Genomic DNA, 110,877 nt, shown 5'->3' with positions numbered 1-110,877 from the left:
GATGAAAATTCTTGTAACCGGCGGTGCCGGCTTTATCGGTTCGGCGGTCATTCGCTATCTGATCAATGAGACCGAACACAGCGTGGTCAACGTCGACAAGCTGACCTACGCCGGCAACCTGGCCTCATTGGGTCAGTCGGCCGAGAGCCCGCGCTACGCCTTCGAGCGGCTCGATATCGCCGATGCCGATGGCCTCAATGCGACTTTCGAGCGCCATCGGCCCGATGCGGTCATGCATCTGGCCGCGGAGAGCCACGTGGACCGCTCGATTCACGGCCCCGCCGATTTCATTCATACCAACCTGGTCGGCACCGGCGTGCTGCTGGAGGCGGCGCGGCGCTACTTCGAGGCGCTGCCCGCCGCGCGCCGCGCGGCGTTTCGCTTCCATCATGTGTCCACCGATGAGGTCTACGGCGATCTCGACGGCCCCGAGGGGCTTTTCACCGAAGAGACCCCCTATGCGCCCAGCTCGCCCTATTCGGCCAGCAAGGCGGGCTCCGACCACCTGGTGCGCGCCTGGCACCGCACCTATGGGCTGCCGGTGCTGGTCACCAACTGCTCCAATAATTACGGCCCCTTCCATTTCCCCGAAAAGCTGATCCCGCTGATCATCCTCAACGCCCGCGCCGGCCGGCCATTGCCGGTATATGGCGACGGTGGCCAGGTGCGCGACTGGCTCTATGTGGAGGACCATGCCCGGGCGCTGGTGCGCGTGCTGGAAGCCGGCGAGGTGGGGGAGACCTATAACATCGGCGGCCACAACGAGCACCGTAATCTCGAGGTGGTCGAGCGCATCTGCGCGCTGCTGGAGGAGTTGGCGCCCACTCACCCCGAGGGCGTGGCGCGCTACGCTGACCTGATCACCTACGTCACCGACCGGCCCGGCCATGACAGACGCTACGCCATCGACGCGGAAAAGATCGAGCGTGAGCTGGGCTGGCGCCCGCAGGAGTCCTTCGACTCCGGCCTGCGCAAAACGGTTGCCTGGTATCTAAACAACGACGACTGGATTGCCGGTGTGACCAGCGGCGCCTACCGCGAATGGACCGAGCGCCAATATGGGGCGCCGCCGGGCAGCGGTACACCATAAGGGCAGCAGGCATCCAAAAGGACGGATCTTCCGATATGAAACGAAAAGGCATTATTCTGGCCGGCGGCTCCGGCACCCGGCTGCATCCGGTAACCCTGGCAACCTCCAAGCAGCTGCTGCCGGTGTATGACAAGCCGATGATCTACTATCCGCTCTCCACCCTGATGCTGGCGGGCATTGACGAGATTCTGATTATCTCCACCCCCCGCGACACGCCGCGCTTCGAGGAGCTGCTGGGCGACGGCCGCCAGTGGGGCATTCGCATCGAGTACGCCGTGCAGCCCTCGCCTGATGGTCTGGCGCAGGCGTTCATTATTGCCGAGGATTTCCTCGCCGGCGCGCCGAGCTGCCTGGTGCTGGGCGACAACGTTTTTTACGGCCACGACTTCCAGCCGCTGCTGGAGCGCGCCATGGCGCAGGAAAGCGGTGCCAGCGTGTTCGCCTATCATGTTAACGATCCGGAGCGCTACGGCGTGGTCGATTTCGATGAGAACGGCCGCGCTACGTCGCTGGAAGAGAAACCGGCGGTGCCGAAATCGTCCTATGCGGTCACCGGGCTCTACTTCTACGACAGCGACGTGGTCGAGATGGCGAAAAATCTCGAACCCTCCGACCGCGGCGAGCTGGAGATCACCGACATCAACCGGCTCTATATGGCGCGCGGCGATCTGCAGGTCGAGATGATGGGGCGCGGCTTTGCCTGGCTGGATACCGGCACCCACGATTCGCTGCTGGAGGCCTCGCACTTCGTCGCCACCCTCGAACATCGCCAGGGGCTCAAGCTCTGCTGCCCGGAAGAGATCGCCTGGCGCCGGGGCTGGATCGATACCGAGGCGCTGCTGGCGCTCGCCGCGCCGCTGGCCAAGAGCGGCTACGGCCGGTATCTGCAACAAACCGTCAAGGCGGAGCGACGCTGATATGCAGGCTATCGAGACCGAACTGCCGGAAGTCGTGATTCTGGCGCCGAAGGTGTTCGGCGACGAGCGCGGCTTTTTCATGGAGAGCTTCAACCGCCGCGCCTTCGAGGCGGCCACCGGCTGTCGGCGCGAGTTCGTGCAGGACAACCACTCGCGCTCGCGCGGTGGCGTGCTGCGCGGCATTCACTACCAGCTGGAACAGACCCAGGGCAAGCTGGTGCGGGTGACCCACGGCCGGGTGTTCGACGTGGCGGTCGATCTGCGCCGCGCCTCGCCCCGTTTCGGGCAGTGGACCGGAGTCGAGCTTAGCGGCGACAACCACCGCCAGCTGTGGGTACCGGAAGGCTTCGGCCACGCCTTTCTGGTGCTCTCCGAGCAGGCCGATTTTCTCTACAAGGCGACCGATTTCTATCATCCCGCCTCGGAGCGCTCGATTCGCTTTGACGACCCGCAGATCGGCATTGTATGGCCCGAGGCGCAGGCCGCTGAGATGGCCCTTTCCGACAAGGATCGCGCCGCACCGCTGCTGGCCGATGCCGAGGTATTCGAATGAGCAATGGCATGGAAACCGGTGAACCTCTCGACTATCTGATTCTGGGCGCCAACGGCCAGGTGGGGCGCGAGCTGAGCCGGGCACTGCAGCCCTTCGGCCACGGCCGCGCGCTGGGCCGCGCCGAGTGCGACCTGGCACACCCCGGGGCAGTGGCCGAGACGGTGCACCGGCTGAAGCCGAAGGTGGTGGTCAATGCCGCCGCCTGGACGGCGGTGGACCGCGCCGAAGAGGAGCCCGACCGGGCGCACCGCCTCAACGCCGGCGCGGTGGCGGAGCTGGCCGGCGCCTGTGCCGAAAGCGGCGCCGCACTGGTGCACTACTCGACCGATTACGTGTTCGAGGGCAGCGGCGAGACGCCGCACGGCATCGACGCGCCGCTGGCGCCGCGCTCGGTGTATGGCCGTACCAAGCTGGAGGGTGAGCGGGCGATCGCCGCCGCCGCTGCCAAAGCGATGGTGCTGCGCACCAGCTGGGTATACGCCGCCCATGGCCACAACTTCGTGCGCACCATGCTGCGGGTCGGGCGCGAGCGCGATCAGCTGAAGGTGATCGATGACCAGATCGGTGCGCCTACCTGGGCGGCCACCATCGCCGACACCACGGCGCTGGCACTGCACGACTGGCGCCGCAGCGGCTGGGCCGACGACCGCGCCGGTAGCTGGCACCTGACTGCCGCCGGCGCGGTAAGCTGGCACGGCTTTGCGGTAGCGATTTTCGAGGAAGCGGTGGCGCTCGGGATCATGGGCGCCGACGAGGTGCCGCAGGTGGTCGCGATTCCTTCCAGCGAATACCCGCAGCCGGCGCCGCGTCCGGCCAATTCGCGGCTGGATATCGCGCCGCTGGAGCAGCGTTTCGAACTTCGCATGCCGCACTGGCGCGATGCGCTGCGCCAGTGTCTGCGCTCGATCGCTTCCTGAGGTGCCTTCAACGAGGAAAGCGGCGTTGCTTCAGATGTTCAACGGCTCCCATCTGGAGCACCTGATTATCGGTATCGGTATTCAGCTTGTAATGTGGCCCTTCTTCGGCCGCTGGGCCGGGGGCGCCATTGTTGTGGCGCTTTTTCTGGGCCGCGAGATTGCCCAGCACGAGTACCGGGGCGGTGGCGGCAACGCCGTTGCCTGGTACTACGGGGTGGTGTACCACTGGTCGGTGGATTCCGTGCTGGATGTGCTGGTGCCACTGACGGGATGCCTGGTGGTGGCAATAGCGGTGTCGGCAATCGGCGCGTTGCGCCGTCAACGAAACGGCTGAGCAAAAGCGCTTTTTTCGTGAAGTTGCCGGCGTGCGGTCACAGCACTCTGTCCAACGCCTCCAGGGTTGTATCGATCTGCGCTTCGGTGTGCTCGCAGGAGAAGAAAAACCGCAGCCGCGCACTTTTCTCCGGCACAGCGGGGTGCAGAATCGGCTGTACGTTGATGCCCGCCTCCAGCAGCCGTGCAGAGGCGCGCGCCGCCTTGGCCGAGCTGCCCACAATGACCGGCACGATGGCGGCACCGATGCTGTCGCCGGTATTCCACCCCTTGGCACGGGCGCGCTCGGCGAAGTAGCGCGAGATATGATGCAGCCGCGTGACGCGCTCCGGCTCCGCCCGCATGATCTGTAGCGCCGCCAGCGAGGGCGCGGCCACCTGCGCCGGCATGCCCACGCTGTACAGAAAGCCCGGCGCGAAGTAGCGCAGCGTGTCCACCAGCGCCCGGCAGCCGGTGATGTAGCCACCACAGCCGGCCAGGGATTTGCTGAGGGTGCCCATCCAGATATCCACGTCCTGCGTGGCCACCCCGCTCATTTCGCCGATACCCCGCCCGCTTTCGCCCAGCACGCCGAAGGAGTGGGCTTCATCGACCATCAGCCAGCTGCTGTAGCGCTGTTTGAGGGCGACGAAGCGTTCCAGTGCCGGTGCATCGCCATCCATGCTGTAGAGCCCCTCGATAACGATCAGGACGCGCTCGAACTGGCCGCGATGGCGTTCGAGCAGCGCTTCGAGCGCCTGCGGGTCGTTGTGGGTGAAGCTCATGCGCCGGGCGCCGGAGAGCTGCGCGCCCACCAGGGTGCTGTTGTGGATGTACTCGTCGTGAAGAATCAGGTCTCGCGGGCCGAGCAGGTAGCCGATGGTGGAGACGTTGGTGGCGTGGCCGCTGACAAAAACGAGCGCCGCTTCGCTGGCGTAACACTCGGCGATGGCGCTCTCCAGCGCCTGATGTATCGGGCGCTCACCGGAAACCGGGCGGCTGGCGGATACCGAGCTGCCGTAGCGTTCAAGGGCCTCGATACCGGCACGGATCACCTGCGGGTGGTGTACCAGCCCCAGATAGTTGTAGCTGGCAAAGTTGATGCATTCACGGCCATCGATCACCGTGGTGGCGCCACCGCTGCTTTCATGCACCCTGAAGAAGGGGTCGTCGATCCCCAGCCGTTCGCCGCTGCTGCGCATCATCTGCAGCTGCTGGTAGCCGGGCTGCAGGTCGAAGCGCGTGAAGCGTTCGCTGACGCGCGGCGCTGCCTCGGCGCCGGCAGCGGGTGTTTCACTGTCGCGGCGGTTGCGCGCCCGATCGAGTAGTCGCTGTTTGAGGCTGTTGCTCAAGGCGTGCCCTCCTCGCCGTGTCGAGCGTTTGCAGGCGTCTGTTCGGTGGTGTCGGCGTCGGTGGCGTTGATCTCTTCATCCACGCCGTGTCGCGAGGCCAGCGTCGCCAGTGCCTGCGCCTGCTGATCGGCTTCGCTTATATCGTCCTCTTCGCCCAGCCGCGCCAGCAGATAGTCGGCCAGCCCGGTCAGGGTGGCGGTATCGTTGAGCACCATTACCGGTACCTGAATGCCGAGCCGGCTCTCCAGCGCGGTCACCAGTTCAACGCCCATCAGCGAGTCGAAGCCCATGTCGCTGACCGGGCGTTCGATATCCACGCTGCCGGCTTCCAGCATCAGTATACCGGCCAGTTCATGGCGCAGTACTTCCAGCAACAGCTCGCGCTGTTCCGCTTCGGGCAGAGTAATCAGACGCTGGCGCAGGTCGTCATCGTCGCCTTCCGCGGCGGCATCGTCGGCCGTACGCGCCAGGTCAAGGTAGCGCGGTGCGCCGGCACCGGGCAGAAAGCGGGCAATGGCCGGCCAGTCGAGCGCCATGACGCCGTACTGTCCGGCGTTGCATATCAACAGGCGCTCCAGTACGCCCATCACTTCGGCGGCGGTCAGCGTTCGCCCGCCCAGGCGCTGGGTCAGGCTGTCGCGGGTCTGGGTATGGCGCGCCAGAAAACCGACGTCCTCGATGGGTCCCCAGCCGATACAGGTCGCCGGCTGGCCGCGCTGGCGACGTGCCGTGGCCAGCCCCTCGAGCCAGTGGTTGGCGGCCACGTAGCTGGCCTGGCCGGGGTTGCCGAACAGCGTGGTGGCGGAGGAGAACAGCACGAAGTAGTCGAGCGGGTCCTCGGCGGTGAGGGCATCGAGATGGCGCGCGCCCTCCAGCTTGGCGGTCATGCCCTGCTCGATGCGCTGATCGTCCAGTGAGCGAATCAGGCCGTCGTCGATCACGGCGGCGGCATGAAACACGCCGCGCAGCGGGAAGCCGCTGGCGCGCTGGCGCGCGAGCACCTTGCCGAGTGCGTCGCGGTCGCTGATATCGCAGGCCTCGACCCGGACATCCACGCCGGCTTCGACCAGCGCGGCCACGCCTTCGCGAGCTTCGTCACGGCTGGCACCGCTGCGGCCGACAAGCACAAGCCGCCGGGCACCGCGCGAGGCGAGCCAGCGGGCGGTGGCCAGCCCCAGTCCGCTCAGGCCGCCGGTCACCAGCCAGGCAGCGCGGCTGTCCAGCTGCAGCGGTGCTAGCTGCCGAGCGGGCGGCGTCGCGGGTTGGGGCGGGCGCGGATAGGTCACCACGATCTTGCCGATCTGGCGTGCCTGCTGCATGTAGCGGAAGGCGTCCACGACCCGTTCGGCGGGGAAGGCGGTCCACGGCAGCGGTGTCAGTTCGCCCTGTTCGAAAAGCGCCATCATGTCGGTGAACAGGGTCTGCGTCAGCGCCGGGTTGAGCTTCATCAGCTGGTCGGAGTCGATGCCGAAGTAGCTCAGGTTGTTGCGGAAAGGGCGCAGGCCGATGTGGGTGTTGTCGTAGAAGTCGCGCTTGCCCAGCTCGAGAAAACGCCCGAAGGGCTCGAGCACGCGCAGGTTCTGGTTGATCGCCTCGCCGGCCAGCGAGTTGAGCACCACATCCACACCGCGGCCATCCGGGGTTTCGGCCAGAATCTCTTCGGCGAAGGTGAGCGCCCGGGAGTTGTAGATGCGCTCGATACCCAGCAGGCGCAGGGTGTCGCGCTTTTCGTCGCTGCCGGCGGTGGCGTAGATTTCGGCGCCCAGCCAGCGACCGATCTGGATGGCGGCCAGGCCGACGCCACCGGCAGCGCCGTGAATCAGCAGCCGCTCACCGGGCTGCAGGCGCGCCAGGTGTTTGAGTGCGTAGTACACCGTAAAGAAGGTGGTCGGCAGGGTGGCGGCAGCGGCGGCGCTGATGCCGCCGGGCACCGGCGCCAGGCTGTGCTCGCTGGCGATCAGCCTTGTGCTGAAGCTGGCGGGGCCAAAGCCGACCACGGCGTCGCCCGGGTTGTAGGCGGTGACCCCGGGGCCGACGGCCGCCACGCGGCCGGCAAATTCGAGCCCCAGGCTGGGCCCGGCAAAGCCCTCCTCGACGGCCTCGTCGGAGAGCATGCCGAGGGCGTACATGACATCGCGGAAGTTGAGGCCGGTGGCCTCGACGTCTATCGCCAGCTCGCCGGCAGCGGGTTCGGCCAGCTCGTGGGGTTGCCATTGCAGGTGGCGCAACTGGCCCGGTAGCTCGAACCCCAGGGTTAGCGCCTGACGGGCGCTAACCCTGGGGTTCGGCGGCTGCGGCGCGAGGTGCGCGGCAATACGCGGTACGAAGCGCTGCCCGGCGCTGTCCAGCACGATCTCGGTTTCGCTGTCGGGGGCTGTCAGCTCCTGCACCAGGGCGTCGAGCAGGCTGTCGTCGTCGCGCTGCTGCAGCGGCAGGTCCAGCAGGCGCACCGGGCGCTGCCCGGCTTCGTTTTGCAGTGTGCGACCAAAGCCCCAGAGCGCGGCATCCTCGGCGACTTCGCCTGCCGGAGCGCTGAAGCCTGAAGGGGGGCTGTCCAGCGTGGCCGCCACGCCGCGGGTCAGCAGCCAGAGTTCGCCTTCGCGGGCGTCGCCGTCGAGGGCGTTCAGCCAGTGCGCCGCCAGCTGGCAGCGAAGGGTAGGCCGTTCGCCCATGCCGCGCAGGTCAATGATGCGGTTGGCGTGCGGGGCATGGGCCAGCAGGGTGCCGATAGCGTCGTCCATGCAGACGACAGCGCGCTCGCCATGGGCTTCAAGGCGCGTGGCGATAGCATCGGCCAGCGGGTTGCGCAGCGCATCGCTGACCAGCAGCCAGCTCGACGCCACGGCATCCGCTTTTCCGGGCGCGGCGTGAGAAGGACGCTGCGGCGCGCGGGCGGTCAGCAGTTCGATACCGCTGGCGGCGTCTTCCAGGCCATGAGACGACACGTCACGGTAGTGAAGGTCGCTCAAAACGCGCGACAGCTGGGGCCGGGTAGCGGGGCGCTCGCCGGGGGCGCAGTGTTGCAGGGCCAACTGCTGCCAGTCCGCCTCGCCGGGGCCGACGCGCAGTATCAGAGCATTCGGTGCCAGTTGGTCAGCCAGGCTGGCCAGCAGGGTTTGCAGGCGTTCTATCGGCAGGTCGGACGACAGCAGCACCAGCGAGACGTCAAGGCCGGCAGGTGGCAGGCTGTCGGCGTCATGCAGGGTCAGCCGCTGCCCGCTTTCGACCATCGCCTCGCCGCTGGTGCGTGCCTCGTCGCCCATGGCGGCCAGGTGGTACTCGAGCCGCTCGGCGTGGCCGCCGATATTCAGGCGCGGCAGCCACTGCGGCCGCAGGCGACTGACCTCCAGCACGCGGAGGCGCGCGCCGGCGGGGAGTTCGTTCAGCAACGCGTCGAGCTGTTGCACCAGGGCGTCGGCCAGCGCCTGCCAGCCGCTGTCACCGGGGGCGGCCTGCAGCAGGGCGGCGTCCGTGGCGCCGACAGGCTGTGCCTCTTCATTGTGCGGCCGCCCCAGGCGGTAGCCCGCACGCCCCAGCGGCAGAATCAGTTCGGCGGCGTCCGGGTAGTCGTTGAGCAGCAGGCGCCAGATTTCCGCACCACCGGCTTCCGCTGGCTGCAGGCTGGCCCGGGCTTCGAGCTGGTGCTCGTCGAGCAGGCCCAGCTGCCTGGCCAGGCCGGTGGCGCGGCTCTCTTCACCGGCCCGGGCGGCATCCGTCGATTGGCTGTTGACCGCCTCGAGGGTAAAGGCTTCTGTCATGGCATCCAGCAGCGGCGCGATCTCTCCTGCATAGCGGCTTCCGGTCGCCTGCCGGAAGGCGTTGCCCAGGGTATCGCTCAGCGTGGTGCTATCGAGCATGCGGCCCGGCGCATGGCGTGGTGACGCCACCAGCCGGTGGGCCAGGTAGTCGAGCGGCTGCTGTGCCTGGTGGCGCAGTCGCACCGCGCGAAACCTGGCGGCCTGCACCACGGCAACGGCTCGGCCCTCGGCGTCGAAGAGTTCGATATCGGCGCACAGTGAATGAGGGGCGCGGCTTGTCAGTTTGATCCGCGCCAGTACGGGCGGCGCGTCCTGAAGACGCAGCTGAAGCCGCTCCAGGCGCACCGGTACGAAGGCCAGCGGGCTGGCGCTGCCGGAGGGCTCGCCGTGCTGTGACGAGTCGCCGGCAAGCAGGGGAATGAAGAGCTGGAAGGCGCTGTCGAGCAGGCCGGGGGCCAGCAGGCAGTGCGTCTGCCCGTTGCGCACGGTGGCGTCGCCATCGAGTTCGGCGATCACGGTGTCGTCGGCTTCGACCCAGCCTCGCGTTACGGCGGCGAAGGCGGGGCCGTAGTGCAGCCCGATAGCCGCGGCCCGGGCGAGATGGCTGTCATGGTCGAAGTCGGCGGGTCGCGGCGGGATGGCGGGAGCCTGACGCTCAAGTGACAGGCCCAGGCTCTGCTGCAGGATGCGCGCGCGCGCATTGAGGTGCCAGTCATCGGTGCTGGCGCTGTCGCGGCTGTGTATATCGACGGCGCCGTCCGCAGTGCGGATGTTCAGACGCACCTGCTTGCCGTGGGGCGCGTCGAGCAGCAGCGGTGAGCGTATCTCCAGCGCTTCGATATCGATCAGGGTCTGCTCGCGCCATGACAGCGCCGCCGCCAGCGTCAGTTCGGCAAAGCCGGCGCCCGGGAAGATGACGCTATCGCCGACGTTATGATCGGCAAGCCAGGGCAGGCGCTGCGTATCCAGCTGGCTCTCCCAGCAGCGCTCGTGGCCGGAGAGGCGATACCCCAGCAGCGGATGTTCGACATGGCGATCGATCCGCCCCATGGCGTTGCCGGTAGCGCGGTACCAGTAGTGTTCACGCTGCCAGGGGTAGTGCGGCAGATCGAGATGGCGAGCGGGGGCGGCAAGCCAGCGCTCGGCCGGCAGCTCAAGACCGCTGAGCCAGCATTCGGCAATGGTCTTTTCGACAGCGCTGCGCTGCTGGGCGTCGGCGGGTTCGCTGTCGCCGGGGCGCTTGAGTGTTTCAACGACCAGCCCGCTGCGCTGCTTTTCGCTCAGGGTGTCGGTGAGGTAGCGCCGCAGGATAGGGTGCGCGCCGATCTCGATGAAAAGGCGATGGCCCGCTTCCAGCAGGTGTTCGGTGGCGCCATGAAAGCGTACCGGCTGCCGGATGTTGTCCCACCAGTAGCCGGCATCCAGCTTTTCGCCGGCAATCGGCTCCCCGCTCACGGTCGAGATCATCGCGCAGGTGGCGGTCGCTGTCGGTTCAAGTTCGGCCAGGTCGCGCAGCAGCCCTTCGCGGATGGGGTCCATCATGGGGCTGTGGAAGGCGTAGTCGAGCGGCAGCAGGCGGGCGAAAACGCGCGCCTCGCTCAGTTCTGCCTCGAGAAGACGCAGCTGTTCGGTACAGCCGGCAAGGGTGACGCCAGCGGCGCTGTTGACGCCGGCCAGTACCACGCGGTCAAGGCGTGTATCGGCCAGCCGCTGACGCGCTTCTTGCTCGCCGAGTGCAGCGGCCATCATGCCGCCCTGGCCGCGCGTCAGCCCCTGATGATGGCTGCGAAAATAAATGACGCGCACGGCCTGTTCGAGGGTCAGTGCGCCGCTTGCCCAGGCAGCGGCGACCTCGCCGACGCTGTGGCCGGCAACTGCCGCCGGCATAATGCCCCGCGCCTCGAGCAGGCGGGTCAGGCCGACCTGAACGGCAAACAGCGTGGGCTGAGCGATCTCGGTTTGCGCCAGACGGTCGCCGTTGCTGCCTTCCAGCTCTTCACGTAGTGAGAAATCGCCATGGCGCGCGAAAAGCCTGTCGACGTCATCGATCGCCTCGGCGAACAGCGTCGAGCTTTCCAGCAGTGCCCGCCCCATGCAGTGCCACTGGCAGCCGTTGCCGGAATAGACGAAGACCGCTCCGGGCGGTTTTGCTGCCAGCCGTTCGCCGTACACCGGCAGGCCTTGTTCGCTATCGGCGGCGAGCGCCGTAAGCTGCTGGCGTGCCTGCTGGCGGTCATCGGCCCACAACAGCGCGCCGTAGCGCATGTGTTCGCGCCGGTACCAGAGGCTCGAGGCCAGTTCGGGCAGTGGCGTGTCGCGGCGCTCGAGATAGTCGGCAAGCCGGCCGGCCAGCGCGCGTAGCGCCTGCGGGTCGCGGGCTGTAAGGCGCAGAGGCACGGCGGCATCGGCAGATTCCTGCGGATGCGCCGGCGCCTCCTGTTCGGGTGCGGCGGGCGGGCTTTCCAGAATGACGTGGGCGTTGGCGCCGCCGAAGCCGAAGGAGTTGACGCCAACCACCAGCCGGCCCTGTTGGCGCAGCGGTTGTGGCGCGGTTACCACCCGAATGCCGTTCAGCTCGCTTTCAAGACGCGGATTGAGCGTTTTGATGCCGATAGTGGCAGGGATAGTGCGTTGGGCAATGACATGCAGCGCCTTGGCAATGCCGGCGACGCCGGAGGCGGTTTCCAGATGCCCCAGGTTGCTCTTGACCGAGCCGATCGGCAGTGGCGCCTTGCGTTGCCGGCCCAGCGCTTCACCGATGGCGCGCACCTCGATGGGGTCACCCACCGATGTGCCGGTGCCGTGCGCTTCCAGGTAGTCGATGTCGTCGGCGCTCAGCCCGGCACGGGCCAGCGTGTCGCTCATCAACTGGCGCTGCGCCTCGTGGTTGGGCACGGTCAGGCCCTGCTTGTGGCCATCGGTATTGGACCCGCTGGCGGCAACCACCGCCAGAATATGGTCACCGTCGGCACGTGCCTGTTCATACTCCTTGAGCATGAAAATGCCGGCGCCCTCGGAACGTACGTAGCCATCGCCATCGGCATCGAAGGCGCGACAGCGGCCGTTGGCCGACAGCATGCCGGCGCGGGAAAAGATGATGAAGCCGAAGGGGTGCAGGTGAAGGCTGACGCCCCCCGTCAGCGCCATATCAGTTTCCCCGCTGCGTATCGCCTGGCAGGCCTGGTGAAAGGCCACCATGGCTGACGAGCAGGCGGTATCCAGCGACAGGCTGGGGCCGCGCAGGTCGAACAGATAGGAGATGCGGTTGGAGGCGATACTGGAAGTGTTGCCGGTCGCGCTGGAGGTATCCAGCGCGGAAAGATCCTCTGAAAGCCGGTAGGCGTAGTCGAGGCTGGCGACGCCGAGGTAGACACCGCACTGGCTGCCCCTGAGCGTTTCCGGCGCAATACCGGCGTCTTCCATGGCCTCCCAGCTGAGTTCCAGCAGCAGGCGCTGCTGCGGGTCCATCTGCGCGGCTTCACGCGGAGAGATGCCGAAAAAGGGGGCATCGAAGCCGCTTATATCGCCCAGGCTGCCGGCGGCAAAGGTGACGCTGGTACCCGGATGCTGGCGGTCCGGGTGCTGAAAGACTTCGGGGTCCCAGCGGTCTTCGGCGACCTGCGTGACGAGGTCGCGCTCGGCCTGCAGGGCCGCGTCGAAGTCAGCCGCGCCGGCGGCACCGGGAAAACGATAGGAGGCACCGATAATGGCGATACGTCTTGTCATTTAGGGGGCCTCACCTGCAGAAGTCATTGTTTTGCAGCCACGAGCGGGCGTTGCGTTGCCGGCGCCGAGATGTTGCACCAGCTCGAACAGCCTGGGGCCAAGCCGGGTAATGTCGAGGGCGCGTGCCGTGCTGTCGTCCAGCGGCGTTGCAGCAGTGCTCCATAGCAGATAGCGGGTGGTACCGGATGGCTCATCAAGGGCGCTGTAAACGTGGTCCATGATGGGGATATGGTCGCCGTAAAAACAGAGTATGCCGTCACGAGCGCACGGCCGACCCTGTGCAGCCTGTGTGCCAAGTGTCCTGGCAAGCTGCATCAACATGCGGTCGGCATTGTGTAGGTGACGCAGATAAACATCCAGCTCGCGGCACCCGGCCGGAGCCGGCTCATGGTACCAGACTCCGGCGTCCTCCGGGGTTTTCTCCAGGTGCAGCGGGCCATGGTTCTCCATGGTGATGATCATCACCAGCAGCGGGCGATCATCGTCGCCGTTTCGTTGCTCATTCAGCAGTTCCCGCGCTCTTGCTGCCAGGGCGCTGTCGCCGATGTACTGACCGTCGCGCAGATGCGGCTCGAACGCCTCGATAGCGATGAACTCATCGAAGCCCATACGCGGAAAAACCCGGTCACGCAGATAGAAACTGGCGTGCCAGGGATGTATCGCCACGGTGCGGTAGCCGAGTGCGCGCAGCTGCCCCACCAGGTTGGGTACCGAGCGTCCTGCCAGCTGGTAATAGGGGTTGAAGCGGTGGCCGCCGAGCTGTTCCGGCGGCAGGGCGGTGAGAAAACCGCACTCGCTGCGCACCGTGTTGGCTCCGCGGGCGGGCACCGTCAGCGGGCCGTGGGCGACGGCGTTGCGACACAGCTCGTCGAAGTGGCTCAACACCTCGGGGCGGATATTGTGATACCAGTCGCGCGGGTCGAAAAAGGATTCGCTCTGCACGATCACGACATGAGGCAGCGCCGCGGCATCGACATCGGGCGGCGCCCGGCTGAAAAGCGGATGGCCGATATCGTCTGCCAGTGGCTGGCGTAAAAGACGCGCCTGGTGCCAGAGGCTGACGCTCAGGCCAAGCTCGTGCAGGTCATGCACCGGGTCGAGGGTGCAGGCGGGCAGGCGCTTCAGAGCGAAGGGAAGGGCCACAAGCGCAAGCGCTCCGGGTAACAGGGCGGTTGCCAGCGCGCCGGGGCCATGCGCCAGCAGCGAGGGTTCGAGGATAAAGCCGGCGGTGATCGCTGCCAGGCCGGCCAGGCTGGCAGCGATCGTCAGACCGATCCCGAAAAAGGGCAGATAGAGCCGCGGGTGACGAATGGCATCGAGGAAGTATTCGAAGTCCTGAAACAGAAAGGGCTCGCCCAGGGTGCGTGATTTGGTATTACTGATCTGAATGATCAAAAGCTGCAGCGAGGCGAGCACCACGGCTGCGAACCAGGGGCGCTGCAGCAGCACCGCCCAGAAGGAGAACTGCAGGCCCCAGCTGGCAATTTCGGCCACTCGTATGCTGCGCGCCCGCTGCCACAGGGGTTGGGGGCGCGGCCTCAAAAGCCACGACAGGGCAAGCGTGGTCGCCAGACTCACCAGCGCAGGCAGCCAGAGCGCAATGATCATTGCTCGGGCGCACCAAAGCCCAGCATTTGGACGAGCCGCTGAGAGACCGCTGCCGGCAGCACTGCCAGCCACCAGCAGCCGAAGTCGAGCGGAAAGGGAAAGCTGATTCTGGCTCGGTTGCCCTCGATGCCGCGGCGTATCCGCCGGGCGGCGCGCTGCGGCGTCCACAGAAAGGGTTTATGGCCGGGCATGGCATCGCACATGCGCGAGCTGACATAGCCCGGCATGACCACGCTGACCCCCACGCCGCGAGCGGCCAGCAGGCCGCGCATGGCCTCGCCGTAGGTCTTGATGGCGGCCTTGCTGGCACTATAGGACGGCGTAAGCGGCAGGCCGAACCAGCCGGCCAGCGAGCTCAGCAGTACGAACTGACCACTACCGCGCTCGATCATTGCCGCCGCCATACGATTGAGCATCGCCATGGGGGCGCGGATATTGAGATCTATAAGCCCGCTGGCCGCCTCCCAGTGCTCCATACCTTTTTCGGGGTCGGGGTGAATATTGACGCCGGCGGCGGCGATCACGATATCCGGCAGGTCTTCCTCGCAGAGCCGGTCCAGCCAGGCGAAAAGAGAGGCTTCATCGGTCAGCTTGTCGCTGTGGGTCATGACCTCGGCGCCTTTGGCGCGACACTCTTCCGCCAGCGCCTGCAGCGGAGCCTGCTGGCGGCCGTGAAGATGTAGCCTGATGCCCGCCGCTGCCCACTCGCGGGCCAGGGCGCCGCCAATGGCGCCGGTGGCGCCGGTAATCAGCAGACAGCGTGTAGGTTGTCGTGAGTCAGACATAAAAGCTGTTCCAGGTTGGAGCGCTCGGCTTCCAGCGATGGCACTGCATTGTGCACCGCGAGCTCGATGCCCTGGCGCGAGTAAAAGCCGCCGTTGAGCTGAACGCCATGGATGACGGTACGACGAAAGGCGTCCAGCAGATCCCTGTCGGGCGGTACCGGGTCTCGCCAGAAAGAGGCGAGATCGCCCTGATGGGTCAGGCCGGGCATGGCATAAAGCGCTTGCGCCAGTGCCACTACCGGACAGCCCCGTTCCAGCGCCACATGGCCGGCAGTGCTGTTGAGGGTGATCATGCCACGCGCGTGCCTGACCAGTTTCTCAAGGTTGCCGGTTTCAAGATAGATCAGCCGGTCATCCAGCCCGTAATGGTGGGCAATTCTTTCCACGTCGCTGGCATGCGGCGTCAGCCCCATGTCCAGTGGATGATTCTTGATCACCAGCCGCGTTTGTGACGTGGCGTGCTGGGCCATGGTCGCGGCGACGTGATCCATGAAGGCGTACATGTGATCAAAGCCTGAGTGGTGGCGTACCTGGGCGTCGCCGTTGAGCTGCAGCGGCATGATAAAAAAGGGCGCGCGGTTGGTCAGCAGCTTTTCGATGCGCTGCTGGTCGCGGCGCTTGTAGCCACGCAGGCGCGCAAAACGCGACAGATAGCCATAGTACTCACGAGGTGCCGCGAAGGGCGCATGGTTGTGATAGCCCGGGTGCAGCAGTGGATTGGCCGCGCCGGCGAGATGATAGGCGACATCGTGGAAAACGCGGTCGCGGAACGGGTTCTTGAAGCGCTGCGGTTTGGGCGTTTCCGGCAGCAGCTTCACGGCCTCGCGGTACCAGGCCGGGTCGGCGGGCAGCATTGAGTGGGCGTTGACCCCTTCGCGTTCCAGCGTCACCCAGTAGGGGCGTAGATAGCCCTCTTCGAACACATGGTTGTGGATGCCATGCCGGCGCGCCTGTTCCACAAGCGGGGCATGCATTGGCCGACAGTCGCCGAACAGCACCTGGTCGGTAATCTCGTAGCGCCGATAGAGGTCGAGGGCAAAAGCCACCAGGCCGTCAGTGCCACCGCGCCAGGCGTGCGCATTGCCCTCTCGCCAGTAGAGCCGGTCACCGGCGGTAAAATTGATCTTGACAACCCGGTGACCGCGCGCTTTAAGCGCTCGGGCCAGTTCATTGAAAAAGGGCGTACAGACCCCTTGCAGAAACAGGAAGGCACGTTTTGGGGTCATTAGCGCTTTCCTTCGGTGAGCTGTCGCCAGCGGCGCCACAGTCTGACCCGCAGCGAGAGATCGCAGACTCGTGCTTGCTGATGAATCAGGGTGATCGTGGTCTCGGCGTTACACAGCGCGCCGCTTTTCGGGTCGACATAGTGCGGATAAAGCATCAATACGGCAGCGATCAGTTCGTTGAGCGTCAATCGACGTTGACGCTGAGGGAATTCACGGGCGTCCTGCGTCAGCCCCCAGCCGGCATAAAAAGGTCCTCCCAGAGTATAGACGTCAAGGCCGCGCAGCAGCGCCTCGAAACCGGTCAGCGAGCTGATGGTGTGGACGGTATGGACGTGTTCCAGCAGCTCGGTAATGCTGACGCCGGTAACATCGAGATCGAAAAGGGAGCGCTCTGCGGCGCTGATACCGCCGTGGCGGGCACCGCTGACCACGTCGGGATGGGGCTTGTAGAGCAGGAAAGCGTCGGGATGCTGGTGTCGTGCCGCCTGCAAAAGCTCACGGTTGGTGCGAATACCGCGAGCGCTGCGGGTAATCGAGGCGTCGCTCTCGACCTGGCCCGGCACCAGCACGATGGTGCGATCCTGCGGCAGAGCGGGCAGTGATGATTCCGCCAGGTTGTACTTGGACATCTTCAACTGCACCAGGCTCTGGCGCAGTCGCGCGGCGCGCGCCAGCAGGTCAGCGCTGAAATCGGCCTGATTGAGTAGATGTTCGAGGTCGCTGGTGGTGTTGGGGTCGTAGTAGAGCCCACGGCTGTCGATGACCAGCGAAAGTGGCCGCACCAGGTCGGCCCCCAGCCCGGCGGAGCGAATGAAACCGTCCTCCATACGCCATAATGTTCTGCCATGGTCGCGACACCAGGCGGAGAGTTCGGCGCTCTCGCGATAACCCCACACCAGCACCCGCTCATCCTCGGCGGGCGTTTTCAGGTGGGTGCCGTCGGGCAGGTAGCGCACGCTGGCGCCGGGGCCCAGGAAGCGGTGCGCAAAACGGCGCTTCCAGCCCGACAGGCCATAGACCGCCCAGCGTCCGGCAAGCCGTTCGCTCTGGCGCTTCTGGTCAGCCAGCAGGTGAAGGGTCTCTTCGAAGGTGGTGGCCTGCCCGGTGAAGGGGTTGAAGTAGCGGCAATAGTGCAGGTAGGCGGCGGCAAAGAGCTGCGTCAGCGAGCGTGCGACACGCCGACGCGGCTGGGTCTGGCTGTCGTGCGTCAGGCCCCAGCCGGCATAGAACGGCATGCCGTGACAGTATACCTGGCGCCCGGCCATCAGCGCCTCGAAACCGAGCTGGCTGGTGACCACATGCACGGTTTCGACGCGATCCAGCAGCGCCCAGGGGTTGACCGCCTCGCCGATCAGGCGACAGCGCGCCGGCAGCGTCATTTCGCTGAGATAGCCCCGCTTGTGGCCGGCGGTTACATCCGGGTGCACCTTGATCAGCATCTCGGCTTCAGGATGCTGCGCCAGGGCAGTTTCGAGCATTGACCGAAAGCTGTCGGCGTCCGCCATGCCCAGGGTTATCGAAACGTCATCGCGGGTCTGGTCGACAAGCAGTACCGCGGGACGATCATCGCGCGGGGTGAACGGCAAACGGTCGGGGGCGTGGTTGTACTTGCTCAAGCGGTGCTGGCGAATGAGCGCCATGCCCTGCCGGGCGCGTGCCATGTCGGCTTCATCGAAGGCGCTTTCGCTAATCAGACGTTCCAGATCCGAAGGGCGCGTGGCGTCGTAATAAATACCGCTGTAGTCCACCGCCAGGCTATGCGGCTGCTCGTGTTCGCAGCCCAGCCCGAGCGAGCGAAGAAAGCCATCTTCAAGCGCCACGTAGGGCAGGCCGTGGCGTTTGGCGTAGGCGCGTGCGCGCTCGCTGCCGGGTTTGGCGCCCCATCCCAGCACGGCATCGACGCGCCGAGAGCGACCGTGGCCCAGAGCCACGATGCGCTGAAATTCCGGCAGGAGCGTCCTGACAGCACGCCAGCGCATTAATCCACGCGAGAAATAGCCTGCGGCACGGGGGCGAGACATCATCGAGTTATTCAGGTTTTCCGGGCGAGGGTACGGGGCCGACTTTTCCTGTGAATCGGTCGCGTGAATTTACTAGCCGGGGCTGATACTTACAATAGCGCGTAGTGTGGCCGTAGCGCGTCGTGTGACCGTGAGTGCCTGCTCAAGCTCTTTTGTTTACTCGAAAAGCTGCTGCCGCCAGCGGTTTTCGACGCTATCGGGCTCGATGGGGCCATATAGTGTTGCAAGGGTTTCGAACCAGGCCTCCTGCAGCGTGTCGTAGAGATACTGTTGAACCCGCCAGGGGCGCCCGCCGCCAGACCCTCCGGCAGCGAGTTTGCCGCCTTCAGCAGGCGGTGATAGACCTCCTTACGGACGTAGCATTCGTTGATGGCGCCGGGGATCTCCTGTTTGGCGTCAACACCGACGCCATGCCCCGTATCCGCACGGCCTCGTGTCGAGATTGCGCGGTGTCGGACATGTGCATTGAGCCTTTTAATAAAAATGATTATCATTCTGAATTCAATATCAGAAAAACCCGATAATCATTCGAGGCGTTCATGTCCTGCAAGGCTGCTATCACCCCGCCCGGCGCTCCGCGCGCGCCATACCGCCGCTGCGCGCTTGCGCTGGGTTCTCTTTTTTTGCTCTCCCCCGTGCCCGGCTGGGCGTCGCAAAGCGAACCGGCGGTCGAGCAGGCCGATACCGTTGTGGTTACCGATACCGCGCTGAAGGTGGCCGCGCCGGTGATCGAAACGCCGCGAGCGACGTCGCTCGTCGAACAGCAGGCGCTCGAAACGCGCGCCGTCAACAAGTTCGATGAGGCGCTGCAGTACCGTGCCGGCGTGGTGTCGCAGCCCTACGGCGCGGACAACAACACTGACTGGTTTTTCATTCGCGGCTTCAGCGCCGAGGATTCGCTCTATCTTGACGGCCTGCGGCTGTTTCGTACCGGCGGTTATTTCTGGTGGCTGACCGAGCCGTTCGGCCTCGAGCGCGTCGAGGTGCTGAAGGGGCCGGCGTCGATTCTCTACGGTGAGGCGCCCCCCGGCGGTATCATCAACGCCGTCAGCAAGCGCCCCGGCGACGAGACGCAGGGCGAGGTCGGCATCGAGGTGGGCAACAAGGACCATCGCCAGCTGAGTATCGACACCTCGGGCCCGGTCGAGGGGCGCGATGATATGCGCTACCGCATGGTGGGGCTCTACCGTGAGGGGGACGGCGAACTCAACGGCACCGAGACCGAGCGCTACTACTTCGCCCCCAGCCTCTCGGTGGACTTCAGCGAAGAGACCCGCGTGACCTTCCTGGCCAGTGCCATGAAGGATGAGGGCGTGCCCACCATCGGTTTCTTCCCCGCCTTTGGCACCGTCGAGGATACCCCTTTCGGCACCATCGACCGCGATACCAACCTCGGCCAGCCCGACTACGATCATCTCGATCAGCGCCAGTACACTCTGGGCTATGAGCTTGAGCACCAGCTCGATGAGGCCTGGTCGTTCGAGCAGAACTTTCGCTACAGTCGGCTGGAACTCGATCTGCGCCAGGTCTACCCCAACGCCTTTGTGACCCCGCCGCGCAGCATTTCCCGCGGGGTGGTCGACCGCGACGGCGACTACAACGCCTTTACCCTCGATAACCGACTGATCGCGCGTACCTTTACCGACCGCATCGAGAATACCCTGCTGCTCGGCGTGGGCTATCAGCATCTCGATCTCGAGTACGCCAATGCCGACAGCTTTCGTACCCTGGGCGACGGGTCGAGCTACTTCACCAGCATCGACAACGTCGATATCTTCGCTCCCGACCACGATAACTTCACACCGCCCGATACCGGCGATCCGACGCGCCATGATGTCGACCGCGACCAGGCCGGTTTCTACGCCCAGAACCAGCTGCGCCTCGATGACCGCTGGATATTTCTCGCCGGCTGGCGCTACGACACCGTCGACAGCAGCGACGATTTCAGCGACGCCACCGGCAGCGCCAGCCAGGGCTATGACGACAGCCAGATGTCCATCACCGGCGGGGTGATGTATCTCGCTGACAATGGCCTGTCGCCCTATCTGAGCTATAGCGAGTCGTTCACGCCGGTATCCGGCACCGGCCCGGACGGCGACAGCTACCGGCCGCTTAGCGGGCAGCAGTGGGAGGTCGGCGTCAAGTACACGCCGATGAACTTCGACGGCTATGTGACCCTGGCGGCGTTCGATATCACCGAGGACAACACCCTGATTTCGACCGGGGCGCCGGTGCAGGAGCAGGCCGGCGAGCGCCACTCCCGTGGTGTCGAGGTCGAGGCGGTGGGCTATCTGACCGACAGCCTGCAGCTGACCGCCGCCTATACCTACACCGATGCGCGTGCCGATATCAGCGATGGCCTGCAGGACGAGCGCGTGCCCTTCGTGCCCTACCATATGGCCTCGACGCGGCTCGACTACGCCTTCACAGGCGCGCTGGACGGTCTGTCGCTGGGCGGCGGCCTGCGCTATATGGGAGAAACCGTCAACAGTGCCAACGCCTCGACGCGCTATCGCATCTCGCCGACCACACTGGTCGATGCCATGGCCCGTTACGATTTCGCCGACAACTGGCGCGTGCAGCTCAATGCCCGCAATCTGACCGATGAGGATTACGTCAGCGGCTGCGATTTCTACTGCTACTACGGCGCGTCGCGCAGCCTGACCGGCAGTCTGAAATATCGCTGGTAGCCCCATCCTTGCCGCCCGCTGCGGGCGGCAATATCGCCACTGCCGGGTTTTTGCTATGTTGCCTGCACAGGCTCGTTTGAGCGGGCCACGCCTTTTGCTACCGGCTGCCCGTCATGATCGCTTCCCGACTTGTCTACTCCCTGCGTCGCCTCTGGTCACTGGAGCGCTTCGCGCCCGGTCTGCGCGTTTTCATCGCGCTGGCCGGCGTCATGCTGTGGAGCTGGCAGGCCGGCGAAATCGACAGCATGATTCCGCTCTTTCTGGGCGTGATCGCCAGCGCCCTGGCGGAGACCGACGACAGCTGGCAGGGGCGACTACGGGCGCTGATCGTCACGCTGGGCTGCTTCGCGGTAGCGTCGCTGTCGGTGGAGCTGACCTTCGGTCACCCGTTACTTTTCGCCACCGGTCTGGCGCTGTCGACCTTCACCATGATCATGCTGGGCGCGCTGGGCCAGCGTTACGCCACCATTACCACCGCGACGCTGATCCTGTCCGTCTACACCATGATCAACATCGAGCATCGCGACGGCGGTGCCCAGAACCTGTGGCAGGGGCCGCTGCTGCTGCTGGCCGGTGCCGGCTGGTACGGGACGCTGTCGGTGCTGTGGTGTGCGGTTTTTACTCACCAACCGGTGCGCCAGAGCCTGTCGGCGCTGTTCGACGAGCTGGGGGCCTATCTCGCCATCAAGGCGTCACTGTTCGAGCCGCTGCGCGGCTACGATCGTGAACGGCGGCGCATCGAGCTGGCGCGCCAGAATGGCCGGGTGGTGGAGGCGCTCAACCGCACCAAGGAGATGATCTTTGCCCGCCTGGAGGGCAATCAGAGCGCCGGGCGGCGCGCCGAGCGCTATCTGCGGCTCTACTTTATCGCCCAGGATATCCATGAGCGCGCCAGCTCGACCCACTACGACTACGATGCGCTGGCCGAGCACTTCTTTCACAGCGATGTGCTGTTTCGCTGTCAGCGGGTGCTCAAGCAGCAGGGGCGCTCCTGCCGGGCGCTGGGCCGGGCGCTGCTGCTGCGCCAGGCGTTCGACCACAGTGAAAGCGAGCAGGCATTGAGCGATCTGCGCGCCTCTATCGAACACCTCAAGGCGCAGCCGCCGCAGGTGGATGAAGGGCTCAATCACCGCCTGCTGCGCTCGTTGACGGCGCTGGCCATCAACCTGGCCGAGCTGGAGCGGCAGCTGGCCAGCGCCGACAACCCCGACCCGCGGCTCGATGAAGCCGATCGCAAACTGTTCGATCGCTCACCGCACGGCTGGCGCGAGGGGTGGCAGCGGGTGCGCGGCCATCTACGGCGCTCCTCACCGATTCTGCGCCACGCCCTGCGCATGTCGATGGCGCTGGTGGCGGGGTACGGCCTGCTGCTGCTGATTCACCCCACCCAGGGCTACTGGATACTGCTCACCACGCTGTTCGTCTGCCGCCCCAGCTTTGGCGCCACTCACCGCTATTTTCGCCAGCGCATCATCGGCACGGTGGTGGGGCTGGTGGCCGGCTGGGCGCTGATTACGCTGTTTCCCTGGCCGCCGCTGCAGGCCGCCATCGCGGTGCTGGCCGGCGTGATTTTTTTCATCAACCGGGCCAGCCGCTATGTGGTCGCGACCGCTGCCATCACGCTGATGGTGCTGGCCTGCTTCAACCAGGTGGGCGACGGTTTCGGCCTGATCTGGCCGCGCCTTTTCGACACTTTGATGGGCGCCGTGCTGGCGGCACTGGCGGTGTTCGTGATTCTGCCCGACTGGCGCGGGCGGCGGCTCAATCGCGAGGCCGGGGCCGTGGTGGCGGCGGCGCGCGACTATCTGGGCGAGATTCGCGATCAGTACCGCAGCGGCAAGCGCGACGATCTCGCCTATCGGCTGGCGCGGCGCAACGCGCACAACGCCGATGCGGCGCTCTCCAACCGGCTGACCAGTGTGATGCAGGAGCCGGCCCAGTATCGCCACGATGCCGACGAGGGCTTTCGCCTGCTGGTGGTCACCCATGCGCTGCTGGGGCATCTGTCGACGCTGGGCGCCCACCGCCGCAGCGGCAGCGAGGTGTTCGACAGCGACGAGCTGGAGGAAGCGTTCGACACCCTGAGCGGTTACCTCGACGGGATCGCCGGGGCGTTGGCCGAGCGGCGTATGCCGCCGGTGCTGTCACCGCCGCCGGAGCCGCTGGCCGAGGCGCTCGAGCGGCTGCCGGAGGATGCCGACGACGCCCGCCGTCTGGTGCATACGCAGCTGGCGCTGCTGTGTCGGCGTATCAGGGCGTTGAATGAGGCGGCGACGCGCCTTCTGGGCCATGAGCCGCGTGACGAGGATCGTCCTGAGCGTCAGCCAGCGACAGCGCAGCCTGCGGTGGACGAGGGCGACCGAACAGATAGCCCTGCAGATGAGAGCAGCCCGCCTTCTGCAGCAGCGGCAACTGGTCGGCACGCTCTACCCCCTCGGCAATGATATCCATCCCCAGGCTATGGCCCATGGCCGCGATGGCGCGCACGATTGCGAGGGTTTCGCGGCTTTCGCTCACCTCGTTGATAAAGCTGTGGTCGATCTTGAGGCGGTCGAAGGCAAAGGTGCGCAGATAGTGCAGCGAGGAGGTGCCGGTGCCGAAATCATCGAGTACCAGACGCACCCCCAGCGCTCTGAGTTGTTGCAGCAGTTCGATATTGTGCCGGCCGCCCTCGAGCAGAATCCTTTCGGTCACCTCCAGCTCGAGGCGCTGCGGCGCCAGCCCGGTGGTCTCGAGGGCATGACGTACATCCTCGATCAGCTCGTGGTGGCCGAACTGCAGCGGTGAGAGATTGACCGCAACGCTCAGCCAGGCGGGCCAGTGGCTGGCCTGATGGCAGGCCTGCGTGATCGCCCAGGCGCCGATATCGCGGGCCAGCCCGGCGCTCTCGGCGGCGGGAATGAACTCACCGGGTGCCACGGTGCCGCGCGTCGGATGATGCCAGCGCATCAGTGCCTCGTAGCCGGTCATACGCTCGCCGGAGATATCGAAGAGGGGCTGATAGAGCAGCGCCAGTTCGTCGTTGGCAAGCGCATGGCGCAGCTCCATCTCCATCTGCAGACGATCGCGGGCGACATGTTCCAGCTCCGCATGGAAGGGCTGAAAGCGCCCCTTGCCGTGCCGCTTGGCCTCGTAGAGCGCCAGATCGGCGCGGCGCAGCAGCTGCTCGAAGCTGTTGGTGTCGGTGCTGGAGAGCGCTCCGCCCAGGCTGATGCCGCTCTGGATGTGATGCTCGCCGATATGAAAGGGGGCGGCGGCCGTACGAATCAGGCGCTCTGCCAGCGGATGGAGCGTCTCCTCGGTTTCCATCGAGGGGATCAGCAGGGCAAACTCGTCGCCACCGATACGGGCCAGCATTTCGCTGCTGCGCAGTTCGCCGCTGAGCCGCGTCGCCATCTGGCGCAGCAACTCATCTCCCGTCTGATGCCCGAACACGTCATTGACGCTCTTGAAGCCATCGAGATCCAGCAGCAGCATGCCAACGCATTGCTGCCGGCTGTCGGTGAGCGCCAGCGCACTGGCGGTGCGCTCGCTGAAGAACTTGCGGTTGGGCAGCCCGGTCATGGCATCGTGTTGAGCCATGTGGCTGATGGTTTGCTGAGCCTCGTGCTCCTCGGTGATGTCGTCGATCAGGTAGAGGCGATAACCAGTGGTGCTGCGCCCTGCCATCATGGTCAGGGTGCGGTAGCGCAGATGCATGTATCGGCTATCGCACTTGATCGCCAGGCGCATATCCCGCGAGGCGGCGGTATCGGTTCGGTCGATATCGAGATGCTCGCGGCGAATCGGTTCGAGCAGTTCGCGAGCCGATCGGCAGGCCAGTCGTGGGCGATCCGAGCCGGCCGCAGCGCTGTCCTGGTGGTAGTTGTTGAGCACGATCTCGCCGCTCTGGCGATCCTCGACGATCACTCGAGTGGGAATGTTGTCGACCACCACCTGCATGAAGTCCAGCAGGGCAGTGCTCTCCACCAGTTGCTGGCGCGCCAGGTCGCGATCCTCGACGATGCGCTGCTGGCGTCGGTAGTGGTGGGTGATATCGCGGATGATCTGGGCGAAGCCGATCAGTTTGCCCTCTTCATGCAGGGCATCGATGACCACGCTGGCGCGAAAGAGGCTGCCATCGCGACACAGGCGCCAGCTTTCGCACTCGAAGCGACCCTGTTCGCGTGCGATCTGCAGGTTACGCTGTGGCTCGCCGCGGCGCTGTTCGCCGGGGGTGTAGAACAGCCCGAAATAGCGCCCGATGAGCTCCTCGGCACTGTAGCCCATGTCGTCGATGGCGCCGGCATTACAGCTCTGTACCGTGCCATCCACGCTCAACATGTAGATGGCATAGCCGGTGATCCTGTCAATCGCCCGTCGATACAGTCTGTTGGTATCTGTCATGTGGATAGCGGTTCGCGGTATGTCCTGATTCCTGCGCAGGCGCCCTGCGTCGGCGAGGCCATGAAGGACTTATGCCTCAGGGCATAGAGATGTTACAGCAGTCAGTTTTTATCGACAGTCGAAACGCTAAATTGAGTGAAGGCGCCATAAGATTTTCTTATATCGATTTTCAGGCACTCAGCAACTGCCGCGTCAGCTGCTGCCAGTATGCCACGCCAATCGGCGTAAGGCGGTCGTTGAAGTCGTAGGCCGGGTTGTGTAGTGCCGCGCTGTCACCGTTGCCCAGCCAGATATAGGCGCCGGGGCACTTCTCAAGCATGAAGGCGAAGTCCTCGGAGGCCATGCAGGGCGGCAGGTCGCGGTGCACATGGCCGATCTCGTCCATCGCGGCCAGCACCTCGGCGCAGCGCCCGGCCTGCTCGGCGTCGTTGATGGTGGCGGGATAACGCGACTGATAGTCGAGCTCGACGCCGAGACCGTGAAAGGCAGCCAGGGCGTCGACGGCCTCGCGCAGGCGGCGCTCCAGGTAGCCGCGCAGCTCGGCGTCGAAGCAGCGCAGGGTACCGCGCAGTGTCACCCGTTCGGGCATGACGTTGTAGGCGTCGCCGCCGTGAAACTGGGTGACGCTCAGCACCGCCGGCTGGTGGGCCGGGCGCTCGCGGCTGACAATGCCCTGCAGCTGTGTGACCAGCTCGCAGGCGGCGAGAATCACGTCGCTGCCCATGTGCGGCATGGCGGCGTGACAGCCGCGCCCGGAAAGCGTCAGGCTGAACACATCGAAGGCGGCCATCGCCGCGCCGTCATGCACGCCCGCCTCGCCCACCGGCATGCCCGGCCAGTTGTGCAGGCCGTAGACGGCATCCATCGGAAAGCGTTCGAACAGGCCCTCCTCGACCATGACCCGCGCACCGCCCTCGTTCTCCTCGGCGGGCTGAAAAATAAAGTGCACGCTGCCGGCGAAGTCCGGGTCGTGCGCCAGCGCCCGGGCGGCGCCCAGCAGCATGGTGGTGTGGCCGTCGTGGCCGCAGGCGTGCATACGCCCCGGGGTCTGCGAGGCGTGCGCGAAGCTGTTGACCTCGTCGATCGGCAGGGCGTCGATATCGGCGCGCAGGCCGATGCTGCGGCCGTGGCCGCGGTTACCGTGCAGGGTGGCCACCACGCCGGTACCGGCCAGGCCGGTATGCACGTCGAGCCCCATCTCGCGCAGGCGCTCGGCGACAAGCGTGCTGGTGCGATGCTCCTCGAAGGCGATTTCGGGGTGGCGGTGAAAGTCATGGCGCCACTCGCGCAGCAGGGTGTCATCTTCGGTGTTGTATTGCGAAAGGGTCATGAAGGCTCCGGGCAGGGGCGACAGTCGCTGCCTCTATCCTGCCCTGGCCGGCGGCGGGTCGGGAAGTGCGCCGTTATGGCTCATCGCGTATCACGGTGAAGCGAGATGACAATTGTCACTGGTAGCGGTGCCGCGGTTTTCAAACGTATTCGCTAGCGAGATATCGCTACGACATTTGCTATTCGGGGCGTCGATATCGTTGCCTATTGTTTCCTTTCCCCCTACAGAGTCGAGCACCAGCGAGGTGCGGCGATCGGTTTAAAAGGCTCTGGACAATATTTTTCTTTTTCCCGTTTAATTTTTTTAAAATCAAATAGTTGAATTTATAAATAAAGCTAATGGCATGCCTTTTGCGAATAGGTTGCAGGGTATCGTTCGCTGTTCACATTCAGTGCAACAAAAAGGGGAAAGCATGAAAAGACGCGACATTCTGAAAAACGGCGCCGGTATGCTGGTGGGCGCCGCTGCCGCACCGATGGTGGCACGGGCCAGCGACCGTCAGACCTTTCGTTGGCGGATGACAAGCGCCTACGGTGCCGGCACGCCCTTCTATACCACCGGCCCCGGCTCGGCCAGCGACTTCGTGCGCCGGGTCAGGGAGGCCACCGATGGCCGTCTGAACATCGATTTCTACCCCGCCGGCGAGTTGATTCCTGCCCTGGAAGGCTTCGATGCCGTGCGTGGTGGCATGGTACAGATGAATTGGGGCAACGCCTTTTTCTGGTCGGGCCGCTCCTTCGCGGCGCAATATTTCACTGCCGTGCCCTTCGGTATGGATGCGATGGGTACCAACGCCTGGCTGTATCACGGTGGCGGCCAGGCGCTGTGGGATGAGGTCTATGCCGACTTCGGCCTCAAGGCGCTGCCGGCAGGCAATACCGGTATGCAGATGACCGGCTGGTTCAAGCAGCCGCTGCAGGGGCTCGAGAGCTTTCAGGGGCTTCGTATGCGCGCACCGGGACTGACGGGGCGGGTCTATCAGCAGCTCGGCGTTAACGTCCAGGTGCTGCCCGGTGGCGAGATATTCCCCGCCCTGGAGCGCGGCGTGATCGATGCCGCTGAATTTGTCGGCCCCTACCTGGATCGTCAACTGGGGCTGCAGAACGCCGCCTCCCACTATTACTCTCCGGGCTGGCATGAACCCTGCAACGTCACCGAGCTGCTGATCAATCGCGCCGCCTGGCAGGAGCTGCCCGCCGACCTGCGCGCTATCGTCGAGAACTGTGCCGCCGCCTGCAACGAGGTCAGCCTGGCCTGGTGCAATGCCAACAACGCCAGTGCGCTGCAGGATCTGGTCAACAACGAAGGGGTGGAGCTGCATGAGCTCTCCGAGGAGGTCCTGCAGCGATTGCGCGAGATCGCCATGGACACGCTCAACACCTATGCCAGCGAGGACCCGATGGTGGCAAAGGTTCACGAGTCCTATTTCGGCTTCAAGGACCAGGCCATGAACTGGCTCAATCTGAGCCAGAAAATGCTCTACAACCGGGTGCTCTGAGTCTCGAGGGCCATGGCTGCCGCTTTGCCGGTAGCCGCTTTTTCACTCCCGGAGTGCCTGCATGACGACTTCTTCCGATAGCGCGGCGCGACGCGCCCCCGCTGGACCGCTGCTTCGTGCCCTGACCGGCGTGGAGCGTGGTATTGGCTATCTCGGCCGCGCCACGGCCTGGCTGACGCTGGCGCTTGTGCTGCTGGTCTGCCTCGATGTGGCCATGCGTTATCTGCTGCGCACCGGCTCGGTGGCACAGCAGGAGCTGCAGTGGCATCTGCTGGCGGTGATCGCCATGATCAGCGCCTCCTATACCTTTCAACAGGGTGACCACGTTCGTGTCGATATTCTCTATCAGTACTACAGCCCCCGGCTGAAGGTGATTTTCGATATCCTGGTCAATCTGCTGCTGGTGGTACCCGGCATGCTGTTTCTGGCCTGGATCAGCCTCGGTTTTGTCGAGCAGTCATGGATGCTCGGAGAGGGGTCACCCGACCCCAGCGGTCTACCGGCGCGCTATGTGATCAAGGCTTTCGTGCCGTTGGGCTTTGCGCTGGTGGCGGTGCAGGCGCTGGCGCGTGGTTTGATCGACCTGTCGGGATGTCTCACCGCTAACGAGGAGACACCGCATGGGCATTGATCTGATGTCGGTATGGATGGTGGTCGCACTCTTCGTACTTTTGCTGGCAGGCGTACCGGTGCCCTTCGCGCTGGCCAGCAGTGGATTGATTTTCGGCATTCTCGGCTTCGGCCCGGAGCTTTTCGGGCTACTGCCGCTGCGCGTGTTCGGAGTGGTCACCAACTATACCCTGCTGGCGATTCCGCTTTTCGTCTTTATGGGCGTGATGCTGGAGAAATCCAGGCTCGCCGAGCGCATGCTGGAGGTGATTGGTCGGGCTGCCGGCCATCGCGCCGGGGGCATGGCATTCGCGATCGTGATCGTCGGGGTGCTGATGGGCGCCTCGACCGGCATCGTCGCCGCCACCGTAGTGACCGTGGGGCTGATCAGTCTGCCCACGCTATTGGCGCGCGGTTACAGCAAGCCGCTGGCGTGCGGCACGATATGTGCTGCCGGCACGCTGGGGCAGATCATACCGCCCAGTCTGGTGCTGATTATTCTCTCCGATATCTCCGGTGAGTCGGTGGGCACGCTTTTTGCCGGGGCACTGATTCCGGGGCTGATGCTGTCCGGGCTGTATCTGCTCTATCTGGTGGTTATGGCGTGGCGTCGGCCCGACAGCATGCCGCCCATTCCGCTGGCGGAGCGTCAGGGCATCAGCGCCGGACGCATGCTGGTCGATCTGCTGCGCGTAGTGGTGCCGCCGCTGCTGTTGATCGTGCTGGTGCTGGGCTCGATCATTGGCGGTATTGCCGCACCCACGGAGGCTGCCGCGGTCGGTGCGCTGGGTGCCATCGTACTGGTGGCGGTGACCGGTCGGCTGAATGTCGCGGTCATCAATGAAACGGTGATCACCACCTTCAAGATTACCGGCATGACGCTCTTCGTGCTGATCGCCGCGCAGGTTTTTGGCCTCGCCTTCCGCGGCCTGGGCGGCGATCGCCTGATCGATACCCTGTTCGGCTTCCTGCCCGGCGGTGTGTGGGGCGGTATCGCCTTCATGATGCTGCTGGTCTTTGTGCTGGGTTTTTTCCTCGACTGGATCGAGATCTCCTACATCGTGCTGCCGCTGATGTTGCCCTGGTTCCAGGCCCAGGGGGTCGATCTCGCCTGGCTGTGCATTCTGGTGGCGATGAACCTGCAGACCTCCTTTCTGACACCACCTTTCGGCTGGGCGCTGTTCTATCTCAAGGGGGTCTCGCCGCCGGAGATCAGGACACGCCATATCTATCAGGGGGTGTTGCCCTATATCGGCATTCAGTTCGTGGCGCTGCTGCTGCTGTGCCTGTTTCCGGCGCTGGTGACCTGGTTGCCGGCACTGATCGGCTGGTGACAGGGCGTCCATTCATTCCCGGGGGGCAGTCGACAATGCAGTCCATGCAAGCACCGCGCGGCGGCATGATGGTAACGCCGCACTATCTGGCATCGCGCGCCGGCCGCGATGTGCTCAGAGAGGGCGGCAACGCCATCGAGGCGATGGTGGCCGCTGCCGCCGCCGTTGCCGTGGCCTACCCGCACATGAATGCGCTGGGGGGTGATGGCTTCTGGTTACTGGCCGAGCCGGGGCGGCCACCGCGCGCTATCGAGGCCTGCGGTCGCGCCGCGCGGCGGGCGGATCGCCACTTCTATGCCGGGCTGGACAGCATCCCGGCTCGCGGTCCGTTGGCGGCGCTGACCGTAGGGGGTACGGTCGACGGCTGGCAGCGCGCGCTGGCAATCGCGGCGCAGTGGGGCGGCCGGCTGCCGCTTTCGCGGCTGCTGGCACCGGCGATTGAATGGGCCGAGCGCGGCGTGGCGGTCAGTCGCAGCCAGGCAGCACTGACGGCAGCGAAGTTCGATGAGCTGCGCGAGCAGCCCGGTTTTGCCGATCACCTGCTGATCGACGGCGCGCCGCCATCGGAGGGTGCGCTGCTGCGCCAGACGCGGCTGGCCGAGACGCTACGCCAGCTGGCGCGGCGCGGGCTGGGCGACTTTTATCGCGGTGAGCTGGGTGCCGCCATGGGAGAAGACCTCGCCCGGCTGGGCAGTCCGCTGCGTGGCGCCGACCTGGCCGACTATCGTGCGCGCAAAGTGTCGCCGCTGAGCGTTTCCCTCAAGGCGGGGCGTGTCTGGAATCTGCCGCCTCCCACCCAGGGGGTCGCGTCACTGATGATTCTGGGCATTCTGGACCGTCTGCCACCCGCCGAGGCGGAGGGCCCGGCGTATCTGCACGCTGTGGTCGAGGCGACCAAGCAGGCCTTCATGGCGCGTGACCGTCATGTGATCGACCCGGCGTTCATGGCCATCGACGCCGAGACACTCCTGAGCGCAGGGCATCTCGATCGCATGGCGGCGGCGATCGATTCACGCCAGCCACTGGCGTGGCCGCAGCCGACGGACGCCGGGGATACCGTCTGGCTCGGCTGCATCGACGGCGAGGGGCGGGCGGTGAGTTTTATCCAGAGCACCTACTGGGAGTTCGGTGCCGGTATCGTGCTGCCCTCGAGCGGCGTGCTGTGGCAGAACCGTGGCATCGGCTTCTCTCTCGATCCGCAGGCGCGCCAGGCGCTGAGGCCGGGCCGGCTTCCCTTTCACACGCTCAATCCGGCGCTGGCGCGACTCAACAGTGGCGAAACCCTGGTCTACGGCACCATGGGCGGCGAGGGGCAGCCGCAGACCCAGGCGGCCATCTTCAGCCGTCACGCGCTTCTCGGTCAGCCGCTGGCGCAGGCCGTGAGCGCGCCGCGCTGGCTGCTGGGCCGTACCTGGGGGGAGCAGAGCGTCACCCTCAAGCTGGAGTCACGTTTCGACCCTGAATGGCTCGAAACGCTTGCGGCGATGGGACACGAGATCGAAAAGGTCGAGGCCTTCAGCGACCTCATGGGGCACGCCGGTGCGGTGGCGCGCCATCCCGATGGCGTACTGGAGGGAGCGGCCGATCCGCGCAGCGACGGCGAAGCGGCTGCGCTGTAGGCCGCCCGGCTCCAGAGGCTCAGAGTTTGGCGCCACCTTCGCCATGCTTGACCCGCGAGAGCAGGTTGGTGCAGTTGACCGCAATGATCTCCTCGCGGCCGAGCAGGTACTGGCGGGCGAAACCGTCGAAAGCCTCCTGACTGTCGGTCAGGGTGTGGATATGCAGGCTGCGCAGGTCGCTCATGATGTAGAGGTTGATCACCTCCGGGCAGGCGGCCAGCTCCTGTGCCATTCGCTCCAGCGCGTATGGCGCGACTTTCAGGTCGACGAAGGTGGAGATCACCTTGCCGAGGCTGGCAGGGTTGATCACTGCCGTGAACTGCTCGACCACGCCGCTTTCGACCAGCTGTTGAACCCGGTCCCGCGCATGGGCACGGGAGATGTCGAGCTGACGCGCCATGTCGGCGTAGGACATGCGGCCATCACGGATCAGCAGCTTGAGCAGGTCGCTGTCGAGCTTGTTCATGTTGCGGGACTCGATATTGGCGGTTGAATCCCGACCAGCATAGCGTCGATAACCCGCCGGTGCCGCCTCGTCTTCAGCTGTGCGCTACGCTCGCCCCCATAACCTGCCCGACGACAGGCTCCCGGCATGCGTGCGGCGCGTCACCGGGCCGGGCGCATCAGGTGGGCGGCGATTAGACGCCGTACCGGCCAGGCGACATCGCCGGCGTGCAGTAGCGCCTTGCGCAGCAGTCTGGCGGCAGGGCGGTCATTGGTATAAAGACCGGTGATGGCCAGCGTCGCGGCGAACAGCGGGGCCGTTGCCAGGCGATGATCGTGCTGGTAGCGGTGCAGCAGCGGCGCGGCGGCGATATCCTGATCGGCGCGGCGCGCCTCGCCGATCAGCGTGGCCAGCCGCCACACTCCCTGCAGGCCGAGGTTGAAGCCATGCGCGGTGACCGGATGCATACCGACCGCCGCATCGCCGATCAGGGCCTGTCTCGGTGCCACGAAGTGCTCGGCATACACGCTCGTCAGCGGATAGCAGTGCGGCTCGGCCACTCGCGTCATGGCGCCCAGCCGGCGGCCGAGACGACGGGTGATCTCGGCATCGAAGTTCTCCTGCGGCTGTGACAGCAGCGCGTCCATTTCGCTGGGCTTGAGTGTCAGCACCACCGATGAGCAGTGCTCGCTTACCGGCAACAGCGCCAGCGTCTGGCCATGGCCGAACCACTCCCAGGCGGTGAAATCGTGCGCCTTGCGGTGATGCATACGACACACCAGCATCTGCTGGCCGTGCTGATAGCTGTGCGCTGCAATGCCCATCGCCTGCCGCGTCTGCGAGAAACGGCTGTCCGCCGCCACCAGCAGTTTGGCCCTGACCGTCTCGCCGCTGACGAGACGGATCTCGACGCCGGTCTGCCGATCGTCCGGGTGAAAAGCTTTCACTTCGCTTTCGTCGCGCCACAGCACCTCGGCGTGTGCGGCGGGACGTACCGCCTCGAGCGCGGCATAGGCCGCCTGACGGATCGCCTGGTTGGGGACCAGACAGCCGAGCGGCTCGGTGCGCGAGGCGTCGGGGCCGAGCCGCATGGCGAACAGCGACTGACCATCGAACACCCTGGCCGCACGCATTGGTGCTCGCTCGCTGGCGGCTATCCGCGACCAGATGCCGAGTGCCTCGAGAATCTCCTGCGACGCCCGCGTCAGTGCAATCTCTCGACCATCGCTGCGCGGTTCGGCCATGGCCGCGCGGGACTGACGGTCGATCAGCATGGTGCTGACGCCATGGCCGGAAAGCGCCCCTGCAAGGCAGAGGCCACTCGGCCCGGCACCGACGATGGCGACATCGACCTGTGTGATGGGAATGGATGTTGTCATCCTGATGTTCCTGAACCTGGGTGGAGCCCCAGGATAACGAAAAATATCGCCCGGATGCGCCGCAAACCCTGCTCGAGGCAGCGACAAAAGCGCACGCCCACCTGTCGTTCGGGGTCGGAAATCGAACGCTATTGGTATGCGGGTAAACGCCACTGCAGAAAGGGCGCCTCAGCCCGCGAATGCGCCCAGCACCTCGTCGATGATCGCAAGCCCGCGCTCGGCTTCTTCCGCTGTCACCACGCAGGGCGGCACCACGTGGATGCGGTTGGCGACCACGAAGGGCAGTAGACCCCGTTCGAGCAGGGCAGCCTTGATCCGGCCCATGGCGGCGGCGTCCAGCGGCGCGCGGCTCTGACGGTCGGCGACCAGTTCGATGGCGTGGAATACCCCCAGTCCGCGCACTTCGCCAATCACTTCATGGCGCGCCTGCAGGCGGGCGAGGCCGGGAGTGAGCACGGTATCGCCGATATGGGCGGCGTTGTCGACGATGTTCTCCTCGGCCATCGTATCGAGGGTGGCGCAGATCGCCGCCATCGCCAGCGGATGGCCGGAGTAGGTCAGGCCGCCGTAGAACATCTCGTCGTCGAAATGGTGGGCGATACGCTCGCTGATGATCACCCCGCCGGCCGGCACGTAGCCCGAGTTGACCCCCTTGGCGAAGGTGATCAGGTCCGGGGTCACGTCGAAGTGCTCCAGCGCCAGCCAGGCGCCGCTGCGACCGAAGCCGGACATCACTTCATCGAGAATCAGCACGATACCGAACTCGTCGGCCAGCGCCCGCACGCCTTTCAGGTAGCCGCGCGGTGGCACCAGCACGCCGGCGGTGCCGGGAATGCTCTCCAGCAGCAGGGCGGCGATGTTGCCCGGCCCCTCGCTCTCGATCACCCGGCGCAGATGGTGCAGGGCGCGCTGGCACTCCTCCTCATCGCTTGTGGCGTGGAACTCGCTGCGATACCGCCATGGATTGAAAAAGTGCACATGGCCGCGGGCGAACTCGTTGGGAATGCGTCGGAAATCGCCGGTGGCGACGACCGCTGCGCCGGTGCCGCCGTGGTAGGAGCGGTAGGCGGAGAGCACCTTGTCGCGACCGGTGACGGCGCGCGCCATACGGATGGCGTGCTCGATCGCATCGGCGCCGGCGTTGGTGAAAAACACCTTGTCGAAGCCGGCCGGCGCGCGGGCCAGAATCTTCTCCGCCGCGCGGCCGCGGGCGAGGTTGGCGTGGGCCGGGGCGATGGTGGTCAGCTCCTCGGCCTGGGCCTTGATCGCCGCGACCACCTTCGGGTGCTGATGGCCGATGTTGGTATTGACCAGCTGACTGGAGAAGTCGAGGTACTCGCGGCCGTCGTAGTCCCACAGCCGGCAGCCCTTGCCGCTTTTGAACGCCAGCGGGTCGAGGGCGCCCTGCGCTGACCAGGAGTGGAAGACATGAGCGCGATCCAGCGCCTTGACGCTCTGATTGGTGGGGCGATCGTTGTTGTGATTCATGGGTCGGGTCTCCGCTCAGTGGGTCGGCATGCTGAACTGATTGGTGCTTTCGCGCAGGCCGGAGGGCCAGCGCGCGGTGACGGTTTTCATCCGCGTGTAAAAGCGTACGCCGTCCTGGCCGTGGACGTGCAGGGCGCCGAACAGCGAGCGTTTCCAGCCGCCGAAGCTGTGAAACGCCATGGGCACCGGGATCGGCACGTTGACGCCCACCATACCGACCTGAATCCGTTCGCAGAACTGGCGCGCGCAGTCGCCGTCGCGGGTGAAGATCGCCGTGCCGTTGCCGAACTCGTGATCGTTGATGAGACCGACGGCCGCGTCGAAGCTTGCGGCGCGCACGATCGACAGCACCGGGCCGAAGATCTCTTCGCGGTGGATGCGCATGCCGGGGTGAACATGGTCGAACAGGGTGCCGCCGATGAAGTAGCCGTCGCTGCCGTTGTCGAAGGCGCGGCCGTCGCGCACCAGTTCCGCACCCTCCTGCTCGCCCTGGGCGATATAGCCGCTGACCTTCTCCAGATGCTCGCGGGTGACCAGCGGCCCCATGTCGTGATCGCTACCATCGGTGATGCTCTCGCCGACGCGTAGCGTATCGAGCTTCGCCAGCAGCCTGTCGCGCAGCCGGGTAGCGGTCTCCTCGCCCACCGGTACCGCCACCGAGATCGCCATGCAGCGCTCGCCGGCACTGCCGTAGGCGGCGCCCATCAGCGCCTCGACGGCCTGATCGAGATCGGCATCGGGCATGATCACCATATGGTTCTTGGCGCCGCCGAGGGCCTGCACGCGCTTGCCGTGCTGCGAGGCGGTGGCGTAGATGTACTCGGCGACCGGCGTCGAACCGACAAAGCTGACGGCCTGCACGCGCGGGTCGGTGAGCAGGGTATCGACCGCTTCGCGATCGCCGTTGACCACGTTGAGCACGCCGTCCGGCAGGCCCGCCTCGCTGAACAGCTCGGCGATGCGCAGGGTGGACGAAGGGTCCTTCTCCGAGGGCTTGAGAACGAAGCTGTTGCCCGCCGCGATGGCGATCGGGAACATCCACAGCGGCACCATGGCGGGGAAGTTGAACGGCGTGATGCCGGCGCACACGCCGAGTGGCTGCATCAGCGTCCAGCAGTCGACGCCGCTGCCGACGTTGAGTGAGTGTTCGCCCTTTTGCAGGTGAGGCATGCCGCAGGCGAACTCGACCACTTCGATGCCGCGGGTCAGCTCGCCTTTGGCATCGGAGAGCACCTTGCCGTGCTCATTGGCAATCAGCCGCGCGATCTCGTCGCTGTGCGCCTCCAGCAGCGCCTTGAAGCGAAACAGCACCCGCGAGCGCTTGAGCGGGGTGACCTGCGACCAGCTTTCGAACGCCGCCTGACTGCTGGCGATGGCGTGTTCGGTATCGGCCTTCGAGGCCAGCGCTACCTCGGCCGACTGCGCGCCGGTCGAGGGGTTGAACACCGCACCGCTGCGATGGGCGTCCAGCGCGGTGCGCCGGCCGTCGATAAAGTGGGCAAGACGCTGTGACATGGCGATACCTCGGCGTTGTTTCATCAGGGAGAGCGGGGGCTACCCCGCGACGAATCACTTCAGAGTGCACCGAGGATTTGCGTCAATAAATCCGATAGTGATTAATGTCAGGAAAGTATCTGGTTAACTTTCGCGCGCCTTCCGGTGAGGCGAGCGCCACCCTCGACAAACGGGAGTCGCCATGAGCAAGGGCACGGAGAGCCGTCGCATACCACTGATCGGCCAGCTCGGTGACGTCGATCTGCGCCTTTTGCGCATCTTTCGCAAGGTGGTGGAGTGCGGCGGTTTCTCCTCGGCGCAGGTCGATCTGGACATCAGCCGACCGGCGATCAGCGTGGCGATCAACGATCTGGAGACGCGGCTGTCGATGCGGCTGTGCCAGCGCGGTCGCAGCGGCTTCGCCCTGACCCGCGAGGGGCAGCAGGTCTATGACTACAGCCTGCGGCTACTGGCGGCGGTGGAGGAGTTTCGCACCCGGGTCAACGGGGTTCACGAGAGCCTGACCGGCGAGCTCAATATCGGTATCGCCGACAACCTGGTGAGCATGCCGCAGATGCAGGTCAGCAACGCCCTCAGACGGCTCAAGGCGCAGGGCGACCAGGTCTACATCAACATTCACATGAAACCGCCCGAAGAGATCGAGATGGCCATTCTGGCCGGCAGCCTGCATGCCGGCGTGGTGCCCGGCCCGCGGCGGCTGGCCGGGCTCGACTACACCTTCCTCTACAGCGAGCGCTCGGCGCTCTACTGCGGTGGCGACCATCCGCTGTTCGATCGCGCCGCGATCGAGCTCGAGGAGATTGTCGCCTGCGACGCCGTGGCCCCCGCCTATGCCCAGACCGCCGAGATTCGCCGCCACTACGATGACCTGTGGCCGATGGCCTCGGCCAGCGACCGGGAGGGTGTCGCCTTTCTGATCCTGGCCGGCGGCTGGATCGGTTTTCTGCCCACCCATTATGCCGAGCGCTGGGTCGAACAGGGCCGCATGCGCGTGCTGGCACCGCAACATTTCGGCTTCGATACCCACTACTACTCGGTGGTGGGCTCCGGCGCCACGCCCAATCTGGTGCTGAAGCGCTACCTGGCGGAGCTGGCGGCGCTGCGGGAGTGAGGTTGGGCGTCTTCGCTTTTTCGTAGCTAACTAATTGATCTCGGAGCCCTGCACCAAAAAATTTGGCGGAATGCTTGACATGTCGCTCAATTTTCAAAATAGTGAAAATATGAAATAAAATTCCAATAAAATGAAAAAGGAGGCATATGCAAACCTCATGCAATTGGTGGCGTGCTGATCAGCAGACGTGTAGTGAGCTCACGCCGCTTCAGGAGAATATAAAAACTGACACTCTCATCATTGGTGCAGGGCTGACAGGGCTCTCATGTGCTTATCATCTCGCACTTGAACGGCACATACCTGTAGTCATTGATGCTGGTGATATTGGTTGGGGGGCATCGGGACGTAGCGGTGGACAGATCATTCCTGGCTTGAAAGCTTGTCCGCGTGAAATTGAAGCGCTTTTACCCACAGCGCTGGCAGAAAGGATGAACCAACTGACCGGGCAGGCAGCCGATTACACGTTTTCTCTGATAAAAAGTTTGGATATTAAGTGCCAGGCTCGTCAGGCAGGCTGGATACAGGGGGCGCACTGCAGGAACAGTCTTAAACAAGCTTATAGTCGTGCTGAACAATGGAGGGAGAGGGGAGCGGATGTCACCTTGCTTGATGCCGAAGGAATACGAAAAGAGCTTGGCGGTGGCAACTATACCGGGGGCTGGATCGATCATCGGGGCGGTAATGTTCAACCTTATCTTTATACGTTGGGGCTGGCATCAGCTTGCTTGAGAGCAGGGGTGCAGATTCACATTAACTCGCGTGCTGTGGAAATAAAACGTAGCGGCGGTATTTGGCAAGTTGCATGCAATAATCAGCATATTGTTTGCAAGAATATCGTATTAGCAACCAATGGTTATAGTGATGATTCCCTTGACGACTTAAGAAGATCGATAATTCCGATGGTGTCGTTACAAGGTGCAACCGCACCGTTGAGTATTGAAGATAGGTCAGAAATTATACCAAACAGGCGTTCAGTATCGGAAACCAGGCGTCTGCTCAACTATTATCATGTTGATGCTGAAAATCGATTACTTTTTGGCTCAGCTTCATCTTTCAGAGATCGTCCGAATCGACGCGATAGAATACGTTTAAAAAAAGAAATGGTTCGGATTTTTCCGAATCTTGGGCAATATAATTTCGATTATCTATGGAATGGTAGAGTTGCGGTCACGCGGCAGCATTTACCCATGCTTCATCGTGTCAGGCGTGGTTTGTATACAGGATATGGCTTCAATGGCAGAGGCATGGCGCTGTCCACTCTCATGGGGGATCAACTGGCGCGACTAGTTATGGGGGCAGAAGAGAGTGAGCTTTCTCTGCCATTGACCCTACCGCGTCCCTATACTGGCCATGCTTTACATAGGCCTGTAGCAGAGGCACTTCTTCTTCTATACAGACTGAAAGACAGGGTAGAGGAACGTTTTGCCTGAGACAAAAAGATACACAAACTTATGAAGTTAAATAGCTAATTCCATTTTGCTATAGAAAAATGCAATCGAGAGGTGGTTATGAGTGCTTATGTATGGTCTGTCGTGGTAAGTCTTATCGTCTACTTAGTGGTTGGTGGGTGGGCGGGTAAAGCTGTCAGAAATGTTGATGATTATTTTGTTGCTGGCCGTAATGCGCCGACACTTCTGATCGTGGGTACGTTAGTGGCCAGCTATCTCAGTACAGGTCTTTTTCTGGGAGAGACGGGGTTTGCCTACGATGGCTTTCCTTTTCTTATGTTGGCGCTCTCGACAATTAGTGTTAACGGCAGCTATCTAGGAGCAGTTTTTTTTGGTCGATACCTGAGAAGGAGCGAGGCTCTTACAATACCAGAGTTTTTTGGCAAACGTTTCGATTCCCCAGGGCTGAGACAAATTGCAGGATTGACGACTATTTTTGGAGTGATTCTATACCTTCTGGGCGTTATGCAAGGGATAAGTGTTATGCTTTCCGAGCTGACACACATTTCCTACGAATTATCACTGATAATCGTCTGGTGTGTGTTTACCAGTTTCACCTTTTATTCAGGCTCAAAAGGTGTTTTGTTGACTGACACAATTATGTTTCTCGTTTTTGGGTTTGCCGCTATTGCGGGATCTGTTTTTATTATCCACTCTGTAGGCGGCTGGCAGGGCATTATCGATGGTTTATACCGGATGACTGAAAAGTCGGGTATTGTTGCTTGGCATGGTCATACTGGTGAGGAATCGTTCTTGCCGAAGGCATGGCAGTCTCTACTCTGGCTAATAACGCTTGGCCTGGTCTGGGCTAGTGTATTGGCTGTCAGTCCTTGGCAGAGTGGGCGTCACTTAATGGCAAAGAATGAACAGGTTGTTATCCGCTCTGGAATGATAACGACACTTTCTCTTGCAGTGATTTATCTGCTGCTGATGCCTGCAGCGGCCTCGCTTAATCTTTTTGATGCTGATATTGTGCAATCTGAAAGAGCTATGGTTTGGGCGGCATTAAACGTATTCCCATTTTTGCTGGGTGTGCTGACTCTCTCAGGAATTTTTGCAGCTGGTCTTTCATCCTGCTCAACTTTTCTGTCTTTGGTAGGGTTCAGTCTCGTTAACGATATTTTTGTCAATACAAACCTGCAGGAGAGAACATTGCTCTATAGTCGGCTGTCGATTCTTTTTTCCAGTATTGTTGCACTAGTGCTTGCGCTGATACAGCCGCCTGCGATAATGGCAATAGTTTGGTTTTCAGCGACGCTTTTTGCATCTTCATGGGGGCCGGTCGGTTTTATGAGTATATGGTGTCGCTGGATCACTAAAGAAGGTGCTGTGTGGGGTATGGTGCTGGGTTTTTTGGGTAATCTTATACCTGCGATAATGAACAAGATTGGAATGATATCCTTGCCTGCATTTTTGGATCCCGTTATCTTCGGCGCCTTGTTTTCGGTGGCTGCTATATATTTAATATCCAAGCGCTCTACTCCTACTGAAAAGGCCTTGCAGTACCTTGAAAAACTAACCGAAAAGGGAGATGAAAATCTGCCGGCGAGGGAGAGCAGGTTAACTCTTTTTACGTCGCTATTTATGATGTTGGCCGGAGCGTCAATCTCTCTTTTCATGATTATAAACTATGCTGGTAATATTTCTTCTATCGGTGCTGAGAGCCTTTCTCAAGGCGACATCTTGGGCGGCTATGTAGTCGGTCCTGAAAAACCAAAAATCACCGTGAAATCATGATTATGCGCCTGGATGATGCTCCCTTTGTAACTAATAAGGCGGGGTAAATTTGTGGAGTGGTATAGGCTTTGAGTCTCAAAAATTAGTATTTTTGGACCAGGGCGTTGTTTGACAGGCTAGCTTTATCTGTCACAGCGTGATCGAAGATTTTGGGCTTGGTAACGGGAAGGATAGTTTTTGTGAATGTAGTCGAAGAAAAATCGTTAGGCTCTCGTATCCGAAAAGCAAGAAAATTAAAAAAAATGTCCCTGTCGGAGCTTTCGAAAATTGTCGATGTTTCTGTAGGGCAGCTAAGTCAGATTGAGCGCGACATATCTTCGCCTTCGATCAAGGTGATGCGGTCGATATGTCAATGTCTTGAGCAGCCTATGTTACTTATGCTGGACGATACCGATACAGAGGCCAATGGCGATGCGACCATTATCAAGAAAAGCAAGCGAGGCAGGCTGGAATTTCCGGGTAGAGGTATGCATAAGGAAATCATGACACCTGCCTTCTGCCATGATTTGCAAATTATTGAGACCGTATTGGAACCCGGTGGGGTTTCGGGTGATGATGATTATCAGTTCTCCGGTACCGAAGTAATAGTTGTGCTGGCTGGCTGGCTTGAGGTGATAATGGGTGAAGCCATTTATTTGTTGGATGAGGGTGATACCATTTGCATACCTCATGCTAAGCCTCATCGCTTCAGGAACCCTTGTAATGACAAGAAATCGTGGCTTCTGTGTGCAACGTCACCTGTTTTCTATCCAGGTTAAATCGTAGCCTGGCAGTTCATGCGTTTTTTAAAGGCAATAATGGGCGAATGCAGGGCGGATGCAGCTTCTGAGCTCAACACCGTCAATGCGTTGATGACGAAGCATCATGGTACTGCGCCACCAATTCGCTCATCATCTCAATGGGACACTTGAGATTGAAGCGTTAGAGTCGTATAGAACCGAGCCGGCTCTCTACGCTTCACGCGACCCATTTCCAACAACAAAAGGACCCATCATGACGACATCACAGCCTTTCTCGAATCTTCCCGCCATCGACGGCGACCGGCTCTGGCAGGCGCTGATGGCGTTGGCCACCATTGGCGCCACGGCGAAGGGCGGCAACAATCGCCAGGCGCTCACCGAGCTCGATCGCCAGGGGCGCGAATTGCTGACCCGCTGGTGCGAGGCGGAAGGGCTGGCGGTGCGTTTTGATGCCATCGGCAACCTGTTCGCCCGCCGCGCCGGCCGTGATGACACCGCCGAGCCGGTGGTGATCGGCAGCCATATCGATACCCAACCCACCGGCGGCAAATACGATGGCTGTTTTGGCGTGCTTTCGGCACTGGAGGTGATCCGCACCCTCAATGCCCATGATATTGCCACCCAGCGGCCGATCGAGCTGGTCTCCTGGACCAATGAGGAGGGGTGTCGTTTCGCGCCCTGCATGATGGGGTCCGGGGTGTTCGCCGGTCAGTTGACGCTGGAGGATGCGCTGGCGCGTCGCGACGCCGAGGGCATTACCGCCGGCGAGGCGCTGGAGGCGATCGGTTACGCCGGCGATGACGCCAACCGGCCGGGTCGTTTCGCGGCCTATCTCGAAGCGCATATCGAACAGGGGCCGATTCTCGAGGAGGCGGGTGACCGTATCGGCGTGGTGACCGGCGCACTGGGGCTCAAGTGGTTCGATGTCACCCTGACCGGCATGGCCGCGCACTCCGGCTCGACGCCGATGGATCTGCGCCATAACGCCCTGCTGGGGGCCACTCGGGTGATCGAGGGGGTCGACCGGATCGCGCTGGCGCAGCAGCCCGATGGTCGCGGCACGGTGGGCGCGGTGCAGGTGGCGCCCAATTCGCGCAACGTGATTCCCGAGCGGGTCACGCTGAGCATCGATCTGCGCCACAGCGACGAGGCGGCGTTGAAGACGATGGCCGAGGCGTTTCAGCATCTGCTCGAGGAGGTCGAAGCCGACAGCGAACTGACCGTCGAGGTGACGCCCACCGCCGACTATCCGCCGCAGTATTTTGATACCGACTGCATCGCGGCCGTTCGCGAAGCGGCGCAGGCGGGTGGCTATGCCCATCGTGACATCGTCAGCGGCGCCGGCCACGACGCGGTATTCATCAGTGATATCGCGCCGGCGGCGATGATCTTCATTCCCTGCGAGAAGGGCATCAGCCATAACGAGGCCGAATATGCCAGCCCCGAGGACGTGACCGCCGGTGCCAACGTCCTGCTGCACGCCACCCTGACACTGGCCGGCGTGGCCGGTCGTGGCGAGCCGTCGTGAGCGATCGTCTTCCCACTGCGCTGGCCGAGCTGACCGCCTGTGAGGCTCTGGCACTGTTTGCCCGTGGTGAGCTCTCGCCGCTCGAGCTGACCCGCGACTGTCTCGCGCGTATCGAGCGCTTCAATCCTGTGGTCAATGCCTTCTGTCACGTTGACGCGGAGGGGGCACTGGTCGCCGCCCGCGCCGCCGAGTCGCGCTGGCAGCGGGGTGAGCCGCTGGGGCCGCTGGATGGCGTGCCGAGCACCCTCAAGGACCTGACCCTGACCGTCGGCATGCCTACCCGCAAGGGCTCGACGACGACTTCCGCCGCCGGCCCCTGGCAAGTGGACGCTCCCTTTACCGCCCATATGCGCGCTGCCGGGGCGGTGCTGCTGGGCAAGACCACCACGCCGGAGTTCGGCTGGAAGGGGGTCACCGACAATCCGCTCTACGGCATTACGCGCAACCCCTGGCACCCCGAACTGACCGCCGGCGGCTCCTCCGGCGGTGCCGCCGCCGCGGCGGCGCTCAATCTGGGCATGCTGCATCAGGGCAGCGACGCCGGCGGCTCGATCCGCATTCCCTGCAGCTTTACCGGCATCTTCGGTCTCAAGCCCACCTTTGGCTGGGTGCCGCAGTGGCCGGCCAGCGCCATGACCACGCTGTCGCACCTGGGGCCGATAACCCGCAGCGCCGTCGACAGCGCGCTGCTGCTGTCGGTGGTCGCCCGCCCCGATGCCCGCGACGGTTACGCCGGCCCTGCCTGTCCCGTCGACTGGCTGGCCGCTCCGCCGGACGATCTCGACGGCCTGCGTGTGGCCTATAGCCGCGATCTCGGTTACGCCGAGGTCGCCCCGGATATCCTGCGCGCGGTGGAGGCGGGCGTCGCCGAGCTGCGTGCGCTGGGGGCGCATGTGGAGGAGGTCGACCCGGGTTTCGCGTCGCCGAAGGCGAGCTTCGATACCCTCTGGCATGCAGGCGCCTCGCGGCTGCTCGATGGTCTGAGCGAGGCGCAGCGCGACGCCCTCGACCCCGGCCTGCGGGCGATCGCCGAGCGCGGCAAGCGCCTCACACTGACGGACTATCTTGCCGCCCGCGAAGCGCGTGCGGCGCTGGTCGCCCATATGGCCGACTTTCATCGCCGCTTCGACCTGCTGGTGACGCCCACGCTGCCGCTGGCGCCCTTCGCGGCCGGCCATGAGGTGCCGCCGGGTAGCGATTATGACGACTGGGTCGACTGGACGCCGTTCAGCTATCCCTTCAACCTCACCCAGCAGCCGGCAGCGTCCATGCCCTGCGGCCTCGATGATCGCGGGCTGCCGGTAGGGCTGCACATTGTCGGCCCGCGCTACCGCGATGACCGGGTGATGGCGGTGGCGCGGCTGCTGGAGGCCCGCCTGCCGCGATGCCTGCCGCCGATGGCGCATGCTTGAGCGGCGAGCGGCGCCAGGGGGGCGATATGATTGGATGGTATTTGTGGGACACCATACTAGCCACGCTCGGACGTTCGACTTGCGCGAAAATGGTCGATAAAGGCCCTTAGCAGACCGAGTTCCTGCAATGCCCTGGGGAAGTAGAGGAAGAAGCCTGGCCGGGGTGGCGTGAACTCTGCCAGCACCTGAATGAGTGCCCCGCTTGCCAGCTCCTCCTGAACCCCGCTTTTCAGCGACCAGCCGATGCCCAGCCCTCGCGTCGCAGCGTCGACGATGCTGCGCAGGTCGTCGAAAATCAGTGTGCCGCGGGGTTCGATAGTGAGTGCTTCTTGCGCTGTCACGAAGCGCCAGTCGGCGATCCGGCCGGCGCTGGGCTGCCGATAGCGGATGCAGGTGTGTTCGAGCAGCGCTTGCGGGGTGGCGGGCATGCCGTGGCGACGAAGATAGGTAGGGGCCGCCACGTAAGCCGCTGCCTCGGACGCCGACAGGCGAATGGCGACCATGTTGTCCTGAAGGTGGTCGCCCAGGCGTATGCCGGCGTGAAAGCCGTCGGCGATGATATCGGTCAGCGCCTCGTCGATCGTCAGATCGAGTTCGATGCCGGGGTTGGCGGCCTGAAACTCGGCAATCCCTGGTGCCACGATCGTCTGCCAGGCCCGGAAGGGCAGGCTGATGCGCAAGCGTCCGGCACGTGCCCTTGCTGCATTTCGGGTGTTTTCCAGTGTTTCCTCGAGGGCGCCCAGCAAGTGGCTGCTGCCCGCATAGAGTGCCTGCCCCGCCTGGGTCAGTGCTACCGAGCGGGTACTGCGTGTGAAAAGCGGTACGCCGAGACGTTCCTCGAAGGCCTTCAACTGCTGCGATACCGCCGGCGGATTGACGCCGAGCGCGCGTGCCGCAGCCCGCAGCGAGCCCTGATCGGCGATGGTCATGAAGGTCTGCAGGGCGTGGAGGTCGTTACGTTCCATTGTTCGATTTTATGAAATTTTGTGGGTGGATAAAGGCGACTATACGATATTATGTCCCCTTGAAACACTGGGCTCTCACTTGCCGGGAGCCTTGCCATGTTCCAACAGAAACATTTTTCATCTGCAGTCACCGGCGGCGTCTTGACCATCCTCGCCACGGTGTTTGCCATGGCGCTTGCCGATGCGATCGTCAAATATGCCAGTACCGACATGACGCTATGGCAGATCTATGTGCTGCGCTCGCTGGCGGTCGTGCCGGTTTTGGCGTTACTGGCTTGCGGTCGTGTGCGGGTGCCCGGGCTGGGCTGGATTCTGCTGCGCAGCCTGGCGCTGTCATTGATGTATCTGGGCATCTACGCGGCGTTGCCACTGCTGGATCTGTCCGTCGTCGCGGCCTCGCTGTACACTGCGCCGCTGTTCATCACGTTGCTGGCGGCCATCTTTCTGCGCGATCCAATCAACCCGGGTCATTGGGTCGCGATGTTCATGGGGTTTCTGGGCGTCGTGCTGATCGTGAAACCCGGCGGCATCGGTTTCACGCCCTTTGCGCTCCTCCCCGTTAGCGCGGCGCTGCTGTATGCGATTGCCGCCGTATTAACCCGTGCCAAATGCCAACTGACACCGGCACCTGTGCTGGGATTCTGGTTGAACGTGACGCTGCTGGCGATGGGGACGACTATCAGCTGTGCCATCGTTTCCACGCAGGGCGCGGATAATGTCTATCCTTTCCTGCTCGGCAACTGGAGCCGGATGAGCGCTCGCAACTGGATGGTGATCGCCACCCTGGCCACCCTGATGGTCGGCATCAGCATCGGCCTGGCCAAAGCCTATCAATCGCCGCGACCGCATGTGATTGCCGCCTTCGATTATGCCTTCCTGATTTTCGCGGCGTTGTGGGGTTTCGTCTTCTTCGGGGAAGTTCCCGATGGCTGGACTCTGCTCGGGATGACATTGATCGCCGTGGCGGGAATGCTCGCGCTGCGTGCCAATGCAGTGGCGGAGAAGGTGAGGGGGAGTGGTGAGATGCAGTGATTGACGACTATGGGAGCGTGCCCAGCGCCTGCCGCAACCAGCGCTGGGCGATATGCTCCTGCTCCAGGCGTAGCGCCGCTGCCAGCCGGTCGTCGCGAAGTGTTGCGAACAGCGCGTTTTCGGTGTCGCTCAGATGATCGAGTGTTCCGGTGAAGCGCTTGTCCGCGGCCTCTCGCCCCCAGACCGGCCGGTGCGCCTCGAGCGTGGCCTGGTCCATCAGCAGGGAGTGTGCGTGCGGAAAGGCGCGGCGGAAGCGGTCGAGAATCGCGAAACCGTGGGTGTCGATGTCGCCCCAGTAATAGAGCCTTTTGTCGGTCAGCCAGGGGAGGCGGCACAGCGACTCGACCCGATAGCCCAGACCGAAGATCACCAGGGCGTTGGAGAATGGCGGGAAGGCCAGGCCGTTGATCTCGTTTTCGGTGATGAAGACAGTATCGGCGCCCGGGTCCAGGCGGGCGAGTTGCTCCACCGGCAGTGTCAGATCGGTGAGCCCCTGAATCGCCAGCCGCTCGTCCAGCACCCGCAAACGCACCAGCGGTGGCTTGTCGAGTAGTCCATAGCGGCGGTTGAAACCGCGCACCCCGGTCGCTCGCGGATCGATCGCCGCCGCCGGCAGCACGGCGTCGAGCAGTTCGGCAAGCAGGCCGCGGTGGGTCTCGATGAATTTGGTGTGGATGCCCGGAATGTCCAGTTCGCGCAGATAGACGCCGGGTCTCGGATGGGCCTGGAACCAGGCCAGCACGGCGAGCAGGTCGTCCCAGTGCGGTTCGTGCTCGAGCGCGCGCAGCGGGCGTTGTCGCAGCCAGTCGCGCAGGGCGGGGAAGGTCGTCAGGGTGTGCTCGGCGAGGCGGGTAAAACGTGCTGCGTCGCTACGTCGGCCGAGCCAGCGCAGGGCGTCCTCTTCGCTGTCCACGCTGATGGCGTCGGGCAGGTCGTTGGCGCCCTGTACCCGGTGGCGATGCCGTCGCCAGTGCACCCTGTAGCCGAATCCCTTGTGCTCCACGGACCCCTGGCGCAGGGCGCGCACCCAGTCGGCGACATCCGCGAAGCGTTCGGTGAGATCCCGGGCGCCGGGCTTGCGTAGTCGCAGGGTCAGCGGAAACAGCGGTTCGCTGTCCAGCCGCGCGCGAAGTATGTCGCCGCGCTGCCAGTACTTGTCCATCTGCTGTTTCAGGTCGGCCGGTGACGTCCAGTTCATGGCTGCAGGCGAATCTGTTCACGGGCGGTTTTTTCTGCCTGGTACTCCTCGATGCTGAGGTTGCGCACCAGGGATTCGCGGCCCTCGCGGTTGTGCACGAAGCCCACGCTGTGCACATAGGGCTCGATGATGTGAATCTTCTGCAGCGGTGTGACGATCAGCAGTTGCAGATTCAACCGCTTGAACAGCTCCAGCCCGTAGCGGGCGGACTCGTCGGAGCCGCGTCCGAAGGCCTCGTCGATGACCACGAAGCGGAACGAACGCGAACGTTGCTCACCCCACTCGAGGCCGAATTGGTAGGCGAGACTGGCGGCGAGCACGGTGTAGGCCAGCTTCTCCTTCTGGCCGCCGGATTTGCCGCCGGAATCGGAATAGTGCTCGTATTCGCGGTCGTCCTCGCGCCAGCGTTCCGAGGCGGAGAACACGAACCAGTTGCGCACGTCGGTAACTTTCCGGGTCCAGCGCTTGTCCAGCTCGCCGGTGCCCTCGCGCCCCCGGAAGCGTTCGATGATGCGTTTCACCTGCAGGAACTTCTGCTCGGTGTACTGCGCTTCCTCGTTGCCGCTGAGCGCATCCTCGGTGCAGGCGCGCAGTTCCTGCTGAAAGTCGCGCACCTCGCTGTCGGTGGTGGATTCCGCCAGCAGGGTGATGTAGCGGCCCGGATTGTAGTCGATGCCCTTCAGCGAACGGTTGATGATGCCGATGCGCTCGCGGATCGCCTGGCGCTCCTTGTGCAGCTGGCCCTGAAACGCCGCCACCTCGCGGATGGTGTTCTCATTGAGCAGGGCCTTGAAACGGCGCTCGAAGCGCGGCAGGTCGTCGCGCTGCAGCTCTTCCAGCATGGCGCGGTAATCGCCGCCGGCGGCCAGGGTGGCGTCCACCTCGCGGCTTTCCAGCGGCCATTGGTGATGGTGGCGCTGCATGGCGCTAACGATCCGCTCGCTCAATGCCTTGAGCTGTTTGTCATGCTGGTCGATCTGCCTTTGCAGCCAGTCGCGCAGTTCGCTTTGCTGGTTGTCGCAGGCTTCCACCGTCAGGGAGCGCCCGGCCAGTGCCTCGTCGCGGTAGCCCGCGAGAGTCTCGAAGCAGGCGCGCTGAACCTCGTCGGCTTCGGCGAGCAGGGCGGCGCTCTCTTCGCGCTGGGCGGTGGCGGTGTCGCGCTTGTTGCGGTTGGCGCCTTCGTCTCGGCCCAGGGCCGAAAGCGCCGCTTCGGTCTCCTGAAGACTGTTTTCCAGTGCTGCGAGCTGCTGTTCCAGTTCCCGCAGTAGATCGTTGGCGGCCTCCAGGGTCTGGCGCTCGTTTTCCAATTGCTCCAGTTGGCGTGCCATGGGTGTCCAGTCCAGCTCCTCGAAGTCGCTGAACATGGCCAGTTGGCTCAGCTTGCCCTGGGCGTCTTCCAGGGTCTGGCGCTCGTTTTCCCGGTGTTGCATGCGCTCGGTCAGTTCCCGGCCGCGCCGCGCCAGGGAGTCCGCCTCTGCCGCCAGGGCGCGGATCTTGGCCTGATTGTCCCAGCCCAGTATGTAGCGGCTGGCGTCGTCGATACGATGACGATCGTCCTTTTCATGGCGCCCACCCGGCGCCTTGGTCTGCCCGGCGCGGGTGATGGCGCGCTGCTCGCGGCGGAAGCGGGTCAGGTCCGTGCAGCAGACGTAATCGAAACGCCGCGCCAATTCGTGTTCCAGCCAGGGGTAGAAGGCACTCTCCGGCTGGATGCGCAGCTTGTTCACCAGCGAGTCCGGCACCACCGTCGGTGCCTCGCCCTGCGGCTCGCGCACCCGGAAGTACACCAGTCGACCTCGCAGGTGGGTGCGCTCGACCCAGTCGCTGACCCGCTCGTAGAGGGTGTCCGGCACCAGCAGTGACAGCCCGAAGTTGTGCAGCAGGCGCTCGATGGCGCCTTGCCAATCGCGTTCCTCGGCGGGTACCTGCAGCAGCTCGCCGACGAAGGGGATGTCGTCCGCGTCGAGTTGCAGCGCTTCGCACAGCGCGTCACGAATCGCCAGTACTCGGCCGGGGATGTTGGAGCGCCGCTGGCGCAGCGACGCGAGTTCCGTTTCCAGTTCGCCGTGCTGGTCATTCAGGGTATGCAGGTTGGCGCCGGCTTCGTTGATGTGGTTCTGCAGCTGGGCGCGCTGTTCCTGCAACGCTTGCTGGCGCTGCTCGCGCTGGCGGCGGTTGTCGACGAAAATATCCAGCGTGTCGGCATCGGGCAGCGACAGGGCCTGCGCCAGCTCGCGATACTGCTGCGCCTTGTGCTGGCGCTGCTGTTTCTGCCGCTGGCAGGCCTGTATCTCCGTTTTCAGCCGCTGAAGGCGGTCGCCGCCGTTGTCGGCGATGGACTGGCGTAGCTCGTCGCGGCGCGCCTGTTGATCGCGGCGCTGGCCCTCCAGGGCGGTGCGCCGGTGGGCCAGGCGCTCCGCCTCGGTGGCCAGATTATCCAGGCGCTTGTCGAGCAGGTCTCGCTTCAGACCGGCGAACCAGGGGCGTAGGGCATCGCGGCTCTGGCGCAGCTCGGCCACCTGGCGCTCGCGTTCGTCATGGCGGTCCAGGTCGGCCACCAGCGGTTCGAGCAGCTCGATGCGCCGGCGCGCCTTGAGGACTGCCTCGTGGGCGCGATTGAGATCGTCGAAGTGGCGGATCAGCGCCTCGATGCGTTCGCCCACCGGGAAGGGCTCGAGCATGTGATCGCGCACGAAGTGGGTGATGTTGTCCACCGACTTCATGGAGACGGTTTGATTGAACAGCTCCATCGCCTGGTCGTTGTCGATGCCGAAGCGGCGACGAAAGGCGGCGCCGTAGGCGGGAAAGGCATCGAACACCTCGACGCCGTTTTGCTTTTTCAGCCGCTTTTTCAGGTCGGCGATATCGCTGCCGAAATCGGCGAAGTCGCCGGCCAGGGTCAGCGCGCGGTCGGCCACCACATGGAAGCGCTCCGGCTGGCCGGCGCTGTCCTTGATCCAGAACACCTGGGCGAGCGTCACGTGCTGGTCGTAACCGGCGTTATGGAAGTGGCCGAGAATCACCGAGTAGCTGTTGTGATCACGCAGTGCCACGGCCCTGGCGGATAGCCCGGTCTCACTGCGTTCGGCCTTGTAGTAGCCCAGCACATAGGAACGCAGCGAACGCTCCCTGCTCTCGGCACCGGCGGCCTTGTTGTAGGTAATGCGCTGCGACGGCACCAGCAGGGTGGTGACCGCGTCCACCAGGGTGGACTTGCCCGAACCGATGTCGCCGGTGAGCAGGCTGTTGTCCCCCTGCGGGTTCAGCGCCCATACCTGATGGTCGAAGGTGCCCCAGTTGAGCACCTCCAGCCGCTGCAGGCGAAAGCCGGCCTGTTTGTTGGAATCCGCGAAATCCAGTCCCAGCGTCTCATTTTGCATCGGCGTGCTCCCGGTACTCCTGAAGGCGCTGTTCGAACTCCCCCAGCCACTGGGCGTCGACGAACGACTGCAGGATGCGGCGCACTTCGTAGCGGTCGTGCTGACCGCGCAGCCGGCGCAGAAAGCCCAGCTCGATCACCTTGTTGATGTCGCCCTGCACGCGGTCCACCAGTTTCGCTTCGTTGGCGGTATCGGGCAGAAACAGGCGCACCAGTTCCACGATCTGCTGCTGGGTGAGGATCAGCCGCGGATGCTCGCCGCTGGCATCGTGCTCGGCGAGTTTCTTGCGCAGCAGCGCCAGCAACAGGCTGACCGGGTAGGAGAGCTGGCGGCGCGGCACCAAACGCGGCACTCCGGAGTCCTCCTCGCCACCTGTCACCTGGCGCAGATAGGCGTAGCCTTCCGTTTCGTCGAGGGCCAGCTCCAGGCCCAGTACCGCTACGTAATCGCGCACCCGACCCTGCAGGGTCATCAGCGCCTGCCACAGCGTCTCCTGCTGGTCGCGATAGAGCACGCCCTTGAGCAGGTGGATCAAGAGCGGTGAGAGGTCGGAGGGGGTATCGGTTTGACTGTCGCTCATATCATCACCGGCTGAAAATTACATCGGGAACGGTGGCGCGGCGCAGTCTGCCATGGCCGTCGTACCAGCTCACTTCGCACGCGTTGGTGTCATCGATCATCGCTCCGGGGTCGTCGGCGGCCAGCGCCAGCCAGGCCACCAATTCCGCCAGGCCGTGCTCCAGGGGGCTGTGTTCCAGCAGCGCCGCCAGACTGATCTGATCGCGGGTCTGTAAAAAGCGCTGCAGCCGCGAGCGCAGTGCTGCCCGGTCGACGTAGAACTGATCGAACAGCGCGTCGGCCTCCAGGTCGGCATCGCCGGTGGCCAGGCAGCGCTGTTCGATGCGCGGCTTCAGCGGCGGCCGATACAGGGGCCGCTCCAGGGGTAGCGTTACTGCCGGTGCCGGGGCGTCCAGAGGCATTCCCGGCGCCCGGGCCGGCGCCTCGCGCAGCGCCAGGGCGTGCTGTTCTACCCCGTGCAGTAGCTGCATGATACGCCGATTCTCCAGCCACGCCTGGTCGTCCAGGTAGCGGCGCAACTGCTCGGAGAGCCGAGCCACCGTGCGCAGCGTGGCCTCACCGGCCTCCAGCCAGTCGTAGTGCACTCTGTGCAAGCGCGGGTCGGGTGCCAATTCGCGTACCGGGTTCAGCGCCATCACCTTCTCCAGCAGCGCGGAGAGCTCCTCCTGCCGACTCGGTGACATCAAAAAATCCCAGAACGCGCGAAAGGTGCGACCCTGGTCGGTGTCGGTGATGGCGTCGTGCTCGCCGAATACTTCTTCCAGCATCGAGCCCTTGCCGCCGTCCCAGGCGGCGACCTTTTCGCGGACCTGGCGATCCAGATCGCGGAAGTTCTGCTCCACCTGGCGAAAATCCGCCAGCAGGGCGCGGGCGGTATCCGACATCTGCAAAAAACGCTCGCGCAGCCGGGTGTCGTCCATCATCCGCAAGCGGCCCTGGTTGATCTCCTCGATCTCCTGCTCGATGGCCTGTTTGCGCCGATTCAGTTCCGCGATGCGCGCTCGTGGATCGGTCTCGCTGCCCTCGTTGATTTCGCGCAGCAGCTCGAACACCGTCAGCAGCCGCGATTCCGCGCCGATAAAGCGTTGTCCCTGCAACGACATCAGCCACTGCACCGCCTTTTCCGTGGCGGGGGCCAGATCGTAATGGGGCTCGTCGCTGTCGTGGGGATAATACTTGCGCAACCAGCCGCGTTGATCGGCTGCCCAGTCGTTCAGATACTGTCCCGCCGCTTTCGGAAAGGCCTCCTCGCCCAACCGCTCGCGCAGGTGGAACAGAAAATCCTCCAGCCGCGACGCCAGTTCGGCCTCGGCGAAAGTGCGCTGGTTCGGCGCAATGAAATAACGGTGCAGGAACGCGGCCACCAGCGGCCCGTGGTCGGCGGCCAGCAGCCGCCAGCCCGGGTGCTGACGGCGCAGGGTAGTGAGAAAGTCGTAGTCCATAAATGCTCAGCGAGAGCGGCGACACCCGTAAACCGACAATGTTGCCGGCTGCGGATAGCGATGACAACACAATCAAGGTGTCTCTCTTTCGCCGAGTGCAGATGATGGTCGTAAAAAACCTGGCCAGACGTGAACGCCACCCGCTACCCTGGGGTAACCCACGTCAGCCCCGACCGACGGTGCTGGACGCCTGAGTAATGGCGCAAGTGTCAGGCTTCGCCGGAAGGATCGGTGTTAGACTCGGCTGCCAGGCGGGCACAACCAGAGTCGGGGCACTGCATGGCAAAGCGCAAGAGCGAGATTCGTCAGCGCAATATCGACAATATCCTGCTGGCGGCCGAGCAGGTGTTTGCCGAAAGGGGCTACGCCGGCGCCTCGATGGCCGAGATCGCGCGATTGGCCGGCATTCCCAAATCCAATGTGCACTACTACTTCTCGACCAAGCAGGAGCTCTACCGCGAAGTGCTGCTGGGGCTGCTCGAAATCTGGAAGCAGGATGCCCTCTGCTTCGAGATGTATGACGACCCGCGCATCGTGCTGTCGACCTATATTCGCGCCAAGATGACCCATTCGCGCACCCGCGCCGCCGGCTCGAAGGTATGGGCCACCGAGGTCATGCAGGGCGGGGCGGTGCTGGGCGACTACCTGCGCGACAACCTCTACGGGTGGGCCAGACAGATCGAGGCGCGGATTCAGCGCTGGATCGACGCGCAACTGATTCTACCCGTCGCCCCCGCCTATCTGCTTTATATGATCTGGGCGTCCACCCAGCATTACGCTGACTTCGACTATCAGATCTCCCTGCTCAATGACGATGCCCCGCTCGATGACCTGCAGTTCGAGCACGCCGTGCAGACGGTGACCAGCACGATTCTGCGCGGTATCGGGCTGTCGCCGTGAGTGGCGCCCATGCGCCATTGTCGACCGGTTTGGCGCATGGGCAGGGAGACGGCGTGATTGAAGCGCGACGTGAAACAGGAGGTCATACTGTCTTTTGCTGACACCCGCCATTAAGATGGAAGCCTCTGCTCAAGGACATGGCGATAGAGGAACACGATGGCTTTCAGCGCCTGGTGCTGTGTAGCCGCCACCACATAGTGCGAGGTGTTCCGGGAAAGCCTTCACTTCAGGGGCATCCATGCTGACGGGGTGACGCATGCCATGAAAGCGAATGAAGTAGCGTATCCAGCAGGCAGAGCATCATGGCCGCAATGGATTTGGCTATCCGAGAGTGGAATTTCTCACGGATGATAAAGGGTTAAGCGAACTTGTAAAATGCTTTAAGCCTAAAGCTGTTAAGCACCAACACATGGCAGATGGTCGAGAGTCTAGAATTACTATGACTGTAGACTTGGTAAAGCTTCTAACTGAAGCCACGGAAGTTGAGCGTAGGGCTATTACGGACATAGTGTTGTCGATAGATCATGGCGATGATCAGATTAATCACTAACCAGTGGTTCAACCCGACAAATCATTCCGTGCTGCGCACTCCATAATTTGCAGGTTAACCAAGCGTTATGTATTGAAGGAGACATGATGGTTACTTGCTGTCTGCGGTATGTGATCGACCCGCTGAAAGTGGCGGATTTCGAACACTACGCAAAGCTTTGGATACCTCTTGTAGAGAAATTTGGCGGTCAACACCATGGTTATTTCCTGCCGCATGAGGGCGCGAACAACATTGCTGTTGCAATGTTTTCGTTCCCGAGCCTCGCGGAATACGAAGCCTATAGGGCGAAGGCTTCAACCGATCCAGAGTGCCAAGCAGCTATGGAGCATTACGAAAAGACCCAGTGCTATTTCAGCTATGAACGGTCGTTTATGAGGCCCGTTTTCGACTAAGAGAACATAACGAATCGCTGCAGTTGGCCGCCCAAAACGGTGCCGCGCTTTGGGTTGCCTACGCAGCCGCCTAGCTGCTTCGGCCGGTAACTGAGCTTTGGCGTTAGCCTCACAGGAGCAATAATGCATATCCGTCGCTTTCGTATTGGTGAAGAGCGTGAGCTTTTCGAGGTCTTTCACTCGGCGATTCATCTTGTTGCAAGCCGCGACTACACACCGGAGCAGATTAATGCCTGGGCACCGGTAAGCCTGGATCAGGAGCTTTGGGTACGGAAGATTCGTGATATCAAGCCATTTGTCGCAGAGATTGGCGGAAAGATTGTTGGTTATGCTGACGTGCAGCCTTCCGGCTATATCGATCACTTTTTCGTCTCAGGATATCATCCAGGTCAGGGAGTCGGAAGGTTATTGATGTCAACTCTTCACAGTGAGGCAGTCTCGCTTGGTTTGACAGAACTGACGTCCGACGTTAGTCGGACGGCACAGCCTTTCTTTGAAAAATTCGGGTTTTATATAAGTGAGCGACGGGCGCCCGAGTTACGGGGAGTAGTCGTTCCTAACGCACTCATGCGTAAGGTTTTGCCGTGACGAGGCTTAACCAGACCATTAAGTTCGCGCACTCCGTGCGTCGGCCCTCGTTTCACTCGGCCGCTTATGGCGCGCGTTAGGAAAACGCTGAATAAATCGCCGAACGAGATGAAGGGCAAGGCGCACGGAACGCAGAAGGCGAAAAGGAGTGGTGCGCCCTCCGTTCAAGTTCAAGCAGGCCAATGGCACCGGCTCGTTGGCGGTTACCCAGGAGCGCATCATCGGATGCCGGTTTGCTGCTCCGCTATGCGGTCCGTTATGATACCCGGTGACCGGTTCATTCAGCAGCCACCGAAAGGCAACGGCGCGAGCTTAGCCATAGAATATCGCCTCCCACGTCTCCCGGCTCAGTGATCTGGCAGTGCGCGTACACGTTGTTCCTCGACGACAAGTGAAATTTCCGCAGCCGAACAAGCGGATGCAGTCGACGAACCCGCGTCCATATTTTCGGCACTCTGCGGGTTGTGGCGCGGCGGATTCGCGCCTGATCCTTGAACGTTAGGTGTTCTTATAACGTGGCAAAAGATCCTTACGTAACGTACGTCAACGCTCTTGGCGTTGCAGTCGCCTGGCTCGGGGCCGTGTTTGGTCCAATGTTTCTGGTAGTGGGCTTACATGGTGATTCATTCACACACATCTCAATTGGCGGCGGTCTGCTTATAGTTGTGTTAGTAGCTATCCGAGAGGGCTTCAAGGGGCTCCGTCTTGGAATCAAATCCACCTTTTTCGCGTCGAGCGTTGTTCCCTTGGTTCTTCTTCCTGTGGGGGTTGGCTTGGCGTACTTTTCTGCAGAAACTGTCTCGGACAGCTGTCTTGATTCAGGCGGCAGCTTCAACTATCAAACCTGTGAATGCGATTACTCTCAAAATCACGAGATAACGTCGGAGCACTCATGTTGGTAGTAGGAACACCTAACAACACGTTGCAGGTGACGTTTGACCCGCTGCGCACTTTTGCTGCCGCAAAGGCTCGCATCGCCTCAAACGCACCTGAGCGTGGGCGTTATGTGCGATTGACACCCGATACGTTGCAGGTCACGCTCACAGCATGATTAGAAGCTTCAATCACAAGGGCTTGGCCAAATTTTTCAAGTCCGGCAGCACCGCAGGGATCCAGGCCGCTCATGCGAAGAGGCTTCGACTGACTTCCTGGTAGGCTAAATGCAGCATCTGACGTCAAAGATATGGACTTGCCAGGCCTTCGGCTGCACGAACTCTCGGGGAATCGCGCTGGAATTTGGTCAGCAACGGTCAGTGGTAAATGGCGCGTGACCTTCCGGTTCGAGGACGGAGACGCCGAGATAGTGAACTACGAAGATTACCACTGAGGTATCGCCGATGTTGATGCACAACCCCTCCCACCCTGGTGAAGTGTTGCGTGAGCTTTGTCTGGAGCCTATGGGCCTCTCTGTAACGGCCGCTGCAGAAGCATTGGGAGTCAGTCGAAAAACCCTGAGTGCTGTGTTGAACGGCAAAGCTGGTATTAGTCCAGAGATGGCTATTCGGCTTTCTATTGCGTTTGATACTTCGGCAGAGAGTTGGCTGAATCAGCAGTCTCAGTATGAGCTCTGGCATGCTGAGCAGCATCGTAAAGAGCTCAAGGTCAAGAAGCTTGTCGCCGCTTGAAGCAACACATAACCAGGTCATGCACCGGATGTCAAAATCTTCGCTCCGCTCCGGTTTTGCCACCGGTGATGGTGGGCGGTTAACAGTATCTAGCCCGGCGGCTTGACAATAATTATAAAGTAACTACAATGTAGTTATGAGTCACTATTCCTTTGACTGGGATCCTCGTAAGGATGCCGCTAATCGCACGAAGCATGACGTCTCGTTCCAGGAGGCTAAAACTGCCTTTACGGATGAGTTTGCACGTCTTATAGCTGACCCAGACCATTCTGAAGAGGAGGACCGGTTCATTCTCCTCGGCACGAGCATCCATTCTCGCTTGTTGGTTGTATGTCACTGCGTTAGAGATGGTGAGGTGATCCGAATTATCTCTGCCCGTAAGGCAAATAGGCGAGAACGAAAAACATATGAAGGGTACAGACATGCGCGATAACTATGACTTTTCCGATTCCGTCAAGAATCCATACGCCAAGAAACTCAAGAAGCAGGTTACGATCCGGCTGGATGAAGATACCGTTGCGTACTTTAAGAATCTTGCCGAGGAAAAGGACCTTCCGTACCAGAGCCTTATCAATCTCTATCTACGGGATTGCGCTCAGTCACACAAGGATCTAAAAATTGAGTGGCAGTGAACTGTTAACAAACGGCTTCTGTCGGACAGGAAAAAATTTCGGCCGGAAAGCGGCCTGCACTTTTGCCTGCCGCAGAGCCGGGCGTTATGTGTACAAAGGTTCGACCCTGGAGATCGTAAATGGAAGATGATTTTGAAATCGAGATGAGCCCTTTGTGTCAGGAACTAACGGCTGATGGAAAAACCGTCAAAGTAGAGATCTACCGTGGCGACACTGGCGGCTGGATTCTCGAGGTGGTAGATGAGTTCAACAATTCCACGGTGTGGGATGATGAATTTGATAGTGACGCGGCAGCTCTGGATGAGGTGAAAGCAACGATCCGGGATGAGAGCATTGATTCTTTGATTGGCATTGACTCATGACCGCCGCTAAACAATGGCGTTAGAAGACCACCGTGAACCGTGGCTGACACATTTTCAGATGTGAACTGCAGAGGCTTTGGCGGTTCCGGGTACCCGCCATCGCTGGCGGGTACCCTGTCGGCCTGCCTGCGGCATCAACCATCCGTCCTTTGAAGACAGTCGCCCTTTGAGACAGTGAGTGTTATGCCAGCTCCCGAAACGGATTGCGCGGGTCCTCATCCCAGCTCATGAAGGGCTTGCCGGTTGATTGCGGCACCATGCTGATACACCCCTCCACCGGGCAGGTGATCTGACACAGATTGCAGCCCACGCACGCCGCCTCGATGATTTCGTAGCGTCGCGTACCGTCCTCTTCGGCAAGTTTGGCAATCGACTGGTGGGAGGTGTCCTCGCAGGCGATGTAGCAGCGCCCGCACTGGATGCACTGCTGCTGATCGATGTGGGCGATGGTCTGGAAGTTCATGTCGAGATGCTTCCAGTCAGTGGTGTTGTCCACGGCCCGGCCGGTGACATCGGCCAGCCGGCGATAGCCCTTTGAGACCATCCAGCGGGCCAGGCCGTCCTGCAATTCCTCGACGATGCGAAAGCCATGCAGCATGGCGGCGGTGCAAACCTGGACCGCGCCGGCACCCAGGGCGACGAACTCGGCGGCATCCTGCCAGCTGGAGATGCCGCCGATACCGCAGATCGGCAGGCCGGCGCTCTGCGGGTCGCGGGCGATCTCGGCGACCATGTTGAGGGCGATCGGCTTGACCGCCGCGCCGCAATAGCCGCCGTGGGTGCTCTGATGGCCGACGATGGGTCGGGCAATCATGCGGTCCAGATCGACCGAGGTGATCGAGTTGACGGTGTTGATCAGCGATACCGCATCGGCACCGCCAAGTTTCGCCGCCCGCGAGGCCGCGCGAATGTCGGTGATGTTGGGGGTCAGCTTGACGATCACCGGCAGCCGCGAGTGTGTCTTGCACCAGCGCGTGACCTGCTCGATCAGATCCGGGTTCTGGCCTACCGCGGCCCCCATGCCGCGCTCCGGCATGCCGTGCGGACAGCCCAGGTTGAGCTCGATACCGTCGGCGCCGGTGGCCTCGACGCGGGGCAGGATGGCGCGCCAGCTCTCCTCCACGCAGGGCACCATCAGCGAGACGATCAGCGCGCGGTCGGGCCAGCGCTGCTTGACCTCGCTGATCTCGCGCAGGTTGGTCTCCAGCGGTCGGTCGGTGATCAGTTCGATGTTGTTAAAACCGAGCACATCACGATTATGGCCGAAGTGCGCTGAATAGCGCGACGAGACGTTGACCGCCGGCGGATCCTCGCCCAGCGTTTTCCATACCACGCCGCCCCAGCCGGCCGCGAAGGCGCGTTCGACGTTATACGCCTTGTCGGTAGGCGGGGCCGAGGCGAGCCAGAAAGGGTTGGGTGAGCGGATGCCGGCGAACTCGATGGCGAGATCGACATCCAGTTGACGAGTGGGGGCTTTCATCACGCGACCTCCTGTTGGGCCATGAGGTCCTGGTGAATGGCCTCGGCGGCCAGCTTGCCGTGCTGCACCGCCTGAACGGTCAGATCCTCGCCCGGGGCGATGCAGTCACCGCCGGCGTAGACCCCTTGTCTGGTGGTACGAAAATGGCCGTCGACGCGGATGCGGCCGAGTTCGCGGGCCAACTCCCCGGCTTCGGCCAGGCTGTGGTCGTCGAAACACTGGCCGATGGCGCTGAAGACGGCATCGGCGCCGATCTCGAAGGTCTCGCCGGTGCCTGCCAGGTTGCCATCACGCAGTTCGGTACGCTCAAAACGCATCCCGGCAAGGCGCCCGGTATGATCGAGCAGCACCTGCTCGGGACGCGCCCAGGTGAGGATGCGCACGCCGTTGGCGCGGGCGATTTCCTGCTCATGAGCGGTGGCGGCCATCGCTTCCACACCGCGACGATAGACCAGCGTGACCGCCTCGGCGCCAAGACGCGCCATCTGTACGGCCATATCGACAGCGGTATTGCCGGCGCCGATCACCACGCAGCGTCGCGCCAGTGGCAACTGGAGAAGATCGTCGCTCTGGCGCAGTTCGCGAATGTAGTCGGTCGCCGGCAGCAGCCCCGGCGTGGCGACGCCCGGCGCATTCTCGTCGTCAAGCCCCAGGCGGCGATTGTCGCCCAGCCCGAGGCCCAGAAAGACCGCATCGTGGTGGCGCTCCAGGGTGTCGAGATCAAGGTTGTCGCCGAGGCGCTGGCCATAGCGGATCTCGATACCGCCGATGGCGAGCAGGAAATCGATCTCCTTTTGCGCGTAGTCGTCGACCAGCTTGTAGCGGGCGATACCGTACTCGTTGAGTCCACCGGGCTTGTGCCGGGCCTCGTAGAGGGTCACGCGGTGGCCGTGGGTGGCGAGGCGATGGGCGCAGGAGAGCCCCGCCGGGCCGGCGCCGACCACGGCGACATGGCGCCCGCTATCGGCGCTCCGCACGAAGGGGTGTTGGGCAAAATGCATGTGGTCGATGGCGTAGCGCTGCAGTCGGCCGATCAGCACCGGCTGACACTCGGCATGGTGGTTACGCACGCAGTGCTGCTCGCAGAGAATCTCGGTGGGGCAGACGCGCGCGCAGCTGCCGCCGAGGATGTTCTCTTCAAGAATGGTCTGGGCGGCGCCGTTGATGTTGTCCTCGCTGATCTCACGGATGAAGCGCGGGATGTCGATGTCCGAGGGGCAGGCTTCGATGCAGGGCGCATCATGGCAGTAGAGGCAGCGCTGGCTCTCGATGATCGCCTGGCGCTGGGTCAGGGGCGGATGCAGGTCGCGAAAGCCGGCCTCAACCTTCTCGCGCTCGGCGATGACATCACCGACCTGCGGCAGATGCTTGAGTGAATCGTTCACGGTCGTTCTCCTCCGGTGGCGTCGGGCGCCTCAGCGCCCGCGGACCGGTGTAATTATTGTGGTCTGTCGGATGATCGCGGTGGGTCAGCGTGCCACCGGGGTGGGGGCCGTGCGTTCGGCACGCTTTTTGAGCACATCGAAGATGCCCGGCCAGGCGGGACGCTGTAGATAGCGGCCGGCACCGCGTTCGGCACGCAGGTCGCCGTCGCACCACACCCATCGGCCCTGGCTTATGGTATGGCGCGCAATACCGGTGACGGTGCGCCCCTCGAAGATATTGAAGTCGACATTCATGTGGTGGGTCGACGCCGAGATGGTGCGCGTGCCGTTGGGATCCCATACCACCAGGTCGGCGTCCGCGCCCACCCGGATCACTCCCTTGCGCGGGTAGAGGTTGAAAATTCGCGCGGTGTTGGTGGAGGTGATGGCGACGAAATCCTGCATCGACAGGCGTCCGCCGCCCACCCCGGCGTCCCACAGCAGCGCCATGCGGTCTTCGATACCGGCCGTGCCGTTGGGGATTTTGGTGAAATCCTCGCTGCCCATCATCTTCTGCTCGGCGCAGAAGCAGCAGTGGTCGGTGGCGGTGGTCTGCAGGTTGCCGGACTGCAGTCCGGTCCACAGCGCGGCCTGATGTTCGGGGCTGCGAAAGGGCGGGCTCATGACGTGGGCGGCGGCCTGCAGCCACTCCTTGTGGCGGTAAACGCTGTCGTCGATCAGCAGATGACCGGCGAGGCACTCGCCGTAGACCGGCTGTCCCTGGCGGCGCGCATAGGTGATCTCGTCGAGGGCGTCGCGGGTAGAGACATGGACGACGTAGACCGGCGCGCCCAGGGTGCCGGCGATACGGATGGCGCGGCTGGCGGCTTCGCCCTCGACCTGCGGCGGACGTGACAGCGGGTGCGCCTCGGGGCCCGTCATGCCCTCGGCGAGCAGCTTCTGTTGCATGTGGTAGACCAGCTCGCCGTTCTCGGCGTGCACTGTGGGCACCGCGCCGAGTTCCAGGCAGCGAGTGAAGCTGGCGACCAGAATATCGTCGGTGGCCATGATGGCGTTCTTGTAGGCCATGAAGTGCTTGAAGCTGTTGACGCCATGCTCACGCACCAGGGTGCTCATCTCGTCATGCACGCTGTCGTCCCACCAGGTGATGGCGACATGAAAGGCGTAGTCGCTGGCGGCCTTCTCCGCCCAGCCGCGCCAGGTTTGGAAGGCTTCCAGCAGCGACTGGCCGGGCTGAGGGATGACGAAGTCGATGATCGAGGTGGTGCCGCCGGCCAGCCCGGCGGCGGTGCCGGTATAGAAATCCTCGCTGGCCACCGTGCCCATGAAGGGCAGCTGCATATGGGTATGCGGGTCAATGCCGCCGGGTATCACGTACTGGCCGCCGGCGTCGATGACCTCGGCGCCGGTGGGCACCTCCAGGTCACTGCCGACGGCGGTAATCACGCCGTTATCGCACAGCACGTCGGCGCGGAAGCTGTCGTCGTGGTTGACCACGGTGCCGCCACGTATCAGTAGTGTCATGGTCTCTCTCCCGATTATCGTTGTGGTCGACCGCCCGCGTGACGAGGGTCGCGGGGCCGCAGCGCGCGCCCGATGATGACTATTCGCCGTCGGTCAGACGTCGATAGGTTTCCGGACGGCGGTCGCGGAAAAACTGCCAGGTGTTGCGTACCTCGCGCACCATGTTCAGATCGACGTCGTGAATCAGCAGCTCATCCTCGTCGCGGCTGGCGCGGGCCTCGATCTGACCGCACGGGTTGGCGATATAGGAACTGCCGTAGAATTCGCCGATATGCCAGGGGGCCTCATTGCCGACGCGATTGATGGCCGCCACGAAGTAGCCGTTGGCAGCGGCCGAGGCGGGCTGCTCCAGCTCCCACAGATACTGCGACAGGCCGGCTACCGTCGCTGAAGGGTTAAAGACGATTTCGGCGCCGTTGAGCGCCAGCGCCCGCCATCCTTCCGGAAAGTGACGGTCGTAGCAGATATAGACACCGATTTTGCCGTAGGCGGTGTCGAACACCGGCCAGTTCGACTGCCCCGGTTTGAAGAAGTATTTCTCCCAGAAGCCGGCGACCTGGGGGATATGGGTCTTGTGGTACTTGCCCAGATAACTGCCGTCGGCATCGAAAACCGCCGCGGTGTTGTAGTAGATACCGGGCGCCTCCTCCTCGAACACCGGCACGATGATCACCATGCGGTGCCGGGCGGCCAGCGCCTGCATCATTTTACAGGTGGGTCCTTCGGGTACTCTTTCGGCGGCGGCGTACCATTTGCTGTCCTGGCTGGGACAGAAATAGGGCTGATTGAACACCTCCTGAAAGCAGAGCACCTGCACGCCGGCTTGAGCGGCCTTTTCGATCCACGGCAGGTGCGCCTCATTCATCGCATCGCGAATCGCTGCCGGCTGCTGGTCGGTATCGGCTTTCAGGCCCATCTGAATCAGGCCGATTTTTATTGTCGACATGCCACTACTCCCCCTGACGTTGTGCGTTTTGAACCCGGTAAACATCGTTGATCTGCCACCCTGGGCGACATCTATGGCGACGTTTTAGTGGGAAAAACAAAACCTGACTGTGAAGACAGCTTTTGTGGAAAGTAATCGAAAATAAATGGTCATGACAAGTCTCATCGAGAAGATGCTGGCGCCTCTTCAGGGCGATAAATAAGCGTATACAGATACGCCTGTTCATTCTGGCGAAAGCGCCTTTCTTTTTTGGTGCAGCGTCTTTATCAATTGTTATATATAAATATTGTTGTGATATTTGGCCGGGTTTGGAGCGCGGTTGGCCTTTTGTTTGCACTCTTTTGGAGCGGCTTTGGTATGAGAAATTAAAGCGTTTCGAATCTAATTGCCGTTGAGCTGAAAATATTTCATGAAACTGACCGATTGGTCAGTTTTGGTCGGCAAGGATCAGTTTTGGTCGGCAAGGAAAAGAACTTGCACTCTCCTTCAGGCAATATGAAGTGTCTTTTGTGAATTGAAAAATGGTGCTTTCCTGCATTCAGGCACACTTCTTGCGAGCGCTGTTGTGAATGTCATGCCGCCCCGTTGATGCAACCGGGCCGGGGCGCAACAGTCTGATGAGGAGTCGATAACAATGACGAAAGAGACATCCATGGCCGTACAGCGTGGCGAGCTCGTCGAACTGGAAATCGGCAGGGACGTGCAGCAGAGCTCGCGCTTCAACGAGGATATCGCGCCGACGCGCCTGCAGGAGCGCAGCTGGTCGCGCTGGAATGTCGCCGCGCTATGGGTCGGCATGGCGATCTGCGTGCCGACCTATACGCTGGGTGGTGTGCTGACGGCCTATTTCGGTCTATCGGTCGGCGAGGCGCTACTGACCATTTTGCTGGCCAATATCGTGGTGCTGGTGCCGTTGACGCTGAACGCCTTTCCCGGTACCAAATTTGGTATTCCCTTTCCGGTGGTGCTGCGCTCTTCCTTTGGCATTCGCGGCTCCAATGTACCCTGCCTGATTCGGGCGCTGGTGGGGTGTGGCTGGTTCGGTATTCAGACCATGTTCGGTGGCCTGGCCATTCATCTGCTGCTGGCGGCCATTTTTCCGCCCTGGCGCGCCCTGGGCGGGCTGGGTGAGGTGATCGGCTTCTTTCTGTTTGGTGCGCTCAATCTCTATGTGGTGATTCGTGGCGCGGAGTCGATCAAATGGCTGGAGACGCTGGCGGCACCGCTGTTGCTGGCGGTCGGCGTGGGGCTGATGGTGTGGGCGATGCCGCACGTATCGGTGGCCGAACTGCTGGCGCAGCCGCCCTCGCGGCCTGAAGGGGCGTCGGTGTATGGCTACTTCTTCGCCGGTCTCACCGCGATGGTCGGGTTCTGGGCCACCCTGTCGCTCAATATTCCCGACTTCAGCCGTTTTGCCAAAAGTCAGAAGGATCAGATTGTCGGCCAGATTATCGGTCTGCCGCTGACGATGTTCTTCTTCGCGTCGCTGGGGGTTGTGATGACCGCCGCCTCGGCCTCGCTGGTGGGCGAGACGGTCGCCGACCCGGTCAACCTGATCGGGCATATCGACAGCCCCTTCTGGGTGGTGATCGCCATGGTGCTGATCATTGTGGCCACTCTGTCGACCAACACCGCGGCCAATATCGTGTCGCCTACCAACGACTTTCAGAATATCGCGCCGAAGCTGATCAATCAGACCCGCGGTACCCTGTTGACCGGGCTGGTGGGGGTGCTGCTGATGGGCTATGACCTGCTGCAGAAGGCCGGGGCCATCAACGCCGACGTGACGCTTGAAAGCCTCTACTCCAACTGGCTGCTGGGCTACTCGAGCCTGCTGGGGCCGATTGCAGGTATCATGGCGGTGGACTACTTCCTGATACGCCGTCAGCAGCTCGATGTGACCAGTCTTTACAAGGATGGCGCGGCCTATCCGGCGTGGAACCCGGCCGGTTTCATCGCCTTTCTGGTACCGGTGGCGCTGACCCTGTTCTCGCTGATGAGCGGCTATCTGAACTGGTTTTACGACTACGGCTGGTTCACCGGTTCGGCGCTGGGGGCGCTGGTCTATTACCTTGCCAGCCACGGGCTGGCACGCGCCGTGGATGAAAGACTCGCCGGCGGTGCGGTGAAATAATCCTTCGCTGGATCGCGATGGTGGGGCCGTCTCTGTTGTGGCAATGCGATGCCGGCCCCGTTTTGAGCATTGGAATCTGCGGTATGAAAGTAAAGATGCATCCCCACGAGCTCGGTACTGAGCTGCTTCTGAATACCTCTCAGGCCACACTCAGAGAGGGCGCCGCGCTGACGTCTACTTCGCGCCCGGCATCTTCCGATAGCGCTCTTGCTGAAGTGCTTCTTATTCGGGCAGGAACCTGTACACAGTAGTCTGGGTGTATTTCTGGCCGGCCTTGAGTGTCGTCGTCGGGAAATCGGGCTGGTTCGGCGAATTCGGATAGTGCTGTGCCTCCAGCGTGAAGCCGCCCCAGTGGCCCAGCGTGTTGCCGTGTGCGCCCTTGAACGAGCCGTCGAGGAAGTTCGATGTATAGAACTGCACGCCCGGTTCGGAGGTATACATCTCCACCATGCGGCCGGATTGCGGATCGCTGACGCGCGCGGCGAGCTTGTCGAGATCGCCGTCGGTATTGAGTACCCAGTTGAAGTCGTAGCCGCCCTGTTTCGGCTCGGCGTATTTCAGCTGCGGGCTATCGGCATGAATGTTTCTACCGATCGGCGTCGGCGTGGTGAAGTCCATCGGCGTGTCCTTGACGGGCGCCAGCTTGCCGGTCGGAATCAACGTCTTGTTGATCGGCGTGTATTGGTTGGCATTGATCATCGCCACCTGATCCAGCACCGTGCCGCTGCCGGCCCCCGCCAGATTGAAGTAGGTGTGGTTCGTCAGGTTGATCACGGTGTCTTTATCCGAGACCGCCGAATAATGAATGCGAAGATCGTTGTCGTTATCCAGCGTGTAGCGGACTGTCACGGCGAGATCGCCGGGGAAGCCCATCGTGCCGTCCGGCGAGAAATGCGTCAGCTCCACGCCGACTGCGTCGTTGCTGCGGATCGGCGCGGCCGCCCAGATTTTCTGGTCGAAGCCTTCGGTGCCGCCGTGGAGGGTGTTCGGGCCGTCGTTCTTCGGCAGGTTGTAAGTCTTGCCGTCGAGCTTGAAGGTGCCGTTGGCGATGCGGTTGCCGTAGCGGCCGATAATGGCGCCGAAGTAGGTGCTCTGGTGGTCGATGTAGTCCTTGACGTTGTCGAAGCCGAGCGCGATATCCGCCTTCTTGCCATTCTTGTCGGGCAGTACGATCGACTGCACACGGGCGCCGAAGGTGATGACATCGACTGCCATGCCGTTGCGGTTGGTCAGATGATAACGCTCGATCTGTTCGCCCTGAGGGGTCTTGTCGAAATCACTTTCGGTGACCGCCAGGTGCGCTGCGTTGTCGCCCATACCGCTATCGGTCGACTGCTCTTTGGCCGCCGCCATTGCCGGCCCGACCATCAGTGTAGCGGCCAGTGTGGCGGCTGCGCCGAGTCCGAGCAGCGAGTAACGGTTTCCGGGATTGCTGGTCATGATGGCCTCCTGATATCTATTCATGATCTCCTTTCGCGATGTGTGATCCAGATGTCCTGTATCGTTATCGCTCAGGCAATTTATATTAAGATAAATTTCAGACAAGCTCGTCATCTATTCAACATAGACTTTGGTTTCAGGTGACGCAGCGCTCCGCAGGCATGGTTCGATGCCTGGCGTTATACGATTGAAAGCGTTGCGGTTTACAAAGGAGTACCGTGGCAGGTCAGGGCTTCGATGTGCCCCTGGCGTCGACCCTGGTCGCAGGCTGGACCTTCGCTCGTTTTCGGGTACGGAGGCTTGTGATCAAAACCCGGGCGCCTCGTGGGGCTCCTGGGCGTCGGGCACAGCGACACGTCGCGACAGGGTGACGGTGTCGATATCGGGGCCGTAGCTCTCGGCATTGCCCAACACGATCGCCCCGTCGTCGGTCTGCAGATCGAGCGCCATACTCCGCTGCCAGAAGCTGTTCCAGGAGTAGTTGTGCCGGAACGCCAGACGGCTCGTTTGGCCACCGTTTTCCGAGATATCCAGAAAGCGCGTAACCACCTGCGGGTTGTAATTGATGGCATTGCTGAGCGCGGCGTTGGCCGCCGATATCGTGAACACATAGTGCCCCGCCCCGAAGCCTTCCGGCCGCATCATGGTCGCGGTATTCGAGCTGCCGTTGCCGAGATGGACCAGTTTCGTCACGGCCCCGCTGTCGTCCGCGGAGCCGTTGGAGCCGACACTCGGTGCAATCGTGGTTGCCCGGGTTTTACCGGAGAGTGCGAGCGTCTCGGCTTCAAGTGTGATGACGTTGGCCGGATCGGCGTCGGCAGCACGTTCGGTTTCGCCCCGCGTTGTGGTGATGCCGGCCAGGCCGCCATCACCGCGAACGCTGATCTGACTGATACCGACGGGAAGCCATAGGCGCATACCGGGGTGGTCGGTGCGCTTTGAATCACTGTTGGTTTCCAGTCCGATCGGCTGGCCGTTGACGATGATTGTCGCCTCGCCTCGAAAGGACGCCTCGTCCAGCGAGATATCGTGATAGCCGCTTTCAGTCGCCGCGACATAAAAAGTCGCCTCGCCATCGGGGCCGAGCGCAATATCGCCATGGTGACGCCAATCAAGTCGCGCGGACCCGTCGAGCCGAGCGCTCGTGGCGGGATAACGCCGTACGACGCCGTGAGTGATGTCGGTCAGATCAAATCGGTCGAGCGTAATCCCGGCCCCGGGAAGCAGCACGCTGCCATCGCGGCTGGCGCGTAACGACAGCGCGTGCTGGCCTGCGGACAAATCGATGGCGACATCGGTGGTGCCGCGATACGTCGCACTCAGGTCGGCCGGATACTTCACGAGCTGGCGAAATTGCCCATCGACGAACAGGGCGTGTTGTCCGGGTGCCTTGTGGGCTGCGGCAAGGACGGACAGCCGATAACGCCCATCGGCCGGTGCCGTGACCGTCCAGCTGGCGCTGGCATCGGGCGTTTCAAGCGGACCGATGTCATGACTGTTCGAGGCCATGAAATCCCAGGGGTTGTCCGGGTCGTGGTAGCGGGTGTCCGTGCCGGTGAGGCTGGCGTTTTCGGCTTCCGTCGAATCGACCAGTCGATCGCTGACTGCGGGGCGATTCGCCTGCGGCGGTGTGACGAGAACCCGATAGGCGCTGTAGCGATCATCGTTCGGAATCGTGACCGCGGCGTTGCCGTCGCGCACCGACAGGCGCTTGGATACCACCACCGGTGGCAACTCGGAGAGCCCTTCTGCGCCGTTCAGCCGGTCAGCGCGCACGACGACATCGATGGTGTTGCCGAAAAGCGCCGACGGCAGGCCGTGCATTTGCACCTCGATAGCCTGACTGCCGCCGCCCAGCAGTATCCTGGCGCTGGCGTTTTGCTCGTCGAGAGTGGCGAGTCCCTGCAGCGTGTCCGGCGTATCGACCTGCGGCGGCGTCAGGGCGACCGTTTTGCTGCCGGCGAGATCGCCATACCATTTGAAGATCCACCAGCCGCCGTTGGCGCCGTTGGTGCGCGCCGAGTTGTCTGAAAGGTTGCCGGCGTAATTCCAGTAGGCGGTCTGGGCGTCGACTTTTTCCGATTCGAACAGCGATAGCCACTGTACGAGCTGACCGGGCACGCCCATGTCGCGGAGATTGCCGTATTCGGTGATGTTGACCGGTATGTCCGGCAGATCGAGAGACGGCAGCAGCGTTTGATAATTTTCGAAGTGCGTTCGAAACGTGCCAAGGCTGGCCTTGCCGAGTTCATGCCAGATGAAGATGTCCGGCAGTTCATTGCGTTGCCGGGCATAGCGCAGCAGCGCCTCGCTTCGCTGCGGGCGCCATGTGGTATCGCCCGGCCCGCCGATGCGGGCGTGACCCAGATCGTGTTCGGCATATACCGACCGGATCTCTTGATAGGCGGCCGACCAGTCCGCAAGGAACTGCGCTTTCTGATTCGACCAGTCCGGATACCAGTTGTCGCCGTCGGGCTCGTTAAAGGGGATGAAAACATACTGGCGGGGATATTCGGAGTCGGTTGCGATGCGTTCGACCACGCGATGCACGACATCCAGATAGTCCCAGCGCCCGTCGCCGTTCGCATCACCGGGACGATGACCGCCGTTGTACGGCCAGTCGGGGTAGTCGTCCTGGATATAGACGTACAGCTCCCGACCGGCGGTATTGAAGAAAGGTTTTTCGATCTGCAGGACATCGCCGTTCGGGTGCTGACGCCCCTCGGGGGGCTTCTGCGAGCTGTTCGTTACCCGTGCCCCGGCGAGTACCGCCCGCGAGGGTACGCCGGGGTCGGCCAGGCCATATAGCGTACCCGTCGCACCACCGTGAAAATCGCCGTTGGGGCTGCTGAAATCGATAGTGACGGTCTCGCTATCGGCGCCGGCAACCGCTGGCGCGCTGACAGCCATCAGGGTGATCAGCAGCGCCTTTCGCATGATGGGCATCGGATAGCGCGGTGTTGGCCGGCATGGATAACCACGCTTGCCGCGATGGCCTGTGCCACCATACTGTCGTGATTTCATTTTTTCTTCTCTGTTTTAAAAGCGCATTTTCCATGCGGGGTCGCACTTGCCATCGATAGCGGCGATGGATTGCGAACGAATTCGGATCGTCTGTGATGATCTTTCGCCGTGCAACCCATACATAAGGAGTACGACCATTCGCGCATGTCGCGCCCGAAAACCCGCCTCATAGCGATAGTCGGATCGCCGCGGTGCGAGCGCGATAACGCAACCTCCAGGCGGTTATTGCCGCTATTGGGGCGTGAGAACGGATAGTGACGATGGCGGCTTGTCAGGGCCGAGCGTGGAACTGGCGGGAACTCAACCCGGCGGCCGGTAGAAGTCGAATTCACGCGACTGCATGGTGTGAATAAAGCTCGACGCCCAGCTCGGGGTAATGCTCTTGTGGTGAAAAAAGAGCGCACCGCGGGTGCGGTCGGCCAGCTGGCCGTTGAGGGCGAGGCGGGCGATTTCGCGGGCGGTGGCGTACTCGGCCATTTCGTGCGCTTCGTCGGGGCGCCCGTCGCACCACCAGGAGAACTGACAGCGCCCCGTCTCCGAGCCCTCCTGCACGACACCGCACAGGGTGGATGGAAACCGACTGCTGCCGAGTCGATTCATGACCACGTTGGCGACCGCTTCCATCTCGCCCCGCGGTGTGCCCTTGGCTTCCCAGTAGATCGAGCGGGCCAGGCAGCTGACGGCGTCGTTGAGCGGCGCCTGGCCGCGCGGGTCGACCGCACGAACGCCATCACGGCTCAGGCGAACGCCGGAGGGCAGTGGCTGCACGCCGCCGGCATCAGAGGCGCGGCTCTCCAGTATCTCGGCTTTCTGCATTGCCACGGCAGCGCCAGGCGATGTGTTATCGGCCAGTGCCGGTGACAGGGAGAGCGCCAGCGCAATGAGGCCCGCAAGCGATGCGGGTAAAAGGCGGGGCAGCGGTGTCGGCATGGTGGTTCCTGGTCGCGATGGATCGTTCATCCTACGTAATTACCTGGCTGATGTGGAGGGCGCTACCGGTGGCGCTGCTGCCCGAACTCGCGGTGCGCAATGCGCGTCATACGAAGCTGGTAACAACAGTGGCGTTGCAAAGTGCTGAGCTCAATAGCGCACGACTGGATCTCTGCTATGCGCAAAACCGGCCGTTGGGGTTTGCCGCAAGCGCCCTGCTGGATTCCGCATCACTCTGTCCGGCATCTTGCAGTAGCCCGAGAGGTTCCAGGGTTGCAGTATGTAGACATTCCATAATCAAAAGGAGACCGGAATGTCGCTCATGGACTGGTCCGCGACCAGGCTGCTGGCCGGCTATCGCCAGGGCAGGCTGTCGCCGACGGAGTACGTAGACACCCTGATTCCCCATATCGAGCGCTGGGAGCCGCACATCAACGCGCTCTATGAGTTCGATGACAAAACGCTGCGGCGCGATGCCGAGGCTGCCACACGGCGCTGGCAGCGCGGCGAGCCGGCGGGCCCGCTGGAGGGGGTGCCGGTCACGCTCAAGGAGCTGATCGCCATCAAGGGGCGTGTCATTCCGCAGGGTACCGTGGTTACCGACCTGGTGCCGGCCGCCGAGGATGCGCCGCCCACCGCGCGGCTGCGTGAAGATAGCGCCATGATCATGGCACGTACCACCTGTCCCGATTTCGGCATGCTCTCCTCCGGGGTCTCCTCCTTTCACGGTACGACGCGCAATCCGTGGCGGCTGATCAACAATCCCGGCGGTTCCAGTTCGGGGGCGGGTGCTGCCGGCGCGGCGCGGCTGGGCCCGCTACACGTGGGCACCGATATCGGTGGCTCGGTGCGGCTGCCGGCGGCCTGGTGCGGCCTGGTCGGCTTCAAGCCGACGCTGGGTCGTATTCCCATCGACCCCTGGTACCCGGGCCGCTGTGCCGGGCCTATGACAGGCTGCGTCGAGGACGCGGCGCTGCTGATGGCGAGCCTGGCGCGCACCGACCGGCGCGATGCGACCCGCCTGCCGCCCAGCGACATCGACTGGCAGGCGCTGGATGTCGACGTCAGGGGGCTGCGTCTCGGCGTGATGCTGGATGCCGGCTGCGGTATGGCGGTCGAATCGCCCATTCTGGAAGCGGTCGAGTCGGCGGCGGCGCTGTTTGAGCGCGCCGGTGCCGAGCTGGTGCCGATGGTGCCCGTCATGACGCGGCAGATGCTCGACGGGCTGGACAATTTCTGGCGCGCGCGTCAGTGGAAGGCACTGTCCGGACTGCAAGCCGCACAGCGTGAGCGCGTTTTTCCGCTGATCACGCAGTGGGCGGCGCGCGGGGCCGAACTCTCGGCCGTCGACGCGGTGGCCGGCTTCGAGCAGAGTCTGGCGATGCAGCGCGCCACCGCTACCGCTTTCGACGGCGTTGATGCGATTATCTCGCCCACCACGCCCAATATCGCCTTCCCGGCGGACTATGGCCATCCCTCCAACGACCCGGAGCATCCCTTCGAGCATCTCGGTTTTACCCTGCCCTGGAACATGGGCGAACAACCGGCGATTTCGCTCAACGGCGGTTTCAGTCGCGACGGGTTGCCGCTGGGCGTGCAGATCATTGCACCGCGCTTCGCGGATCGTTTGGCGCTGCAGCTGGCCTACAGGCTCGAAAGCGAGCTCGGGCCGGTGACCCGTTGGCCGCAGCCACCGGCCTGATCGCGAGCCTTCACATGAACAATAATTCAGGGAGTGTTGGACCATGAAAACCTCTTTCCTGCTGCCCTTGAGCGTCCGCAATCGGGTGCTGCTGGCGCTTTTTGTCGTCGTGATCCTCGCCGGCATCTGGCCCGCCATCGGGCTGGTCAATAGCGCCGCGCTGGTGCTGGGAGTGCCGCTGTTGGCCGCCTGGTCGTGCCTGATACCGCTGGCTTGTACCGCGCTGATGCTGCTGGCCAATCGGCTCAATCCGCTGTCTGAACGTATGACAGAGCGCGCTGAGCGTGCCGGGGAGCCGCGCCCATGAGCTGGCTGCCTATGGTACTGACGCTGGGTTATCTGCTGGTCGCGATCGCCCTCGGCCTCAGGGCCGGCGCCGGCAGGAAAATGAACAGCTTCGAGCAGTGGGGCATCGCCGGGCGCAGCATGGGGCCGCTGATGCTCTATCTGCTGATGGGCGCCGGCAGCGTCAGCGCCTACACCTTCATGGGCGCGCCCGGCTGGGCGTGGAGCAAGGGGGTGCCGGTGTTCTACGTGATGGTCTATCTGAGCTACCTGGCGCTGGTGGCCTGGTACTGCGGCCCGCGGGTGTGGGCCTTCGGCGCGCAGCTGGGGCATGTGACCCAGGCCCAGGCGGTGGCGGAGCGCTTCGAGAGTCCGCTACTGGGGGCGCTAACCGCGCTGGTGATGTCGATCGGCGCGCTGGCTTATGCGGTGCTGCAGACCATCGGCGCCGCTTATATTCTCAACGTGATGACCGGCGGCGCGCTGCCCACCGCGGTAGGTGTCTGGCTGGTACTGGGCTGTATTGCCAGCTATCTGTTCGTCAGCGGTCAGCGCGCCATCGGCGTCACCAACGCCTTTCAGGGCGCGCTGATGATGGTCGTGGCCTGGGTGATCGGGCTATGGGCGACGCATCAGTTCACCGGCAGTTGGTGGTTCGGCGGCGTCTTCGAGCGCCTGCAGCAGGCGCGTCCCGAATTTCTCACCCTGCCCGGTAGCATGGGTGATATGAGCTTCGCTTTCTGGACCTCCTCGGTGATCGTCTCGATGTTCTCCTTTCAGCAGCCGGTGTGGCTGCAGTGGATGAGCGCCAGCTCGGCACACAACATCCGCCGCGGCGCCACCTGGCTGCCTACCTACTATCTGGTGATTCTGCCCATGGTGGTGGTGGGTTTCATCGGTATTTTCACCCTGCCGGAGCTGGCGCGGCCGGATACCGTGGCGCTGCAGCTGGCGCTCGCGCAGATGCCCGCGCTGCTGGTCGGCCTGCTGGGGGCGGGCACCCTGGCGGCGGCGATGTCCTCCGCCGAGCCCTTCATTCACGGCACGGCGCTGACCTGGACGCGCGATGTGCTGAAACCGGCGCTGCGCCTGTCGGACGAGCGCAGCGCCGGCCTGGCGCGCTGGATGCTCTTTCCCATCATGGTGCTGATCGTGGGGCCGGTGGCGATGCTCGAGCCCGGCAACCTGATCATGATTCTGCTGGTAGGATTGGGCTTCGCCGCGCAGATGCTGCCGGCCTTCATCGGCATTTTCCTGTGGCCGCGGGCCAGCCGGGCGGGGGTGCTGTGTGGGCTGGCTGCGGGCTTCACGGTGACGGCGCTGTTCACCCTCGCGTGGCGCAACCCGCTGGGCATTCATGCCGGCTTCTGGGGGCTGGTGATCAACCTGCCGCTGTTCGTGATGGTGTCACTGAAAACGGCGCCGGCCTCGCGTCGGACGCTCGAGCGCTTCATGGCAATCACCGCGCCGGGACGCGGTCTCGGCAGGCAGGAGAGGGCGGGCGTGAGCGAATGAGCCCCGCGCCGCTCAGCTCGGCGGCCGGTAGAAATCGAACTCACGCGACTGCATGGTACGGATAAAGCTCGACGCCCAGCTCGGGGTAATGCCCTTGTGATGGAAAAAGAGCGCGCCGTGGGTGCGGTCGGCCAGCTGGCCGTTGAGGGCGAGGCGGGCGATTTCGCGGGCGGTGGCGTACTCGGCCATTTCGTGCGCCTCGTCGGGGCGCCCGTCGCACCACCAGGAGAACTGACAGCGTCCCGTCTCCGAGCCTTCCTGCACGACACCGCACAGGGTGGATGGAAACCGACTGCTGCCGAGTCGATTCATGACCACGTTGGCGACCGCTTCCATCTCGCCCCGCGGTGTGCCCTTGGCTTCCCAGTAGATCGAGCGGGCCAGGCAGCTGACGGCGTCGTTGAGCGGCGCCTGGCCGCGCGGGTCGACCGCACGAACGCCATCACGGCTCAGGCGAACGCCGGAGGGCAGTGGCTGCACGCCGCCGGCATCAGAGGCGCGGCTCTCCAGTATCTCGGCTTTCTGCATTGCCACGGCAGCGCCAGGCGATGTGTTATCGGCCAGTGCCGATGGCAGGGAGAGCGCCAGCGCAATGAGGCCCGCAAACGATGGGAGTAAAAGGCGGGGCAGCGGTGTCGGCATGGCGGTTCCTGGTCGCGATGGATCGTTCATCCTACGTAATTACCTGGCTGATGTGGAGTATGGCGCCTTCAGCGAGCGCTGTGTCAGTGTGGAAGCCGAGCAGAGAGCAGTCAGCACAGGCGTGTCAGCCCCCTGCTGACACGTCAGAAATAATCAATGAGTGAGGTGTAGCATGAACCCGGTTATCCGGCTTGCCGAGCTGAGACTCGATGCCTGGCAACAAGGGCAGGATTTCGAATCCGCGGATGCCTCCTTGAACGCGCTGACTGGCATGAAAGGGTTGGGTGTGAGCTACAGCGAGGTGCCGCCCGGCAAATCCGGTTGCCCGTTTCACAACCATCATGTCGAGGAGGAGCTTTTTGTGATCCTCTCGGGTAAGGGAGAATATCGTTACGGTGAGCGGCGCCATGCAGTTCGCGCCGGTGATGTGCTGGCCGCACCGGCGGGTGGCGTCGATACCGCTCATCAGTTGATCAACAACGGGACTCTGGCGTTGAAATATCTGGCGATATCGACACGTGCGGCGGCGGAGGTGATTGAATATCCGGACTCCGGCAAGTTGATGATCAAAAGCGAACAGCCCGAGGGTGGGTTCACGAGGCTCATTCGTCGTTCGGAGGAGAGCCCCGATTATTGGGAAGACGAACCGGGGGCTTGAACGCCGCATCCTGTTGGGCGTTGAACGAAGTCTGGTCGTCTCCTTGCCGCGTGCTCTTATACTCGCCAGCGCAGTGGATGCCGCTCTTTTAAAACGCCCCGGTCGTCCCAGTCCTGCCAGCCGCTGAACGGTATGGCGGCCTCGTCATCCAGCGCCGGCAGTCGCGCTCTCCACTCTTTTCGAGCGATTTCGAGCCGACGCTGAAAGTCGTCTTCTGCTTCATAGCTCAATCCTCCGCCCTGTACGCCGTAGACGATCTGCGGCGCCAAAACGTCAAATCCCACATAGTAGAGCGAACAGTGCAGCGACCACATGAAGGTCGTGATGTCGCCGCTGCGCCCGTAGGTCGAGAAGGTCTCGCGTGGGCCGCCGGTGGTTACGGAACACAGCGCCCGCCGGCTGCTCAGCGGCCCACGATCGAAGCGGCGCTGCCCGCTATAGAGGCCGCCATAGACAAATACTCGATCGAACCAGCCCTTGAGCATCGCCGGTGGGCCATGCCACCAGAGCGGAAATTGTAGAATGACCAGATCGGCGCGCTTGAGGCGTTCGATGTCTTGTACCACCTGTGGTGCCAGGCGGTCGTGATTGACAGCATGACGCTGTTCGTCCAGTGGCTTGAAGCGCGACGGGTCAAGGCGATCATCGAAATGTTCGCGACGTTCGACCGGATCGAAGCCTTCTGCATAAAGATCGGCGACGTCGACGCTATGTCCGGCCCTCTCGAGGGTTTCCCGGGCGTCGCCGGTCAGCGCCGCATTGAAGGAGCCGGGTTCGGGATGGCAGTGAACGATCAGGACCTGCATAAAGATTTCCTCGCCGTGACGTGAGCGAGTCATGTTGTGATCTGCAGCGCTACAATGCGATCCATGATATTCACAATTTCTGTTTGCAAGAATGCAAGGGCCAATCAATATGCCGGCTGAGGGACTGCGCTGGAATGACCTGCCATTAGTGCTGGCGATAGCCGAAACCGGCTCGCTCGCCGGTGCGGCACGGCGGCTGGCGGTCAATCATGCCACTGTCTTCCGGCGCCTGAACGCTCTCGAGCGCCAACTGGCGGTGCGACTCTTCGAGCGCCACAGCGGCGGCTATCGTCCCACGCAGGCCGGTTGGGAGCTGGCCGACAGCGCGGCGCGCATGGCAAAGGAGGTTCACGATGCCGAGCGTCGCTTGCAGGGCCACAACCCGGCGCTCGCCGGTACGTTACGCATCACCACGACCGATACGCTGCTGCATGGGCTGCTGACGCCGATCTTTCATCGTTTTCGCCAGCGTTACCCGGATATCCTGCTGGAAGTCGCGATCTCCAACCGCACTCTGGATATCACCCGACGCGAGGCGGATATCGCCATTCGCCCGACCAACCATCCGCCGGAAAGCCTGATCGGCCGATGTATCGGCAGCGTGCGTCAGGCGGTCTATACCCGCCGCGATAACCAGGTAACGCAAGCGGTGTGGGTCGGCCCGGACGCGGCCATGGGCTATCCGGCGCTGGAGCGCTGGATGCGCGAGCAGGGCGTAGAAGAGGCGGTCGGTTATCGCGCCGACAGCATGTTCGGCATGATGAGTGCCATTCGGGTCGGTATGGGCTGCGGCGTGCTGCCCTGCTATCTGGCCGATGCCGAGCCGCTGCTGGTGAGAGTCGGCGAAACGGTGGCATCACTGGATACCAATCTGTGGCTGCTGACCCATGCCGATTTGCGCTGGACGGCCCGGGTCAGGGCGCTCTTTGACGACGTCGCCGCGGTCGTCAGGGCGACGGATAATCTGTAGTGGCCAGGTGCCGGTGTCAGGTCGTCGTCTCTTCCCGCCACATCGCCCCTGTCAGCTCGCAGGAGACCTGCCACAGCCGTTCGGCCAGGGCGGCGTCGCAGGCGGTAGCGGACATCCGGGCGCGCTCGGGGGCACCGCGGGTCTCGGCGAAGCCGCCGGGACCGAAGTAGTCGCCGGGTCGGAAGTCGCTGGCGGTGGCGGCGTGCAGGATGGGGCGGGCGCCCTCGGCGGCGGACTGGGTCATAATCGGCAGCGTCAGCCGGAACAGCGCGCCGACCAGTGCCCGGCTTCTGACGCCGTGTTCAAACAGCGCCGTGCGCGCAAGACCAGGGTGGGCGGCAAGGCTGTCGAGGCCCCAGCTTTCGGCGTCGCTGTGCTGCTGTAGCGCCTGGCTGAAGAGCAGCATGGCGAGCTTGGACTGGCGATAGGCGCGCCAGGGGTCGTAGCCTTTTTCGCCCTGAAGGTCGTCGAAGTCGATCCGGCCGCCGCGATGGGCGAGGCTCGAAAGCTGTACCACACGCGGTGCCCCGGCGGCGGTCAAAAGCGGCAGTAGCTCGCTGGTGAGCAGAAAGTGGCCCAGGTAGTTGACGCCCAGCTGACGCTCGAAGCCCTCCTCGGTCAGCTCCCGCTGCGGCAATGCCATGATGCCGGCGTTGTTGACCAGTACATCGAGCGCCGTTTCCCGCTCGCGCAGGGCGGCGGCGAAGTCGCGCACCGAGGCGAGCCGGCTCAGGTCGAGGGCTTCAAAGCGCACGTCCGCTTCGGGGCAGTCCTTCAACAGCGCCTCGACGGCGGCCCGGCCCTTGTGCTCGCTGCGGGCGGCGATCACTACCCGATAGTTCTGATAGACCAGGCCGCGGGCGGTTTCAAAGCCGAGGCCGGCATTGGCGCCGGTGACCACGGCCAGACGTTTCGACGGACGCTCGCTGTGTGGCATACCCAGCCTGCTCGCTATATGACGGAAAGCCGCACCTTAGCATTAACGGCGCACCGGGACAGGATCCTGCGCGCCGTTAATGCTGATGCTGAGCCGTTTTCAGTAGCGTGATGCGGTCACAATCGTCAGGCTGGCGGACTCCGAGACTCAGGGCATATCCCATGTTGAAAAAAGCGGCCAACGCCGTTCTGTGCTGCCTGCTGATCGCTGGCAGCGGGACAGCCGGCGCCGAAGCGCCACATACCGGCTATCCCGTCACGCTCGATAACTGCGGCGATCCGCAGACCTTCGAGCAGGCCCCGCAGCGGGTGGTGACGCTGGGCCAGCATGAAACCGAGCTGCTGCTGTCGCTGGGGCTGGCCGAGCGCATGGTGGGCAGCGCCATCTGGTTCGGGCCGGTGGCCCCACAGCTGCGTCAGGACAATGCCCGCGTGCCGCGGCTCAACGACAACGCGCCGAGCTTCGAGGCGGTGCTGGCCACCCGCCCCGATTTCGTCGCGGCGCAGTACAGCTATCACCTGGGCCCCAACGGCGAAGTGGCGGGGCGCGACCAGTTCGAGGCGCTGGGCATCAATACCTGGGTGTCGCCGAGCGACTGCGTGGGCAAGTCGGTCACCGCCAGCTCCAACAGCGACGGCGCGCGCAGCGAGCCCTTCAGCATGGCGCTGATCGAGCGGGAAATTCGGCAGATGGCACGCATCTTCGATGTTCAGGTGCGCGGCGAGGCGCTGATGGCCTCGCTGGAGGAACGTATCGCAAAGGCTCGCACGCTGGCCGATAGCGTGCGCGATGGTGATGAACCGCTGACGGTGGTCTACTGGTTCTCCAGCGCCACCCTCGACGGCGACCCCTGGGTGGCGGGCAACGTCGGCGCGCCGGCGGTGGTCTCGAAAGCGCTGGGGCTCGACAACGTGATCGACAGCGATCAGGAGTGGCCCGCCGTCAGCTGGGAGCGGATCGCCGCGGCCAACCCTGACGTGCTGGTCATCACCGAGATGGCGCGGCGTCTCTACCCCGCCGACGATGTGCAGGCAAAGCGCGACTTCCTGCGCAGTGATCCGCTGACACGCCAGCTCGACGCGGTGCAAAACGAGCGCATCATTGTGGTTCCCGCCCAGACACTCAACCCGTCGCTACGAGTGGTCGAGGCGATCGAGACGGTTGCCGGGGCGCTGGCGCAATATACCGAGGAGTGAGGGCGATGCTTCAGTCGCCGCCGATGGTCTGGATCACCTCGAAGCCCTCGAACTTCGGTGGGCCGAGATAGAGTCCCTCGCGGCGGCTCTGGCCGGCGTTGGCGTGGGCGGCGCGAAACGCTTCCGAGTGGGTCCAGGCCTCGAAATCCGCGCGTGTTTGCCAAATGGTATGGGAGGCGTAGAGGACGTGATCCTCCTCTTCAGGGCCGCGCAGCATGTGAAATTCGACGAAGCCCGGCAGCCCCTGCAGATGGGTCTCGCGCTCCAGCCAGAGCTTTTCGAATTCATCAACTCTCTGCGGGTTGACCCGAAAGCGATTCATGGCGATGAACATCCTGTGCTCCTTGTCGAGGAAAATCGTCCCGGCGACGATGGCACCGCGGCCGGGAAAGGGCAAGGTCGAGCCTGCAGAGCAATCAAGCAGGAGCGTTGGACGAACAGGTTTGCCGAGTGGCGGCCGGCGCGCAACCTGTCAGAATAACGACCCAAACACTAACCTCCAAAGTAGCCGCTTGCACGCCATCGACAAGGAGATATCTTGAGCCGTCCACAGCCTCGCTATCGCGTCATCCGGCAGTACCTGCTGGATCGCATCGAAAGCGGCGAGTTTCCCGTCGACCACCAGATTCCCCCGGAAAAGACGCTGGCGGAAACCTTTGCCGTCAGCCGCATGACGGCCCACAAGGCGATACGGGATCTGGTACAGGAGGGCTATCTGTGGCGCCATCCCGGCATCGGCACCTTCGTGGCCGATCGCCGCTCGGAGTCGCCGCTGGTCGAGATCAACAACATTGCCGATGAGGTGCGCGCGCGCGGCAATGCCTATCGCAGCCGGGTGCTGACGCTGGAGACGATTATCGCTGACGACGAGATCGCCATGCGCATGGGAGTGCGCATCGGCAATCGGCTGTTCCACACCCGGCTGATCCACCTGGAAGACGAGGTGCCGATTCAGTTGGAGAACCGCTACGTCAATCCGCAGTGGGTGCCCGACTATCTGAAGGCCGATTTTGAGCGGCATACCCCCAACGAGATTCTGGTCGCGGCCTGCCCGATCAGTGCCATGGAGCATGTCGTCGAGGCGCTGCTGGCCGACCCGGAGACCGCGCGGCATCTCGGCATCGACCCCGCCGCGCCCTGCCTCGGCGTGCGCCGGCGCACCTGGTCGGGGGAGCACCTGATCAGCTATGCCCATCTGCTGCACCCCGGCGACCGCTACCGGCTGCGCTCGACGGCACATCACCCCTGACGGCAACAGGCCTGATGGCGTCGGCTGATCTGCGCTACGCTGAGAGAGACGGTCACCTTTATCAGGGAGGCAAGCATGGCAGGCCAACTCGTTTTACTACGCCACGGTCAGAGTCAGTGGAATCTGGAGAATCGTTTCACCGGCTGGGTAGATGTCGATCTGACCGACACCGGCCGCGATGAAGCGCGCCGCGCCGGCACCCTGCTGGCGGCGGAGGGCATCCGCTTCGATGTCGCCTTTACCTCGGTACTGCGGCGCGCGATCGGCACGCTGTGGCTGGCGATGGAAGAGATGGAGCAGTCGTGGGTCGATGTGCACCGCCACTGGCGGCTCAACGAGCGTCACTACGGGGCGCTGCAGGGGCTCAACAAGGCCGAGATGGCGGAGAAGCACGGTGAGGAGCAGGTGCATATCTGGCGTCGCAGCTACGCCACGCCGCCCCCGGCGATGGACCCCGAGGACCCTGGCCATCCGCGTCACGACCCGCGTTACGCGCGCCTCGATGCGCGCACCCTGCCGGCCACCGAGTCGCTGCAATTGACGCTACAGCGGGTGCTGCCCTACTGGCACGACGCCATCGCCCCGCGCCTCAAGGCCGGCGATAACGTGCTGATCGCGGCACATGGCAACAGCCTGCGGGCGCTGGTGAAATATCTCGACGGCATCGCCGACGACGAGATTACCGGCCTCAACATTCCTACCGGGGTGCCGCTGCGCTACCGGCTCGACGATGAACTCAACGCCGTCGAGTCGGACTATCTCGGCGACGCCTGAGGGCAGGCGTGCGACAGAACTGCTGCTGGTTCTACCATGGCCAGCAGATTCCCTGGCCATGGCGCTATCCGGAGCCGCTACGACCATGGCCAAGCGGATAACCCGCCCAGCGCGATAGCGTGCGCGCGATCAACGGCCCGGTGAGCATCAGAAACCAGGCCCGCGCGACCTGCATCGCCATGACATAGGCCACGTTCAGATGACTGGCGCTGGCGATGATCGCCACGGTGCTCGCCCCACCCGGGCTGGTCGCCAGATAGGCGGTCAGCGGATCCATGCCGGTCAGCTCGACCAGCACCACCGCGAGCCCGCCACAAGCCAGCAGCAAAAACAACGTGGACACCAGAATCGACGGCAGCGCGTGCATGGCCTGGCGCAGCGTTTCGCGCCGGAAGCGCATGCCGATGCCCCAGCCGAGCACGCAATAGCCCGGTATCAGCAGTATCTGCGGCAGGGCGATGCGCAGCACGTGCAGATTCTGCAGCAGTGCGCCGATCACCATCACGAACATGAGCGGGCCGGCCGGAATGCGCAGTCGCACGGCCAGAAAGCTGGCGACCACGATAAAGCCTACGGTCTCGCCGAAACCGAGCCAGTCGCTCGGCAGGAAGGCGATGTGCGCCGAAAGCCCGCCGGCCGGGGCGGCCGGTACGAAAACGGCGGCGACGACTGCCGAAAGCACCGACACGATGATCACTCGAACGTACTGGACGAACGCCACCAGGCCGACATCGCAGCCGAAGTCGCCGGCCATGATCACCATCGCAGCCGCGGCCCCTGGCAGCGTACCCCAGATTGCGGTCGAACCCGGCAGTACCTGCCAGCGGGTCAGCAGCCAGCCGATCACCATGCTGAGCAGCACCACGGCCAGCACGCCGCTGGCGAAGATCGGCCAGTCCCGCCCGATCTCGGCCAGCAGTGACGGCGTTATCGCCCGCGCGATCAGGCAGCCAACCACGCCCTGCGCCCAGTTGAACGCCAGCCCCGGCAGATGCACCGGTCCGAAGCTGACCGCGACCATGATTGCCGCGATCATCGGCCCGAGCAGAAAAGCAGCCGGCAGATGCAGCCAATCCAGCCCGACGGCCAGCACCGCCGACAGAATCACCAGCAACGTCCACCGCAACAGGCTCTGTCGCATCGCCATGGCCTTGCGGGCGGCGCGCATCTCAGGCCACCAGTTCGAGAGCGTCGGCGTTCGTCACCCGGGCGAGCCGCGGAAAGATGCTCTCGATCGCCATGTCGTGCAGCGGTTTCGACATCGTTGCGCACAAATCCTCCGGCACCACCACGTCATAACCGTACTCCCAGGCATCGCGAACCGTCGATTCCACCCCGAAATTGGTGGCGATGCCGCCGATCACGAGTGTGGAGATGCCGCGGCGGCGCAGCTGCAGATCGAGCTCGGTGCCGTGGAATGCGCCCCATTGACGTTTGACGATCTCCAGATCGCCCGGCTGCATCACGCCATCGACGAAACGCATGGCGTCTGCCGGCATGCCGCCCTCGGGCCGTTGCGGCGGTTTGTCCACATTGGCTGGCGGCGTATCGCCGAGATCGTCGTGCCAGAGCACGCGCACGTTGACGACCAGCGCCCCGGCCCGGCGGAAGCGCTCGGCCAGCGCCCGGGTGGCGGCGACGATTTGTTCGCCGCTGCGCGGCGCCAGCTCACGGCCAACGATGCCTTGTTGCAGATCGATCGAAATGAGTGCCGTACGTGCAGGATCCAGTTGCATGACAAAACCTCGAAAAGAGGGAAAGACGCCAATCCAATAGATATGATAGGATTGACTCGCAAAAATATTATTAGAGGATGTCCTCGCAAAAGTCAATGAACGCACAAGACGCACAACGTGAACCCGTTCGGCCGCAGCGCAGACGCGGGCGCGAGCGCGTGGCCGCGATCGTGGCCGCAGCCGTGGAACTGTTCGCCGAGCGCGAATACAGCGCCGTGACCATGACCGAGATCGCGGACCGATCGGGCACCGCGATCGGCTCGCTGTACCGGTTCTTCCCCACCAAGGAACATGTGGCCGATACCATCCTCGAGCGCTTCGGCGATGCCATCGACGAGGCCTTCGATATCTGCGCGGCCAATGCCCCTGCGCAGCCGGTCGAGCAGACCGCGAGCGAACTCGTGGCCCGGATCGCCGCCCTCGGCCCCTACCGGACCGCCGGCTCGGCGCTGGCCGATGCGCTCGACCGGGCCGACGAGCCGGCAACGAAAGCGATCGAGCGGATTCGGGCGAGCATGCGCGGCGGCATTCGGCGCGTGCTGCACGCCATCGACCCCGATCTGCCGACAGACATGGTGGAAACCCGGACGCTGGCCGTGCTGGTCGTTCTCAAGGCGACCGGCGTGCATATGCAACGTTACCCCGACGAACGCGACCGGCTCGAGGCCGAGCTGGGCCGGATGCTCTCGCTGTATCTGGCCCAGCCGGCCACGCTGACCCGCCCGCTGTCGCCTGAAGCATAAGGAACGTCTCGATACGCACATCGCGCCCGTCTGGCCGAGTGCATACTTTCGAACGACATTACGTCGTGATGGCCGCCACCAGGTGCGCTGCCGGAATGGCAAATACCAGGCTCAGCAGCGTACGCAGGAACCAGACCACCACGATCCGCCCCACCGACAGCGGGATACGTGTCGACAGAATGCAGGGGATCGACGCCGAAAAGAACAGGATCGACGAGACCGACACCACGCCGGCGGTAAAGCGTGCCGGCAGTGAGGCGTCAGCCATCAAAAGCGCCGGCAGGAACATCTCGGCCAGCCCCGAGGCGACCCCCTGCGACAGCTGGCGCGCCTCGTCGATGCCCAGCAGCGCAATCAGCGGATAGAACAGCAGCCCCAGCCAGTCGAACACCGGCGTGTACCGGGCCAGCAGGAGCCCCAGAAGCCCCACCGACAGAATCGAGGGCAGGATGCTCATGGTCATCAGCATCCCCTCGCGCAGATTGATCAGCACACTCGCGGCGTGATCGCGGTGGTAGAGGCCTCGTGGTGGGGGTTTGACATGGGGGCTCCTGCGTCGTTGTGATTGTCGTCGGAGGAGAGCACGGCCCGAGGCCGCCCTCAGGCCTTGCTTGAAAGCGCCTTGAGCAGCTGGCCCAACTCCCGGTGGTTTTGTTCATCGAGGCGGTGGTGGCCGTTCTCGACCTGCCAGCGGCCGGCCACCATCACATCGCGCACCTGCGCGCCGCTGGCGCCGAACAGCCAGCGGCCCAGCAGGTGTGCGTCGTCGCTGCCGGCCAGCCAGGGGTTGTTGCCGTCCAGTACCACCCAGTCCGCTCGCCGACCCACTGCCAGCGCGCCGATCGGCTGGCCCGAGGCCTGAGCACCGCCGGCCAGCGCGCTCTGGTAGAGCCAGTCGCCAACGCCGCGTCTCGCGCCATCCTGCAGCACAGTGCGACGCTGGGTGGTGAGGCGCTGGCCGTACTCCAGCAGGCGCAGCTCCTCGGCGGCCGATACCGCCACCTGGCTGTCGGAGCCGATCCCCCAGCGGCCACCGGCGGCGGCATAGGCCTCGGCGGCGAACAGGCCGTCGCCCAGGTTGGCTTCGGTGACGGGGCAGAGGCCGACCACCGCGCCGCTGGCCGCCAGCCGCCGCACTTCGTCGTTATCCAGATGGGTGGCGTGAATCAGGCACCAGCGCTCGTCCACCTCGACGTTATCCAGCAACCACTGCACTGGGCGCTTGCCGCTCCAGGCGAGGCACGCCTCGACCTCGCGCTGCTGCTCGGCGACATGGATATGGCGCGGGCCGACGGGGTCGGCGGCGAGCACCGCCGCCATCTCCGCCGGAGTGACCGCGCGCAGTGAATGAAACGCCATGCCCAGCGCCCGGGTGGGGTGAGCGGCGCAGTGTGGCGCCAGCTGCGCCAGCAGGCGCAGGTACGCCTCCGGCTCATGTATGAAGCGGCGCTGGCCGTGACCGGGCGGCCGGCCGCCGAAATCGCTGTGGGCGTAGAGTACCGGCAGCAGCGTCAGGGCGATTCCGCTGGCGTCTGCTGCTGCCAGCACCGCCTGCGACATCGCCGCCGGGTCGGCGTAGGGCTGCCCCTGCGGGTCGTGATGCAGGTAGTGGAACTCGCTCAGCTGGGTATAGCCGCCCTTGAGCAGCTCGACCTGCAGCACCCGGGCGATCACCGCGACCTGCTCCGGCGTCAGCCGGTCGACCAGCGCATACATCTGCTCGCGCCAGCTCCAGAAACTGTCCGTACCGCCTGAGCCGATCTCGGCCAGCCCCGCCATGGCGCGCTGAAACGCATGGGAGTGCAGGTTGGGCATGCCCGGCAGCAGCGGGCCGTGCAGCCGCTCGGCGCCAGCGGCGTGGGCGTCGGGGGTAACGCCTGCGATCATGCCGGCATCATCGACGCTCAGACGCACGTCGCGGCGCCACCCCTCGGGCAGCAGGGCGCGCGAGGCGAAAAAATCCTGGCTCATGGACGCTCTCCTCGTTTCGCGATCATGGCGTGGGGTGACGCTCGAGCGTGGGCAGATCGAGCGCGGCGGCGTCGATCACCGCGCCGCTGGCCACCAGCAGGGCGGCGCGTTCCAGTTCGGGGGCCAGGTAGCGGTCTTCCCTGAGCGGCGCGATCTCCTCGCGCAGCCGCGTGATGACCCGCTGAAGCGGTGTGCTGGTGGTCAGCGGGGCGCGGAACTCGACCCCCTGGGCGGCGCACAGCAGCTCGATGCCGAGAATATGCTGTAGATTGTCGGCCATGGTGAGCAGCCGCCGCGCGCCGTGGGCGGCCATCGAGACGTGATCCTCCTGGTTGGCGGAGGTCGGCGTGCTGTCGGTGACGCAGGGATTGGCGAGCTGTTTGTTCTCGCTCATCAGCGCGGCGGTAGTGACCTCGGCGATCATCAGCCCCGAGTTGAGCCCCGGGTTGGGGGTCAGAAAGGGCGGCAGATCGCAGTTGAGGTTGGGGTCGACCATCAGCGCCACGCGGCGCTGGGCGATGGCGCCGATTTCAGCCAGCGCCAGCGCGATGGTATCGGCGGCGAAACCGACCGGTTCGGCGTGAAAATTGCCGCCGGAGACGATCCGCCCGGTCTCGCTCAGCACCAGCGGGTTGTCGGTGGCGGCGTTGGCCTCGACCTCCAGGGTGGTGGCCGCCTGGCGCAGGATATCCATTGCCGCGCCGGTGACCTGCGGCTGGCAGCGGATGCAGTAGGGGTCCTGCACGCGCTGATCGCCCTCGATATGGCTATCGCGAATGACCGAGCCGGCCAGCGCCTCGCGCATCACCGCCGCCGCCTCGCACTGGCCGCGGTGGCCGCGCAGGCTGTGAATCTCCGCCTGCAGCGGCGCGGTGGAGCCCATGATGGCATCGGTGGAGAGTGCCGAGATGATCAGCGCGTTATGCGCCGCGCGCCAGCCCTCGAACAGGCCGGCGAGGGCGAAGGCGGTGCTGAACTGGGTGCCGTTGATACAGGCCAGCCCCTCCTTGGCGCCCAGCGTGACCGGCTCGAGACCGGCGCGTGCCAGCGCCTCGCTGCCGGGAAGCGTCTCGCCGGCGTAGCGCGCCATCCCCTCGCCGATCATCACTGCTGTCATGTGCGCCAGCGGCGCCAGGTCGCCGGAGGCACCCACTGAGCCCCGGGCGGGAATCTCCGGCATGACGCCGTGCGCCAGCATGGCCTCCAGCAGCGCTACCAGCTCGCGGCGCACGCCGGAGGCGCCGCGGCCGAAGGAGAGCAGCTTGAGGGTCATGATCAGCCGCGTCATGCGCGGCGAGATCGTCTCGCCCACGCCACAGCAGTGGCTGAGAATCAGGTTGCGCTGCAGGGTAGCGGTGTCGGCTGCGGCAATCGTGACGCTGGCCAGCTTGCCGAAACCGGTATTGACGCCGTACACCGCCGCGCTGCCACGGGCGGCCTCGGCCACGCGGGCGGCGGCGTCATCGATCGCCGGCAGGCAGCCGTCGTCGAGTCTTGCCGGCGTTTCGTGCCAGTAAATATCGGCCAGCTGCGCCAGGCGGGTAGCGCCCGGCACCAGTACAATGGGGGTCATGTTCGGCTCCGCTGTGATGAAAGGCGGGCGGAGCGAATCGGCGCCGCCTCGACTATGTCTATACAATTACCGCGATGATACGCCAGGTTCAACTCCCCGCGCGACAAGACGCCCTTTGGCACCACTGACTGAGCTCTGCCATGCCCGTTACGGTCGACGCCGAGTCACGGCCGGCAGCGGCGAGCCCAAAAGGGCATTGCCTGAAACTGTAGATTATCTTAATGTCTATACCGTTGCCTGATCGGCTGCGAGAACTCGCCCGAGCCCCGCAGCCCGGAACTGACTGTAACAATCCATAAAAAAGTGAGGTTAGCCATGCGTTTCGGACATGCCGCTGTTATTGCCGCCGCCATGCTGTCGTTCTCTTCTGCCAGTATGGCCGAAACCTATGTGGCGGGTATCGAGCCGTCATTCCCGCCCTGGGCGTCGGTCGATCACGGCCAGTATGTGGGCATCGCCCCCGACGCGGTGCGTGCCATCGCCAGGCAGCAGGGCTTTGACGTCGAATTTCGCTCGATGGCGTTTTCGTCGCTGATTCCGGCACTCAAGGCCGACAAGATCGATATTCTGGTGACCGGACTGACAGTAACGCCGAAACGGGCCGAGCAGATCGATTTCACCGTGCCCTGGTGGCAGATCAATCTCGATGTGCTGGTGCCCGCCGACTCGAATCTCGACGGCACCACGGCGCTCGGCGACGGCCACACGGTCGGGGTGCAGACCGGTACCACCAACTATGAATACCTGCAGAAGCTGGTCAACGATGAAGGCCGTGATATCGATATCAGGACTTATGAACAGGGCACCACGGCGCTACAGGATCTGACGCTCGGACGCCTCGATGCCTACTTCCTGGACGACGATACGGCGCAGCAGTTCGTCGCCGACAACCCGGACAGCGTGAAGATTGCCGGGCAGATCACGCCCCAGCCGCCGGAGGTCTACGCGCTGGCGGTCAAGAAGGGCAATACGGCGCTGCTGGAAAAGCTCAACGCCGGTGAGGTGGCCATCTACAAGTCCGGCGAGTGGGCCGATATCGTCCACAAGTACATGCCGGATGCGAAGGTCATGTCGGTGCCGGTCAGCCTGCCCGAAGGCATCGATACCTACGCCTCGCCGATTCCCGGTATAGCGCAGTAATTCGCCGCTGCCGGGCGAATGAGTGCTTCGATACCGGCCCGATCTCCATCCTTTGCCCCGGCGCTAACCTCGTGCCGGGGCGATAAGTCTCTCCTGTGTCGGCGATGATCTATCAAACCATCCGGGAAAATATTCCCTATCTGGCCGAGGGTGCGGCGATCACCCTGGCGCTGGCCCTGGCGCTGCTGGCGATAGGGCTGCTGGTGGGTGTGACGCTGGGGCTGATGCAGCGTTACGGCGGCATGGCCGTGCGCCTGCTGGCGACTCTGATCGAGCGGCTGCTGCGCGCCATTCCCGCCGTGGTGCTGCTGTTTCTGTTCTATTACGGCATTTCGACGTTCTACGACATCTCCTCCTTCGCGGCGGCGTCACTGGCGCTCGGCCTGCGCTCGGCGGCCTATCAGTCGCAGATCGTGCGCGGCGCGCTCGCTTCGGTGCCCTCGGGGCAGATGGCGGCCGCGCGCGCCATCGGGCTGACGCGCCTCGCCGCGATCCGCCATGTGGTGCTGCCGCAGGCGCTGCGTCAGGCGATCGGCCCCTGGACCAACGAAGCGCTGTCCGAACTCAAGGACACCTCGCTGGCCTACACCATCGGCGTCGTCGAACTGATGCGCCAGGCCAACTACATCGTCTCGGCCAGCTACGGCCATACGCTGGCGGTCTACTCCGCCGCGGCGCTGGTCTATCTGCTTCTTTCGCTGGCGGCGACCCGGGCGCTGGCGCGCCTCGACCACCGCCTGCGTGTTCCCGGCCTTGTTCACTGAGTCCTGTCCATGAGTTCTCGCAATCTGATGCGCGTATCGCACCTGACCAAATACTTCGGCGACACGCCGGTGCTCAACGATGTGTCGCTCGAGGTGGCCGCCGGCGAGGTGAAGGGCATTATCGGTCCTTCCGGGGCCGGCAAGTCGACGCTGATTCGATGCCTCAACGGCCTGGAGCCGATCGACAGCGGCCGGATCTGGCTGGAAGACACCGAGCTGACCGCCGCCAGGGCCAACCTGGACCGACTGCGTTCGCGCATCGGTTTCGTCTTTCAGGATTTCAATCTGTTCACTCACCTCAGCGTGGCCGACAACATTCGCCTCGGGCTGCGCCGGGTGCGCCGGCTGGGCCGCGACGAGGCCGACCATATCGTGCATCGCGAGCTGGCCCGGGTGGGGCTGGAGAGCAAGTGGCAGCAGTATCCGGCCGAGCTCTCCGGCGGTCAGCAGCAGCGCGTATCGATCGCCCGCGCGCTGGCGATGGAGCCCGAACTGATGCTGTTCGACGAGCCCACCTCGGCGCTCGACCCCGAGTCGGTGGGCGGCGTGCTGCGGGTCATGCGCTCGCTGGTCGCCGAGGGCATGACGATGATTATCGTGTCGCATGAAATGGCCTTTATCGAGGCCGTGGCCAACGATGTGCTGTTCATGGCCGAGGGGCGCGTGGTCGAGGAGGGCAGCGCCGAGCAGATCTTTCAACACCCGCAGCAGCGGCGCACCCGGCAGTTTATCGACGGCATTGCCGCGGCGCTGATCGGTGAAGCGAGCGAGGAGGGCGGTGGCGCATGAATGACTGGCTGGCGTTTGCCTGGCCCCATCTGCCGGCGCTTTTGAAGGGGACCGGCTATACGCTGATCATCTGGGTTGTCGCCATGCTGTTTGGCTCCCTGGCCGGCACCGGGCTGGCGGTTACCCGCGTCTACGGCGCCACCCCGTGGCGCCGGCTGGCGACCGGCTATATCGAGCTGATCCGCGGCACACCGCTGCTGGTGCAGATGTTCATCGTCTACCAGGGGCTGCCTCAGGTGGGCATCGTGCTGTCGCCGCTGACCGCTGCCATCACCGCCATCGGCCTCAACACGGCGGCCTATCAGGCGGAGTATTTCCGCGCCGGTATACGCGCCGTACGCCCCGGGCAGATGCAGGCCGCCCGCGCGATCGGACTGTCGCGGCGCCGGGCGATCCGCCATGTGGTGCTGCCTCAGGCCTGGCGTATCGCCCTGCCGCAGTGGGCCAATGAGGTGGTCATCGAGCTCAAGTACACCTCGGTGGCCTTCGCCATCAGCGTGCCCGAACTGATGGGGCAGGCCCAGATGATCGGCGCGGATACTTTCCGCTATTTCGAGATCTTTCTCGTCGCGGCGGTGATCTATGTGGTGCTGGTAGGCCTGGTGACGCTGCTGCTGGACGTCGTCGAGCGCCGCTATGCGCTGCGCCATTAGGGAAATGCTGAATAAATCGACGAGCGAGATGAAGCGCAAGGCGCATGGAACACAGAACACGAGACATAACATGGGGTTAGGCGAGTGTTCGACCGGGCTGGCGCGCCAGTACCACGCAACGCAGCGATTCGCTAGCGCAGGCATTTATGCAGCGTTTCCTTAACCCCGTGGCGACATGAGTTCCCGGGGGGCGATTGCCTGCGCGGCGGGATCGACGTAATGTATATACAAAGTATATCGACGCCTAACCCCTCAAGGAGCGATCATGTCCGACCCTCGTTTTCGCGACACCGAAATCCGCGCCCCGCGCGGCACGCAGCTCTCTGCGCGCAGCTGGCTGACCGAAGCGCCGCTGCGCATGCTGATGAACAACCTCGACCCGGACGTGGCCGAGAACCCGCAGGAGCTGGTGGTCTATGGCGGTATCGGCCGTGCAGCGCGTGACTGGGCGTGCTTCGATCGCATCGTCGAGACCCTGAAGCGTCTCGGCGACGACGAAACCCTGCTGGTGCAGTCGGGCAAGCCGGTGGGGGTGTTCAAGACCCACGCCGACGCGCCGCGCGTTCTCATTGCCAATTCCAACCTGGTGCCGCACTGGGCCGACTGGGCGCACTTCAACGAGCTGGATGCCAAAGGCCTGATGATGTACGGCCAGATGACTGCCGGCTCGTGGATCTACATCGGCTCGCAGGGCATCGTGCAGGGCACCTTCGAGACCTTCGTCGAGGCCGGACGCCAGCACTACGACGGCAACCTCGCCGGGCGCTGGATCCTGACCGCCGGGCTGGGTGGCATGGGCGGCGCCCAGCCGCTGGCGGCGACGCTGGCCGGCGCCTGCTCGCTCAATATCGAGTGTCAGCAGTCGCGCATCGATTTTCGCCTGCGCACCCGCTACGTCGACGAGCAGGCCGATGACCTCGACGACGCCCTGGCGCGCCTCGAGCGCTATACCGGCGAGGGCCGGGCGGTCTCCATCGCGCTGCACGGCAACGCCGCCGAGATATTGCCCGAACTGGTGCGGCGCGGCGTGCGCCCGGACATGGTTACCGACCAGACCAGCGCCCACGACCCGCTCAACGGCTACCTGCCCGCCGGCTGGCAGTGGGACGACTACCGCGAACGCGGCAAGCGCGAGCCGCAGGCGGTGATCGCCGCCGCCAAAGCCTCGATGGCCGAGCACGTGCGCGCCATGCTGGCCTTCGCCGAGCAGGGCATTCCCACCTTCGACTACGGCAACAACATTCGCCAGATGGCGCAGGAGACAGGGGTCGACAACGCCTTCGACTTTCCCGGTTTCGTGCCCGCCTATATCCGCCCGCTGTTCTGTCGCGGCATCGGCCCCTTCCGCTGGGTGGCGCTCTCCGGCGACCCGGAGGATATCTATAAAACCGACGCCAAAGTGAAGGAGCTGATCGCCGACGACGAGCACCTGCACCGCTGGCTCGATATGGCGCGCGAGCGCATCAGCTTCCAGGGCCTGCCGGCGCGTATCTGCTGGGTGGGCCTGGGGCAGCGCGAGAAGCTGGGGCTGGCGTTCAACGCCATGGTGCGCAGCGGCGAACTCACGGCGCCGGTGGTGATCGGCCGCGACCACCTCGACGCCGGCTCGGTGGCCAGTCCCAACCGCGAGACCGAGGGCATGCAGGATGGCTCCGATGCGGTCTCCGACTGGCCGCTGCTCAACGCCCTGCTGAGCACCGCCAGCGGCGCCAGCTGGGTCTCGCTGCACCACGGCGGCGGCGTCGGCATGGGCTTTTCGCAGCACGCCGGGCTGGTGATCGTGTGCGACGGCAGCGAGGCGGCCGACCGCCGTATCGCCCGGGTGCTGCACAACGACCCGGCTTCCGGCGTCATGCGTCACGCCGACGCCGGCTACGACATCGCCATCGACTGCGCCAGAGCGTACGGGCTGGATCTGCCGATGGTGCGTTAGTACCACTGCCACTGCATGCGGTAGGCCTATCCAAACTGATAACAAAAGCAAGGAGTATAAAAATGTCAAGAAACTCTAATATTCGTCTTGGATCGAGCGTATTTTTCCCGGCTTACGGCGTTATTGCCCTCGCTGCCATTGTTGGCCTTGTCAATAATGAAGGGCTGGTCGGTTTCGCCAGAAGCCTGTTCTCTTTTGTACTAACAGATTTTGCATGGCTCTATCAACTTCTTTCGGTGGCAGCGCTGCTGGTAGTCGGCTTTGTATTTTTCTCGCGCGTAGGTGATATACGCCTTGGGGGACCGGAAGCCAGACCGCGTTTTTCACTCGGCACGACCTTTGCCATGGCGCTGACAGGCGGGATTGCTACCGGTGTGGTGACCTATTCGGTTAATGAGCCGATCATTTATGTCGGCAATGTCTACGGTGAGATCGCCAATCAGTCTTTCGAGCCCGGCAGCGTTGAATCAGCGGTTTTTTCGCTGGCGCGCTCTTTTCACAATTGGACCTTCATTCCCTATGCCATGTATTCGATTGTCGGCATGATGATCGCTTACACTCACTATAATAAAGGTAGCCGCTTTTCCATCGCCTCGGCGCTGTCACCGGTTATTGGCGATTATCATCGCCATCCTCTGGTTGGCACTCTGGTTGATATCATATCGGTTCTGGCCATTGCGTTAGGGCTGGCCTCATCGCTCGGTGCCGGCGTCGCACTGATTGGCTCGGGTATCGAGACCGAATACGGTCTGGCTCAGGGGCCTTTGCTCTGGCTGATACTGGTCGGGATTATCGCCGCCATCTTTATTATCTCTTCGATCTCGGGATTGAAGCGCGGCATTCGCTATCTCTCCTCCGTCAATATCTATATTTATTACGGTCTTTTGGTTTTGCTGCTGATCATCGGGCCGGTGGTATATATTCTGAATCTGTCTACGAGCAGCCTCGGTTACTGGCTGAATGATTTTTTCAGCTGGTCACTGGATACCAATCTGCTTGGTGGCGAAGCGCTGGTGACCTGGTGGACCATGTACGACTGGTCGATATGGATCGCCTACGCGCCGCTGATGGGGCTCTTTCTGGCGCGGATTTCCTATGGGCGTACACTGCGGCAGTTCCTGCTCATCAACTGGATTCTGCCGGCCATTTTTGGTCTTGTCTGGTTTGCTGTCTGGGGCGGCAGCGCTATCAAGTGGCAGATCGATGGCACGCTTGATCTTGCCTCCACCATATCCGACCAGGGTGCTGTCGCCGGCTTGTGGGCCTTTTTGCAGCATCTACCCATGGCCTGGCTGCTGACGCCTCTTACCATTCTGGCACTGATCGTATCGTTTGCGACTGCTGCTGATTCGATGTCTGCCACCATTGCCCAGATCTGCACTCTCGGTATCAAGGCAGAAGATGAGCCGCCCGCTTGGCAGAAGTTGCTGTGGGGGCTTTCGATCAGTGTGATCGCTTGGGTCATGGTGGCCTTCGGTGGTGGCGCCCAAGGGATTGATGGGATCAAGTTTCTCGCTGCCGCTGGTGGTTTTCTGGTGATATTTCTTTTCGCACTGATCGTTTTGGGTGGTGCCAGAGCGATGATTCAGGCGCGCCGTAAAGCGCCTGATTCCGGTCTGATCGAGCGCAGGAAAGAGGAGTATCTCTGATAATGAGTACTGCTATTGCTGCGGTCGAGCTGGGTGAAAATGTCATCGGTTGGCGCGAGGTAGTCCGCATTGCCCGTGAAGGGGCGCCAATCGCGATTTCACAAGAGCGCTGGGAGCGTATCACGCGATCGAGAGCGGCCGTGGACGCCTTCGCGCACGGCAATACACCTTACTATGGCATCAATACCGGGCTGGGCGCGCTTTACAATGTGCGCCTTGAGTTTCACCAGCTTCGCCGGCTTTCCTGGCACACTCTGATGAGTCACGCCTGCTGCGTTGGGCAACAGCTTCGTGATGAACAGGTGCGCGCCATTATGGTGGCTGCGGTAGTCAACTACAGCCACGGCTATTCGGGGATCAGTGTTGAAATAGTCGAGCGTCTGGTGGACTTCCTCAATGCAGGTATTACGCCGGTGGTGCCCCGTCAGGGCTCGGTGGGCTATCTGGCCCATATGGCCCATATCGGTTTGACGCTGGTGGGGCATGGTGACGTTCGTTACCAGGGCGAAACAATGCCTGCCGGAGATGCGCTGACTCGGTTGAACAAATCGGCAGTTGAGCTGGGCGCCAAGGATGGCCTGAGTCTGGTAAATGGTACACCGGCCATGACCGGGCTGGCCTGTCTCGCCCTGGACGATGCAAATCGATTGAGTGCATGGGCCGATATTGCCGCTGCAATGAGTTTCGAGGCGTTGGGAGGGCAGCTGGCGGCCTTTGGCGCCGAGGTGCTGGCACTCAAGCCGCACCCGGGGGTACAGGTTTGCGGCCGCACCCTGCGCGAACTATTGCATGGCAGTGCCTGGCTGGCCGAGCGCCAGGGTACCCATCTGCAGGATGCCTTGAGCTTGCGTTCTATCCCCCAGGTTCATGGCGCTTGTCGTGATCAACTCTCCGATGCCTGTCGTCGAATCGACATTGAACTGGCAAGCGCGACCGACAACCCGCTTGTAATCGAAAGCGCTGATGGGTATCAGGTGATTTCCCAGGCCAACCCCCATGGTGCCTCGGTAGCGCTTGCCTGTGATCAGCTTGCCATGGCGGTAGCCGAATGGGGGGCGCTTTCGGAGAGGCGTATTTACAGGTTGGTGACGCCTGAAGCACGTCGGCCGGGCAGCAGTCTGCCGCCCTTTCTTTCCACTAACAGCGGTATGAAATCCGGCATGATGATCGCGCAATATACGGCCGCTTCTCTGGCTGCGGATAACAAACGGCTCTCGCAGCCCGTGGTCACGGATAACTTTCTGACCTCGGCCCTGCAGGAGGATCATGTCAGTCTTGGCGAAAGTGCCGCTTTGAAGTTGGATACCGCGCTTGAAAACGCCTTTCGGATCGTTGCCATCGAATGGCTTTGCGCTGCCCAGGCCTTTGATCTGCTGACCCACACCTCTTTTGCTGTAGCGACCTCAGCGGCATGGCGCTGGCTACGCGATATCGTGGCAGCCTATGATGAAGAACGTCCGCTGTCCGGTGACATCGAAGCTATTTACCGCCGTCTCCGCAGTTCTCCAATGCCTGAAGCGGTAACTATCGAGTTGAGTGGTCCGCTGCTGAAAAGGCCCTTGCAAGCACCTTATTCAGGGGAGAATTACGACCCATGACAACGCTTTGGCACCACTGCCACGCCGTCACCATGGCCGGTGGCCGCTACGCCATCATCGACAACGCAGCGCTGATCGTGCGCGACGGCCGTATCGCCTGGATCGGCGCCGAGGCCGATCTTCCCGGCGAGGATGACACCGGCACCATTGATGAGCGCCGCGACCTCGGCGGCCGCTGGCTGACCCCCGGGCTGATCGACTGCCATACCCACCTGGTCTTCGGCGGCGAGCGCAGCGGCGAGTTCGAGCAGCGCCTCGGCGGCGTCGACTATCAGACCATCGCCCGCCAGGGTGGCGGTATTCTCGGCACCGTGCGCGCCACCCGCGAGGCCGACTTCGACAGCCTCTACGCCAGCGCCGAGGCGCGCGCCCGAGTGCTGCTGCGCGAGGGCATCACCACGCTGGAGATCAAATCCGGCTACGGCCTCGAGCTGGACAGCGAACGGCGCATGCTGCAGGTGGCCCGCGAGCTGGGCCGACGCCTGCCGGTGAGCGTGCATACCACCTGCCTGGCGGCCCATGCGCTGCCGCCGGAGTACGCCGAGCGCAGCGACGACTACATTACTCATGTCTGCGACACCCTCCTGCCGGCACTGGCCGCCGAGGGGCTGGTCGATGCGGTCGACGGCTTCTGCGAAGGCATTGCCTTCAGCCCCGATCAGATGCGTCGGGTGTTCGAGATCGCCCGCCGTCTCGGCCTGCCGCTCAAGCTGCACGCCGAGCAGCTTTCGCACCTCGGCGGCTGCCGGCTGGCGGCCGAATTCGGCGCGCTCTCCGCCGACCACGTTGAATATGCCGGCGACGACGACGCCCGCGCCATGGCGGCGGCCGGCACCGCGGCGGTGCTGCTGCCCGGCGCCTTTTTGACCCTGCGCGAGACGCAGCTTCCCCCCATCGACGCCTTTCGCCAACACGGCGTGACGATGGCGCTGGCCAGTGACCTCAACCCCGGCACCTCGCCGGTGCTGTCACTACGTCTTATGATGAACCTGGCCTGTACGCTGTTTCGGTTGACCCCCGAGGAGGCGCTGGCCGGCGTTACCCTCAACGCCGCCTGTGCGCTGGGTATCGACGAGACACACGGCTCGCTGGAAGTGGGCAAGGCCGCCGACGCGGTGGCCTGGTCGATCAGCGGCCCGGCGGAACTTGCCTACTGGCTGGGCGGCGAACTGCCGGCCATCCCCTTTATCGCCGGCAAGGAGATCACCCTGTGACGAGTTTTGAACTGACCCGCGGCGACACGCCGCTGCTGATCTCCATTCCCCATGCCGGCGTGCGGCTGACGCCGGAAGTGGAGGCCGGCCTGACCGATCAGGCGCACGCCCTGACCGACACCGACTGGTACATGCCCGAACTCTACGACTTCACCGAGCGGCTGGGCTGTAGCCGGCTGCGCGGGCTCTACTCGCGCTACGTGATCGATCTCAACCGTCCGGCGGATGACACCCCGCTCTATGCCGGCGCCACCACCGGGCTCTTTCCCGAGATCGACTTCGACGGCCGGCCGCTTTTCCGGCCGGGCCTTGAACCCGCCCCGCAGGCACGAACGCAGGCGCTGGCGGAGATCTGGCAGCCCTATCACCAGGCCCTGGCGGCGGAGCTTCAGCGCCTGAAAGCGCGCTTCGGCTACGCCCTGCTGTTCGACGCCCACTCGATCCGCTCGCAGGTGCCGCGCCTGTTCGAGGGGCCACTGCCGGACATCAACCTTGGCACCTTCGAGGGCGCCAGCTGCGCCCCGGCGCTGAGCGAACGGCTGCAGGCGCTGTGCGCCGCCCAATCCACCTACAGCTGGGTGCTCAACGGCCGCTTCAAGGGCGGCTACATGACCCGCCACTACGGCAACCCCGCCGACAACGTCCACGCCGTGCAGCTGGAACTCTCGCAGCATACCTACATGGCAGAGCCCGAAGCCGGCGTCGACTATCCCGGCGATGCCATCTTCCCCTGGCGCGAGGAGCGCGCGGCCCGGGTGCGGCCACTGCTGGAAGCGCTGATGAGCGACATGCAGGGGTGGGTGCCGCAGGGAAGGTAGGCGAGAAAGTCGGCGCGGCCATGCTGGCCGTTCGGTTGAGCGGCGCATTGACGCACTTCATTTTGAAGTTGATAATGCATCAAAATGAAGTTTACGCGTTTATGCTCGTCTTGATGACAGGAGCGTGCCATGGAGCTGCAGGAGGCCCCCTCGACGATAGCTCGTCCGCTTTTTGAAGGCATCGCGGAAGAGCCGGCAGCGGTGATCCGCACCGCCCGGCAGGGCGTGCCGGGTAGCCTGGTGCGCCGGGCGCTTGGTGAGCTGAGCGATCATCCGCCGTTTCGCGAGCTGTTCATCAGGCTGCTCGAAACGACCTCGGGCAATCTGCATCGTACTTACCAGCGCGCGGCGCTGCCCCGCACCCAATCCGAAGAGGTGCTCGATCTGCTGGGCCTGCTGAATCATGTCCACCGCGTTTTCGGCGACAGAGAAATGGCGCTGGAGTGGCTGCAAACGCCGCTCGTGGCGCTCTCCGGTGAGCTACCGATTGCGCTCTGTGATACCTTTCATGGACGGCAACTGGTGCGTACGGCGCTGCGCGCCATCGAGTACGGCGAGTTCAGCTGATGCGGCTCTACCGTATCGGCCCCGCTCGCTGGCTGCCGGTACTCAGTGGGCGAGGCGCCAGTTTCGAGAGCGGCGGCCGCTGGAACGAGCCCGGCGACCCGGTGCTTTATCTCGGCACCTCGGTCAGCTTGGCGATGCTGGAAATGAGCCACTACCTGCCTTCGCCGCGACTGGTGCCGGCCAGCTACCGTATCGGCATCTTCGAAGTGCCGGATGACGCCATCGACCGCTGGTCACTGGCTGATCTGCCGGATGACTGGAATATTTCCCCCCCCCCTGCCGCTACTCGTGCCATGGGCAGTGAATGGCTCCGTGCCCACCACAACCTGGTGCTGCTGGTGCCCAGCTGCGCCGTACCCGGCGGCCTTGAAGAGATCGCCGTCATCAATCCGCTGCATCCCCGGATGAACGAAGCAGGACTGATAGAAGCCACCCGAAAGGCGCTTTACAACCCGCGCGCATTTCGGGAGATATAGCCTGGCCGCCCATTCCGGAGGCAACACCTGATCGTTTCGGTAAGGTGTGGTATTCATGCCCGTGTTACGTCCAACCTATCCGGTGAGTGCCTGCTTATGCCTAACGTAAAGCTTCGCATCGAACTCGAAAACACCGATCCGCTGGTATGGCGGGAGTTCGTGGTTCCGCAACAGATCAACCTGAGAACGCTGCACAGTGTGATTCAGGATGTGATGGGCTGGGAGGAGGAACATCTTTACGAATTCGAGTGCGCCGGGCGCTATTATGGCGAACCCGATCCCGACGTCATCGGTAATCAATCCGTTGCCATGGCGAGCAACGCCAAACTATCGACGCTATTGCCGAAAATCAAAAGCCACGAACTACGCTATACGTATGATTTCGGTGATGGCTGGGAGCACCGGCTGGCGCTCCTCGAGACATCCTCGTTAGCCGCCATGCATACGCCATGGCTACTGGCCGGCGAGATGGCCTGCCCGCCGGAAGATATCGGCGGCATCATGGGTTACGAAGCGCTCAAGGCGGCGCTTCGCGGTGAAGAGGATGAGCACGGGCAGATGATACTGGAGGGCCTCGGCGGCGAATTTGACCCGCAGGCGCTGGATATCGAATTGATCAACGAGCAGCTGGAGCCGATTCGCCGGCGTTTCAGGCGGCGGTAATCGTGCAGGCGAGGCTCGGCTTCGATTTGACGCTCGTCGATCCGACATCGAGGATATCCTCGATCTTTTGAGCACCCCGAGAACAAGTCGGACAATGACCCTTTCCGTATCCCGCATTCAGCCGGACGACGAAACGGCCTTTCTCGACGCCGTGGCGCGCAGCCGCGAGCTGTTCGGCGATTGGGTCGACCCGCCATCCGATTCAAAGCGTTTCGCCGAGCACCTGACGAAGTATGCATCCGATAATCGCTTCAGCTATCTGGCCCGCAATGACCAGGGCGAGCTTATCGGTTGTATCAACACCAACGAGATCGTGCGCGGGGCCTTCCAGTCGGCATTTCTCGGCTACTACGCGTTTTCGCCGCACAGCGGCAAGGGGCTGATGAAGCGTGCGATGACGCTGGTCATCTCGGAAGCCTTCGAGCGACACCAACTCCACCGGCTGGAGGCCAACATCCTGCCCGGCAATCTCGCCTCGATAGCTCTGGTCGAATCACTCGGCTTCAGGCTCGAGGGCTACTCCCCGCGCTATCTCAACATCGCCGGGCAGTGGAGAGACCACCATCGTTACGCCATCACGGTAGAAGATTGGCAGTGAGCGCCATAGTCTTGCCGGTATGTCCGCGACGACGCTATCAAGAAGCATTACCGGTTGCCGATAGAAATAATAGTGGCATCGGTGAGCGGTGGCGCAGTATGGGTCGAAATGCTGGGTAACCCTATGTAATCCCGCGAATATTAGCGCATGAAAGATTCGCAACGTTTGATGGGCACGGGGTCATTCCAGGGTTTCGTCTCGCCGCACTTGATACCTTTGTATTAATACTTTTGGCGATATTATCTCTACTCTCTTAAGCGGGGCAACAAGAAGTAGTGTGGCCATTGGTGGCAATGTGTTTTTGATGTATTGATCTGAACCCGTAGTGTAGTTTGCAACAGATTGCGGGTGGTCGATCCTGGCCCTGGGGGCTGTGGTGAAGTCCGCAATCGACCCAAAGCGGACATCTCGGCGAAAGCGGCATGTTGGTTCAGCCGAGTTATGCAGCCTGAACTACAATTGGTGTTATGTTGCCGAACTATAATTAATTCTTAGAAATTTCAATAGGTTGGGGTGCGGGTGGTGTGCTAGATAACATTGTTGAACGCGCGTGCGCGTTCAAGTCAATAAACGGTCTCGCTATCTAATACCTGTTATACGAGTCGGACAAGATTATGGGCTATTCGGAAGAAGCTAAATCGCGGTTTCTTGCTTCGAATGAAGAAGTAAGGAAGCGAATTGATGATATCCCGGAAGCTCGCGCAGACGCTCTGGGAGTTTCCAAACGTGAGCTGCAAGATCTCGATCTTATGCGTGCAATGGAAAAAGCGGCCGAGAGACGTGGGCAAGATTTAGGCGAATTTATGATTGAGCTTGGAACGGATACCGAGGAAGAAGCGAATCAAATCCGGCTTGACCGGGCTAAGAGACGTGCAAGCGCACTAGGTCTGTCGTGGGAAGAGTTCGTCGAATTAAATCCGCCTTGGGAAGGGTATAACTAGTCGCTGCAGTTGACCGTCCAAAGCGCTGGCGCGCTTCGGACGGCAACTGAGCTTAGGCGTTAGGCACAACGGACTCACGATTAAGGAAAACTATTATGGACTTTCTTCAAGCATATAATCGGCTGCAAGATAATCAGTCTACTTCGGAAGCGGAAGCGCAGAGGTTCCTCGATTCTCTGGACGAAGAGACTCAGGATAAGGTGATTGCGGCTATTTACTTAGGCCGATATCACTTTGATCATACCAAAATTCGAAGTGATCTCGACGTAAGCCGCGGTGCGACCGATCATATTCCAAGAAAAGACTATGCGCGGATTATTCACGAAAAATCGGGGAATATTGAGCTCTACCTAAATAAGCTCGAAGAATGCGCAAGGAATTCGGATTTCAACATAGATTCAATTTAACATTGGTGCCTAACGAATCGCTGCAGCTGACCGCAAAGCGCTGCCGCGCTTTGGGTTCCCTCCGCAGGCTTCGCCTGCTCCGGCGGCAACTGAGCTTCGGCGTTGGGCGGCACTTGAACGTTGCGTCATGAGGAGGCGGAGTGGAATTTTTCGCAAATAAGTTCAATGGCAACTTTCTACGCAACGTGTTGCCTGGCGAAGCTGTAGATGTGGATTTCGTGCGCGCTGCAATCGCATACGGTAGCGACGCGTCGACTTTGGTTGAGAACTGCCTCAACAACCGGCGCAGGCTCGATATCTGGATGCGATACGACCACACCGTACCCGTTGCACCTCATTTACTGAGGAAATTGCTCGCCGGAGCATCGTCAAACATCTTCTGCTCGTTAGTTCCCGATGTGCTCCATTCCAAGGTTATTTGGTGGAAGGGATACGGCGCATATATTGGTTCGGCGAACTTAACTGACCGGGCTTGGGCAACAAATATAGAGTTCGGTGTATTTCTCTCGGAGCCCGAACTTGATGAATCAGGAGGGCTCAAGGAAATCGAGTTGTTTTTCGAACAGCTCGAAAATTGTGATGCTGTATTGCCACTGACTCAAGAAATTGTCGAGGAGCAAGAGCAGCTTCAAAAGCTGAGACAGGACAAGCTTCACGCAATTGATGCGGAGGCTGAACGGCGTCGCAGGATTGAAACTTGGGCTGGCCCCGCTGAGGTCGCGACCCGTAAAAAAGCAGTTGACGCTAGTCGCGATAAATTCATCAAGGAATGGGCCGAGGGCCTGACTTTCCTCCGAGCACTAGCCGAGAAAGCCCCTGCTTTTCGCCCAAGATGGATGAGCGAAGATGTCCCTGCAGCTTGGCAGGCCGATCAGTTCTTGCACGCCTACTACTACAACCAGGTCGTAGAAGGCGTGCGCCATCCGTTTGAAGAGTTCTATCTGAGAAATCGCTCCGATCCTGCGGGCGCTGCCGATCGCGCATTGCGCTGGTGGTCAGGCCTACGAGAACCACCATCCCACGAAGACGAAAATTGTCATATACGAGCACCGATCATTCGAGAAGTTCTGGCGAAAGGCAGGATCGAGAAAACTGCGTTGGAGGATTTCGTTCGCGTCTGTCAGGCCAACCACTCGACTATGGATCATGTGAGAAGGATGCGGCTTGATACATTGGGGGTAACAGAGGAAGTAGACGAGTTGGCTAGAGGAGCAGCCTTCGCCAGATGGCTTTGGGGCAAAAGGAATCAACAGGGCGAGTCGGTCGTCGATCTGCTTCAGTTCGTTTTAGATGGCGGTGGTTCATCGGACTTACCTCGTCGAATTTTCGAGGCTACCCGTTCCGAGGAGCGTAGATTTTCTCATTTCGGTATAAACCAAGTGGCAGAGATTGCCGGCTGGGCCCGGCCCGAAATTTCTCCACCACGTAACGGGCGAACAAGTAAGGGATTACGGGCGTTGGGGTTTGATGTTCGCATCTACTAAAAGCTGGGTTAAGCCCGTGCCGGTGCCGCCCAACAAATCGCTGGAGAGGGACTTTTGCTACGCAGGCTGCGCCTGCTCCGCAAAGCCCCTCAACTCAGGCGTTAGGCCTAGATCGTTTTCGTAGGGGGCGAAATGGTCGATGTAGTGGAAAGCTGGTTTTACGTTCAGTCTCGCGAGTTCGACTAGGACTTTTTAGAAAACAGGTCATCGCTACTTTTTGATCGCTGGGATAAAAGAGTCGCTCAAACGCTCCAGCTAGAAGATTATTCGTTAACACTCGTTGTTGAAGAAGGGTCAATAAAAGGTCTTGCCACCGTAGTGGCCCCGTTTTATCTGCTTTATCTCGCCATAGGCCAATACGGAAGTTTCGTGTCCGGGGTCAACGCGATTTATGAGCAATCTGAGTACGTGACGGCGGCGGTCTTCGGCGACGCAAAAGACACATTCAATCTCGGAGACAATCCAGGAAACACCCGACGGAAAGATGGTGCCGTCGTCTATCTTAAGAAGCTCTTTAATCAGGTACAGGCCGGAAGAATGACTCCAGAGCAAGCCGTTCAGGAGGTTAAAAAGCACTTCGGCGACGAGGCGGCGGAAGTTCTTGGGTTTATCGAAGACCTAGAAACAAGTCTTAGAACGGTGCCCCATTTTCCTGAGCAGTTAACGTTTGAAGACGAAACGTGGCCTGATTTCCTCGAAGAAAAAACATTGAAACCGCTCGACGGGGACCGTCTACCAAGACGATCATCATCCAGTAGACCGAGCCACTACCGCGTTGAAATAGTCCGCGAGTCGAGGCGCGAAGAAAAAATCGTTATTGTTGAAAGGGTAAAGTGAAATTCAGTCTGCCTAACGAAACGCTGCAGCCGACCGCCGAAAGCGCTGGCGCGCTTCGGCCGGCAACTGAGCTTAGGCGTTATATCTGCTCTGGCTTAACGTCCGCTCCTGGCCGAAAGCGGTCAATCTGACAGTTTCGAAAGTCTAGCAGTCTGTCGGGCTTGCCGTCGGCAGATGAGGCGTACAACCCGCCCCGGCAGATTTTTGCACCAGCATGGTGCCCAGCGGCGTCGGTTCGGTAAACCGCTCCAGCGGCGGCGTGTGGTGGACTTCCCGCTTCACCGCGATGTGCGGATCCATGCCGGCCTGTTCGCAGGGCACTGAAATACCCGGTGTCGGCCAGCAGCCTGTCGACGCTGTCCAGCGAGTCCGGCAGGGCCGTCAGTGGCTCGAGCATCGGCTCGACCTGCTCCCTGTCATTACAGGCCTGGGTGACCGCCGCCTTCCGGTCGACCGGTCGCGTGAACTGGAAGCTTTGATGGCCGAAGGGAATAGCGAACCGGCAAACGTTTTCGGTAGAGCGGCCGCAGCCGAAACCGTGGCGCGAATAATCTATGCAGCGCGGGCTTTGGCCGATCTTGAACGCGTGACAGAATTTCTTCTCGAGACCGACTCGGTCGCGGCTTCGCAAACCGTAGGTCTTATCACTACGGCAATCGAAACGCTCGAAGACCATCCGCTCATTGGGCGCACGTATTCGCCCGAGGTTCGCGAACTGTTTATCTCACGAGGGCGCACCGGCTATGTCGCGCTGTACCGCTTCTTGCCGGGACAGGATCTGGTCGCCATTCTGTCTATACGGCATCCCGAACGCGTCGCCGAGAAGATCCTCGGTTTGATCCGATCCGGTGAACGGCAGGACGATCTCGTTCCTAAAGCATTCGGCGGAAGCCTCGAGGCGTAGTCGACCGGCCCACCGGTGCCGGACAGCCAAGCCACTCCCGTATCAGGTTGGATATCGTCCTGCGTCGAGATGGATGGTTTGGCCATTCAGATATTCGGTGTCGAGGATCATGCGCAAAGCCGGCCAAACTTCCTCGGGATGTCCGCGCCGTTCGAGCGGAAGACTGTCCGCAGGGGGCAAATCCATCGTTGACAGCATGGCCGTTTGAAAGAGGGTCGGCGCGATCGCGTTGGCCGTGATGCGATAGCGAAGGAGCTCCGAGGCATAATAGTGCATCAGTCCTTCCATGCCAGCCTTCGACGCCGCGTAGGCAGCGGAAAGCTTTCCGCCGGATCGGGCGGCGCCCGACGACACGAACACGATACGCCCGCCATCGGTCGTCATATGCGGCCATGCGGCCTGCGATACAGCGAAGGCACCGCCCAGATTGACCGACACTGTTCGCATGAATCGATCCTGATCGAGGTCTTCCAACGTGATGACCTCGCCGATACCTGCGTTGTTCACGACGCAGTCCAGCCGCCCGAATGCCTCGAGCGTTGCTCCGACGAGGTTTCCGGCCTGTTCGACATCGGAGACGTCGGCACCGATGGCAATGGCACGGCCGGATTGCGCATGAATGCGGGATACGATCTCTTCGGCTTCCGCCCGCTGCGTCCGGTAATTGACCGCGACGCTGAAGCCGGTGCGACCGGCCGCTTCGGCGATCGCACGACCGAGGCCACGCGCCGCGCCGGTTATCAGTATTACGCGCTTCTCGGGCAGAGAGGTTTCTTCGTGAGCCATGAGCGAACTCAACCTCGGAGGACGAGTTCGACGCCCATCCGTTCCAGGAGGAGCCGGCTGTCGTATTGCGCCCACTCCTCGATCAACTGACCGTTTTCCGCATAACGGAAGACATTATTGATCGTGTAGAAGGCCGGCTCTTCCGTCGGCTGGATCGTCCCGATGGGCGAGGCTGTGAACGGTCGAGCGAAGATGCCGTAGAAGGTCGTCCGGGCCGCGACGTTCGCTCCACCGTCCGAGAAGATTTGCTGACGCGTCACAGAGAAGTCGTCGAACGCCGCTCGGCATGCTGCGAAGTAGTCCCAGAGCTCTTCGCGGGTCAGCGTCGATCCATCGGGACCGTGAAACCGGAAATCGGGATGGAAGAAGGCTTCCAAAGCGGGACGGTTCTCTTTTGCGATACCGTCCTCGCCAATGCGAATGAGCTGTCGCGCCCTCTCGGAAAGTGTCGGATCGCTTGCGTTCAGATTGGCTTCGGTCATCATTTCACTCTCGGATGTCTTGTTCGGGATGGTGTTCGATGTCCGTGTCGTCGCTGCGAAGGCGGTCTGTCGCCACTTCAGGGCAAGCGGGCTGAAAGCGCCGAAGACGACTGCGCAACCGCCGAGTAGAAAGTGCCGACGTGTCGGCCTCGTCTCAAAATCGCTCATGACATTTTCCTTTGCGAAGGCATCAGGAACGGTGTCCGTTGCTGGTCTGATCGCATCGGTACGCAAGGTCTTTCTGCGTCTGGATGAGGGCCAGCCGTGACTTCAATTCGCGCTCGATATTGTCGAAGGCGACGCTGCCCATCGCCACACGAAGGGGGATCGTCTCGGCGTCGGCGAGCGCGAGCATCTCGGCCGCCATCTTTGCCGCGTCGCCCATCGGGACATCGAAGCCGCCGGACTGGAGTGCGTCACGCAGTTGCGCGGTCGGCGTCCCGTCATAATCCTCAATGCGTTCTCCCATATCGATCCCTGTGAGGAAGTTGGTTTCCGTCGGGCCCGGCTCAATGAGGCAGAAGTCGATGCCGAACGAAGCGACTTCCTGCGCGACGGCTTCCACGAAGCCTTCCTGGCCCCATTTCGAAGCATGGTAGGTGGAGAAGCCCGGATATGAGATTCGGCCGCCCTCCGAGGACACCTGCAGAATGCGACCACCGCCCTGGCTGCGGAGGTGCGGCAGGAGCGAGCGGGTGAACAGAACCGTACCCGTCAGGTTCGTCTCGATCTGCCGTCTGATCTGATCCGGCGTGAGTTCCTCGATCGCACCGAATGTGCCGTAGCCGGCATTGCTGAGGACGACATCGATCCGGCCGAATCGATCGAAAGCCTTCTTGATCGCGGCATCGATCGACGCCTTGTCGGTCAGATCCATGTGAAGCCGAATCATGCGGTCGCCGGCGCTGTTCGCGAGGTCGTCCAGTGCCTCTGGGCGTCGCGCAAGCGCCGCGACCCTATCTCCACGGGCAATCAGCTTCTGCGTTACAAGCCTGCCGAAGCCCGAATTGGCCCCGGTCACGAGATATGTCATGGTCATCGTCGTTTTCCTTCAATTGTCGTTCGATCCGAATTTAGCTGTTCGAATTACTCGAATGAAGGAGGTGGATGGCCATCAACCTGTTCGATATTGTGCATCAATGAATGAACCGACCCTCAAGGAATTCCGCACCGCTCTTGCTGTCGCCGATGCCGGAAGCTTCCGAGCGGCCGCACATCGGCTCGATGCAGCTCCCTCCACCCTCAGTCACGCAGTTGCGGGGCTGGAGGAAAAGCTCGGTCGGCGACTCTTCAACCGCTCGACCCGCAGCATTGCGGTCACCCCAGAGGGAGCGGCGATCCTTGCCCGGATCGCCCCCTTGATCGCTGAGTTCGACGCGGCGCTTGCCGCGGGCGGCCAGGCGGAGGGAAGTGTCGCGGGAAATCTGAGGATAAACGCGCCGCTGTCGGCGGCCTCGTTCCTCCTGTCGGACATTCTGCCGGCCTTCCACGCGCAACATCCGCAAATCGAGATCGACCTACGTCACGAGGAGCGGATGGTAGACATCGTCGCGGCGGGTTGCGACGCAGGCATTCGGCTCGGCCGGACGGTACCGCCGGACATGGTCGGCGTTCCGTTCGGCACATCGCTCCGGTTTTTGCCTGTTGCGTCGCCTGCCTATCTTGCTGACCGCGGAACACCGGAGCATCCTCGCGACCTGCTGGACCATCGCTGCATCCGGACGCGGATGCCGCGTGGCGAGCGTTATTCGTGGCAGTTCGCGAAAAACGATGAGCAATTGGAAATCGACGTCCCCGGCTTCCTGACGCTCGACCGAATGGCATTGATGATCGACGCCGCCGTGGACGGTATGGGCATTGCCTACGTCATGGAGAACGCCGCAAAACGACAGATCCTCGACGGTCGTCTCGTTCCACTTCTCAGCGACTGGTGCCCCGCCGACGAGCGCTACTTGCTCTACTTCCCGGGTCGCCGCCACGTCCCGGCGCCGCTCCGCGCCTTCATCGATTTCGTCAAAGCGACCGTCAATCATGACTGACTGTTAGTAGGCGTCACGGGGGTGTCCGCTTGTCGCTGAATGATTTCTTGGACCGGACCGTCCGATGTCTTGAAGAGTTTCGGGCGCCGCGAGGCGTACGAAAGTCCCCGAAGAACGAACCCGCGGGATGTGGAATCAGGACTATCGCAGCGACTCGTCGACCAGATCGGGCGATACGACCCGAGCCAGCAACCCCATGCTGAGATAGTCCGCGATTCGAACCGGCCCGCCCCGTGTCGATGCCTTGCCTGCCATGTTCACGCCCACCCGAAGTGATCGATCTTCAGATCATTCTATCGCTAAGTGAACAGCATCGGGTCTGTCCCCTAATGTTACTCTTGAGCCTTGGCATCTCGCATAGGCGACGTATCGAACAGCCGACGATATTCGCGCATGAATTGCGAGACGCTCTGATACCCGACCGCGAAAGCCGCCGCGCTTGCTGTGATCGTGCCGGTCAGGAGTAATCGTCGCGCTTCGTAGAGGCGCAGGGTCTTGTGGTATTGGAGCGGCGTCATGCCGGTCGCGCCCTTGAACCGACGGTGAAAGGCGGACGCACTCATGCCAACGGCGTTGGCGACCGCTTCGACGCTGAACGGCTCAGTATAATTCTGTCTGATCAGGTCCAGCGCATCATGAATCCGTGCGATGCGACGATGGCGCGTCGCAAGGCGTTTCAGTGCCGCGCCCTGAGGCCCCTTGAGAAGACGATACACAAGCTCTCGTTCCAGAAGTGGCGCCATGACCGGCACTTCTTCCGGCCGGCCGACCAGGTTCAGCACACGGCGATAGGTGTCGAGCAGGTCCTGTCCAGCGAGATCGACGCTGAAGCCGCGCTCGGGCAGCGCATTGGCAGAACCGGGCATGCGTGATGTCAGCTCGACGACGATGCTCGTATCGATGGCGAGGCTGATCGCGAGATAAGGTCTTTCGCTATCGGCCTCCGTGATCTTCGCCAACATCGGCAGATCGAGCGATGCGGTGAACGTATGCCCGGCGCGATAAGTCAGCACGTGCGGGCCGATCGTCAATTGCTTTTCTCCCTGCACGATCAGGCTCACCACTGGACGATGGACTTGCGGCGGAAGGTCGCTGCACCGGCTGACCTTGAGCAGCCCGATATTGGCGATCGATGTGGAAGTAAGGCCTTCTTGGCCAAGACAAGCCACGTTCGACGCCAGCTCTGCCATCTTGTCGTCCATCGGCCTGTTCCTCTTTGCCGTGCGCACTCTATTCGTGGCGGAGAATCACTGATTGAGCAGAAATAGGCAATCATGGGGGCGTATTGAACACGACGATCGAGCACGCCAGGCCTATCCTGATCATTCAACTCAGGGAGAGGAAGAGAGGATATGAAACGTACCGGAAACACGATCTTCATCACCGGCGGCGGTTCCGGCATCGGGCGCGCGCTGGCCCATCGCTGGCATGACGAGGGCAACAGGGTGATCGTTGCAGGGCGCCGGCGCGAAGCCCTGGAAGAGACGGTCGCAGGCCGATCGGGGATGGCATACTACGAACTGGACGTTAGCGATCCCGATGCGATCAGGAGCGTGGCCGGACGGCTGACGACCGATCACCCCGGCCTCAACGTTCTCGTCAATTGCGCCGGAATTTCCGGGTTGGAAGATCCGACGACGACTCGCGATCTATCGCGCACGTCGGACATTGTCGAAACCAATCTGCTTGGCCCCATCCGCATGACCGACGCGCTGGTGGATCATCTGAAAGGGCAGCCCGATGCGGCCATCCTCGTCGTTTCCTCGGGCACCGGTTTTGTACCCTATCCGGGCGCGGCGACCTACTCGGCGAGCAAGGCCGCGATCCACTCCTATACGTTATCGCTGCGAGCGCTGCTGAAGGGTGCCACGCAGGTCATCGAAATCATCCCGCCGATGGTGGCGACCGATCTGCTGGACGGCCTGACCGCGTCCCCCCTCAGTGTGCCGCTCGACAAGTTCGCGGATGATGTGATGGCGCAGTTGACCGGGCAACCGGAAGCCGACGAAATTATCGTGGAGGAGGTCGAACCGTTCCGTTTCGCCGAACGCGACGGAAAGATGCGGGAGATCGTGGCGAGCATGATTGCCGACGATTGAGAGGACGGAATAATAGGGGACGTCCCCAATGCTGTTCACTTAACGACCTGAACCGTGTAATCAGGCTGTCTGTTGAGCCGCTCGTCGCCTTTTCGGGATGGATAGTCTTTCATTCGTCTTTTGATTCGTCGTGGATGGGTTTGACCGCGCGGACTGACGCAACTTGCGGTTGTGCGGTATTCGCCACAGCAGATCGGCGCCGGTCTGGCTGGCCGCCTGCCACATGGGAAAGCCTGA

General features: G+C 62.8%; 92 protein-coding genes and 2 pseudogenes. 56 read left to right on the top strand and 38 right to left on the bottom strand.

Annotation, left to right across the window (positions count from 1 at the left end):
- The first annotated feature begins 1 nt into the window (after window position 1).
- Genes rfbB through H146_RS0106600 form a run of 5 tightly spaced genes read left to right on the top strand, consistent with a single transcriptional unit; the run spans window position 2 to window position 3,811 of the window.
- Window positions 2-1,090: a dTDP-glucose 4,6-dehydratase gene (gene rfbB, locus H146_RS0106620; RefSeq protein WP_019951086.1), complete on the top strand. Its 1,089-nt coding sequence runs from the start codon at window positions 2-4 to the stop codon at window positions 1,088-1,090.
- 35 nt (window positions 1,091-1,125) lie between these two features.
- The gene (rfbA, locus tag H146_RS0106615; protein ID WP_019951085.1) at window positions 1,126-2,007 is read left to right on the top strand and encodes a glucose-1-phosphate thymidylyltransferase RfbA; all 882 of its coding nucleotides are present in this window, start codon (window positions 1,126-1,128) and stop codon (window positions 2,005-2,007) included.
- Between the two features lies 1 nt (window position 2,008).
- Window positions 2,009-2,560, top strand: a complete 552-nt coding sequence (rfbC, locus tag H146_RS0106610; protein WP_019951084.1) for a dTDP-4-dehydrorhamnose 3,5-epimerase — start codon at window positions 2,009-2,011, stop codon at window positions 2,558-2,560.
- 8 nt (window positions 2,561-2,568) lie between these two features.
- Window positions 2,569-3,477 carry a dTDP-4-dehydrorhamnose reductase gene (gene rfbD / locus H146_RS0106605; RefSeq protein WP_019951083.1) on the top strand — a complete coding sequence of 303 codons (909 nt, stop codon included), beginning with the start codon at window positions 2,569-2,571 and terminating at the stop codon, window positions 3,475-3,477.
- Between the two features lie 34 nt (window positions 3,478-3,511).
- Window positions 3,512-3,811 (top strand): hypothetical protein, encoded by a 300-nt coding sequence (locus H146_RS0106600; protein ID WP_033195522.1) that lies wholly within the window; start codon window positions 3,512-3,514, stop codon window positions 3,809-3,811.
- A 37-nt stretch (window positions 3,812-3,848) separates the two neighbouring features.
- Here H146_RS0106600 and H146_RS0106595 read toward each other — a convergent pair whose 3' ends face one another.
- From H146_RS0106595 to H146_RS0106570, 6 genes are read right to left on the bottom strand one after another with little or no spacing between them, the layout of a single operon-like run.
- A complete protein-coding gene (locus tag H146_RS0106595; protein ID WP_019951081.1) occupies window positions 3,849-5,141 on the bottom strand; it encodes an aminotransferase class I/II-fold pyridoxal phosphate-dependent enzyme in 1,293 nt (430 codons plus the stop codon).
- Entirely contained in the window at window positions 5,138-12,625 is a 7,488-nt protein-coding gene (locus H146_RS18685) for a type I polyketide synthase (protein WP_019951080.1), read from the bottom strand. Before H146_RS18685 ends, H146_RS0106595 begins: the two co-directional genes overlap by 4 nt.
- A complete protein-coding gene (locus H146_RS18680; RefSeq protein ID WP_019951079.1) occupies window positions 12,626-14,233 on the bottom strand; it encodes an LTA synthase family protein in 1,608 nt (535 codons plus the stop codon).
- A complete protein-coding gene (locus H146_RS0106580; protein WP_026351793.1) occupies window positions 14,230-15,018 on the bottom strand; it encodes an SDR family NAD(P)-dependent oxidoreductase in 789 nt (262 codons plus the stop codon). Before H146_RS0106580 ends, H146_RS18680 begins: the two co-directional genes overlap by 4 nt.
- Complete coding sequence (locus tag H146_RS18675) at window positions 14,982-16,244, bottom strand: capsule biosynthesis protein (protein WP_019951077.1); 1,263 nt, start codon at window positions 16,242-16,244, stop codon at window positions 14,982-14,984. Before H146_RS18675 ends, H146_RS0106580 begins: the two co-directional genes overlap by 37 nt.
- Window positions 16,244-18,268, bottom strand: coding sequence for a capsular polysaccharide biosynthesis protein (locus H146_RS0106570; protein WP_026351792.1), 2,025 nt, complete (start codon window positions 18,266-18,268; stop codon window positions 16,244-16,246). The genes H146_RS18675 and H146_RS0106570 overlap by 1 nt, the downstream gene beginning before the upstream one ends.
- 536 nt (window positions 18,269-18,804) lie before the next feature.
- Here H146_RS0106570 and H146_RS0106565 point away from each other — a divergent pair.
- The gene (locus H146_RS0106565) at window positions 18,805-20,955 is read left to right on the top strand and encodes a TonB-dependent siderophore receptor (RefSeq protein WP_019951075.1); all 2,151 of its coding nucleotides are present in this window, start codon (window positions 18,805-18,807) and stop codon (window positions 20,953-20,955) included.
- 113 nt (window positions 20,956-21,068) lie between these two features.
- Window positions 21,069-23,399: a YccS family putative transporter gene (yccS, locus tag H146_RS22105; RefSeq protein ID WP_019951074.1), complete on the top strand. Its 2,331-nt coding sequence runs from the start codon at window positions 21,069-21,071 to the stop codon at window positions 23,397-23,399.
- On the opposite strand, the pseudogene H146_RS0106555 reads toward yccS, so the two are convergent.
- Both H146_RS0106555 and H146_RS0106550 read right to left on the bottom strand, forming a co-directional pair.
- Window positions 23,368-25,341 (bottom strand): annotated as a pseudogene (locus H146_RS0106555) (putative bifunctional diguanylate cyclase/phosphodiesterase); the annotation flags it as partial. The gene yccS and the pseudogene H146_RS0106555 sit on opposite strands and share 32 nt — an antisense overlap.
- 169 nt (window positions 25,342-25,510) lie before the next feature.
- On the bottom strand, window positions 25,511-26,671 hold the full coding sequence (locus H146_RS0106550; protein WP_019951071.1) for a M20 aminoacylase family protein: 1,161 nt from the start codon (window positions 26,669-26,671) through the stop codon (window positions 25,511-25,513).
- A gap of 412 nt (window positions 26,672-27,083) precedes the next feature.
- Between H146_RS0106550 and H146_RS0106545 the strand changes: the two genes are divergently transcribed.
- From H146_RS0106545 to H146_RS0106530, 4 genes are all read left to right on the top strand, one after another.
- Entirely contained in the window at window positions 27,084-28,169 is a 1,086-nt protein-coding gene (locus H146_RS0106545) for a TRAP transporter substrate-binding protein (protein ID WP_019951070.1), read from the top strand.
- Window positions 28,170-28,230: 61 nt separating this feature from the next.
- Window positions 28,231-28,800, top strand: coding sequence for a TRAP transporter small permease subunit (locus H146_RS18670; protein WP_019951069.1), 570 nt, complete (start codon window positions 28,231-28,233; stop codon window positions 28,798-28,800).
- Window positions 28,790-30,112 carry a TRAP transporter large permease gene (locus H146_RS0106535; RefSeq protein ID WP_019951068.1) on the top strand — a complete coding sequence of 441 codons (1,323 nt, stop codon included), beginning with the start codon at window positions 28,790-28,792 and terminating at the stop codon, window positions 30,110-30,112. Before H146_RS18670 ends, H146_RS0106535 begins: the two co-directional genes overlap by 11 nt.
- A 35-nt stretch (window positions 30,113-30,147) precedes the next feature.
- The gene (locus tag H146_RS0106530) at window positions 30,148-31,731 is read left to right on the top strand and encodes a gamma-glutamyltransferase family protein (RefSeq protein ID WP_019951067.1); all 1,584 of its coding nucleotides are present in this window, start codon (window positions 30,148-30,150) and stop codon (window positions 31,729-31,731) included.
- A 19-nt stretch (window positions 31,732-31,750) separates the two neighbouring features.
- On the opposite strand, the gene H146_RS0106525 is transcribed toward H146_RS0106530, so the two are convergent.
- From H146_RS0106525 to H146_RS0106510, 4 genes are all read right to left on the bottom strand, one after another.
- Window positions 31,751-32,197 (bottom strand): Lrp/AsnC family transcriptional regulator, encoded by a 447-nt coding sequence (locus tag H146_RS0106525; protein WP_019951066.1) that lies wholly within the window; start codon window positions 32,195-32,197, stop codon window positions 31,751-31,753.
- A gap of 140 nt (window positions 32,198-32,337) precedes the next feature.
- Window positions 32,338-33,555 (bottom strand): 5-demethoxyubiquinol-8 5-hydroxylase UbiM, encoded by a 1,218-nt coding sequence (gene ubiM, locus H146_RS0106520; RefSeq protein WP_019951065.1) that lies wholly within the window; start codon window positions 33,553-33,555, stop codon window positions 32,338-32,340.
- Window positions 33,556-33,723: 168 nt separating this feature from the next.
- Window positions 33,724-35,043 (bottom strand): aspartate aminotransferase family protein, encoded by a 1,320-nt coding sequence (locus H146_RS0106515; protein WP_019951064.1) that lies wholly within the window; start codon window positions 35,041-35,043, stop codon window positions 33,724-33,726.
- Between the two features lie 15 nt (window positions 35,044-35,058).
- Window positions 35,059-36,558, bottom strand: coding sequence for a CoA-acylating methylmalonate-semialdehyde dehydrogenase (locus H146_RS0106510; protein WP_019951063.1), 1,500 nt, complete (start codon window positions 36,556-36,558; stop codon window positions 35,059-35,061).
- A gap of 181 nt (window positions 36,559-36,739) precedes the next feature.
- Between H146_RS0106510 and H146_RS0106505 the strand changes: the two genes are divergently transcribed.
- The 6 genes from H146_RS0106505 (at window position 36,740) to H146_RS0106475 (ending at window position 44,534) form a co-directional block, all read left to right on the top strand.
- Entirely contained in the window at window positions 36,740-37,669 is a 930-nt protein-coding gene (locus H146_RS0106505) for a LysR family transcriptional regulator (protein ID WP_019951062.1), read from the top strand.
- Window positions 37,670-37,815: 146 nt separating this feature from the next.
- Window positions 37,816-39,099, top strand: coding sequence for an NAD(P)/FAD-dependent oxidoreductase (locus H146_RS20640; RefSeq protein ID WP_083920799.1), 1,284 nt, complete (start codon window positions 37,816-37,818; stop codon window positions 39,097-39,099).
- Between the two features lie 78 nt (window positions 39,100-39,177).
- Window positions 39,178-40,854 carry a sodium:solute symporter family protein gene (locus H146_RS18665; RefSeq protein WP_083920798.1) on the top strand — a complete coding sequence of 559 codons (1,677 nt, stop codon included), beginning with the start codon at window positions 39,178-39,180 and terminating at the stop codon, window positions 40,852-40,854.
- Window positions 40,855-41,033: 179 nt separating this feature from the next.
- Complete coding sequence (locus H146_RS20635) at window positions 41,034-41,612, top strand: helix-turn-helix domain-containing protein (protein WP_156826723.1); 579 nt, start codon at window positions 41,034-41,036, stop codon at window positions 41,610-41,612.
- Window positions 41,613-41,847: 235 nt separating this feature from the next.
- Complete coding sequence (locus H146_RS0106480; protein ID WP_019951058.1) at window positions 41,848-43,122, top strand: Zn-dependent hydrolase; 1,275 nt, start codon at window positions 41,848-41,850, stop codon at window positions 43,120-43,122.
- Window positions 43,119-44,534: an amidase gene (locus H146_RS0106475; protein ID WP_019951057.1), complete on the top strand. Its 1,416-nt coding sequence runs from the start codon at window positions 43,119-43,121 to the stop codon at window positions 44,532-44,534. The genes H146_RS0106480 and H146_RS0106475 overlap by 4 nt, the downstream gene beginning before the upstream one ends.
- Window positions 44,535-44,590: 56 nt before the next feature.
- Here the strand turns inward: H146_RS0106475 and H146_RS0106470 are convergent, their stop codons facing one another.
- Complete coding sequence (locus tag H146_RS0106470; RefSeq protein WP_019951056.1) at window positions 44,591-45,499, bottom strand: LysR family transcriptional regulator; 909 nt, start codon at window positions 45,497-45,499, stop codon at window positions 44,591-44,593.
- A 96-nt stretch (window positions 45,500-45,595) separates the two neighbouring features.
- Here H146_RS0106470 and H146_RS0106465 point away from each other — a divergent pair, with 96 nt between their 5' ends.
- A complete protein-coding gene (locus H146_RS0106465; protein ID WP_019951055.1) occupies window positions 45,596-46,531 on the top strand; it encodes a DMT family transporter in 936 nt (311 codons plus the stop codon).
- A gap of 7 nt (window positions 46,532-46,538) precedes the next feature.
- On the opposite strand, the gene H146_RS0106460 is transcribed toward H146_RS0106465, so the two are convergent.
- The 4 genes from H146_RS0106460 to H146_RS0106445 are packed head-to-tail and all read right to left on the bottom strand — an operon-like array spanning window position 46,539 to window position 53,130.
- Window positions 46,539-47,729, bottom strand: coding sequence for a DUF3322 domain-containing protein (locus H146_RS0106460; RefSeq protein WP_019951054.1), 1,191 nt, complete (start codon window positions 47,727-47,729; stop codon window positions 46,539-46,541).
- Window positions 47,726-51,109: an ATP-binding protein gene (locus H146_RS0106455; protein WP_019951053.1), complete on the bottom strand. Its 3,384-nt coding sequence runs from the start codon at window positions 51,107-51,109 to the stop codon at window positions 47,726-47,728. The genes H146_RS0106460 and H146_RS0106455 overlap by 4 nt, the downstream gene beginning before the upstream one ends.
- Window positions 51,099-51,689: a DUF4194 domain-containing protein gene (locus H146_RS0106450; protein ID WP_019951052.1), complete on the bottom strand. Its 591-nt coding sequence runs from the start codon at window positions 51,687-51,689 to the stop codon at window positions 51,099-51,101. The genes H146_RS0106455 and H146_RS0106450 overlap by 11 nt, the downstream gene beginning before the upstream one ends.
- 4 nt (window positions 51,690-51,693) lie before the next feature.
- On the bottom strand, window positions 51,694-53,130 hold the full coding sequence (locus H146_RS0106445) for a DUF3375 domain-containing protein (RefSeq protein WP_019951051.1): 1,437 nt from the start codon (window positions 53,128-53,130) through the stop codon (window positions 51,694-51,696).
- A gap of 279 nt (window positions 53,131-53,409) precedes the next feature.
- Here H146_RS0106445 and H146_RS0106440 point away from each other — a divergent pair, with 279 nt between their 5' ends.
- From H146_RS0106440 to H146_RS0106415, 8 genes are all read left to right on the top strand, one after another.
- The gene (locus tag H146_RS0106440; RefSeq protein WP_019951050.1) at window positions 53,410-54,030 is read left to right on the top strand and encodes a TetR/AcrR family transcriptional regulator; all 621 of its coding nucleotides are present in this window, start codon (window positions 53,410-53,412) and stop codon (window positions 54,028-54,030) included.
- Between the two features lie 633 nt (window positions 54,031-54,663).
- Window positions 54,664-54,972: an NIPSNAP family protein gene (locus tag H146_RS0106435; protein WP_342664559.1), complete on the top strand. Its 309-nt coding sequence runs from the start codon at window positions 54,664-54,666 to the stop codon at window positions 54,970-54,972.
- A gap of 123 nt (window positions 54,973-55,095) precedes the next feature.
- Window positions 55,096-55,560 (top strand): GNAT family N-acetyltransferase, encoded by a 465-nt coding sequence (locus H146_RS0106430; RefSeq protein ID WP_019951048.1) that lies wholly within the window; start codon window positions 55,096-55,098, stop codon window positions 55,558-55,560.
- Between the two features lie 1,183 nt (window positions 55,561-56,743).
- Window positions 56,744-56,887 carry a type II toxin-antitoxin system RelE/ParE family toxin gene (locus H146_RS22100; RefSeq protein ID WP_245558695.1) on the top strand — a complete coding sequence of 48 codons (144 nt, stop codon included), beginning with the start codon at window positions 56,744-56,746 and terminating at the stop codon, window positions 56,885-56,887.
- Window positions 56,888-56,897: 10 nt separating this feature from the next.
- On the top strand, window positions 56,898-57,185 hold the full coding sequence (locus H146_RS0106425; protein ID WP_019951047.1) for a HigA family addiction module antitoxin: 288 nt from the start codon (window positions 56,898-56,900) through the stop codon (window positions 57,183-57,185).
- 136 nt (window positions 57,186-57,321) lie between these two features.
- Window positions 57,322-57,618 (top strand): BrnT family toxin, encoded by a 297-nt coding sequence (locus H146_RS20620; protein ID WP_083920795.1) that lies wholly within the window; start codon window positions 57,322-57,324, stop codon window positions 57,616-57,618.
- Window positions 57,593-57,817 carry a BrnA antitoxin family protein gene (locus tag H146_RS0106420; protein WP_017840074.1) on the top strand — a complete coding sequence of 75 codons (225 nt, stop codon included), beginning with the start codon at window positions 57,593-57,595 and terminating at the stop codon, window positions 57,815-57,817. Before H146_RS20620 ends, H146_RS0106420 begins: the two co-directional genes overlap by 26 nt.
- A 119-nt stretch (window positions 57,818-57,936) precedes the next feature.
- Window positions 57,937-58,179, top strand: coding sequence for a hypothetical protein (locus tag H146_RS0106415; RefSeq protein ID WP_019951045.1), 243 nt, complete (start codon window positions 57,937-57,939; stop codon window positions 58,177-58,179).
- Between the two features lie 181 nt (window positions 58,180-58,360).
- Here the strand turns inward: H146_RS0106415 and preA are convergent, their stop codons facing one another.
- The 4 genes from preA to H146_RS0106395 form a co-directional block, all read right to left on the bottom strand.
- Window positions 58,361-59,659 (bottom strand): NAD-dependent dihydropyrimidine dehydrogenase subunit PreA, encoded by a 1,299-nt coding sequence (gene preA / locus H146_RS0106410; RefSeq protein ID WP_019951044.1) that lies wholly within the window; start codon window positions 59,657-59,659, stop codon window positions 58,361-58,363.
- Window positions 59,659-61,044, bottom strand: a complete 1,386-nt coding sequence (locus H146_RS0106405; RefSeq protein ID WP_019951043.1) for an NAD(P)-dependent oxidoreductase — start codon at window positions 61,042-61,044, stop codon at window positions 59,659-59,661. Before H146_RS0106405 ends, preA begins: the two co-directional genes overlap by 1 nt.
- An 84-nt stretch (window positions 61,045-61,128) precedes the next feature.
- The gene (hydA, locus tag H146_RS0106400) at window positions 61,129-62,568 is read right to left on the bottom strand and encodes a dihydropyrimidinase (RefSeq protein WP_019951042.1); all 1,440 of its coding nucleotides are present in this window, start codon (window positions 62,566-62,568) and stop codon (window positions 61,129-61,131) included.
- Between the two features lie 79 nt (window positions 62,569-62,647).
- The gene (locus tag H146_RS0106395) at window positions 62,648-63,514 is read right to left on the bottom strand and encodes a nitrilase-related carbon-nitrogen hydrolase (RefSeq protein ID WP_019951041.1); all 867 of its coding nucleotides are present in this window, start codon (window positions 63,512-63,514) and stop codon (window positions 62,648-62,650) included.
- A 634-nt stretch (window positions 63,515-64,148) separates the two neighbouring features.
- On the opposite strand from H146_RS0106395, the gene H146_RS0106390 reads away from it, so the two are divergent.
- Window positions 64,149-65,648, top strand: a complete 1,500-nt coding sequence (locus H146_RS0106390; RefSeq protein WP_033195492.1) for an NCS1 family nucleobase:cation symporter-1 — start codon at window positions 64,149-64,151, stop codon at window positions 65,646-65,648.
- A 222-nt stretch (window positions 65,649-65,870) separates the two neighbouring features.
- Here the strand turns inward: H146_RS0106390 and H146_RS0106385 are convergent, their stop codons facing one another.
- From H146_RS0106385 to H146_RS0106375, 3 genes are all read right to left on the bottom strand, one after another.
- Window positions 65,871-67,088: an aldose epimerase family protein gene (locus H146_RS0106385; protein WP_019951039.1), complete on the bottom strand. Its 1,218-nt coding sequence runs from the start codon at window positions 67,086-67,088 to the stop codon at window positions 65,871-65,873.
- Between the two features lie 306 nt (window positions 67,089-67,394).
- Entirely contained in the window at window positions 67,395-69,998 is a 2,604-nt protein-coding gene (locus H146_RS0106380) for a carbohydrate-binding protein (RefSeq protein WP_169433463.1), read from the bottom strand.
- Window positions 69,999-70,412: 414 nt separating this feature from the next.
- Complete coding sequence (locus H146_RS0106375) at window positions 70,413-71,042, bottom strand: cell wall hydrolase (RefSeq protein WP_019951037.1); 630 nt, start codon at window positions 71,040-71,042, stop codon at window positions 70,413-70,415.
- 313 nt (window positions 71,043-71,355) lie between these two features.
- On the opposite strand from H146_RS0106375, the gene H146_RS0106370 reads away from it, so the two are divergent.
- Genes H146_RS0106370 through H146_RS0106360 form a run of 3 tightly spaced genes read left to right on the top strand, consistent with a single transcriptional unit; the run spans window position 71,356 to window position 74,544 of the window.
- Entirely contained in the window at window positions 71,356-72,744 is a 1,389-nt protein-coding gene (locus H146_RS0106370; protein WP_019951036.1) for an amidase, read from the top strand.
- Window positions 72,745-72,787: 43 nt separating this feature from the next.
- Window positions 72,788-73,051 (top strand): hypothetical protein, encoded by a 264-nt coding sequence (locus H146_RS18655; protein WP_019951035.1) that lies wholly within the window; start codon window positions 72,788-72,790, stop codon window positions 73,049-73,051.
- Window positions 73,048-74,544, top strand: a complete 1,497-nt coding sequence (locus H146_RS0106360) for a sodium:solute symporter family protein (protein WP_019951034.1) — start codon at window positions 73,048-73,050, stop codon at window positions 74,542-74,544. The genes H146_RS18655 and H146_RS0106360 overlap by 4 nt, the downstream gene beginning before the upstream one ends.
- Before the next feature lie 12 nt (window positions 74,545-74,556).
- Here H146_RS0106360 and H146_RS0106355 read toward each other — a convergent pair whose 3' ends face one another.
- The gene (locus tag H146_RS0106355; RefSeq protein WP_019951033.1) at window positions 74,557-75,186 is read right to left on the bottom strand and encodes a cell wall hydrolase; all 630 of its coding nucleotides are present in this window, start codon (window positions 75,184-75,186) and stop codon (window positions 74,557-74,559) included.
- A 172-nt stretch (window positions 75,187-75,358) separates the two neighbouring features.
- Here H146_RS0106355 and H146_RS0106350 point away from each other — a divergent pair, with 172 nt between their 5' ends.
- The gene (locus tag H146_RS0106350) at window positions 75,359-75,844 is read left to right on the top strand and encodes a cupin domain-containing protein (RefSeq protein ID WP_019951032.1); all 486 of its coding nucleotides are present in this window, start codon (window positions 75,359-75,361) and stop codon (window positions 75,842-75,844) included.
- 56 nt (window positions 75,845-75,900) lie between these two features.
- Here the strand turns inward: H146_RS0106350 and H146_RS0106345 are convergent, their stop codons facing one another.
- Window positions 75,901-76,650, bottom strand: a complete 750-nt coding sequence (locus H146_RS0106345; RefSeq protein WP_026351787.1) for an NAD(P)H-dependent oxidoreductase — start codon at window positions 76,648-76,650, stop codon at window positions 75,901-75,903.
- A 109-nt stretch (window positions 76,651-76,759) separates the two neighbouring features.
- Between H146_RS0106345 and H146_RS18650 the strand changes: the two genes are divergently transcribed.
- Window positions 76,760-77,620, top strand: a complete 861-nt coding sequence (locus H146_RS18650; protein WP_033195491.1) for a LysR family transcriptional regulator — start codon at window positions 76,760-76,762, stop codon at window positions 77,618-77,620.
- A gap of 16 nt (window positions 77,621-77,636) precedes the next feature.
- On the opposite strand, the gene H146_RS0106335 is transcribed toward H146_RS18650, so the two are convergent.
- Window positions 77,637-78,557, bottom strand: a complete 921-nt coding sequence (locus tag H146_RS0106335; protein ID WP_019951029.1) for an oxidoreductase — start codon at window positions 78,555-78,557, stop codon at window positions 77,637-77,639.
- A 161-nt stretch (window positions 78,558-78,718) separates the two neighbouring features.
- Between H146_RS0106335 and H146_RS0106330 the strand changes: the two genes are divergently transcribed.
- Window positions 78,719-79,753 carry an ABC transporter substrate-binding protein gene (locus tag H146_RS0106330; protein ID WP_019951028.1) on the top strand — a complete coding sequence of 345 codons (1,035 nt, stop codon included), beginning with the start codon at window positions 78,719-78,721 and terminating at the stop codon, window positions 79,751-79,753.
- A 10-nt stretch (window positions 79,754-79,763) separates the two neighbouring features.
- Here H146_RS0106330 and hmuQ read toward each other — a convergent pair whose 3' ends face one another.
- Window positions 79,764-80,087, bottom strand: coding sequence for a heme-degrading protein HmuQ (gene hmuQ / locus H146_RS0106325; RefSeq protein WP_019951027.1), 324 nt, complete (start codon window positions 80,085-80,087; stop codon window positions 79,764-79,766).
- Between the two features lie 204 nt (window positions 80,088-80,291).
- On the opposite strand from hmuQ, the gene hutC reads away from it, so the two are divergent.
- Window positions 80,292-81,002 carry a histidine utilization transcriptional repressor HutC gene (hutC, locus tag H146_RS0106320; protein ID WP_019951026.1) on the top strand — a complete coding sequence of 237 codons (711 nt, stop codon included), beginning with the start codon at window positions 80,292-80,294 and terminating at the stop codon, window positions 81,000-81,002.
- A gap of 75 nt (window positions 81,003-81,077) precedes the next feature.
- Window positions 81,078-81,776, top strand: a complete 699-nt coding sequence (gene gpmA, locus H146_RS18645) for a 2,3-diphosphoglycerate-dependent phosphoglycerate mutase (protein WP_019951025.1) — start codon at window positions 81,078-81,080, stop codon at window positions 81,774-81,776.
- A gap of 64 nt (window positions 81,777-81,840) precedes the next feature.
- On the opposite strand, the gene H146_RS18640 is transcribed toward gpmA, so the two are convergent.
- Window positions 81,841-82,944, bottom strand: a complete 1,104-nt coding sequence (locus H146_RS18640; protein ID WP_019951024.1) for an AbrB family transcriptional regulator — start codon at window positions 82,942-82,944, stop codon at window positions 81,841-81,843.
- A 1-nt stretch (window position 82,945) separates the two neighbouring features.
- Window positions 82,946-83,512, bottom strand: coding sequence for an isochorismatase family protein (locus H146_RS0106305; protein ID WP_019951023.1), 567 nt, complete (start codon window positions 83,510-83,512; stop codon window positions 82,946-82,948).
- Window positions 83,513-83,670: 158 nt separating this feature from the next.
- Between H146_RS0106305 and H146_RS18635 the strand changes: the two genes are divergently transcribed.
- The gene (locus tag H146_RS18635; protein WP_211213298.1) at window positions 83,671-84,255 is read left to right on the top strand and encodes a TetR/AcrR family transcriptional regulator; all 585 of its coding nucleotides are present in this window, start codon (window positions 83,671-83,673) and stop codon (window positions 84,253-84,255) included.
- Window positions 84,256-84,313: 58 nt separating this feature from the next.
- Here H146_RS18635 and H146_RS0106295 read toward each other — a convergent pair whose 3' ends face one another.
- From H146_RS0106295 to hutH, 3 genes are all read right to left on the bottom strand, one after another.
- Window positions 84,314-84,748 carry a hypothetical protein gene (locus H146_RS0106295; RefSeq protein WP_019951021.1) on the bottom strand — a complete coding sequence of 145 codons (435 nt, stop codon included), beginning with the start codon at window positions 84,746-84,748 and terminating at the stop codon, window positions 84,314-84,316.
- 107 nt (window positions 84,749-84,855) lie between these two features.
- On the bottom strand, window positions 84,856-86,226 hold the full coding sequence (locus H146_RS0106290; RefSeq protein WP_019951020.1) for a formimidoylglutamate deiminase: 1,371 nt from the start codon (window positions 86,224-86,226) through the stop codon (window positions 84,856-84,858).
- Between the two features lie 22 nt (window positions 86,227-86,248).
- Window positions 86,249-87,799, bottom strand: coding sequence for a histidine ammonia-lyase (gene hutH / locus H146_RS0106285; RefSeq protein WP_019951019.1), 1,551 nt, complete (start codon window positions 87,797-87,799; stop codon window positions 86,249-86,251).
- A gap of 315 nt (window positions 87,800-88,114) precedes the next feature.
- Here hutH and H146_RS18630 point away from each other — a divergent pair, with 315 nt between their 5' ends.
- The 17 genes from H146_RS18630 (at window position 88,115) to H146_RS0106200 (ending at window position 104,330) form a co-directional block, all read left to right on the top strand.
- A complete protein-coding gene (locus H146_RS18630) occupies window positions 88,115-88,939 on the top strand; it encodes a transporter substrate-binding domain-containing protein (RefSeq protein ID WP_019951018.1) in 825 nt (274 codons plus the stop codon).
- Window positions 88,940-89,043: 104 nt separating this feature from the next.
- Window positions 89,044-89,703 carry an amino acid ABC transporter permease gene (locus tag H146_RS0106275; protein ID WP_019951017.1) on the top strand — a complete coding sequence of 220 codons (660 nt, stop codon included), beginning with the start codon at window positions 89,044-89,046 and terminating at the stop codon, window positions 89,701-89,703.
- Window positions 89,704-89,712: 9 nt separating this feature from the next.
- Window positions 89,713-90,492, top strand: a complete 780-nt coding sequence (locus H146_RS0106270; protein ID WP_019951016.1) for an amino acid ABC transporter ATP-binding protein — start codon at window positions 89,713-89,715, stop codon at window positions 90,490-90,492.
- Window positions 90,489-91,145 carry an amino acid ABC transporter permease gene (locus H146_RS0106265; RefSeq protein WP_019951015.1) on the top strand — a complete coding sequence of 219 codons (657 nt, stop codon included), beginning with the start codon at window positions 90,489-90,491 and terminating at the stop codon, window positions 91,143-91,145. Before H146_RS0106270 ends, H146_RS0106265 begins: the two co-directional genes overlap by 4 nt.
- 265 nt (window positions 91,146-91,410) lie before the next feature.
- Window positions 91,411-93,078, top strand: coding sequence for a urocanate hydratase (gene hutU, locus H146_RS0106260; RefSeq protein ID WP_019951014.1), 1,668 nt, complete (start codon window positions 91,411-91,413; stop codon window positions 93,076-93,078).
- Between the two features lie 62 nt (window positions 93,079-93,140).
- The gene (locus tag H146_RS0106255) at window positions 93,141-94,727 is read left to right on the top strand and encodes a BCCT family transporter (protein ID WP_019951013.1); all 1,587 of its coding nucleotides are present in this window, start codon (window positions 93,141-93,143) and stop codon (window positions 94,725-94,727) included.
- Window positions 94,728-94,729: 2 nt separating this feature from the next.
- Window positions 94,730-96,325, top strand: coding sequence for an HAL/PAL/TAL family ammonia-lyase (locus H146_RS0106250; RefSeq protein ID WP_019951012.1), 1,596 nt, complete (start codon window positions 94,730-94,732; stop codon window positions 96,323-96,325).
- Window positions 96,322-97,539 carry an imidazolonepropionase gene (hutI, locus tag H146_RS0106245; RefSeq protein WP_019951011.1) on the top strand — a complete coding sequence of 406 codons (1,218 nt, stop codon included), beginning with the start codon at window positions 96,322-96,324 and terminating at the stop codon, window positions 97,537-97,539. Before H146_RS0106250 ends, hutI begins: the two co-directional genes overlap by 4 nt.
- A complete protein-coding gene (gene hutG / locus H146_RS0106240; protein WP_019951010.1) occupies window positions 97,536-98,357 on the top strand; it encodes an N-formylglutamate deformylase in 822 nt (273 codons plus the stop codon). The genes hutI and hutG overlap by 4 nt, the downstream gene beginning before the upstream one ends.
- Window positions 98,358-98,486: 129 nt before the next feature.
- Entirely contained in the window at window positions 98,487-98,924 is a 438-nt protein-coding gene (locus H146_RS0106235; protein WP_019951009.1) for an MbcA/ParS/Xre antitoxin family protein, read from the top strand.
- Window positions 98,924-99,400 (top strand): RES family NAD+ phosphorylase, encoded by a 477-nt coding sequence (locus H146_RS0106230; protein ID WP_019951008.1) that lies wholly within the window; start codon window positions 98,924-98,926, stop codon window positions 99,398-99,400. Before H146_RS0106235 ends, H146_RS0106230 begins: the two co-directional genes overlap by 1 nt.
- Before the next feature lie 96 nt (window positions 99,401-99,496).
- Entirely contained in the window at window positions 99,497-100,063 is a 567-nt protein-coding gene (locus H146_RS0106225) for a plasmid pRiA4b ORF-3 family protein (RefSeq protein ID WP_019951007.1), read from the top strand.
- Window positions 100,064-100,157: 94 nt separating this feature from the next.
- Complete coding sequence (locus tag H146_RS0106220; RefSeq protein ID WP_019951006.1) at window positions 100,158-100,661, top strand: GNAT family N-acetyltransferase; 504 nt, start codon at window positions 100,158-100,160, stop codon at window positions 100,659-100,661.
- A gap of 614 nt (window positions 100,662-101,275) precedes the next feature.
- A complete protein-coding gene (locus H146_RS21295) occupies window positions 101,276-101,602 on the top strand; it encodes a DUF6388 family protein (RefSeq protein WP_156826720.1) in 327 nt (108 codons plus the stop codon).
- Between the two features lie 95 nt (window positions 101,603-101,697).
- Window positions 101,698-102,009 (top strand): hypothetical protein, encoded by a 312-nt coding sequence (locus H146_RS0106210; protein WP_019951004.1) that lies wholly within the window; start codon window positions 101,698-101,700, stop codon window positions 102,007-102,009.
- A gap of 140 nt (window positions 102,010-102,149) precedes the next feature.
- Complete coding sequence (locus tag H146_RS0106205; RefSeq protein ID WP_019951003.1) at window positions 102,150-103,493, top strand: phospholipase D-like domain-containing protein; 1,344 nt, start codon at window positions 102,150-102,152, stop codon at window positions 103,491-103,493.
- Window positions 103,494-103,862: 369 nt separating this feature from the next.
- A complete protein-coding gene (locus H146_RS0106200; protein WP_019951002.1) occupies window positions 103,863-104,330 on the top strand; it encodes a hypothetical protein in 468 nt (155 codons plus the stop codon).
- A gap of 222 nt (window positions 104,331-104,552) precedes the next feature.
- Here the strand turns inward: H146_RS0106200 and H146_RS22095 are convergent.
- Window positions 104,553-104,760: pseudogene (locus H146_RS22095) on the bottom strand (IS5/IS1182 family transposase); the annotation flags it as partial.
- Window positions 104,761-104,808: 48 nt separating this feature from the next.
- Between H146_RS22095 and H146_RS22090 the strand changes: the two are divergent.
- Window positions 104,809-105,234: a type II toxin-antitoxin system RelE/ParE family toxin gene (locus H146_RS22090; RefSeq protein WP_083920801.1), complete on the top strand. Its 426-nt coding sequence runs from the start codon at window positions 104,809-104,811 to the stop codon at window positions 105,232-105,234.
- A gap of 42 nt (window positions 105,235-105,276) precedes the next feature.
- Here the strand turns inward: H146_RS22090 and H146_RS0106190 are convergent, their stop codons facing one another.
- Genes H146_RS0106190 through H146_RS0106180 form a run of 3 tightly spaced genes read right to left on the bottom strand, consistent with a single transcriptional unit; the run spans window position 105,277 to window position 107,541 of the window.
- The gene (locus tag H146_RS0106190; RefSeq protein ID WP_019951000.1) at window positions 105,277-106,020 is read right to left on the bottom strand and encodes an SDR family NAD(P)-dependent oxidoreductase; all 744 of its coding nucleotides are present in this window, start codon (window positions 106,018-106,020) and stop codon (window positions 105,277-105,279) included.
- A gap of 8 nt (window positions 106,021-106,028) precedes the next feature.
- Entirely contained in the window at window positions 106,029-106,670 is a 642-nt protein-coding gene (locus H146_RS0106185) for an ester cyclase (protein ID WP_019950999.1), read from the bottom strand.
- Window positions 106,671-106,692: 22 nt separating this feature from the next.
- Window positions 106,693-107,541, bottom strand: a complete 849-nt coding sequence (locus H146_RS0106180; RefSeq protein WP_019950998.1) for an SDR family oxidoreductase — start codon at window positions 107,539-107,541, stop codon at window positions 106,693-106,695.
- Between H146_RS0106180 and H146_RS0106175 the strand changes: the two genes are divergently transcribed.
- On the top strand, window positions 107,534-108,541 hold the full coding sequence (locus H146_RS0106175; RefSeq protein WP_211213297.1) for a LysR family transcriptional regulator: 1,008 nt from the start codon (window positions 107,534-107,536) through the stop codon (window positions 108,539-108,541). The genes H146_RS0106180 and H146_RS0106175 overlap by 8 nt on opposite strands.
- A gap of 332 nt (window positions 108,542-108,873) precedes the next feature.
- Here the strand turns inward: H146_RS0106175 and H146_RS0106170 are convergent, their stop codons facing one another.
- Complete coding sequence (locus tag H146_RS0106170) at window positions 108,874-109,743, bottom strand: AraC family transcriptional regulator (RefSeq protein WP_019950996.1); 870 nt, start codon at window positions 109,741-109,743, stop codon at window positions 108,874-108,876.
- Window positions 109,744-109,893: 150 nt separating this feature from the next.
- Here H146_RS0106170 and H146_RS0106165 point away from each other — a divergent pair, with 150 nt between their 5' ends.
- Entirely contained in the window at window positions 109,894-110,640 is a 747-nt protein-coding gene (locus tag H146_RS0106165) for an SDR family oxidoreductase (RefSeq protein ID WP_019950995.1), read from the top strand.
- Window positions 110,641-110,877 lie beyond the last annotated feature (237 nt).

This window comes from Kushneria aurantia DSM 21353, assembly GCF_000382245.1.
GTDB classification, from domain to species: domain Bacteria; phylum Pseudomonadota; class Gammaproteobacteria; order Pseudomonadales; family Halomonadaceae; genus Kushneria; species Kushneria aurantia.
The sequence above is the reverse complement of the archived record's forward strand: the minus strand, read 5'-3'. Positions and strand labels throughout refer to the sequence as shown.

Bases quoted from the DNA above. Each gene is read 5' to 3' on its own strand.
- yccS (WP_019951074.1), top strand. From the start codon at position 21,069: ATGATCGCTTCCCGACTTGTCTACTCCCTGCGTCGCCTCTGGTCACTG.
- H146_RS22100 (WP_245558695.1), top strand. From the start codon at position 56,744: ATGGACTTGCCAGGCCTTCGGCTGCACGAACTCTCGGGGAATCGCGCT.
- H146_RS0106175 (WP_211213297.1), top strand. From the start codon at position 107,534: ATGGTCATCGTCGTTTTCCTTCAATTGTCGTTCGATCCGAATTTAGCT.
- H146_RS22090 (WP_083920801.1), top strand. From the start codon at position 104,809: ATGGCCGAAGGGAATAGCGAACCGGCAAACGTTTTCGGTAGAGCGGCC.
- H146_RS0106480 (WP_019951058.1), top strand. From the start codon at position 41,848: ATGACGACATCACAGCCTTTCTCGAATCTTCCCGCCATCGACGGCGAC.
- H146_RS0106545 (WP_019951070.1), top strand. From the start codon at position 27,084: ATGAAAAGACGCGACATTCTGAAAAACGGCGCCGGTATGCTGGTGGGC.
- H146_RS0106375 (WP_019951037.1), bottom strand. From the start codon at position 71,042: ATGCCGACACCGCTGCCCCGCCTTTTACCCGCATCGCTTGCGGGCCTC.
- H146_RS0106290 (WP_019951020.1), bottom strand. From the start codon at position 86,226: ATGAGCCAGGATTTTTTCGCCTCGCGCGCCCTGCTGCCCGAGGGGTGG.
- H146_RS0106535 (WP_019951068.1), top strand. From the start codon at position 28,790: ATGGGCATTGATCTGATGTCGGTATGGATGGTGGTCGCACTCTTCGTA.
- H146_RS0106420 (WP_017840074.1), top strand. From the start codon at position 57,593: ATGAAGGGTACAGACATGCGCGATAACTATGACTTTTCCGATTCCGTC.
- H146_RS0106235 (WP_019951009.1), top strand. From the start codon at position 98,487: ATGGAGCTGCAGGAGGCCCCCTCGACGATAGCTCGTCCGCTTTTTGAA.
- H146_RS0106440 (WP_019951050.1), top strand. From the start codon at position 53,410: ATGGCAAAGCGCAAGAGCGAGATTCGTCAGCGCAATATCGACAATATC.
- rfbB (WP_019951086.1), top strand. From the start codon at position 2: ATGAAAATTCTTGTAACCGGCGGTGCCGGCTTTATCGGTTCGGCGGTC.
- H146_RS0106515 (WP_019951064.1), bottom strand. From the start codon at position 35,043: ATGAATCACAACAACGATCGCCCCACCAATCAGAGCGTCAAGGCGCTG.
- H146_RS0106165 (WP_019950995.1), top strand. From the start codon at position 109,894: ATGAAACGTACCGGAAACACGATCTTCATCACCGGCGGCGGTTCCGGC.
- H146_RS18685 (WP_019951080.1), bottom strand. From the start codon at position 12,625: ATGACAAGACGTATCGCCATTATCGGTGCCTCCTATCGTTTTCCCGGT.
- H146_RS0106435 (WP_342664559.1), top strand. From the start codon at position 54,664: ATGATGGTTACTTGCTGTCTGCGGTATGTGATCGACCCGCTGAAAGTG.
- H146_RS0106530 (WP_019951067.1), top strand. From the start codon at position 30,148: ATGCAGTCCATGCAAGCACCGCGCGGCGGCATGATGGTAACGCCGCAC.
- H146_RS0106445 (WP_019951051.1), bottom strand. From the start codon at position 53,130: ATGGACTACGACTTTCTCACTACCCTGCGCCGTCAGCACCCGGGCTGG.
- gpmA (WP_019951025.1), top strand. From the start codon at position 81,078: ATGGCAGGCCAACTCGTTTTACTACGCCACGGTCAGAGTCAGTGGAAT.
- H146_RS0106425 (WP_019951047.1), top strand. From the start codon at position 56,898: ATGTTGATGCACAACCCCTCCCACCCTGGTGAAGTGTTGCGTGAGCTT.
- H146_RS18670 (WP_019951069.1), top strand. From the start codon at position 28,231: ATGACGACTTCTTCCGATAGCGCGGCGCGACGCGCCCCCGCTGGACCG.
- H146_RS18630 (WP_019951018.1), top strand. From the start codon at position 88,115: ATGCGTTTCGGACATGCCGCTGTTATTGCCGCCGCCATGCTGTCGTTC.
- H146_RS0106415 (WP_019951045.1), top strand. From the start codon at position 57,937: ATGGAAGATGATTTTGAAATCGAGATGAGCCCTTTGTGTCAGGAACTA.
- H146_RS0106380 (WP_169433463.1), bottom strand. From the start codon at position 69,998: ATGGCTGTCAGCGCGCCAGCGGTTGCCGGCGCCGATAGCGAGACCGTC.
- H146_RS0106250 (WP_019951012.1), top strand. From the start codon at position 94,730: ATGAGTACTGCTATTGCTGCGGTCGAGCTGGGTGAAAATGTCATCGGT.
- H146_RS0106465 (WP_019951055.1), top strand. From the start codon at position 45,596: ATGTTCCAACAGAAACATTTTTCATCTGCAGTCACCGGCGGCGTCTTG.
- preA (WP_019951044.1), bottom strand. From the start codon at position 59,659: ATGAAAGCCCCCACTCGTCAACTGGATGTCGATCTCGCCATCGAGTTC.
- H146_RS0106360 (WP_019951034.1), top strand. From the start codon at position 73,048: ATGAGCTGGCTGCCTATGGTACTGACGCTGGGTTATCTGCTGGTCGCG.
- H146_RS20620 (WP_083920795.1), top strand. From the start codon at position 57,322: ATGAGTCACTATTCCTTTGACTGGGATCCTCGTAAGGATGCCGCTAAT.
- H146_RS0106570 (WP_026351792.1), bottom strand. From the start codon at position 18,268: ATGATGTCTCGCCCCCGTGCCGCAGGCTATTTCTCGCGTGGATTAATG.
- H146_RS0106330 (WP_019951028.1), top strand. From the start codon at position 78,719: ATGTTGAAAAAAGCGGCCAACGCCGTTCTGTGCTGCCTGCTGATCGCT.
- H146_RS0106565 (WP_019951075.1), top strand. From the start codon at position 18,805: ATGTCCTGCAAGGCTGCTATCACCCCGCCCGGCGCTCCGCGCGCGCCA.
- H146_RS0106460 (WP_019951054.1), bottom strand. From the start codon at position 47,729: ATGAACTGGACGTCACCGGCCGACCTGAAACAGCAGATGGACAAGTAC.
- H146_RS18680 (WP_019951079.1), bottom strand. From the start codon at position 14,233: ATGATCATTGCGCTCTGGCTGCCTGCGCTGGTGAGTCTGGCGACCACG.
- H146_RS0106210 (WP_019951004.1), top strand. From the start codon at position 101,698: ATGGACTTTCTTCAAGCATATAATCGGCTGCAAGATAATCAGTCTACT.
- H146_RS0106170 (WP_019950996.1), bottom strand. From the start codon at position 109,743: ATGGACGACAAGATGGCAGAGCTGGCGTCGAACGTGGCTTGTCTTGGC.
- H146_RS0106335 (WP_019951029.1), bottom strand. From the start codon at position 78,557: ATGCCACACAGCGAGCGTCCGTCGAAACGTCTGGCCGTGGTCACCGGC.
- hydA (WP_019951042.1), bottom strand. From the start codon at position 62,568: ATGACACTACTGATACGTGGCGGCACCGTGGTCAACCACGACGACAGC.
- H146_RS18675 (WP_019951077.1), bottom strand. From the start codon at position 16,244: ATGACCCCAAAACGTGCCTTCCTGTTTCTGCAAGGGGTCTGTACGCCC.
- H146_RS0106505 (WP_019951062.1), top strand. From the start codon at position 36,740: ATGAGCAAGGGCACGGAGAGCCGTCGCATACCACTGATCGGCCAGCTC.
- H146_RS20640 (WP_083920799.1), top strand. From the start codon at position 37,816: ATGCAAACCTCATGCAATTGGTGGCGTGCTGATCAGCAGACGTGTAGT.
- hutI (WP_019951011.1), top strand. From the start codon at position 96,322: ATGACAACGCTTTGGCACCACTGCCACGCCGTCACCATGGCCGGTGGC.
- H146_RS0106470 (WP_019951056.1), bottom strand. From the start codon at position 45,499: ATGGAACGTAACGACCTCCACGCCCTGCAGACCTTCATGACCATCGCC.
- H146_RS0106385 (WP_019951039.1), bottom strand. From the start codon at position 67,088: ATGACCAGCAATCCCGGAAACCGTTACTCGCTGCTCGGACTCGGCGCA.
- H146_RS18655 (WP_019951035.1), top strand. From the start codon at position 72,788: ATGAAAACCTCTTTCCTGCTGCCCTTGAGCGTCCGCAATCGGGTGCTG.
- H146_RS21295 (WP_156826720.1), top strand. From the start codon at position 101,276: ATGGGCTATTCGGAAGAAGCTAAATCGCGGTTTCTTGCTTCGAATGAA.
- H146_RS0106270 (WP_019951016.1), top strand. From the start codon at position 89,713: ATGAGTTCTCGCAATCTGATGCGCGTATCGCACCTGACCAAATACTTC.
- H146_RS0106455 (WP_019951053.1), bottom strand. From the start codon at position 51,109: ATGCAAAATGAGACGCTGGGACTGGATTTCGCGGATTCCAACAAACAG.
- H146_RS0106580 (WP_026351793.1), bottom strand. From the start codon at position 15,018: ATGTCTGACTCACGACAACCTACACGCTGTCTGCTGATTACCGGCGCC.
- H146_RS18640 (WP_019951024.1), bottom strand. From the start codon at position 82,944: ATGCGCGCCGCCCGCAAGGCCATGGCGATGCGACAGAGCCTGTTGCGG.
- H146_RS0106190 (WP_019951000.1), bottom strand. From the start codon at position 106,020: ATGGCTCACGAAGAAACCTCTCTGCCCGAGAAGCGCGTAATACTGATA.
- rfbA (WP_019951085.1), top strand. From the start codon at position 1,126: ATGAAACGAAAAGGCATTATTCTGGCCGGCGGCTCCGGCACCCGGCTG.
- H146_RS0106275 (WP_019951017.1), top strand. From the start codon at position 89,044: ATGATCTATCAAACCATCCGGGAAAATATTCCCTATCTGGCCGAGGGT.
- hutU (WP_019951014.1), top strand. From the start codon at position 91,411: ATGTCCGACCCTCGTTTTCGCGACACCGAAATCCGCGCCCCGCGCGGC.
- H146_RS0106255 (WP_019951013.1), top strand. From the start codon at position 93,141: ATGTCAAGAAACTCTAATATTCGTCTTGGATCGAGCGTATTTTTCCCG.
- hmuQ (WP_019951027.1), bottom strand. From the start codon at position 80,087: ATGTTCATCGCCATGAATCGCTTTCGGGTCAACCCGCAGAGAGTTGAT.
- H146_RS0106350 (WP_019951032.1), top strand. From the start codon at position 75,359: ATGAACCCGGTTATCCGGCTTGCCGAGCTGAGACTCGATGCCTGGCAA.
- H146_RS0106230 (WP_019951008.1), top strand. From the start codon at position 98,924: ATGCGGCTCTACCGTATCGGCCCCGCTCGCTGGCTGCCGGTACTCAGT.
- H146_RS18665 (WP_083920798.1), top strand. From the start codon at position 39,178: ATGAGTGCTTATGTATGGTCTGTCGTGGTAAGTCTTATCGTCTACTTA.
- H146_RS0106225 (WP_019951007.1), top strand. From the start codon at position 99,497: ATGCCTAACGTAAAGCTTCGCATCGAACTCGAAAACACCGATCCGCTG.
- H146_RS0106390 (WP_033195492.1), top strand. From the start codon at position 64,149: ATGACGAAAGAGACATCCATGGCCGTACAGCGTGGCGAGCTCGTCGAA.
- H146_RS0106180 (WP_019950998.1), bottom strand. From the start codon at position 107,541: ATGACCATGACATATCTCGTGACCGGGGCCAATTCGGGCTTCGGCAGG.
- H146_RS0106550 (WP_019951071.1), bottom strand. From the start codon at position 26,671: ATGACCCTTTCGCAATACAACACCGAAGATGACACCCTGCTGCGCGAG.
- hutH (WP_019951019.1), bottom strand. From the start codon at position 87,799: ATGACCCCCATTGTACTGGTGCCGGGCGCTACCCGCCTGGCGCAGCTG.
- H146_RS0106220 (WP_019951006.1), top strand. From the start codon at position 100,158: ATGACCCTTTCCGTATCCCGCATTCAGCCGGACGACGAAACGGCCTTT.
- H146_RS0106355 (WP_019951033.1), bottom strand. From the start codon at position 75,186: ATGCCGACACCGCTGCCCCGCCTTTTACTCCCATCGTTTGCGGGCCTC.
- H146_RS0106525 (WP_019951066.1), bottom strand. From the start codon at position 32,197: ATGAACAAGCTCGACAGCGACCTGCTCAAGCTGCTGATCCGTGATGGC.
- H146_RS18650 (WP_033195491.1), top strand. From the start codon at position 76,760: ATGCCGGCTGAGGGACTGCGCTGGAATGACCTGCCATTAGTGCTGGCG.
- H146_RS0106510 (WP_019951063.1), bottom strand. From the start codon at position 36,558: ATGTCACAGCGTCTTGCCCACTTTATCGACGGCCGGCGCACCGCGCTG.
- H146_RS0106185 (WP_019950999.1), bottom strand. From the start codon at position 106,670: ATGAGCGATTTTGAGACGAGGCCGACACGTCGGCACTTTCTACTCGGC.
- H146_RS0106395 (WP_019951041.1), bottom strand. From the start codon at position 63,514: ATGTCGACAATAAAAATCGGCCTGATTCAGATGGGCCTGAAAGCCGAT.
- rfbC (WP_019951084.1), top strand. From the start codon at position 2,009: ATGCAGGCTATCGAGACCGAACTGCCGGAAGTCGTGATTCTGGCGCCG.
- H146_RS0106305 (WP_019951023.1), bottom strand. From the start codon at position 83,512: ATGCAACTGGATCCTGCACGTACGGCACTCATTTCGATCGATCTGCAA.
- H146_RS0106370 (WP_019951036.1), top strand. From the start codon at position 71,356: ATGTCGCTCATGGACTGGTCCGCGACCAGGCTGCTGGCCGGCTATCGC.
- H146_RS0106450 (WP_019951052.1), bottom strand. From the start codon at position 51,689: ATGAGCGACAGTCAAACCGATACCCCCTCCGACCTCTCACCGCTCTTG.
- H146_RS0106345 (WP_026351787.1), bottom strand. From the start codon at position 76,650: ATGCAGGTCCTGATCGTTCACTGCCATCCCGAACCCGGCTCCTTCAAT.
- H146_RS0106265 (WP_019951015.1), top strand. From the start codon at position 90,489: ATGAATGACTGGCTGGCGTTTGCCTGGCCCCATCTGCCGGCGCTTTTG.
- H146_RS0106430 (WP_019951048.1), top strand. From the start codon at position 55,096: ATGCATATCCGTCGCTTTCGTATTGGTGAAGAGCGTGAGCTTTTCGAG.
- H146_RS0106600 (WP_033195522.1), top strand. From the start codon at position 3,512: ATGTTCAACGGCTCCCATCTGGAGCACCTGATTATCGGTATCGGTATT.
- rfbD (WP_019951083.1), top strand. From the start codon at position 2,569: ATGGAAACCGGTGAACCTCTCGACTATCTGATTCTGGGCGCCAACGGC.
- ubiM (WP_019951065.1), bottom strand. From the start codon at position 33,555: ATGACAACATCCATTCCCATCACACAGGTCGATGTCGCCATCGTCGGT.